This window comes from Actinacidiphila polyblastidii (genome assembly GCF_036353415.1).
In the GTDB taxonomy this organism is placed as follows: domain Bacteria; phylum Actinomycetota; class Actinomycetes; order Streptomycetales; family Streptomycetaceae; genus Actinacidiphila; species Actinacidiphila polyblastidii.
In genome coordinates, this window is record NZ_JAZEWV010000030.1 from 1 (window position 1) to 85,848 (window position 85,848).

Annotated in this window: 66 protein-coding genes, 1 tRNA gene and 2 pseudogenes; 54 read left to right on the plus strand and 15 right to left on the minus strand. The window is 73.2% G+C overall.

Annotated features, from left to right (window positions below):
• The first annotated feature begins 152 nt into the window (after positions 1-152).
• Together V2S66_RS26375 and V2S66_RS26380 are read left to right on the plus strand one after the other, a co-directional pair.
• A complete protein-coding gene (locus V2S66_RS26375) occupies positions 153-848 on the plus strand; it encodes a DegT/DnrJ/EryC1/StrS family aminotransferase (protein ID WP_330799153.1) in 696 nt (231 codons plus the stop codon).
• A gap of 83 nt (positions 849-931) precedes the next feature.
• Positions 932-1,004 (plus strand) — tRNA-Thr (locus tag V2S66_RS26380).
• Positions 1,005-1,112: 108 nt separating this feature from the next.
• On the opposite strand, the gene V2S66_RS26385 is transcribed toward V2S66_RS26380, so the two are convergent.
• On the minus strand, positions 1,113-3,749 hold the full coding sequence (locus V2S66_RS26385; RefSeq protein WP_330799154.1) for a SpoIIE family protein phosphatase: 2,637 nt from the start codon (positions 3,747-3,749) through the stop codon (positions 1,113-1,115).
• Between the two features lie 323 nt (positions 3,750-4,072).
• Here V2S66_RS26385 and V2S66_RS26390 point away from each other — a divergent pair, with 323 nt between their 5' ends.
• The 9 genes from V2S66_RS26390 to V2S66_RS26430 all read left to right on the plus strand — a co-directional run bounded on the left by V2S66_RS26390 (position 4,073) and on the right by V2S66_RS26430 (position 18,963).
• Positions 4,073-9,658 (plus strand): hybrid sensor histidine kinase/response regulator, encoded by a 5,586-nt coding sequence (locus V2S66_RS26390; RefSeq protein WP_330799155.1) that lies wholly within the window; start codon positions 4,073-4,075, stop codon positions 9,656-9,658.
• Positions 9,659-9,960: 302 nt separating this feature from the next.
• Positions 9,961-10,683, plus strand: coding sequence for a response regulator (locus V2S66_RS26395; RefSeq protein ID WP_330799156.1), 723 nt, complete (start codon positions 9,961-9,963; stop codon positions 10,681-10,683).
• A 156-nt stretch (positions 10,684-10,839) separates the two neighbouring features.
• Positions 10,840-13,596, plus strand: coding sequence for a DNA translocase FtsK (locus V2S66_RS26400; RefSeq protein WP_330799157.1), 2,757 nt, complete (start codon positions 10,840-10,842; stop codon positions 13,594-13,596).
• Between the two features lie 233 nt (positions 13,597-13,829).
• Entirely contained in the window at positions 13,830-14,636 is an 807-nt protein-coding gene (locus V2S66_RS26405) for a helix-turn-helix domain-containing protein (RefSeq protein ID WP_330799158.1), read from the plus strand.
• A 141-nt stretch (positions 14,637-14,777) separates the two neighbouring features.
• Positions 14,778-16,364 carry a 30S ribosomal protein S12 methylthiotransferase RimO gene (rimO, locus tag V2S66_RS26410; protein ID WP_330799160.1) on the plus strand — a complete coding sequence of 529 codons (1,587 nt, stop codon included), beginning with the start codon at positions 14,778-14,780 and terminating at the stop codon, positions 16,362-16,364.
• A complete protein-coding gene (gene pgsA, locus V2S66_RS26415) occupies positions 16,361-17,215 on the plus strand; it encodes a CDP-diacylglycerol--glycerol-3-phosphate 3-phosphatidyltransferase (RefSeq protein WP_330799161.1) in 855 nt (284 codons plus the stop codon). Before rimO ends, pgsA begins: the two co-directional genes overlap by 4 nt.
• Entirely contained in the window at positions 17,212-17,718 is a 507-nt protein-coding gene (locus tag V2S66_RS26420; protein WP_330799163.1) for a CinA family protein, read from the plus strand. Before pgsA ends, V2S66_RS26420 begins: the two co-directional genes overlap by 4 nt.
• Positions 17,719-17,918: 200 nt before the next feature.
• Positions 17,919-18,320, plus strand: a complete 402-nt coding sequence (locus V2S66_RS26425; RefSeq protein ID WP_330799164.1) for a helix-turn-helix domain-containing protein — start codon at positions 17,919-17,921, stop codon at positions 18,318-18,320.
• A gap of 172 nt (positions 18,321-18,492) precedes the next feature.
• On the plus strand, positions 18,493-18,963 hold the full coding sequence (locus V2S66_RS26430) for a Dps family protein (RefSeq protein WP_330799165.1): 471 nt from the start codon (positions 18,493-18,495) through the stop codon (positions 18,961-18,963).
• Positions 18,964-19,147: 184 nt separating this feature from the next.
• On the opposite strand, the gene V2S66_RS26435 is transcribed toward V2S66_RS26430, so the two are convergent.
• Positions 19,148-19,975 (minus strand): DNA-formamidopyrimidine glycosylase family protein, encoded by an 828-nt coding sequence (locus V2S66_RS26435; protein ID WP_330799167.1) that lies wholly within the window; start codon positions 19,973-19,975, stop codon positions 19,148-19,150.
• A 163-nt stretch (positions 19,976-20,138) separates the two neighbouring features.
• On the minus strand, positions 20,139-24,800 hold the full coding sequence (locus V2S66_RS26440) for an ATP-dependent helicase (RefSeq protein WP_330799168.1): 4,662 nt from the start codon (positions 24,798-24,800) through the stop codon (positions 20,139-20,141).
• A gap of 100 nt (positions 24,801-24,900) precedes the next feature.
• Here V2S66_RS26440 and V2S66_RS26445 point away from each other — a divergent pair, with 100 nt between their 5' ends.
• From V2S66_RS26445 to V2S66_RS26465, 5 genes are all read left to right on the plus strand, one after another.
• Positions 24,901-25,842 carry an AraC family transcriptional regulator gene (locus V2S66_RS26445; RefSeq protein WP_330799170.1) on the plus strand — a complete coding sequence of 314 codons (942 nt, stop codon included), beginning with the start codon at positions 24,901-24,903 and terminating at the stop codon, positions 25,840-25,842.
• A gap of 34 nt (positions 25,843-25,876) precedes the next feature.
• Positions 25,877-26,704: an AzlC family ABC transporter permease gene (locus V2S66_RS26450; RefSeq protein WP_330799171.1), complete on the plus strand. Its 828-nt coding sequence runs from the start codon at positions 25,877-25,879 to the stop codon at positions 26,702-26,704.
• The gene (locus tag V2S66_RS26455) at positions 26,701-27,024 is read left to right on the plus strand and encodes an AzlD domain-containing protein (protein ID WP_330799172.1); all 324 of its coding nucleotides are present in this window, start codon (positions 26,701-26,703) and stop codon (positions 27,022-27,024) included. The genes V2S66_RS26450 and V2S66_RS26455 overlap by 4 nt, the downstream gene beginning before the upstream one ends.
• 96 nt (positions 27,025-27,120) lie before the next feature.
• Positions 27,121-27,315, plus strand: a complete 195-nt coding sequence (locus V2S66_RS26460) for a DUF3046 domain-containing protein (RefSeq protein ID WP_330799173.1) — start codon at positions 27,121-27,123, stop codon at positions 27,313-27,315.
• A 72-nt stretch (positions 27,316-27,387) separates the two neighbouring features.
• A complete protein-coding gene (locus V2S66_RS26465; RefSeq protein ID WP_413966489.1) occupies positions 27,388-28,518 on the plus strand; it encodes an AI-2E family transporter in 1,131 nt (376 codons plus the stop codon).
• Here the strand turns inward: V2S66_RS26465 and V2S66_RS26470 are convergent.
• A complete protein-coding gene (locus tag V2S66_RS26470) occupies positions 28,499-29,422 on the minus strand; it encodes a S41 family peptidase (protein WP_330799174.1) in 924 nt (307 codons plus the stop codon). The two genes, V2S66_RS26465 and V2S66_RS26470, sit on opposite strands and share 20 nt — an antisense overlap.
• A gap of 57 nt (positions 29,423-29,479) precedes the next feature.
• Between V2S66_RS26470 and V2S66_RS26475 the strand changes: the two genes are divergently transcribed.
• The 3 genes and pseudogenes from V2S66_RS26475 to recX all read left to right on the plus strand — a co-directional run.
• Entirely contained in the window at positions 29,480-30,013 is a 534-nt protein-coding gene (locus V2S66_RS26475; RefSeq protein WP_330799175.1) for an ArsR/SmtB family transcription factor, read from the plus strand.
• Positions 30,014-30,269: 256 nt separating this feature from the next.
• Positions 30,270-31,193 (plus strand): annotated as a pseudogene (gene recA / locus V2S66_RS26480) (recombinase RecA); the annotation flags it as partial.
• A gap of 49 nt (positions 31,194-31,242) precedes the next feature.
• A pseudogene (gene recX / locus V2S66_RS26485) lies at positions 31,243-31,971 on the plus strand (recombination regulator RecX); the annotation flags it as partial.
• 318 nt (positions 31,972-32,289) lie between these two features.
• Here recX and V2S66_RS26490 read toward each other — a convergent pair.
• Complete coding sequence (locus V2S66_RS26490; RefSeq protein WP_330799176.1) at positions 32,290-34,050, minus strand: FAD-dependent monooxygenase; 1,761 nt, start codon at positions 34,048-34,050, stop codon at positions 32,290-32,292.
• A 269-nt stretch (positions 34,051-34,319) separates the two neighbouring features.
• Between V2S66_RS26490 and V2S66_RS26495 the strand changes: the two genes are divergently transcribed.
• Together V2S66_RS26495 and V2S66_RS26500 are read left to right on the plus strand one after the other, a co-directional pair.
• Positions 34,320-35,075 carry a response regulator transcription factor gene (locus tag V2S66_RS26495; RefSeq protein WP_330799177.1) on the plus strand — a complete coding sequence of 252 codons (756 nt, stop codon included), beginning with the start codon at positions 34,320-34,322 and terminating at the stop codon, positions 35,073-35,075.
• 28 nt (positions 35,076-35,103) lie between these two features.
• Positions 35,104-36,555, plus strand: a complete 1,452-nt coding sequence (locus V2S66_RS26500; RefSeq protein WP_330799178.1) for a sensor histidine kinase — start codon at positions 35,104-35,106, stop codon at positions 36,553-36,555.
• A gap of 66 nt (positions 36,556-36,621) precedes the next feature.
• On the opposite strand, the gene V2S66_RS26505 is transcribed toward V2S66_RS26500, so the two are convergent.
• Complete coding sequence (locus V2S66_RS26505; RefSeq protein ID WP_330799180.1) at positions 36,622-37,665, minus strand: TAXI family TRAP transporter solute-binding subunit; 1,044 nt, start codon at positions 37,663-37,665, stop codon at positions 36,622-36,624.
• Positions 37,666-37,766: 101 nt separating this feature from the next.
• Here V2S66_RS26505 and miaB point away from each other — a divergent pair, with 101 nt between their 5' ends.
• Both miaB and V2S66_RS26515 read left to right on the plus strand, forming a co-directional pair.
• Positions 37,767-39,254 carry a tRNA (N6-isopentenyl adenosine(37)-C2)-methylthiotransferase MiaB gene (gene miaB / locus V2S66_RS26510; protein WP_330799181.1) on the plus strand — a complete coding sequence of 496 codons (1,488 nt, stop codon included), beginning with the start codon at positions 37,767-37,769 and terminating at the stop codon, positions 39,252-39,254.
• 90 nt (positions 39,255-39,344) lie between these two features.
• Complete coding sequence (locus V2S66_RS26515; protein WP_330799182.1) at positions 39,345-40,070, plus strand: class III extradiol dioxygenase subunit B-like domain-containing protein; 726 nt, start codon at positions 39,345-39,347, stop codon at positions 40,068-40,070.
• 211 nt (positions 40,071-40,281) lie between these two features.
• On the opposite strand, the gene V2S66_RS26520 is transcribed toward V2S66_RS26515, so the two are convergent.
• Positions 40,282-40,506: an antitoxin gene (locus tag V2S66_RS26520; protein WP_330799184.1), complete on the minus strand. Its 225-nt coding sequence runs from the start codon at positions 40,504-40,506 to the stop codon at positions 40,282-40,284.
• 167 nt (positions 40,507-40,673) lie between these two features.
• Here V2S66_RS26520 and miaA point away from each other — a divergent pair, with 167 nt between their 5' ends.
• From miaA to hflX, 5 genes are all read left to right on the plus strand, one after another.
• Positions 40,674-41,606 carry a tRNA (adenosine(37)-N6)-dimethylallyltransferase MiaA gene (gene miaA, locus V2S66_RS26525; RefSeq protein WP_330799186.1) on the plus strand — a complete coding sequence of 311 codons (933 nt, stop codon included), beginning with the start codon at positions 40,674-40,676 and terminating at the stop codon, positions 41,604-41,606.
• A gap of 97 nt (positions 41,607-41,703) precedes the next feature.
• On the plus strand, positions 41,704-42,309 hold the full coding sequence (locus V2S66_RS26530; RefSeq protein ID WP_330799229.1) for a hypothetical protein: 606 nt from the start codon (positions 41,704-41,706) through the stop codon (positions 42,307-42,309).
• Between the two features lie 194 nt (positions 42,310-42,503).
• Positions 42,504-43,406 (plus strand): diaminopimelate epimerase, encoded by a 903-nt coding sequence (gene dapF, locus V2S66_RS26535; RefSeq protein ID WP_330799187.1) that lies wholly within the window; start codon positions 42,504-42,506, stop codon positions 43,404-43,406.
• A 251-nt stretch (positions 43,407-43,657) separates the two neighbouring features.
• Positions 43,658-45,910 (plus strand): RelA/SpoT family protein, encoded by a 2,253-nt coding sequence (locus V2S66_RS26540; RefSeq protein ID WP_330799188.1) that lies wholly within the window; start codon positions 43,658-43,660, stop codon positions 45,908-45,910.
• A gap of 300 nt (positions 45,911-46,210) precedes the next feature.
• The gene (gene hflX, locus V2S66_RS26545) at positions 46,211-47,707 is read left to right on the plus strand and encodes a GTPase HflX (protein WP_330799189.1); all 1,497 of its coding nucleotides are present in this window, start codon (positions 46,211-46,213) and stop codon (positions 47,705-47,707) included.
• Positions 47,708-47,858: 151 nt separating this feature from the next.
• Here the strand turns inward: hflX and V2S66_RS26550 are convergent, their stop codons facing one another.
• Entirely contained in the window at positions 47,859-49,070 is a 1,212-nt protein-coding gene (locus V2S66_RS26550; RefSeq protein ID WP_330799190.1) for a trypsin-like serine peptidase, read from the minus strand.
• Positions 49,071-49,270: 200 nt separating this feature from the next.
• Between V2S66_RS26550 and V2S66_RS26555 the strand changes: the two genes are divergently transcribed.
• From V2S66_RS26555 to V2S66_RS26575, 5 genes are read left to right on the plus strand one after another with little or no spacing between them, the layout of a single operon-like run.
• A complete protein-coding gene (locus tag V2S66_RS26555) occupies positions 49,271-50,803 on the plus strand; it encodes a diaminobutyrate--2-oxoglutarate transaminase family protein (RefSeq protein ID WP_330799231.1) in 1,533 nt (510 codons plus the stop codon).
• A gap of 59 nt (positions 50,804-50,862) precedes the next feature.
• Positions 50,863-52,869: an IucA/IucC family protein gene (locus tag V2S66_RS26560; protein ID WP_330799191.1), complete on the plus strand. Its 2,007-nt coding sequence runs from the start codon at positions 50,863-50,865 to the stop codon at positions 52,867-52,869.
• A gap of 40 nt (positions 52,870-52,909) precedes the next feature.
• Positions 52,910-53,731, plus strand: coding sequence for a GNAT family N-acetyltransferase (locus V2S66_RS26565; RefSeq protein WP_330799192.1), 822 nt, complete (start codon positions 52,910-52,912; stop codon positions 53,729-53,731).
• Positions 53,732-53,768: 37 nt separating this feature from the next.
• Positions 53,769-55,532, plus strand: coding sequence for an IucA/IucC family protein (locus V2S66_RS26570; protein ID WP_330799194.1), 1,764 nt, complete (start codon positions 53,769-53,771; stop codon positions 55,530-55,532).
• A 52-nt stretch (positions 55,533-55,584) separates the two neighbouring features.
• On the plus strand, positions 55,585-56,187 hold the full coding sequence (locus V2S66_RS26575) for an FHA domain-containing protein (RefSeq protein ID WP_330799195.1): 603 nt from the start codon (positions 55,585-55,587) through the stop codon (positions 56,185-56,187).
• On the opposite strand, the gene V2S66_RS26580 is transcribed toward V2S66_RS26575, so the two are convergent.
• The gene (locus V2S66_RS26580; RefSeq protein ID WP_330799196.1) at positions 56,184-57,455 is read right to left on the minus strand and encodes a serine/threonine-protein kinase; all 1,272 of its coding nucleotides are present in this window, start codon (positions 57,453-57,455) and stop codon (positions 56,184-56,186) included. The two genes, V2S66_RS26575 and V2S66_RS26580, sit on opposite strands and share 4 nt — an antisense overlap.
• Positions 57,456-57,687: 232 nt before the next feature.
• Between V2S66_RS26580 and V2S66_RS26585 the strand changes: the two genes are divergently transcribed.
• The gene (locus V2S66_RS26585; protein ID WP_330799197.1) at positions 57,688-59,691 is read left to right on the plus strand and encodes an ATP-dependent DNA helicase; all 2,004 of its coding nucleotides are present in this window, start codon (positions 57,688-57,690) and stop codon (positions 59,689-59,691) included.
• 260 nt (positions 59,692-59,951) lie between these two features.
• Here the strand turns inward: V2S66_RS26585 and lexA are convergent, their stop codons facing one another.
• Positions 59,952-60,731, minus strand: a complete 780-nt coding sequence (gene lexA / locus V2S66_RS26590) for a transcriptional repressor LexA (RefSeq protein ID WP_330799198.1) — start codon at positions 60,729-60,731, stop codon at positions 59,952-59,954.
• A gap of 607 nt (positions 60,732-61,338) precedes the next feature.
• Here lexA and nrdR point away from each other — a divergent pair.
• The 8 genes from nrdR to V2S66_RS26630 all read left to right on the plus strand — a co-directional run bounded on the left by nrdR (position 61,339) and on the right by V2S66_RS26630 (position 69,808).
• On the plus strand, positions 61,339-61,851 hold the full coding sequence (gene nrdR / locus V2S66_RS26595; protein WP_330799199.1) for a transcriptional regulator NrdR: 513 nt from the start codon (positions 61,339-61,341) through the stop codon (positions 61,849-61,851).
• Between the two features lie 136 nt (positions 61,852-61,987).
• Positions 61,988-64,900, plus strand: a complete 2,913-nt coding sequence (locus V2S66_RS26600; protein ID WP_330799200.1) for a vitamin B12-dependent ribonucleotide reductase — start codon at positions 61,988-61,990, stop codon at positions 64,898-64,900.
• Positions 64,901-65,086: 186 nt separating this feature from the next.
• Entirely contained in the window at positions 65,087-65,692 is a 606-nt protein-coding gene (locus tag V2S66_RS26605) for a YdbC family protein (RefSeq protein ID WP_330799201.1), read from the plus strand.
• On the plus strand, positions 65,680-66,756 hold the full coding sequence (locus tag V2S66_RS26610) for a sigma-70 family RNA polymerase sigma factor family protein (protein WP_330799203.1): 1,077 nt from the start codon (positions 65,680-65,682) through the stop codon (positions 66,754-66,756). Before V2S66_RS26605 ends, V2S66_RS26610 begins: the two co-directional genes overlap by 13 nt.
• Positions 66,757-66,766: 10 nt before the next feature.
• The gene (locus V2S66_RS26615; RefSeq protein ID WP_330799204.1) at positions 66,767-67,432 is read left to right on the plus strand and encodes a phosphoglycerate mutase family protein; all 666 of its coding nucleotides are present in this window, start codon (positions 66,767-66,769) and stop codon (positions 67,430-67,432) included.
• Positions 67,433-67,549: 117 nt separating this feature from the next.
• Entirely contained in the window at positions 67,550-68,455 is a 906-nt protein-coding gene (locus V2S66_RS26620) for an ADP-ribosylglycohydrolase family protein (protein ID WP_330799205.1), read from the plus strand.
• Positions 68,456-68,503: 48 nt separating this feature from the next.
• The gene (locus V2S66_RS26625; protein ID WP_330799206.1) at positions 68,504-69,190 is read left to right on the plus strand and encodes a ribonuclease HII; all 687 of its coding nucleotides are present in this window, start codon (positions 68,504-68,506) and stop codon (positions 69,188-69,190) included.
• 54 nt (positions 69,191-69,244) lie between these two features.
• Positions 69,245-69,808: a hypothetical protein gene (locus V2S66_RS26630; RefSeq protein WP_330799207.1), complete on the plus strand. Its 564-nt coding sequence runs from the start codon at positions 69,245-69,247 to the stop codon at positions 69,806-69,808.
• Positions 69,809-69,835: 27 nt separating this feature from the next.
• On the opposite strand, the gene V2S66_RS26635 is transcribed toward V2S66_RS26630, so the two are convergent.
• On the minus strand, positions 69,836-70,432 hold the full coding sequence (locus V2S66_RS26635) for a hypothetical protein (RefSeq protein WP_330799209.1): 597 nt from the start codon (positions 70,430-70,432) through the stop codon (positions 69,836-69,838).
• Positions 70,433-70,625: 193 nt separating this feature from the next.
• Positions 70,626-72,815 (minus strand): RecQ family ATP-dependent DNA helicase, encoded by a 2,190-nt coding sequence (locus V2S66_RS26640; RefSeq protein ID WP_330799211.1) that lies wholly within the window; start codon positions 72,813-72,815, stop codon positions 70,626-70,628.
• A 134-nt stretch (positions 72,816-72,949) separates the two neighbouring features.
• Between V2S66_RS26640 and V2S66_RS26645 the strand changes: the two genes are divergently transcribed.
• Positions 72,950-74,197, plus strand: a complete 1,248-nt coding sequence (locus tag V2S66_RS26645; RefSeq protein ID WP_330799212.1) for a DUF4192 domain-containing protein — start codon at positions 72,950-72,952, stop codon at positions 74,195-74,197.
• On the opposite strand, the gene V2S66_RS26650 is transcribed toward V2S66_RS26645, so the two are convergent.
• Positions 74,109-75,419, minus strand: coding sequence for an alpha/beta fold hydrolase (locus V2S66_RS26650; RefSeq protein WP_330799213.1), 1,311 nt, complete (start codon positions 75,417-75,419; stop codon positions 74,109-74,111). The genes V2S66_RS26645 and V2S66_RS26650 overlap by 89 nt on opposite strands.
• A gap of 313 nt (positions 75,420-75,732) precedes the next feature.
• Here V2S66_RS26650 and V2S66_RS26655 point away from each other — a divergent pair, with 313 nt between their 5' ends.
• From V2S66_RS26655 to V2S66_RS26675, 5 genes are all read left to right on the plus strand, one after another.
• Positions 75,733-76,467, plus strand: coding sequence for an NUDIX hydrolase (locus tag V2S66_RS26655; protein ID WP_330799215.1), 735 nt, complete (start codon positions 75,733-75,735; stop codon positions 76,465-76,467).
• Between the two features lie 71 nt (positions 76,468-76,538).
• Complete coding sequence (locus V2S66_RS26660) at positions 76,539-78,401, plus strand: ABC transporter ATP-binding protein (RefSeq protein ID WP_330799216.1); 1,863 nt, start codon at positions 76,539-76,541, stop codon at positions 78,399-78,401.
• A gap of 104 nt (positions 78,402-78,505) precedes the next feature.
• A complete protein-coding gene (locus V2S66_RS26665) occupies positions 78,506-79,465 on the plus strand; it encodes a FadR/GntR family transcriptional regulator (protein ID WP_330799217.1) in 960 nt (319 codons plus the stop codon).
• A gap of 255 nt (positions 79,466-79,720) precedes the next feature.
• Positions 79,721-81,292 carry an RNA polymerase sigma factor gene (locus V2S66_RS26670; protein WP_330799218.1) on the plus strand — a complete coding sequence of 524 codons (1,572 nt, stop codon included), beginning with the start codon at positions 79,721-79,723 and terminating at the stop codon, positions 81,290-81,292.
• 130 nt (positions 81,293-81,422) lie between these two features.
• Positions 81,423-82,316: a tyrosine-type recombinase/integrase gene (locus V2S66_RS26675; protein ID WP_330799232.1), complete on the plus strand. Its 894-nt coding sequence runs from the start codon at positions 81,423-81,425 to the stop codon at positions 82,314-82,316.
• 59 nt (positions 82,317-82,375) lie between these two features.
• Here V2S66_RS26675 and V2S66_RS26680 read toward each other — a convergent pair whose 3' ends face one another.
• Positions 82,376-82,561, minus strand: a complete 186-nt coding sequence (locus tag V2S66_RS26680; RefSeq protein WP_330799220.1) for a hypothetical protein — start codon at positions 82,559-82,561, stop codon at positions 82,376-82,378.
• Between the two features lie 156 nt (positions 82,562-82,717).
• Positions 82,718-83,104: a hypothetical protein gene (locus V2S66_RS26685; protein ID WP_330799221.1), complete on the minus strand. Its 387-nt coding sequence runs from the start codon at positions 83,102-83,104 to the stop codon at positions 82,718-82,720.
• 204 nt (positions 83,105-83,308) lie between these two features.
• On the opposite strand from V2S66_RS26685, the gene V2S66_RS26690 reads away from it, so the two are divergent.
• From V2S66_RS26690 to V2S66_RS26715, 6 genes are all read left to right on the plus strand, one after another.
• A complete protein-coding gene (locus tag V2S66_RS26690) occupies positions 83,309-83,632 on the plus strand; it encodes a hypothetical protein (protein WP_330799222.1) in 324 nt (107 codons plus the stop codon).
• Positions 83,629-83,895: a hypothetical protein gene (locus tag V2S66_RS26695; protein ID WP_330799223.1), complete on the plus strand. Its 267-nt coding sequence runs from the start codon at positions 83,629-83,631 to the stop codon at positions 83,893-83,895. Before V2S66_RS26690 ends, V2S66_RS26695 begins: the two co-directional genes overlap by 4 nt.
• Positions 83,896-84,004: 109 nt before the next feature.
• The gene (locus V2S66_RS26700) at positions 84,005-84,394 is read left to right on the plus strand and encodes a hypothetical protein (RefSeq protein ID WP_330799224.1); all 390 of its coding nucleotides are present in this window, start codon (positions 84,005-84,007) and stop codon (positions 84,392-84,394) included.
• Entirely contained in the window at positions 84,391-85,074 is a 684-nt protein-coding gene (locus V2S66_RS26705) for a hypothetical protein (protein ID WP_330799225.1), read from the plus strand. Before V2S66_RS26700 ends, V2S66_RS26705 begins: the two co-directional genes overlap by 4 nt.
• 57 nt (positions 85,075-85,131) lie before the next feature.
• A complete protein-coding gene (locus V2S66_RS26710; protein WP_330799226.1) occupies positions 85,132-85,377 on the plus strand; it encodes a hypothetical protein in 246 nt (81 codons plus the stop codon).
• Positions 85,374-85,745, plus strand: a complete 372-nt coding sequence (locus V2S66_RS26715) for a hypothetical protein (protein ID WP_330799227.1) — start codon at positions 85,374-85,376, stop codon at positions 85,743-85,745. Before V2S66_RS26710 ends, V2S66_RS26715 begins: the two co-directional genes overlap by 4 nt.
• Positions 85,746-85,848 lie beyond the last annotated feature (103 nt).

The following is an 85,848-nucleotide window of genomic DNA, read 5'->3' on the forward strand; positions in this document are numbered from 1 at the left end:
AGAGAGCCCCGGCTCCCGAGCTTTGTCTCGGGGGCCGGGGCTTTTCTGTTTCCCGTTACCCCCCGTTCACGTCGTGCAGGGAACCTGGGCGCCTCGACAGGCGGAGGTGTGGAGACGTGCAGCAGATGACGACTGCCGGGCGACGACGGCACATGATCGCTTCCGACATGACGGCGGCCTCGTACCGGGACGCCCTGCGGGAGCTGGGAATCGGCACGGGTGACGAGGTCATCGTGCCGTCCTTCGGCCCCGGGGCGCCCGCCGACGGCGTGCGACTGGCCGGCGCCGTACCGGTGTTCGCCGACATCGACCCGCGGACGTTCTGCCTCGACCCCCAGTCGGTCGCGGCGAGCATCACGTCGCGGACGGCGGCCATCGCCCCGGTGAACGTCTTCGGCCACCCCGCGCCCCTGGACCGGCTCGGTGAGCTGGCCGGGCGCCACGCGCTCGCCGTCGTGGCGGAGCCCAGCGCGGGTGAGGACGCAGGCGCGGTGGCTCGCCGCCGTGGCCACGCGCGCTTCCTGGACTCGGCGTTGACCGGTGTCGTCGTGCCGTACGCCGAGCCGGGCGCGCACCACCTCTACCACCAGTACGCGGTGCGGATTCCGGGGAACGGCAGGCCGGACCGGGACGCCTTCGCGCGCGCCCTGACGGCCCGGGGGGTGCAGGCGACGGTGAGCGTGCCGGTCCCCGTGCACCGGATGCCCGCGCACCGCTCGGGAGCGCTGCTGCCGGAGACCGAGCGGGTCGCGGCGGACACGCTGTCGCTGCCGGTGCATTCCGGCCTCACCCAGCGGGAGTTGACGCGGGTCGCCGACGCCTGCAACGCGCTCGGCGGACTTCTCTGACCGTGTCTCGGCGCGAGGGGGCCGGCCCGGATACGGGTTTCCCCGCACACCCGTTCATGGGCTAAGATCGTCCCGTCGACAGCGCCCCAATAGCTCAGTCGGTAGAGCGTCTCCATGGTAAGGAGAAGGTCTACGGTTCGATTCCGTATTGGGGCTCCGATGGAAAAGGCCTCCGTCCACTGGACGGGGGCCTTTTCGCTGCCCTGCGCGCGTCGCCGGCCGGGCCCGCTCCCGGCCTGCTTCGGGCTGCTGAGGTCCCGTGGGTCAGGGCCGCTCGACCGGCAGGTTCGGGACCCGCATGGCCAGGATCGCCATGTCGTCCGACGGCGCGTCGGAGGCGAACCGTTCCACCGCGCGCTGGATGCGGGAGGCGACCGCGCCGGCGGTGAGTCCGGTGCAGGTGGCGAGGACTTCGGCCAGTCCGTCGTCGCCGAGCATGCGGGTGCCCTCGCGGCGCTCGGTCACGCCGTCGGTGACGCACAGGAGCACGTCGCCCGGGTCGAGCGTGACGGACTGCTCGACGAGTTCGAGGTCGTCCATGACGCCGAGCAGCGGCTGCGGGTCGGCGGCCGGTTCCACCGAGCCGTCGGGGCGCAGCCGCAGCGGCAGCGGGTGTCCCGCGCAGACCATCCGCAGGACCGCACTGCCGTCGTGCTGCGGCCACAACTCGCCGTAGAGCAGGGTCAGGAAGCGGCTGCGGGCGCCCTCGTCGAGGATGGCCGCGTTCAGCCGCTCCAGCACGGCGGGGCCGCCGAATCCCTCGCGGGCCAGCAGGCGCAGGGCGTGCCGGGCGAGCCCGGTGACCGCCGCGGCCTCCGGGCCGGTGCCGCACACGTCGCCGATGGCGAAGCCCCAGCAGCCGTCGCGGATCGGGAAGAGGTCGTAGAAGTCGCCGCCGACCTCGTTGCCCTCGCCGGCGGCGCGGTAGACGACCTCGACCTCGACGCCGGGGACCCGCGGCAGCTCCGGGGGCAGCAGGCTGCGCTGCAGCGCCTGGCTGATGGCGGTGCGCTCGCTGTAGAGGCGGGCGTTGTCCAGGGCGAGCGCGGCCCGGCGGGAGAGGTCCTCGGCGAGTTCCAGGATCTCCTGGCGGAAGCGCTCGTCGGCGGGCTTGCCGAGGGTGAGCATGCCGATCACGCGGTTGCGGGCCACCAGCGGCAGGACGACGGTCTCGCCGCCGACGGCCGCGGCGGTGGCCAGCGCGATGCCGGGGCCGCTGGCCGGGCGGGTGCCGCCCGGGTGCGCGCCGACGCCGAGGCTGCGCAGCGAGGCGCGCAGCGCGCTGGAGTGGGCCGCGTCCGACGGCGCGGTCCAGGTCCTGGCGCCCGGGGTCGGGTCGGGGTCGGGCGGCCGGACCTGGGAGAGCAGGGCCTTGATGCCGTCGATCCGGTCCTCGTCCTCGTGCAGCACGAAGGCGAGTTCGGGCTCGGCCTGTTCGGCCATCGTGTAGACCGCGCACCAGGAGGCGAGGGTGGGCACCGTCATCTGGGCCATCAGGGCGAGCGTCTGGTCGCGCTCCAGAGTGCCGGCGAGCAGGTCGGAGGCCTCGACGAGGAAGGAGAGCGAGCCGCGGCGGAGCCGCTCCAGCTCGGTCAGCCGGGCGCTCTCCACGGCCAGCGCGATCCGGTCGGCGGCGAACTGCAGTCGCAGCGCCTCCTGGTTGGAGTAGCGGCCGGGAGCCTCGGCGGCGACCCCCAGGGAGCCGGTCAGCCGTCCTTCGACCTTCAGCGGAACCGTGACGACCGAGCGCATGCCGGTGCCGGACAGCAGCGGCACCGCGCCGGGCACCGCGGTGAGGTCCTCGTGCACGGCGGGCATCCGGGCGCTTCCGTAGCGTCCGGTGCCGGCCTCGACGGGGACGCGGGCGAAGCGCTGGCGGGCGGAGGGCAGGCCGGTGGAGGCCCGGACCTCCAGTTCGGTCTCGTCGTCGGTGGCGAGCAGCAGGTAGGCGGCGTCGCCGTCGAGCATGTCGCGGGCGCGCTCCACGGTGCGCTGGAGCAGGCCGTCGAGGTCGTCGGGGGCGGGGGAGCCGATGAAGACCTCGAAGGCGTCGGCGCTCTTGCCGCGCTGGGAGGCGCCGCTGTCGGAGGGCGCGGGCCCGCGGCTGGGCGTCTGGAGCACCGCGCGCTCCTCGGCCCGTACCAGCAGGCAGACCGTCGAGGGCTCGCCCTCGCTGTCGCGGACCCGCAGGTGGGAGCCGTAGACGGGCAGGACGCGGCCGTCGGAGTCGCGCAGCCCGTAGGTGCCCTCCCAGCGGGACAGCCGCAGTGCCTCGGCGAGGCCGATGCCGGTGCCGGGGGTCTGCGGCCAGGCGGTGAGGTCGGCGAGCGACTTGCCGACGATGTCGGCGGCGCGGTGGCCGAAGAGGTCGGCCGCGTCGTCGTTCCACCGGGTGATGGCGCCCTCGCGGTTCACCTGCACGACGGCGACGCGCACCCGCTCGTCGGCGAGCGGCAGCTCGGACGGCGGCAGCACCGGGCCGGCCGAGCGGGTGCCGGCGGGACGTTCCGGCAGGTCGAGCTGGAACCAGACGTGCTTGCCGGAGGCGGTGTACTCCACGCCCCAGCGGCTGGCGAGGGCCGCGCACAGCATCAGGCCGCGGCCGCCCTCGTTGTCGCTCTCGCGGAACTGGCGGCCGCGTGACTGCAGCGGCACCTCGCGCTCCGGGTAGTGGTCGGCGACCTCGACCCGCACCGCGGTCTCGTACCGCAGGCAGGTCACGTCGGCGGCGGTGCCGGCGTGGATGACCGCGTTGGTCACCAGCTCGCTGGTGAGGACCACGGCGTCGTCGACCACGTCGGCGAAGCCCCAGCCGTGCAGGGTGTCGCGGACGAAGGCGCGTGCGACCGCGACCGACCGCCCCACCGGTTCGAAGGTGGCCGCTGCCCGCGCCGTGATCACCGCTCTCCTCGCTGCTCGTGTGGTCTCGAGGGTGCCCGCTCCGCCCGCTCGGGCGCCGTCGTGCTGCTGGACTCTCACGGACGGCTCCCAGAAGTGTGTGCTCGTCGAGGGACGGGCCGGTCCCCCGACAACAGATCAGGTTACTGACCCCCGCGGACACCGCGTGCGCCGGTTGCAGGTGTTTCCACCCCGAACTTGGCGCCGGATCGCAGGGATGCTGCCGAACTGTTATGGCCGGGCGGTGCGGGAGTGAAACACTGGGCGTGTTCTGCAGTCGGCAAGGTTGCACATCTGCGGGTCTGTCGACCCCCCAGGAGGACACGGTGGAGTCTGGCGCATCGGCGCGCGGCACGGTCACGCGTACGAAGAACGGGCGTTCCCGTGGCAGCGGGACCGTCGAGGTCGATTCCGCGGCGCTCACCAAACTGCTCGGCGCGCTGTCCGCGATGCGGGACGGGAACTTCCGCAAGCGGCTGCCGGTCGCGGGCGACGGGCCGATGGCCGACATCGCCGCGGTCTTCAACGAGGTCGCCGACCGCAACCAGCACCTCACCGGTGAGCTGGCCCGGGTGCGCAGGGTGGTCGGCCGTGACGGCAAGCTCACCGAGCGGCTGGAGACCGGGCCCTGCGAGGGCGCCTGGGCGGCGGCCATCGAGGCGTCGAACGCGCTCGCGGACGACCTGGTGCGGCCGGTCTCCGAGGTGGGCCGGGTGCTGTCGGCGGTGGCCGAGGGCGACCTGGACCAGCGGATGGACCTGCGGGCGCAGAACGCCGACGGTTCCGCGCACCCGCTGCGCGGCGAGTTCCTGAAGGTCGGCCGTACGGTCAACGGGCTCGTCGACCAGCTGTCCGCGTTCACCGACGAGGTGACCCGGGTGGCCAGCGAGGTCGGCACCGAGGGCAAGCTCGGCGGCCAGGCGAAGGTGCGCGGCGTCTCGGGTTCCTGGAAGGACCTGACCGACTCCGTCAACACCATGGCGTACCGGCTGACCGCGCAGGTGCGGGACATCGCGCTGGTCACCACCGCGGTCGCCAAGGGCGACCTGTCGCGCAAGGTCACCGTGCACGTGGCCGGCGAGATGCTGGAGCTGAAGAACACCGTCAACACGATGGTGGACCAGCTGTCGTCCTTCTCCTCCGAGGTGACGCGCGTCGCCCGCGAGGTCGGCACCGAGGGCGAGCTGGGCGGCCAGGCGCAGGTGCCGGGCGTGGCCGGGGTGTGGAAGGACCTGACCGACTCCGTCAACCTGATGGCGGGCAACCTGACGGCGCAGGTCCGCGACATCGCCCAGGTGACCACGGCGGTCGCCAACGGCGACCTGACGCAGAAGATCACCATCGGGGCGCGCGGCGAGGTCGCGCAGCTCGCCGAGACGATCAACGCGATGACCGAGACGCTGCGGACCTTCGCCGACGAGGTGACCCGGGTCGCCGGGGAGATCGGCGCGGAGGGCCAGCTGGGCGGGCAGGCGCAGGTGCCCGGGGTGGCCGGGACGTGGAAGGACCTGACCGACTCGGTCAACACGGCTTTCCGGAACCTGACCGCGCAGGTCCGCGACATCGCGCAGGTGACGACGGCCGTGGCGGGCGGCGACCTGTCGCAGAAGGTCACCGTGGACGTCTCCGGCGAGATGCTGGAGCTGAAGAACACCGTCAACACCATGGTGGGCCAGCTGTCCGCCTTCGGCGCCGAGGTGACCCGCGTGGCCCGCGAGGTCGGCGTGGAGGGGCAGCTGGGCGGGCAGGCGCAGGTGCCGGGCGCGGCGGGCACCTGGAAGGACCTCACGGACTCGGTCAACACGGCTTTCCGGAACCTGACCGCGCAGGTCCGCAACATCGCGCAGGTCACCACGGCGGTGGCCAACGGGGACCTGTCGCAGAAGGTCACGGTGGACGTCTCCGGCGAGATGCTGGAGCTCAAGAACACCGTGAACCGGATGGTCGACCAGCTCGGCTCCTTCTCCGCGCAGGTGACGCGGATGGCGACCGACGTGGGCACCGAGGGCCGGCTCGGCGGCCAGGCCAGGGTCGACGGGGTCAGCGGCACCTGGAAGGACCTGACCGACTCCGTCAACTTCATGGCCGGCAACCTGACCTCGCAGGTCCGGCAGATCGCCCAGGTCACCACGGCGGTCGCCCGCGGTGACCTGTCGCAGAAGATCGACGTCGACGCGCGCGGCGAGATCCTGGAGCTGAAGAACACCATCAACACGATGGTCGACCAGCTCTCGTCCTTCGCCGAGGAGGTCACCAGGGTGGCCCGCGAGGTCGGCACGGACGGCAGGCTGGGCGGCCAGGCGCAGGTGCCGGGCGTGGCCGGGGTGTGGCGCGACCTGACCGACTCGGTGAACTTCATGGCCGGCAACCTCACCGGCCAGGTCCGCAACATCGCCCAGGTGGCCACCGCGGTGGCCCGCGGCGACCTGTCGCAGAAGATCGACGTCGACGCCAAGGGCGAGATCCTCGAGCTGAAGAACACCCTGAACACGATGGTCGACCAGCTGTCGTCCTTCGCCGAGGAGGTCACCCGGGTGGCCCGCGAGGTCGGCACCGAGGGCATCCTGGGCGGCCAGGCCGAGGTCAAGGGCGTCAGCGGCACCTGGAAGGACCTCACCCAGTCCGTCAACTTCATGGCGAACAACCTCACCAGCCAGGTCCGCAACATCGCCGACGTGACCGGCGCGGTCGCCAACGGGGACCTCTCGCGGAAGATCACCGTCGACGCGAAGGGCGAGATCCTGGCCCTGGTGACCACGGTCAACACGATGGTCGACACGCTGTCCGCCTTCGGTGACGAGGTGACCCGTGTCGCGCGCGAGGTGGGCACCGAGGGCCAGTTGGGCGGCCAGGCCCGGGTGCGTGACGTCTCGGGCATCTGGAAGGACCTGACCGAGTCCGTCAACGGCATGGCCTCCAACCTGACCAGCCAGGTGCGGTCGATCTCCTCGGTGGCGACCGCGGTGGCCAACGGCGACCTGACGAAGAAGATCGACGTCGACGCCCGGGGCGAGATCCTGGAGCTGAAGAACACCATCAACACGATGGTCGACACGCTGTCCGCCTTCGGTGACGAGGTGACGCGCGTCGCGCGCGAGGTCGGCACCGAGGGCATCCTCGGCGGTCAGGCCCGCGTGCCGGGCGTGGCCGGCACCTGGAAGGACCTCACCGAGTCCGTCAACGGCATGGCGTCCAACCTGACCGGCCAGGTGCGGCAGATCGCGCAGGTCACGACCGCGGTGGCGCGCGGCGACCTGTCCAAGAAGATCGACGTGGACGCGCGCGGCGAGATCCTGGAGCTGAAGACGACCATCAACACCATGGTCGGCCAGCTGTCGGCCTTCGGTGACGAGGTGACCCGGGTGGCCCGCGAGGTGGGCACCGAGGGCCGGCTCGGCGGCCAGGCGCGGGTGCCGGACGTCTCCGGGATCTGGAAGGACCTCACCGAGTCGGTGAACCTGATGGCGAACAACCTGACCAGCCAGGTCCGCAACATCGCCCAGGTCGCCACCGCGGTGACCCGCGGCGACCTCAACCTGCGGATCGACGTGGACGCCGCCGGCGAGATCCTCGAACTGCAGGACTACATCAACACGATGATCGTCCGGCTGCGCGAGACCACCCTGGCCAACAAGGAGCAGGACTGGCTCAAGGGCAACCTCGCCCGGATCTCCGGACTGATGCAGGGCCGCCGCGACCTCGGCGACGTGGCCGCGCTGATCATGAGCGAGCTGACCCCGGTGGTCTCCGCGCAGCACGGCGCCTTCTTCCTCGCCGAGGACACCGCGGAGGCGGGCGAGGAGTACGAGCTGCGGCTGATCGGCAGCTACGGCTTCTCGCGGCGCACCAGATCGACGGTCTTCCTGCCGGGCGAGGGGCTGATCGGGCAGGCCGCGGTGGAGAAGCGCTCGATCCTGATCGAGCACGTGCCGCCGGGCTACCTGAAGATCACCTCGGGTCTCGGGGAGGCCCCGCCCTCGCACGTCATCGTGCTGCCGGTGCTCTTCGAGGGCCGGGTGCTCGGGGTGATCGAGCTGGCCGCGTTCCAGCCGTTCACGCAGATCCAGAAGGACTTCCTCGACCAGATCACCGACATCATCGCGATCAGCGTCAACACCATCTCGGTCAACACCAAGACCGAGGGGCTGCTGAAGCAGTCCCAGGAGCTGACCGAGCAACTCCAGGAGCGCTCGGCCGAGTTGGAGAACCGGCAGCGGGCGCTGGAGATGTCCAACGCCGAACTGGAGGACAAGGCCGAGCTGCTGGCCCGGCAGAACCGCGACATCGAGGTGAAGAACACCGAGATCGAGGAGGCCCGGCAGGTGCTGGAGGAGCGCGCCGAGCAGCTCGCGGTCTCCATGCGGTACAAGTCGGAGTTCCTGGCGAACATGTCGCACGAGCTGCGCACCCCGCTCAACTCGCTGCTGATCCTGGCCAAGCTGCTCGCCGACAACGCGGACGGCAACCTGTCGCCCAAGCAGGTCGAGTTCGCCGAGACCATCCACGGCGCGGGCTCGGACCTGCTGCAGCTGATCAACGACATCCTGGACCTGTCCAAGGTCGAGGCCGGCAAGATGGACGTCTCGCCGACCCGGATCGCCCTGGTCCAGCTGGTCGACTACGTGGAGGCCACCTTCCGGCCGCTGACCGCGGAGAAGGGCCTGGACTTCTCGGTACGGGTCTCGCCCGAGCTGCCGGTCACCCTGCACACCGACGAGCAGCGCCTGCTCCAGGTGCTGCGCAACCTGCTCTCCAACGCGGTCAAGTTCACCGACAGCGGCTCGGTCGAGCTGGTCATCCGCCCGGCCGGGGCCGAGGTGCCGCAGTCGATCAGGGAGCAGCTGCTGGAGGCCGGCACGCTGCGCGAGCCCGACCAGCCGCTGATCGCGTTCTCGGTGACCGACACCGGCATCGGCATCGCGGCCGGCAAGATGCGGGTGATCTTCGAGGCGTTCAAGCAGGCCGACGGCACCACCAGCCGCAAGTACGGCGGCACCGGCCTGGGCCTGTCGATCAGCCGGGAGATCGCCCGGCTGCTCGGCGGCGAGATCCACGCCGACAGCCAGACCGGCCGCGGCTCGACGTTCACGCTCTACCTGCCGATGACGCTCGGCGACGTGCCGCCGGCCGCGCCGCAGTTGCCCGCGGGCCAGGGCGGCGACTCCGAGCCGGCCGGCCGCACCCGCAGCCCCGGCAGCAGCCTGGCCCGGCTGCGCCGCCGCTCGGCGCAGCCGACGCCGCTGCCCTCCGGCTCGCACGGGAACGGCCACTCCCACGGCCACACGAACGGCCACACCAACGGCCACGGCGACGACAGGGGCGCGGCGGGCCGCACCGGCGCGCCCGGAGCCGGCGGCCAGGGCAACGGGCACGGCAGCGGCGGCGGTTCGCACGGACATGGTTCCGGAAGCAGCCACGGAAGCGGCCAGGGGAACGGCCAGGGAAACGGTCAGGGCGGCGGCGTCCGGCACGGCTCGCACGAGCCGTGGCTCGACGAACCGCAGGCCGACGCCTACACCGGCTTCTCGGGCGGTTTCAGCGGCGAGAAGGTGCTGATCGTCGACGACGACATCCGCAACGTCTTCGCGCTCACCAGCGTCCTCGAACAGCACGGGCTGACCGTCCTCTACGCGGAGAACGGCCGCGAGGGCATCGAGGTGCTGGAGCAGTACGACGACATCGTGGTCGTGCTGATGGACATCATGATGCCCGAGATGGACGGATACGCCACGACCACGGCGATCCGCAAGATGCCGCAGTTCGCCGGGCTGCCGATCATCGCGCTCACCGCGAAGGCGATGAAGGGCGATCGTGAGAAGGCCATCGAGTCGGGAGCGTCGGATTATGTGACGAAGCCCGTCGACACCGACCATCTGCTCACACTCATGGAACAGTGGATGCACGCAGGCTGAGCGGAACGCCCGCGCGGCCCGTATCCAGGGGTGCGTGGCGGGCGGACCGCCGGGCGCGGGCAGCCGGGCGTCGCGTCGGTGATCTTCTGCCGACGGGGTGCCCGTCGAGGTGTGGCGGCGCGGAAATCAGGGAACCTTCTGGTCTCCGCCTGCGTTTCCGGTACGTGTTGAGTGACCTGGCGGTGACAGGGTGTGGCGAACGGCGGGGTGCGACTACCATGACCGGCACAAGGACGGGCGGCATGACGGAGTCGGCCCAGGGGGCGGCGACCGGCACACTGCCGGGGCGAGGAGGGCGGGCCATGGTACAGAAGGCCAAGATCCTCCTGGTCGATGACCGGCCGGAGAATCTGCTGGCGCTGGAGGCGATCCTCTCGGCGCTCGATCAGACGCTGGTGCGGGCATCGTCCGGGGAGGAAGCACTCAAGGCGCTGCTCACCGACGATTTCGCGGTGATCCTGCTCGACGTGCAGATGCCGGGCATGGACGGGTTCGAGACCGCGGCGCACATCAAGCGGCGGGAGCGGACCCGGGACATCCCGATCATCTTCCTGACCGCGATCAACCACGGACCGCACCACACCTTCCGCGGTTACGCGGCGGGCGCGGTCGACTACATCTCCAAGCCCTTCGACCCGTGGGTGCTGCGTGCGAAGGTCTCGGTCTTCGTCGACCTCTACATGAAGAACTGCCAGCTGCGCGAACAGGCGGCACTGCTGCGGCTCCAGCTGGAGCAGGGCATGCCCGCCGGCGCGTCGGTCGGCGGCGGCTCCGGCGGAGGGTCCAACGGCACCAGGGGCCGGGAGTCGGCGGGACTGGTCGCCGAGCTGTCCGCGCGGCTCGCGGCCGTCGAGGAGCAGGCCGAGGCGCTCAGCAAGCAGCTCAGCGAGTCCGCGGACGCCGCTGCCGTGGCCACCGCCGCCCATCTGGAGCGCAAACTCACCGGGCTGCGGCGGGCGCTGGACGCGCTGGAGCCGCCCGGCTCCGGCAGCGACTCCGTCATCAGGCAGCAGGGATCGGAGTAGGGCGGCGTCAACCGCGCACCCGCCGACCGCCCGAAAGTGTGGCGGCGGGATCGCGGTTGACGTGCCGTCAATCCGTTCATCGTCCCGGTCCGACACGAACGGGCGTATCGACGGGCACGCGTGTTCCGCGATCACAAGGGCGGTAACCTCGGCACCATGGCCTCCCGTACGTCCGGCACCGCCAAGAAAGCCCCGGCGAAGCCGGCCGCCAAGAAGACCGCGGCCAAGAAACCCGCGGTGAAGGGCGCTGCCCCGAGGCCGGCGGCCAAGAAAGCGGCCAAGGCGCCCGCGGCCAGGCCCGCGCCGCGGCCCGCGCCCTCGCCGACCAACGGCCTCTACCGGATGGTCCGCGCCCTGTGGCTGGGCGTGGCCCACACCGTCGGCGCGGTGCTGCGCGGCATAGGGCGCGGCGCCCGCGGCCTGGACCCCGCACACCGCAAGGACGGCCTGGCGCTCGGCCTGCTCGGCCTGACCCTGGTGGTCGCCGCGGGCACCTGGTCGAACCTGCACGGCCCGGTCGGCGACCTCGTGCACATGCTCGTCACCGGCGCGTTCGGCCGCCTCGACCTGCTGGTGCCGTTCCTGCTCGGCTTCGTCGCCGTCCGCCTGATGCGCCATCCGGAGCAGCCGGAGGCCAACGGCCGCATCGTCATCGGCCTGTCCGCGCTGGCCATCGGCGCTCTCGGGCTGGTCCACATGGCCTGCGGCTCGCCCAGCCGCGACCAGGGCGCCGAGGCGCTGCGCAACGCCGGCGGCCTGATCGGCTGGGCGGCCGCCTCCCCGCTGCTCTACACGGTCGGCTCGGCGCTGGCCGTGCCGCTGCTGCTGCTCGTCACCGCCTTCGGGCTGATGGTCGTCACCGCCACGCCGGTCAACGCCATCCCTGAGCGGCTGCGCCACGCCGGCACCCGCCTCGGCCTCTACGCCCAGCCCGCGGACCCCGACGCCGTACCGCTCGAGGACTTCTTCGAGGAGGAGCCGGAGTACGCGGAGGAGCCCGAGGACGGCTCGCCGGTGCGCCGGCTGCCGCTGCGCTTCACCAAGCCCGCGGCGGGGTCCGGCGCGGAGCCCTACGACGTGGACGGCGACGGCGCCATGGGGGAGGGCGACGACCCCAGGCCGCGGCGCAGGCCGCGCCGCCGTCCGGAGGACGCCGACGGCGCCGAAGGACCCGACGCGGTGGACATCGCCGCGGCCGCGGCGGCCTCCTTCGACGGCGCCGTGCTGCACGGCGTGCAGCCCTCCCCGCTGGTCCCCGACCTCACCGGCGCGCTCAGGAAGCAGGTCCCCGCCGCGCGCGCCGAGGACGTCGCCGACCCCGCGCAGCAGCCGGCCGCGGCCGCCTCCGGCGCCGTCCCCGACCTCACCAAGGCCGCGCCGGCCGTCCCGTCCGAGCCGCTGCCGCCGCGCGCCGAGCAGCTGCAGCTGTCCGGCGACATCACCTACGCGCTGCCCTCCCTGGACCTGCTGGAGCGCGGCGGCCCCGGGCGCACCCGCAGCGCCGCCAACGACGCGGTCGTCGCCTCGCTCAGCCAGGTCTTCAAGGAGTTCAAGGTCGACGCGGTCGTCACCGGCTTCACCCGCGGTCCGACCGTCACCCGCTACGAGGTCGAGCTGGGCGCGGCGGTCAAGGTCGAGCGGATCACCGCGCTGGCCAAGAACATCGCCTACTCGGTGGCCAGCCCCGACGTGCGGATCATCAGCCCGATCCCGGGAAAGTCCGCGGTTGGCATCGAGATCCCCAACAGCGACCGCGAGATGGTCAACCTCGGCGACGTGCTGCGCTCGGCGGAGGCCGCGGGCGAGGACCACCCGATGACCGTCGCGCTCGGCAAGGACGTCGAGGGCGGCTACGTGATGGCCAACCTCGCGAAGATGCCGCACGTGCTGGTCGCGGGCGCCACCGGCTCCGGCAAGTCCTCCTGCATCAACTGCCTGATCACCTCGGTGATGGCCCGCGCCACCCCCGACGAGGTGCGGATGGTGCTGGTCGACCCCAAGCGCGTCGAGCTGACCGCGTACGAGGGCATCCCGCACCTGATCACCCCGATCATCACCAACCCCAAGCGGGCCGCCGAGGCGCTGCAGTGGGTGGTCCGCGAGATGGACCTGCGCTACGACGACCTGGCCGCGTACGGATTCCGGCACATCGACGACTTCAACGCCGCGGTGCGGTCGGGGAAGGCCAGGACGCCCGAGGGCAGCGAGCGGGAGCTGTCGCCGTACCCCTACCTGCTGGTGATCGTGGACGAGCTGGCCGATCTGATGATGGTCGCGCCGCGCGACGTGGAGGACTCGATCGTCCGCATCACGCAGCTGGCCCGAGCGGCCGGCATCCACCTGGTGCTGGCCACGCAGCGGCCCAGCGTCGACGTCGTCACCGGTCTGATCAAGGCCAACGTGCCGTCCCGGCTCGCCTTCGCCACCTCCTCGCTCGCCGACAGCCGGGTCATCCTGGACCAGCCGGGCGCCGAGAAGCTGATCGGCAAGGGTGACGGACTGTTCCTGCCGATGGGCGCGAACAAGCCGATTCGGATGCAGGGCGCCTTCGTCACCGAGGACGAGGTCGCCAAGGTCGTCGACCACTGCAAGGCCCAGCTCACCCCGAGCTACCGCAGCGACGTGACGGTGGGCAGCGGCCCCAAGAAGGAGATCGACGAGGAGATCGGCGACGACCTCGACCTGCTGTGCCAGGCCGCCGAGCTGGTGGTCTCCACCCAGTTCGGTTCCACGTCGATGCTCCAGCGCAAGCTGCGGGTCGGCTTCGCCAAGGCCGGCCGGCTGATGGACCTGATGGAGTCGCGCGGTATCGTCGGCCCCAGCGAGGGGTCCAAGGCGCGTGACGTCATGGTCAAGGCGGACGAGCTGGACGGTGTCCTCGCGGTCATCCGCGGTGGTGGCCCGGGCGCCTGAGATGTGTGCGGAGCGGGGTTCGGGGCACGTTCCGGGGCAACCGTTTCTGCTGTTCGTACGTCCAGTTGGTACAGACGGACGATCCGCGTATCCGCCTTCGAGCCGGGGCCGCCGCAGCGCGGCCCGCGTGAGCCCGAGTGGCGGACAAAAACGGCCGTCCGATTGCCCCCGCGTTTTGTACCGCCCCTAGACTGAACTTCCAGCAGGCGGCTGCACGCTCGAAAGGCGCCCTCGTGTCCCTCGGCAACTCGCCCTCCGACGACCGTCCTTCGGTCGGTCGCGCCCTCGCGCAGGCCCGCATCGCCGCGGGTCTGTCCATCGACGAGGTCAGCACCAGCACCCGGGTGCGGGTGCCGATCCTGCAGTCGATCGAACAGGACGACTTCTCCCGCTGCGGCGGCGACGTGTACGCACGCGGCCACATCCGCAGCATCGCGCGCGTCGTGGGGCTCGATCCGGAGCCGCTGGTCGAGCAGTACGCCGCCGAGCACGGCAACGAGATCACGCCCGCGCCCGTACCGCCGCTGTACGAGGCCGAGCGCCGGATCCGCTCCGAGCCGCGCCGGCCCAACTGGACGGCCGCCATGGTCGCCGCGATCGTGGCCGTCATCGGCTTCGTCGGCTACACCGCGATCAGCGGCTCCGGCGGCGGCAAGTCCGACGCCGCCCCCAGCCCCACCGCGACGACCACCACGCCCACCTCCACCCAGAGCCCGCAGGGCAACGGCGAGCCCAAGCCGCCGCAGCCCACCGGCAGCGCCATCGCCGCGGCCCCGCCCGGCAAGGTCACCGTCAAGGTCACCGCGGCCGGCGGCACCAGCTGGATCCAGGCCATGGACAGCAACGGCAAGCAGCTCTTCCAGGACTCCCTGAAGAAGGGCCAGTCCAAGACCTGGACCGACGACAAGAAGATCAAGCTCGTGGTGGGCAACGCGGGCGCCGTCCAGCTCTTCGTCAACGGCAAGGACCTCGGCCCGGCCGGCGACAAGGGCCAGGTGGTGCGCCTCACCTACACCCCCGGCGACCCGACGCAGGGCTGAGACCCGCCGGGAAACCGCCCGCACCAGCCCGCACCACCGCTCAGGACACGGCCCGGCCCCCTTCCGAGGAGGCCGGGCCGCCCCTTGTGCGAGCAGGCGTGCGACGAGGGCGGTGACCAGCCACCCGGTACCCTGGGCTACATGCCCGAACCCCGTACCGTCGCTCTTGTCACGCTCGGCTGCGCCCGCAATGAGGTGGACTCGGAGGAACTGGCCGGTCGGCTCGCGGCGGACGGCTGGCGGCTGGTCGACGACGCCGCCGACGCCGACGTGGCGGTCGTGAACACCTGCGGCTTCGTCGACGCGGCCAAGAAGGACTCCGTCGACGCCCTGCTGGAGGCCAACGACCTCAAGTCGCAGGGCCGCACCCAGGCGGTCGTCGCCGTCGGATGCATGGCCGAGCGGTACGGCAGAGAACTCGCCGACGCGCTCCCCGAGGCGGACGGCGTGCTCGGCTTCGACGACTACGCGGACATCTCCGACCGCCTCCAGACCATCCTGTCCGGCGGCGTCCACGCCTCCCACACCCCGCGCGACCGGCGCAAGCTGCTGCCGATCAGCCCCGCGGAGCGGCAGCAGGGCACGCAGGGCGTGGCGCTGCCCGGCCACGGCGACGCCCCGAACGAAGCGGCAGGCCTGCCGGACGGACCGGGCTTCGAGGAGGGCGCGCAGGACCTGCCCGACGGCCTGGCGCCGTCCTCGGGGCCGCGCGCGCCGCTGCGGCGCCGGCTGGGGTCCGGCCCGGTCGCCTCGGTGAAGCTGGCCTCCGGCTGCGACCGGCGCTGCACCTTCTGCGCCATCCCGTCCTTCCGCGGCTCGTTCATCTCCCGCCGTCCCTCCGACGTCCTCGGCGAGACCAGGTGGCTGGCCGGGCAGGGCGTCAGCGAGGTCATGCTCGTCAGCGAGAACAACACCTCCTACGGCAAGGACCTCGGCGACATCCGGCTGCTGGAGACGCTGCTGCCGGAGCTGGCGGCGGTCGAGGGGATCGAGCGGGTCCGGGTCAGCTACCTCCAGCCCGCCGAGATGCGCCCCGGGCTGATCGACGTGCTCACCTCGACCCCGGGCGTCGTGCCCTACTTCGACCTGTCCTTCCAGCACTCCGCGCCCGGCGTGCTGCGGGCCATGCGGCGCTTCGGGGACACCGACCGGTTCCTTGAGCTGCTCGACACCATCCGGGCCAAGGCGCCCGAGGCGGGCGTGCGGTCCAACTTCATCGTCGGCTTCCCCGGCGAGAGCGAGGACGACCTGGCGGAGCTGGAGCGCTTCCTCGGCTCGGCGCGGCTGGACGCCATCGGGGTCTTCGGCTACTCCGACGAGGACGGCACCGAGGCCGCGACCTTCGACAACAAGCTCGACGACGACGTGGTGGCCGCCCGCCTCGCCCGGGTGTCGCGGCTGGCCGAGGAGCTGACCGCGCAGCGCGCGCAGGAACGGCTCGGCTCGACCGTGCGGGTCCTGGTGGAGGCCGTCGACGAGGAGACCGGCGAGGTCACCGGGCGGGCCGACCACCAGGCGCCGGAGACCGACGGGCAGGTCGTGCTCACCGCGTCGGGCGGCTGGTGGCGGCCCGCGCCCGGCATGTTCGTCACCGCGAAGGTGACCGGCACCGAGGGCGTCGACCTCGTCGCCGAGCCGCTCGGCGTGCAGGACGCGCAGGACCCCCTGCCGGACGCGGTGCAGGACGCCGGTGCGGCCGGCGACTGTACGGAGGAGGTGGCCAGATGACGGAAGCCTCCGCGTCGCCGCCGGCGCTGCCCGACCACCTCGGGGACCCGGCGGTTCCGCAGGCACGCCTGCTGAACGTCGCCAACCTGCTGACGATGGTCCGCCTCGTCCTGGTCCCCGGTTTCGTCCTGCTGCTCGTGCACGGGGACGGCCACGACCCGGCCTGGCGCTCCTTCGCCTGGGCGGCCTTCGCGATCGCGATGATCACCGACCTCTTCGACGGCGAGATCGCCCGCCGCTACGGCCTCGTCACCGACTTCGGCAAGATCGCCGACCCCATCGCCGACAAGGCGATCATGGGAGCGGCCCTGGTCGGGCTCTCCTCGCTCGGCGACCTGCCGTGGTGGGTGACCGTGGTGATCCTGGCGCGCGAGCTGGGCATCACGCTGCTGCGGTTCTGGGTGATCCGCCACGGGGTGATCCCCGCCAGCCGGGGCGGCAAGCTCAAGACGCTCACCCAGGGAGTCGCCGTCGGCATGTACATCCTGGTGCTGACCGGGCCGCTGGCCTCGCTGCGGGCCTGGCTGATGGCGCTGGCGGTGATCCTCACGGTGGGCACCGGCGTGGACTACGTACGGCAGGCGATCGTGCTGCGCCGCGCCGGACTGGACGGGCGGCGCCGGCGGGCCGCCGCGGCGGCGACGGCCGCCGCCGCCGTCACCACCGGGGCGACCGTCGCGGTCACCGCCGCGGCCACCGGCGCGAGCGTGGCCACGGCCACCGCAACCGCTGCCGCCACGGCGGCGGCCGCCGCCGAGCCCGCGGGGGTGGCGGAGCCGGCCGCCGGGGGCACGCAGGGGGAGACGGCGGCGCACGAGGCGCACGCACCGGGGCAGGGGCACGGCGCGTGAGCGGCGGACCGGCCCGCGAGGTGCTGGGACTGCTGGAGGCGCGGGGCTGGACGCTGGCCGTCGCCGAGTCGCTCACCGGCGGACTCGTCGCCGCGGAGCTGGTCGCGGTCCCGGGCGCCTCGAACGCCTTCCGAGGCTCCGTCACGGCCTACGCCACCGAACTCAAGCACCGGCTGCTCGGCGTCGACGCGGACCTGCTCGCCGCGCGGGGCGCGGTGGACCCGCAGGTCGCACGCCAGATGGCAGAGGGCGTACGGAACCGGCTCGGCGCCGACTGGGGTGTGTCCACCACCGGCGTGGCCGGCCCCGACCCCCAGGACGGCATACCGGCCGGCACGGTCTTCGTCGCGGTCGCGGGGCCGGACGGGACCCGCGAGTCCGCGCTGCGGCTGACCGGCGACCGTACCGCGATCCGTACCGCTTCTGTCACCGCCGTCCTGGAACTGCTCGCCGGGGAGTTGGGAAGGAGTACGGTTGCGGGTCCGGCCTCCGGCAAGGCGTAGAGGAGCCGGAACAAGGGTCCCGCGGGGTCCGCACAGGGGTCCCAGGAGGAGTCCGGGGCCCGATAAGAGGGAAGAAGACGGGGGGTAGTGATGTTTGCAGCCCTGAGTGAACACGTCTTCGCTCCCCGCACGGCCGGTGCCCGAGGCGGTACGGTGGGGCGAGAAGGATGCGGCTATGCGGTCCGAGGAGGGAGCCACCGATGATCCTGCTCCGTCGCCTGCTTGGTGACGTGCTGCGTCGGCAGCGCCAACGCCAGGGCCGCACTCTGCGCGAGGTCTCCTCGTCGGCTCGTGTCTCCCTCGGATACCTCTCCGAGGTCGAGCGGGGACAGAAGGAAGCCTCCTCCGAGCTGCTGTCGGCGATCTGCGACGCGCTCGACGTGCCGATGTCCGAAGTGATGCGCGAGGTCAGCGACGATCTGTCGCTCGCCGAGCTGGCGCAGTCGGCGGCCGCCGAGACCGCCGCCGCACCGAGGCGCCCGATGCTGGGCGCGGTCACGTCCGTCACGTCCGTCACCTCCGTGTCGTCGACGCCCGACGAGCGGATCACCATCAAGGCGCCCAAGAAGTCCGCCGAGACCGTCGACGTCGTCGCCGCCTAGGGCCTGTCGCCCCGGATCTCGCCGCTTGAAGGACGGCGGCCCGCACCCCTGATCGTCCGGGGGCGGGCCGCCGTCCTTTTGCCATGTGTAGCGAGGCGGGGCAGGGTAGGCGAAGAGGATGACAGGGGGATAAAACGGACGTGATGGCGTCGATCCGGTAGGAGACATGCACATGAGTGTCGTGAAGAGCCCGCTGCCCGAGCAGGCCCGGAAAACCGTTGGCGAGGCGCTGCAGGGAGCGCTGGTGGACCTGCTCGATCTGTCGCTGGTCGCCAAGCAGGTGCACTGGAACGTCATCGGCCCACGGTTCCGGTCCATCCACCTCCAACTCGACGAGGTCGTCGACACCGCACGGATCGCCTCGGACACCGTGGCCGAGCGGGCGGCGGCGATCAGCGTCAGCCCCGACGGGCGGGCCGTCACCGTCGCCAAGACCACCGGTATCGAGACGGTGACCGACGGCTGGATCAAGGACGGCGACGTCGTGGACGTCATGGTGGCGGCGCTGGACGCGGCCATCACCCGGATGCGGGAACGCATCCAGATCACCGACGAGCCCGACCCGGTCACCCAGGACATCCTGATCGGCATCACCGCCGACCTCGAGAAGTTCCACTGGATGTTCCAGGCGGAGAACGTCTGAGGCCGGGCGATGCGCCCCTGGGCGGACGCCCTGCTGGTCGCCGGCTGGAGCCTCGGCCTGATACCGATGCACGCGGTGTCGGCCCGGCCGCAGGCCCCACGCGACCCCGGAGCGGACCCCGACGCCGGCCCCGGCGACCCGGTCGGCGGGGCCGGCGGGCTCGGACGCCGGGCCGCTTCGCGGCTCAGGCCGCGCCGTGCCCCGGTCCCGCCGACGGGTCCGGGGTCGGCCCGCGCTGACAGCGCGGACACCAGTACGCCACCCGGGCCCGCTCCCCCTGGCCGTGCTCGGCGCGTCTGACGGGCGTGCCGCAGCGCAGGCAGGCATCGTGCTCACGGCCGTAGACCCAGTGGGTGCGGCCCCGCCGGGTGTCCCCGGTGGTGATGTGGCCGGGGCGGGACTTGTTGGCCTCCAGCAGGCGCTTGGCCAGCGCCACCAGCTTCTCCGGCGCCGCGAGCTGCCCGAAGGGCGTCCAGGGCGTCACACCGCGCAGGAAGCACAGCTCCGACACGTACACGTTGCCGATCCCGGCCAGGTTGCGCTGGTCGAGCAGGGCCTCGCCGAGCGGGCGCTCTGGGTCCGAGACAAGGGCGGCCAGCGCACGCGCCGGGTCCCAGTCCGGGCCGAGCAGATCCGGCCCGAGGTGGCCCACCACGCCGTCCTCCTCGCCGGTCGCCATCAGCTCCAGCACCGGCAGCCGGTAGCCCACCGCGGTCCTCGCCTCGGTCTCCAGCACCGCCCGCACCTGGTGGGGCGGGCCGCCCCGCCAGCGCTCACCCGGCGCGTACAGATGCCAGGAGCCGTCCATCCGCAGGTGGGAGTGCAGCGTCAGATCGCCCTCCAGCCGGGCCATCAGATGCTTTCCCCGCGGCACCACCTCCAGCAGGCGGCGTCCGGCCAGGTCCACGGTCGCCAGCTGCGGCACCCGCAGGTCGGCCCGCACCAGCGGCCGTCCGGCCAGCGCGGCGTGCAGTCGGTGGGCGGTCAGCCAGACCGTGTCTCCTTCGGGCACCCGTCCATGATGCACGGCACCGTCGCCTTCGGGCCTGCGGCCCGTGCATCGTGGACCGTCCGTCGCCTCGGGCCCACGGCCCTCAGGCCCGCACCCGAGACCTCGGACCTCGGACCTCGGAGCTGGGACCCAGGACCCGGAACCTCGGACCTCGGGCCCGCGCCTACAGTCCGTCCCGCAGCCGCAGTCCTCGGGGCGTGGCGTGGAAACCAGCCGCCTCCAGCGCCTGGCCGAGCGCTGAGGTCAGCGCCGGCTCGCCGTTGGTGCGCTCCACCGTCAGCCGGCCCAGCGCCCCCTCGCGGACGGCGAGGGCGAGCGCGTCGGCCGCCGCCTGGAGGCGTATCTCGTCCCCTGGCCAGGACAGCAGCGTCTTGCCGCCGCGCTCCACGTAGAGGGCCAGCTCGCCGTCGGTCAGCACCACCAGGGCGCCGGCCTTGCGGCCCGGTTTGTGGCTGACGCCCACGGGTTGCTCAGGCCAGGGCAGGGCCGCGCCGTAGGGGTTGGCGGGGTCGGCGGCGGCGAGCACCACGGTGCGGGACGTGCCCTGCTGCTCCTCCTCCCGCTCGCGGGCGGCGCCCAGCGCCCGCAGCCGGTCCACGGCGCCGTCCATCGCGAACTGCGCCGCGCCCAGCCCTTCCACCACGTAGCCGCGCCGGGCCTGCCCGGTCTCCTCGAACGCCGCCAGCACCCGGTAGGCCGCCGAGAAGCCGCCCGCCACGCCCTCCGCGGCGACCGCGCCCCGGGTGACCACACCGTGCCGGTCGAGCAGGGTGTGGGTCAGCGCGTGCGCGCGCAGCGTCGGGTCGGCCTCGGGCTCCGGCACCAGCGACCACCGGCCCGCGGTGGTCGGCGGCCCGGTGCGTGAGGCGCCCGCGCGCGGGGCGCGCGCGGCGAGCGAGCTGTACCGGCCGCGCGGGACGGACCGCGGCGCCCGGTGCGCGGTGGTGCCCGCGGTCCGTCCCGAGCCCAGCAGCGCCCGCAGCGGAGCGAGCGTGTCGTTGGTCAGCCGCCCCGACCAGGCCAGGTCCCACACCGCCTCGGCGAGCTCCGGATCGGTCGCCTCGACGCCACCGGCGCGCACCTGGTCGGCGATCTGCCGGAAGAACAGCCCGTAACCGCCGTGCAGCGCCGCCATGACCGCGGCGTGCAGCGGTGACTGCTCCAGAGGCTGCGGCGCGGGCATGATCAGCGGAGCGCTGTCGGCGAGATACAGCGACACCCAGCCGTCCTTGCCGGGCAGCGCGCCCCCACCGGCCCACAGGACCTCCCCGGACGCGGTCAGCTCGTCCAGCATGGCCGGGGTGTAGCCGGTGACGCGGGACGGCAGCACCAGCTTCTCCAGCGCCGAGGCGGGCACCGAGGCGCCCTGGAGCTGCTCCACGGCCCGCGCCAGCCCGTCCATGCCGCGCAGGCTGTGGGTGCCCACGTGCTGCCACTGCGGCAGGAACACCCCGAGTGTCGCGGGCGGCACTGGCTCCAGCTCTTGCCGCAGCGCGGCCAGCGAACGTCGTCGCAGCCGTCTCAGCACCGTCGCGTCGCACCACTCCTGTCCCGCGCCGCCGGGCCGGAACTCGCCCTGCGCCACCCGGCCGGAGCCGGCCAGCCGGTGCAGGATGCCGTCCGCCACCGCCGCGCCCAGGCCGAACCGGTCCGCCACGTCCGTCGTCGTGAAGGGCCCGTGGGTGCGGGCGAACCTGGCGACCAGATCTCCCAGCGGGTCCTTGACCGGCTCGGTGAACGCCACCGGGACCCCGACCGGCAGCGCGGTGCCCAGCGCGTCCCGAAGCCGGCCCGCGTCCTCCACGGCGGCCCAGTGCTCTTCGCCGGCGACACGCACCCGGATGGCCCGGCGCGCGCCCTCCAGCGCGGCCGCCCACTGCGGCTCACCGCCGCGCGCGCCCAGCTCCGCACCGGTGAGCGGCCCGAGCATGCGCAGCAGGTCGGCGACGCCCTCGGCGTCCTTGACCCTGCGGTCCTCGGTCAGCCACTGCAGTTCCCGGTCCAGCTCGTCCAGCACCTCCGGGTCCAGCAGCTCCCGCAGCTCCGCCTGGCCCAGCAGCTCCGCGAGCAGCCGGGAGTCGAGCGACAGGGCGGCGGCCCGTCGCTCGGCCAGGGGCGAGTCGCCCTCGTAGAGGAACTGCGCCACATAGCCGAACAGCAGCGAGCGGGCGAAAGGCGAGGGCTCCTGGGTGGTGACCTCGACCAGGCGGACCCGGCGGGCCTCGATGTCGCCCATCAGCTCCACCAGGCCGGGCACGTCGAACACGTCCTGGAGGCATTCGCGGATCGCTTCGAGGACGATCGGGAACGACCCGAACTCCGAGGCGACCTGGAGCAGTTGAGAGGCGCGCTGACGCTGCTGCCACAGCGGGGTGCGCTTGCCGGGGCTGCGGCGGGGCAGCAGCAGCGCGCGGGCGGCGCACTCGCGGAAGCGCGAGGCGAACAGCGCGGACCCGCCGACCTGGTCGGTGACGAGCTGCTCGATCTCGCCCTTGTCGAACGCCACGTCGGCGGCCCCGACCGGCGACTGCTCGGGGTCGTACTCCGCGCCCGGTGGGGTCGGCGAGGAGTCCAGCAGGTCCAGGCCCATCAGGTCGGCGTCGGGCAGCCGCAGCACGATCCCGTCGTCCGCGTGCATCGCCTGTGCGTCCAGGCCGTACTTTTCCTGGAGCCGGACGCCGAGTGCCAGCGCCCACGGGGCGTGCACCTGCGCCCCGAACGGTGAGTGGATGATCACCCGCCAGTCGCCCAGCTCGTCCCTGAACCGCTCCACGACGACGGTCCGGTCGTCCGGCACGTGTCCGCACGCCTGGCGCTGCTCCGCCAGGTAGCCCAGCACGTTGTCGGCGGCCCAGGTGTCCAGGCCCGCGGCCGCCAGGCGCTTCCTGGCCGCCTCGGGCGTCAGCGCGCCGACCTCGCGCAGCCACGCTCCCAGCGCGCGGCCCAGCTCCAGCGGGCGGCCCAGCTGGTCGCCCTTCCAGAACGGCAGCCGGCCCGGCACCCCGGGAGCCGGGGAGACCAGCACCCGGTCGCGGGTGATGTCCTCGATCCGCCACGAGGTGGTGCCGAGCGTGAAGACGTCGCCGACCCGCGACTCGTAGACCATCTCCTCGTCCAGCTCGCCGACGCGGCCACCGCCCTTCTTGGGGTCGGAGCCGGCGAGGAAGACGCCGAACAGCCCGCGGTCGGGGATGGTGCCCCCGGAGGTCACCGCGAGGCGCTGTGCGCCCGGCCTGCCGGTGACGGTGTGCGCCACGCGGTCCCACACCAGGCGGGGCCGCAGCTCCGCGAAGGCGTCCGAGGGATAGCGGCCCGCCAGCATGTCCAGCACCGCCACGTACGCGGAGTGCGGCAGCGAGGCGAAGGGCGCGGCCCGGCGCACCAGGGCCAGCAGCTCGTCGACGTCCCAGGTGTCGAGCGCGGTCATCGCGACGATCTGCTGGGCCAGCACGTCCAGCGGGTTGGACGGCACCCGCAGCGCCTCGATAGCGCCCACCCGCATCCGCTCGGTGACCACCGCCGACTGCACCAGATCGCCCCGGTACTTCGGGAACAGCACCCCGGTGGACACCGCGCCCACCTGGTGCCCCGCGCGGCCCACCCGCTGCAGGCCGGAGGCGACCGACGGAGGTGACTCGACCTGCACGACCAGGTCGACGGCCCCCATATCGATGCCCAGCTCCAGGCTGGACGTGGCGACGACCGCGGGCAGCCGGCCCGCCTTCAGGTCCTCCTCGATCAGCGCCCGCTGCTCCTTCGACACCGACCCGTGGTGGGCGCGCGCCAGCACCGGGGGCGCTCCGCGGGCGGCGCCGGACTGGGCCATGACCTGTGCGGGGGAGTGCTCCTCGGTGAGCGCCTGGCCCTCGGCGCGCTCGTGGGCCAGCTCGTTCAGCCGGTTGCACAGCCGCTCGGCGAGGCGGCGGGAGTTGGCGAAGATGATCGTGGACTGGTGGGCCTGCACCAGATCGGCGATCCGCTCCTCCACGTGCGGCCAGATGGACGGCCGCTCCGCCGCGCCGGCGGCGGGCCCGGTGTGCTCGGCCGCCTCGGTGACCGGAGAGCCGCCCAGCTCGCCCAGATCCTCCACCGGCACGACGACCGACAGGTCGAACTCCTTCTCCGAGGGCGGCTGGACGATCGTCGCCCGGCGCTGCGGCGACAGGTAGCGGGCGATCTCGTCCACCGGGCGGACGGTCGCCGACAGCCCGATCCTGCGGGCCGGCCGGTCGAGCAGCTCGTCCAGCCGCTCCAGCGACAGGGCCAGATGCGCTCCGCGCTTGGTGCCCGCCACCGCGTGCACCTCGTCCAGGATCACCGTCTCCACACCGCTCAGCGCCTCGCGTGCGGCGGAGGTCAGCATCAGGAAGAGCGACTCGGGGGTGGTGATCAGGATGTCCGGCGGCCGGGTGACCAGGGCGCGCCGCTCGGCGGGCGGGGTGTCGCCCGAGCGGATGCCCACCCGTACCTCCGGCTCGGGCAGCCCGAGCCGCACCGATTCCTGCCGCAGCCCCGTGAGCGGGCTGCGCAGATTGCGCTCCACGTCCACCGCCAGGGCCTTCAGCGGCGACACGTAGAGCACGCGGCAGCGCCTGCGGGGCTCGGCCGGCGGCGGGGTGCTCGCCAGCCGGTCCAGCGCGGCCAGGAACGCCGCCAGCGTCTTGCCCGAGCCGGTCGGGGCCACCACCAGCACGTCCGAGCCCTCGGCGATGGCCGACCACGCCCCCGCCTGGGCTGCGGTGGGCTCGCGGAAGGCCCCCCTGAACCACGCGCGGGTGGCCGGGGAGAAGCCGTCGAGGCTGCGGTGACTGGACTGATCGGACATGGCACCATCCTCCCTCGCCGCACCGACACCGCGCCGGTCATCGATCTCAGCCTGTGGATAACTCTGGCGAGGTCATACCGTCATGTCGTCACAATGGCCCATGAGCGACCGGGAGCAGGCGCGCGAGCAGGCACGGCACTGGGAGCACCCCGGGCTGCCCGGCGTGGACCTGCTCAACGCCCGCTACATCCGGCACACCTTCTCCCGGCACGCGCACGACGGCTACGTCGTCGCCGCGGTGACGTCCGGCGTGGAGGGGATCGGGCTCCCCGGCGGACCGGAGCGCGCCGGGCCGGGCAGCGTCGTGCTGATCAATCCCGAGATCCCGCACTCCGCCTACGCGGGCGCCGCGGAGGGCTGGAGCTACCGGGTCCTCTACCCCGCGCCCGCCGTGCTGGCCTCCGTCGCCGCCGAGACCACCGCGCTGCGCGGCACCCCCGCCTTCGCCGCGACCGTCCTCGACGACCCCGCGACCGCCCGGATGATCGCCGACGTGCACCGCGCGGCGGAGGGCGACAACGCCCTCGCCGCCGACACGTTCCTGCGGCTCGTGCTCGCCCGGATGCTGGCCCGCCACGGGACAGCGTCCGCCGACCCCGGGTCCGCTCCGGGCGCCGGACCTGGCGCGGCCGCCCGCGCCCGCGACCTCCTCGCCGCCTCGCTCACCCGGCCGCCCAGCCTGGAACGGATGGCGGCCGACACCGGCAGCAGCCCGTTCGCGCTGCTCCGGGCCTTCAAGCGGGCGTACGGACTGCCTCCGCACGCCTGGCTGACCGGTGAGCGCGTGCGGGCCGCCCGGCGGCTCCTCGACTCCGGCGTCGGGCCGGCGGACACTGCGGCCGCCGTCGGTTTCACCGACCAGGCGCATCTGAGCCGGCACTTCAGCCGTATCGTCGGCGTGCCGCCGGGGGCCTACCAGCGCGAGCGCAGAGCCGTCGTCGCGGTCGCGGGCCGGGACGACGGCCAAAACGGCAGCGGGCGAGGGGCGGGGCCGGGGCCGGGTGCAAGAACGTACAAGACCGGGCGGCGCGGGTCTGCGTAGGTTCGTCCGTGTGACCGCACAACCGCATGTCCCTATGAGCTCCGCACCGCAGAACCCCGCGCGTCAGGACCCTCACGGCCGGCAGCCGCCCGCGCCCCGCCCGGCCGTCGTCCGTGACGCACTCGGCGTGGGGATCGCCGTCGGGCTGTCCGGCTTCGCCTTCGGCGTGACCTCCGCGGGCGCCGGGCTCTCGCTCGCCCAGACCTGCGCCCTTTCCCTGCTGGTCTTCACCGGCGCCTCCCAGTTCGCCCTGGTCGGCGCGCTCGGCGCGGGCGGCAGCCCGTTCGCGGCCGCCGCCGGGGCGTTCTTCCTCGGCACCCGCAACGCCTTCTACGGGCTGAAACTCTCCCACCTGCTCAAACTGCCCGCCGCGGTAAGGCCGCTGGCCGCCCAGTGGGTCATCGACGAGTCCTCCGCGGTCGCACTGGCCCAGCGCGACCGCGCCTCGGCCCGGCTCGGTTTCACGGTCACGGGCGCGAGCCTCTACGTGCTGTGGAACCTCACGACCCTGCTCGGCGCGGTGGGCGCGTCGGCCCTCGGCGACCCGAACGCCTGGGGTCTGGACGCCGCAGGACCCGCGGTGTTCCTGGCGCTGCTCGCGCCCATGGTCAGGAGCCGCACGGAGCGCGCCGCCGCGGCCCTGGCCGTGCTGCTCGCGCTTGGGTCGCTGCCGCTGCTGCCCGCCGGGGTCCCCGTCCTGGTGGCGGCTCTGGCCGCGCCCATCGTGCTGGCCGCCGGCCGCCTCGCGGAAGGCGGACCGCGCCCCGGCCGGGGACGCACGCAGGCCCCCCAACGGACCCGCACCCCCGAAGAGGCCCGTACCCCCGAAGAGACCCGTACCCCCGAGGAGACGCCCCGATGAGCACTTCGGCGGACACCTGGATCGCCATCGCCGTGACCGCCGTGGGCTGCTACGGCGTGAAACTGCTGGGCCTGTCCGTGCCCGCGAGGCTGCTCGAACGCCCTCTGGTCAAGCGCCTCGCCGGCCTGGTCCCGCTGGCGCTGCTCGCGGCGCTGACCGCGTTGCAGACCTTCGGCGCCGCCGATCTGCGGCCGGTGGTCGACGCCCGGGCCGCGGGGCTGGCCGCCGCGGCCGTCGCCCTGCTGCTGCGAGCGCCCTTCCTGGTCGTGGTGGCGGCGGCCGTCCTCGTCACCGCGGCGGTGCGAGCCGTCGCCGCCTAGGAGCGCGGCACGCGAGGTGGGGTACGAGGTGATGTAAGGGCCGGTCCCAGGGGGAGGCGGTCCTTACCCGGAACGTCGCGCGCGATACTGGCACTCATGCGGTTGACGAATTTCTGGGAGCGGATGCGCGCGCACTTCGGCGAGACGTACGCCGACTCCTTCGCGCGGGACCATGTGATGTCCGAGCTGGGCGGCAGGACGGTCGTCCAGGCCCTGGAGGACGGCTGGGAGACCAAGGACGTGTGGCGCGCCGTGTGCGCGGCCATGGACGTGCCGGCCATCCACCGCTGACCACAGCACCGCCATTGGTGCAAATGGGTTGATATCAGGACTTGGCATCATCTGGGCCGCAGACTGATCCCTGTGGCAGGAAGCGAGGAGACTCCCGAGCCGGACGGAGACGGGGCGGACGCCGACGCGCCGACGGGCCGGATGCACCTGACGCGTGCCGGGATGCCGCGCTGGCTGCCCCGCGCGCTGATCCTCACCTTCGTCCTGATCGCCTGCTACCAGTTCGCGCACTGGATCTTCAGCCGGCTGGTCGGTCTGCTGGTGAACGTCCTGATCGCGTTCTTCTGTGCCGTCGCCATCGAGCCGGCGGTGGACTGGATGGCGCGGCGCGGGATGCGCCGCGGTCTGGCCACCGGAGTGGTCCTGATCCTGGTGTTCGCCGCAGCTGCCGGCTTCGTGCTGGCCCTCGGGTCGCTGCTGGTCGACCAGATCAGCACCATCGTCGACAATCTGCCGCAGTACCTGAACGACATCGTCGACTGGATCAACCGGACCTTCCACAGCCACCTGGACACCGGAAACCTCCAGGACAAGGTGCTGCACTCCAACTGGGTGCGCACCTATCTGGCGCACGGCCCGAGCAGCGTGTGGGGCATCTCGGCCACCGTCATCGGCACCGTCTTCCAGCTGTTCACGGTGCTGCTCTTCACGTACTACCTGGCGGCGGACGGCCCGCGGCTGCGGCGCACGCTGTGCTCCTTCCTGCCGCCCGCGCACCAGGCGGAGGTGCTGCGAGCCTGGGACATCGCGGTCGCCAAGACCGGGGGCTACCTGTACTCCCGCGCTCTGATGGCGCTGATCTCCGGGCTCGCGCACTACATCCTGCTGCAGGTGCTCGGAGTGCCCTACGCGCCCGCGCTCGCCGTCTGGGTCGGCGTGGTCTCGCAGTTCGTGCCCACCGTCGGCACCTACCTGGCGGGTGCCCTGCCGGTGCTGATCGCCTTCACCGAGGACCCGTGGGACGCGCTGTGGGTGCTGTGCTTCGTCGTGGTGTACCAGCAGTTCGAGAACTACCTGCTGCAGCCGCGCATCACCGCGCGCACGGTGGACATCCACCCCGCGGTCGCCTTCGGATCGGTGATCGCCGGGACCGCGCTGCTCGGCGCGGTGGGCGCGCTCATCGCGATCCCGGCCACCGCGACGATGCAGGGCTTCTTCACCGCGTACGTGCGGCGCTACGAGGTCAGCGATCCGCGTCTGTAGCGGCGGCGAGCCGCTCCAGGGCCAGCTCGCGGGCGCGCGCGAGCGCGTCCTGTGCCGGGACGAGGACGTCCGGCTGCACCCCGACGGTCTCCCAGTTGCCGCCTGAGCGGGGGTTGACGGACCGGCCCACCGGAATGGTCGCCTCCAGGTGCGGGTGGACGGTCCACCCCTCGCGCGGGTGCGCCCCGCCGCCCGTCACCTCGCCGACGACGACGGCCCGGCCCAGCTGCTGCAGGTCGTAGGCCAGCTCCTCGGCCCCGGAGAACGTGTCGCCACTGGTCAGCACGTACAGCGGCTTCCGGCCGCCGAATCGCGCGCCGGGCACGTACGGCAGGCTCCAGGACTGCTCGCTGCGGCCGCCGTCGCGCCATTCCATGGTGATGAGGTGGGTGCGCTCGTCCAGCAGGTAGCTGCAGATGAAGGCCACCAGGTCCGGGTCGCCGCCCCGGTTGCGGCGCAGGTCGATGATGAGCGCCTCGGCCGGTGCGACCAGCGAGAGCGCGGCGGTCATCCGCTCCGCGGCCCAGTCCACCGGGAAGAGCATGGGCGCCAGTTCGAGCACCGCGACGCCGTCGCCGAGCATCTCCAGGCGCGGCACGCCGCCGAGTGAGGCGTCGAAGTCCCGGCGTATCCCGGCGAGCACGGCCTCGCCCTGTCCGGTGGGCACCTCCTGTGCGTGGTACTTCAGCCGCAGGTGGCGGTCGCCGTTGACGGACTGGAGGTCGGCGGTGACCAGGTGGCCGAGCTGCTCCGCGTCCTCGACGTCGTACGCGCCCTCGGCCAGGCGCCGCCGCAGGATGCCGGCGATCCGGTCGGCGACGTCGGGGAAGACGTAGTGCCTGGTCAGCAGATCGGTCGTCTCTTCGACCGCCCGGTGGAGGGCGGACGTCGTGGTCGTCGTCATGGCGAGGAGTACAGCACCGGCCTTGCGAAAGCGTCAAGAGAATTGGACACTTGATGCATGACCGACGAGGCCCCGCCGTCGCGCCCGCCGCAGGACGCCCAGCAGATCGGCTCGCCCGAGCAGTTCGCGGCGCTCGCGCACCCGCTCAGGCAGCGCCTGCTCTTCGCCCTCGGCCGCCGCCCCGCGACCATCAGCGGACTCGCCTCCCAGCTCGGTGTGGCGAAGGGCAGCGTCTCCCACCACCTGAAGGTCCTGCGTGCGGCGGGCCTGGTGTACGTCGCCGAGACCCGGCAGGTGCGCGGCGGCACCGAGCAGCGCTACCAGCGCACCGCGCGCCGGATGGTGGTCGCGGACCCCGAGGCGGCCGGCACCGCCGCGATGTTCGGGGCGTTCGCCCAGGAACTCGACCGCTCGCCGGAGGGCTCCGCCGTGCGGCTGCGCCACCTGCATCTCGGCCCGGACAAGGCCCGGCGGCTGCGTGAGCTGCTGGTGGAGCTGGTCGACGAGGCCGAGGAGGACGAGGACGACCAGCCGGTGCTCGGCGTCCTGGTGGCGCTGTACCGGCCGGCCGGGCCGGCGGGCGGCGGCTGAGCCCGGCCCTTCGGGGTGCAGGGGCCGGGAATCGGCACGGCCGGCCGGCGGCGGGCATACCGTTGTCCCGCGGAGAGCCCGGCCGCGCCGGGCCCGCGCGATCGGCGGGTCGCTTGACACAAAATTCGAACAACCATTCATATGGTGGCACCGGGTGGTTTTCCACAGCCCGGGGAGACGTCCGGGCGCGTTGTCAGTGGCAGGCGCTAGCGTCGTGGACGTGAAGCGATCGAACCAGACATCCCGGGTGGAACCCATGGCAGGAAACGACCGCGAGAAGGCCCTCGACGCCGCCCTCGCACAGATTGAACGGCAGTTCGGCAAAGGCGCCGTCATGCGCCTCGGCGACCGGCCGAATGAGCCCATCGAGGTCATCCCCACCGGCTCGACCGCTCTGGACGTGGCCCTCGGCGTGGGCGGCCTGCCGCGCGGCCGCGTGGTGGAGGTGTACGGCCCTGAGTCCTCCGGCAAGACGACCCTGACCCTGCACGCGGTGGCCAACGCCCAGCGGGCCGGCGGCACCGTGGCGTTCGTGGACGCCGAGCACGCGCTGGACCCCGACTACGCCAAGGCGCTCGGCGTCGACACGGACAACCTGATCCTGTCCCAGCCGGACACCGGCGAGCAGGCTCTGGAGATCGTGGACATGCTGGTCCGCTCCGGCGCGATCGACCTGATCGTGATCGACTCCGTGGCAGCCCTCGTGCCGCGGGCCGAGATCGAGGGTGAGATGGGCGACTCGCACGTGGGCCTGCAGGCCCGCCTGATGAGCCAGGCGCTCCGCAAGATCACCAGCGCGCTCAACCAGACGAAGACCACCGCGATCTTCATCAACCAGCTGCGCGAGAAGATCGGTGTGATGTTCGGCTCGCCGGAGACCACCACCGGTGGCCGCGCGCTGAAGTTCTACGCATCGGTCCGGCTCGACATCCGCCGCATCGAGACCCTCAAGGACGGCACCGACGCGGTCGGCAACCGGACCCGTGTGAAGGTCGTCAAGAACAAGGTCGCGCCGCCCTTCAAGCAGGCCGAGTTCGACATCCTCTACGGCCATGGCATCAGCCGCGAGGGCGGCCTGATCGACATGGGCGTCGAGCACGGCTTCGTCCGCAAGTCCGGCGCCTGGTACACCTACGAAGGCGACCAGCTCGGCCAGGGCAAGGAGAACGTCCGCAACTTCCTCCGGGACAACCCGGACCTGGCGGACGAGATCGAGAAGCGGATCAAGGAGAAGCTCGGCGTCGGCGTGCCCAAGAAGACCGAGATCCCGGCCGGCCAGCCGGGCACGGACGCGGCAGCGCCGGTGGCGGAGATCGCCGCAGCCAAGGCCGAGGTCCCGGCCCCGAAGAAGGCGACCAAGGCCACCGCCGCCAAGGTCTGACGCCATGGCGCGCAGGCCCCAGGAACGCGGCGGCTCTTCCGAGTCGAGGGCCTCGCGAGAGCCGCCGCTCGATCCGGAGGAGCAGGCGCGGGCACTCTGCCTGCGCCTGCTCACCGGAACCCCTCGCACCCGCAGGCAGCTCGCCGACGCCATGCGGAAACGGGAGATCCCCGACGACGTCGCCGAGCACGTCCTGGAGCGCTTCCAGGACGTGGGCCTGATCGACGACCAGGCGTTCGCCAACGCCTGGGTGGAGTCCCGGCATCGTGGCCGCGGGCTGGCCCGCCGCGCCCTCGCCAGGGAGCTGCACCACCGCGGGGTGGACGCCGAACTGGTCACCGAGGCGGTCGAACTCCTCGACTCCGAGCAGGAGGAGGAGACCGCCCGGGAGCTGGTGGCCCGCAGGCTGCGCAGCACCCGCGGACTGGACCGGGACAAGCGCATCCGGCGGCTCGCGGGCATGCTCGCCCGCAAGGGCTACCCGGAAGGACTGGCCCTCAGAGTGGTACGCGACGCCCTCGCGCAGGAGGGCGTCGACGAGGAAGAGGAAGGGGAGGAGCCGTGGCTGTGGGAATGAGCCGCACGGCGCGAGAACGGCAGCCGCGCATACCCGGGCGCTGCTACGTCCCGTCCTGTCCGGTCGGCGCCGAGCCGGACCTCGGGCTGACCGAGGCACGCCGCTGACCACACTGCCGTCCCCGAGCCCGGACGCCGAGCCGCGCCGGCAGTCGTGACCGACGAACCGGTGCACCGCCGCGAGCCGCACCGCCGCACCCAGCCTTCGCTGCTCGGCGGTCGGTAACCCGGTTCCGGTTCGTGGCCACACCTCGTGCCCGATGGTCGCTGTCCAGCCCGGCGCCTCCGCAGGCCCGTGCCCCCGCCGTCCCCGGCTCCGCTACGGCGTCCGGCCGCCGACCCGTCGACCGTGCGGCCTGCCTCCGCCGCCCGCCGGGTGGCGGCCATCGGTCCCGGGGCCGTCCTCCGGACCGTCGGCCCCGGGCGCGGCCGCGGGCCGCTCAGGCTGCGGCTCCTCGTCCTCCGCCCCTGGCACGGGAGGCCCGCCGCGGGCCAGGTCGGCGTAGGAGTACAGCTCCGCGGGGCGGCAGCCGACCATGGCCGTCACGAGGCGGCCGTCGGGACGGACGAGCAGCACGGTGTGCGCGGTGGAGCCGGGATAGGTCTCGGCGACGACCAGTTCGGCGCGGGTCGGCAAAGCGTTCACGGCGGAGGCCAGCCGGGGCATCAGTCCGGCGCTCAGCCAGTGGCGGGACTCCCATACCCCGCTGCCGGGGGCGATCAGCACGACGACCAGCCCCCGCCCGAGCCGGTCCCGCAGCTGCCCGAGTGTGCCGTCCAGCGCGATGACCGGCACGTCGGCGACCATTCCGCCGGGTGGGGTGGCGCAGTCGGCGACCAGCGGGGAGGCCCCCGTCTTGCCGCCGCCGGTGCGCGGCGCCGGCAGCGACAGCGGCGAGCGCCCGTAGACCCCGGCCGCCGCCGCGCTGCCGATCCCCAGGTGGCTGTCGGTGAGCAGCTCGGCGTGTCCGCGCGCCGAGCCCGAGAGCAGGCTCTGCCGCACGGTCTGCCAGGCGCTGTTCGCCCGCAGCAGCGGAAGCGCCTGGTCGGCGGCGCGCAGCCGGGCGCCGACCGCGCCACGGCGCTCCGCCTCGTAGCTGTCCAGCAGCAGCCGGGAGGCTCCGTCGTGCCAGGCGAGGGCGAGCTTCCAGGAGAGGTTCTCGGCGTCCCGCAGCCCCTCCTCGACGCTCTGCGCGCCCAGAGCGCCCATCAGGTGGGCGGCGTCGCCGGCCAGGAAGACCCGACCGGCGCGCCAGCGGCGGGCCAGCCGCTGGTGCACCGGGTAGTCGGACGAGCCGATCAGCTCATAGGGGGGGACATGGCCGCACCAGGCGGCGAGGGAGGAGCGGACCCGCTCCACCAGGGCGTCCGAGGTCAGCGGGCCGCCCTGCACGGGCAGCAGCCAGTCCAGCCGCCACAGCCCGTCCGGCAGCGGCCTGGCGGTGGTCTCCTGCCCGGCCGGGGCGCCCGGCGGGTCGCGGTGGAGCAACGCCACCCCGGGGTCCGGCAGGTCGGTGCGGAGCACAGCCACCGCGTGCCGGTCGACCGTGGTGCGGCCGGGGAACCGTACGCCGAGCAGCTTGCGGACCGTGGAGCGGGAACCGTCGGTGCCGACCAGGAAACTGCCGCGCCACCACGTGTCGTGGGCGCCGCGGGTGTGCACGTTCACGCCGTGCCCGTCCTGCTCGAAGGCGTCCACCTTGGCGCCGGCCACGATGCGGACCGAGCCGCAGGTCATCAGCGCCGCGCGCAGTCCTCGCTCCAGAAGGTGCTGGGCGAGGTGCACCGGGGCGTCGGCGCCGTCGGGGCGGAAGTCGATCCGCAGCACCTCCGTGCGGCGGCGCAGCGTGCGCCAGGCCGTCCAGGTCGTACCGTCCTGCCGCAGTCCGCCGTAGCCGAGGCGTTCCAGCGGGGCAGCCGTCGCCGGGCCGAGGACCACGGTGCGCGGTCGCCGCAGGCCCTCGGAGTCGTCCGGCGTCTCCACCTCGTCCAGCAGGATGACGGGGACGTCACGGCGGCCCAGCCCGAGGGCGAGGGCGAGTCCGACAGGACCCGCCCCCGCGACGATCACCGGGTCCACGCAGCGGCCCCCGGAAGAATTGCGGTCACAAAGCGTATGCAACTCACTGCGACTGCCCACGTCAAGCGACGGTCCCCCCTCGGCGCGCTGCACCGACGGCACGTCGGGCGCACGACGGGCACCGCGACGGCGCCTGCGGTGCGTACCGGGTCGGTAACGGTCCGGGGCGTGAGCCGGTACCCCCTTGACGCACCCCACCCTGATCGGCGTGGATTCCACAGACAGGACCGGACGGATCGCGACGACGACGGCACGGAAAGAGGTGAGGCATGCGGCTTCTGCTCGTGGAGGACGACGACCGGGTCGCCGCCGCGCTCTCCGCCGTCCTCGGCCGGCACGGTTTCGACGTGCGGCACGCCCGCAGCGGCGAGGAGGCCATCCAGGCCATGCTGCCGGACCAGGGGCCCGCGTTCGACTGCGTGCTGCTGGACCTGGGACTGCCCGACCAGGACGGCTTCGAGGTGTGCAGCCGGATCAGGCGACGCACCTCCACGCCGGTGATCATGGTCACCGCGCGGGCCGATGTCCGCTCCCGCATCCACGGCCTGAACCTCGGCGCGGACGACTACGTGGTCAAGCCCTACGACACCGGCGAACTCCTCGCCCGCATCCACGCGGTCAGCCGCCGCCCGCCGCTGCGCACCCCCGGCCCCGCCGCGGCGGGCACGACCGCGGGGCCGGCCGCCGAGCCTGCCGACGGCGGTGACGCCGCCGCGGCCACGGCGGGCGAGGGCTTGACGCTCGGCGCCGTCGCCATCGACCTGCCGACCCGCCGCGTCACCGTGGACGGCGCACCGGTGGCGCTGACCCGTAAGGAGTTCGACCTGCTGGCGCTGCTCGCGCAGCGCCCTGGGGTCGTCTTCCGGCGCGAGCAGATCATCAGCGAGGTGTGGCGGACCGCGTGGGAGGGCACAGGCCGCACGCTGGAGGTGCATGTGGCCTCACTGCGTTCCAAGCTGCGCACGCCGGCCATGATCGAGACGGTGCGCGGCGTCGGCTACCGCTTCGTCGTGCCGGCCGGCTGACGGCGCACCGAGGACCAGGACCGCTGCCTTGCGTTCACGACTGCTGCCGCTGCTCATCGTGCTGATGGCCGGCGTGCTGCTGGCGCTGGGCTTCCCACTGGCCGCCAGCCAGGCCGCCGCGCAGCAGCAGCGCGTGGTCGTCGACCGGATCGACGACACCACCAGGTTCGCCGCGCTGGCGCAGTTCGTCACCGCGCGCGACGAGCAGACCGAGCTGTCCCCGGTGGACGACGAGCGGCTGCACACCCTGCGCACCGAACTCGCCCGCTACCAGCAGCTCTACGGCATCAGCGCCGGAGTCTTCTACCGCGACCGCGCCGTCATGGCCGCCGCGCCTGCCCGGTGGAGCGTTCCCGTGGGCGGCGAGCTGTACGACGCCTACCACTCCGCGCTGCTCGGCCGCCGCGTCCACAACCCCCAGCAGGTGTGGCCCTGGCAGCACCGCAAACTCGCCATCGCCTCGCCCATCGTGCGCGACGGCGACGTGGTCGCGGTCGTCGTCACCGACTCGCCGACGGGCGCCCTGCGGGCCCGCATCCTGCACGGCTGGCTGCTGCTGGCCGCGGGCGAGGCGGCGGCGATGGCGCTCGCGATGCTCTTCGCCGTCCGGCTGACCGCCTGGGTGCTGCTGCCGGTCGCGACGCTGGACCGGGCCACCCACGACATCGCGACCGGCCGGATGAAGTCCCGTGTCGAGGCGTCCGGCGGCCCGCCGGAACTGCGCCGGCTGGTCCGCTCGTTCAACGAGATGGCCGACAACGTCGAGGAAGTGCTCGAACAGCAGCGGGCGTTCGTCGCCGACGCCTCCCACCAGCTGCGCAACCCGCTGTCCGCGCTGCTGCTGCGCATCGAACTGCTCGGTCTCGCGCTGCCCGACGGCCACACCGAGGCCGAGTCGGTCAAGGAGGAGGGCCACCGGCTCGCGCAGGTGCTCGACGACCTGCTGGGCCTCGCCGTCGCGGAGAGCTCGGGCAGCCACCTGGCCAGTACCGACATCGGCCACCTGGCCGGGGTGCGGGCGTCGGCCTGGGCGGCGGCGGCCCGGCGGTCGCATGTCGCGGTCCGGTTCACCGCGCCCGCGCGGGCCGAGGAGGCGACCGGCTGGGCGGATCCGATCGCACTGTCCAGCGCGCTGGACGCGGTGATCGACAACGCGATCAAGTTCACTCCGGCGGGCGAGTCGGTCACGGTACGGGTGGCCGGCGGCGCGCAGGACGTCACGATCACCGTCGCGGACAGCGGTCCGGGGCTCACCGAGGAGGAACTCGCCCGGATCGGCGACCGCTTCTGGCGCAGCGCCCGCCACCAGAACGTGCACGGCTCGGGCCTCGGCCTGTCCATCGCCCGCGCGCTGCTCGGCCAGGGCGGCGGCGCCATCACCTTCGGCACCCGCGAGCCGCACGGCCTCGAAGTCACCCTCACGGTGCCGCGCGGCGCCGCGGTCCCCTCGCCCTCCACGGGCCCGGTGCCGCGCGCCTGACGCCGGCCGCGCGGAATGCGGGGCGGACCGGGCGGCCCCGCAGACGTCGCGTCTAGGGCGCCGCGTCTAGGGCTTCACGGACCGGTAGTACCGCTCCGCCCCCACATGCAGCGGCAGCGGGTCGGTGAAGACGGCCGTGCGGAGGTCGACGAGCTGCGCCGCGTGGACCTCCTTGCCGATGGCGTCCCGGCTGTCGATCACGGTCCTGGTGAGCCGCTCGACCAGCCCGGTGTTCGCATGGTCGGTCGTGACCAGCAGGTTCGCCACCGCGATCGTGGAGATCGCCTGCCCGCGCTGCGCTTTGGGGTAGGCGTCGGCGGGCATCACCGCCTGGCGGTAGTACTGCATCTTCGGCCCCATCGCGTGCAGTCGGGACACCAGATCGCCCAACTGGACCAGTTTGATGCGGTCCACCGGCGTCGCCATGGCGGCGACGGCCGCGGTCGGCAGGCCGCCGGACCAGAAGAACGCGTCGAGCCTGCCGCTGAGGAGCATGCCGGGAGCCTTGTCGATGCCGACCGGCACGGCCTTGATGTCCTTGTTCACGTCGAGCCCGGCGGCGGTCAGCAGGCGCCGGGTGATCAGATTGACCCCGGAGTCGGCCTGGCCCACGCCGACGGTCAGCCCGCGCAGGTCGCGGGCCGAGCGCACCGGGGAGTCCCGCGGCACGACCAGCTGCATGTAGTCGTCGTAGAGGCGGGCGCAGGCCCGCAGATCCGCCCGGCCCGGACCCTGGTAGTTGGCCACGGCGTCGGCGGCGGCGATGGTGAAGTCGGCCTGGCCGGAGACGAGCCGCTTGATGTTGTCGACCGACCCCTCGGTGCGCACGAGGTCCACCGGTACGCCCGGCAGCGCGGTCCGCAGATCGGCCTTCAGCAGCTTGCCGTAGAGGTCGTACACGCCGTTGCGCACGCCGGTGGCCAGCGAGATCGGCCGGTGCGGGTAGGAGGGACCGCCGGACGGCAGCAGCCACCACAGCAGCAGCGCGAGCGCCGAGACGGCGGCCAGCACGGCCTGGAGCGCCCGCCGGCGGCTGATGCCGCCACGAGCCGGTCCGCTCCGCGCCCGCAGCGCCGCGCGGACGCGTCCGCCGAGGTGGGAGAGGTCCATGCCCCGCGATCCTGCCAGCCCGCGGCCACCCGCGGAAGGCGGGAGTTCCGCGGAAGGCGGCGGCGCGGCGCCCCTGCGACCCCGTACTCTGGTTGATTGTTATGAGTGCGCGTACTTACGAGGTCCGCACCTACGGGTGCCAGATGAACGTCCACGACTCCGAACGGCTGTCCGGTCTGCTGGAGGGCGCGGGCTACGTCCGTGCGCCCGAGGGGGCCGACGGCGCGGACGTCGTCGTCTTCAACACCTGTGCGGTGCGGGAGAACGCGGACAACCGGCTCTACGGCAATCTCGGCCAGCTCGTGCCGAAGAAGGCCGCACGCCCCGGCATGCAGATCGCCGTCGGCGGCTGTCTCGCCCAGAAGGACCGGGACACCATCGTCAAGCGCGCCCCCTGGGTCGACGTGGTCTTCGGCACCCACAACATCGGCCAGCTGCCGGTGCTGCTGGAGCGGGCCAGGATCGCGGAGGAGGCCCAGGTCGAGATCGTCGAGTCGCTGGAGACCTTCCCCTCGACGCTGCCCTCGCGCCGCGAGTCCGCCTACGCCGCCTGGGTCGCCATCTCGGTCGGCTGCAACAACACCTGCACCTTCTGCATCGTGCCCGCGCTGCGCGGCAAGGAGAAGGACCGCAGGCCCGGCGACGTCCTCGCCGAGGTCGAGGCGCTGGTCGCCGAGGGCGTCATCGAGGTCACGCTGCTCGGCCAGAACGTCAACGCCTACGGCTCGGACATCGGCGACCGTGAGGCGTTCGGCAAGCTGCTGCGCGCCACCGGCGGCGTCGAGGGCCTGGAGCGGATCCGCTTCACCTCGCCGCACCCGCGCGACTTCACCGACGACGTCATCGCCGCCATGGCCGCCACGCCGAACGTGATGCACCAGCTGCACATGCCGCTGCAGTCCGGCTCCGACCGGGTGCTGAAGGCGATGCGCCGCTCGTACCGGCAGGACCGCTACCTCGGCATCATCGAGAAGGTGCGCGCGGCGATGCCCGACGCGGCGATCACCACGGACATCATCGTGGGCTTCCCGGGCGAGACCGAGGAGGACTTCGAGCAGACCCTGCACGTGGTGCGCGAGGCGCGCTTCGCCCAGGCCTTCACCTTCCAGTACAGCAAGCGGCCCGGCACGCCCGCCGCCGAGATGGACGGGCAGATCCCCAAGGCCGTCGTCCAGCAGCGCTACGAGCGGCTGGTCGCGCTCCAGGAGGAGATCTCCTGGGAGGAGAACAAGAAGCAGGTCGGCCGCACCCTGGAGGTGCTGGTCGCCGAGGGCGAGGGCCGCAAGGACGACGCCACCCGGCGCCTGTCGGGGCGCGCTCCCGACAACCGCCTGGTGCACTTCGAGCGCCCCGAGGAGCCGGTCAGGCCCGGCGACATGGTGACCGTCGAGGTCACCTATGCGGCGCCGCACCATCTGCTCGCGGAGAGGCCCGCCCTCGGCGTCCGGCGCACCCGCGCGGGCGACGCGTGGGAGCGGCGGAACGCCGCGCCGCCGAACCAGGCCGGCGTGATGCTGGGGCTGCCGACGATCGGCGCTCCCGCGCCGTCCGCCCAGCCCGCACTGGCCGGCGGCTGCTCGGTCGACTGAGCCGGCCCCCGGGCGGCGCCGCGTGCGCCCGCGGGGGAGTACGGGCCGCCGCCCGTCGGGATGTCGGTGCTCGCCGGTAAGGTTCCGCCCATGCTCGTCGCCGCCGCAGTGTGCCCCTGCCCGCCGTTGCTGGTCCCGGAGGTCGCCGCGGACGCCGCGGGCGAGCTGGACGCCCTGAGAGCGGCCTGCGCGGACGCGATCGGCGTGCTGGCCGCGTCCCGGCCCGAGCGGCTGGTGGTGGTCGGCCCGGCGGAGCGGCCCAGCCGCGGCGTCTTCCCGCCGGGGGCGGTCGGCACCTTCCGCCCCTTCGGCGTCGATCTCGACGTCACCCTGGGCGGCCCGGGCGCCGGGCGGCAGGACGACGCGGCCGAGGACGTGCCCCCGCTGCCGCCGTCGCTGACGGTCGCCGCCTGGCTGCTGCGAGGCTGGAGCGCGGCGCCCGTGGAGGGCATGGGGGTCGGCGAGCAGCTGGAGCCGGAGCGCTGCGCCGCGGCCGGCCGCGCCATCGCGGGATCGGCCGAACGGGTGGCGCTGCTCGTCATGGGCGACGGAACCGCCTGCCGCACGGTCAAGGCGCCCGGCTACCTCGACGAGCGCGCGGACCCCTTCGACGCCTCCGTGGCCGCCGCCCTGGCCGCCGCCGACGTGCCGGCGCTGGCCGGGCTCGACCCGGACCTCGCGCAGGAACTCAAGGCCGCAGGCCGCGCTCCCTGGCAGGTGCTCGCCGGCGCCGCGGAGGAGGCCCACCTCGCCGGTCAGCTGCTCCACGAGACGGCGCCGTACGGGGTGGGCTACTTCGTCGCCGCCTGGACCTGACGGAACCGCCGCCCGGCGCGGGCCGCGTCCACGCGCGGCCGTCTTCGCGGGCGGCGGCCGCCCGCCGTGGTGTCCGGGTGGCGCCAGGACCGGAAAAAGGACGGGCCGCGGATGGTGGAAATCCGCGGCCCGTCCGGTGCGGGCCGCCCGTGACGGCGGCCGGTCCCGGGTTCAAGCAGGTCGGGCAGCCCTGGTCGGGCTCAAGGATCGCTCAGGCGTGGCCGCCGCCCTGGTCGCCGTAGTTGCGTGCGGCGTCCTTGGCCTTGTCCTCGCCGGTGTCGATCTGGCTGCTGTACTTGCCGCCGGTCCGGGAGTCGGCCGCCTGGCCGGCCTTGTCGACGCCCTGGTCGACCTTGTCGCCGTGTTCGCGCATCATGTCGTCGGCCTTGCCCTTCGACATGCCGAGCTTGTCCTTGAGCGTGTCCATGAAGCTCATCTGGCACCTTCCCTCGAAGATGACGGCCGCGGAGGGGCCGCTGTGCGCGGTCGCACCCTGCCGGCCCAGGCCATGAGGGCTCAAACCAGCACAAAACGTCCTTCACTTCTTCCGACCATACTCGTGACCCGGGCTTTTCGCCCCGGCGCTTTTGGGACACTGGACGGGTGAAGAACCGTGTCATCGCCGTCGTCGGTCCCACCGCGGCCGGGAAGTCCGACCTGGGCGTCGCCCTCGCCCAGCGGCTCGGCGGCGAGGTGATCAACGCCGACTCCATGCAGCTCTACCGCGGCATGGACATCGGCACCGCCAAGCTCACCCCGCAGGAGCGCGGCGGCGTCCCGCACCATTTGCTCGACATCTGGGAGGTCACCCAGGCCGCCAACGTCGCCGACTACCAGCGCCTCGCCCGCGCCGAGATCGACCGGCTGCACGCCGAGGGCCGCGTCCCCGTCCTCGTCGGCGGCTCCGGGCTCTATGTGCGAGCGGCCATCGACGCCCTGGAGTTCCCCGGCACCGACGCCGAGGTCCGCGCCCGCCTGGAGGCCGAGCTGGAGATGCGCGGTCCCGGCGCGCTGCACGCCCGTCTGGCCGCCGTCGACCCGGGAGCGGCGCAGGCCATCCTGCCCAGCAACGGGCGGCGCATCGTCCGCGCCCTGGAGGTGGTGGAGATCACCGGCCGGCCCTTCACCGCGAACCTGCCCGGCCACGAGTCGGTCTACGACACCGTGCAGATCGGCGTGCAGCTGCCGCGGCCCGAGCTGGACGCGCGCATCACCCTGCGGGTCGACCGGATGTGGGAGGCGGGGCTCGTCGCCGAGGTCCGCGCCCTTGAGGAGGCGGGTCTGCGGGAGGGCCGCACTGCATCCCGGGCGCTCGGCTACCAGCAGGTCCTCGCCTTCCTCGCGGGGGACCGCACCGAGGACGAGGCCCGCGCCGAGACCGTACGGGCCACCAAGCGCTTCGCGCGCCGGCAGGAGTCGTGGTTCCGGCGCGACCCGCGGGTGGAGTGGCTGACCACCCGCGGGGAGGAACTCACCGAGCAGTCCCTGTCGTTGGTCGAGCACGCCCCAAGAAGCGGTCACAGCCTGATCACGTGATGGCATCGGGACGCCCCGGGGCCGCGGACCACCACCGCGCCCGTGCCATCATCAAGCATCCAGCTACGGTGTCGGAGACTTGGGAGGGCGCGTGGCAATGGCAGCCGGCCCGCGCGACACACCCCAGGGGCGCGACACCGCGGACGCGGGCAGAGCCCGCGAGCCGCACGAGGCCCGGCCGGTGGCCGAGCCGGGCGCGACCCGGGACTCGATGGAGTCCCTGGAGTCCGACGAACCCGGCGATCGGCTCGAACCGCTGGAGCAGGGCGACCCCCTGGGCTCGCTGGAGTCCCTGGACTCACTCGGCTCCCTCGGACGCCTGGAACCCCTGGACCCCGCCGAGGGCCTGCCGCCGATCGAGGACGGCGAGTCCTTCCGCGAGCTGCGGCCGCCGCGCCGGCTGCGGATCTGGCAGCTCGCGCCCATCACCGCGCTCGCCGTGGGCGGTTCGCTGATGTTCGCCTTCCCGCTGGCCTTCGAGTCGGGGGACGCGGGCCCGGTGGTGGCCATGCTCGGCCTGCTGCTCTGCTGCTGCGCCGCGGGGTGGGGCCTGATGGCCGCCCGCCGGCTCGGCCAGACCTGGCCGGGGCTGCCCCCCCGCGGCTCCGGCGCCCGCCCCGACTGGCGGTTCGTCGCCGGTTACACCGTCCTGATCATGCTGCTCGCGGTGCTCGCCGTGTGGCGCGTCGCCCGGCTGCGCTGAGCCTTGCCGGGCCGAGCCTTGCCGGGCTGAGCGCGGCTGCGCCGAGCCCACCCGCGCGTCCGGGACCGCCCGCCCCTGGGCCTGCGGCGCGCCCTGGACCTCCAGCCCCGGCCCCGCCCCGCCGCGGGCCGGGTGTCCGGCCGCCCGGCCCTCCCGCCAGCCGGTTGTCCGACGCGCCGCGTACGATCGGAACCATGACTGGAACGCGCCACGGAACCGCCGCCCTGACCTTCCTCAAGGGCCACGGCACCGAGAACGACTTCGTGATCGTCCCCGACCCGGACGGTCGGCTCGACCTGTCGGCGGCCGACGTGGCGCGGCTGTGCGACCGCAGGGCCGGCATCGGCGGGGACGGCCTGCTGCGCGTCGTCAGGTCGGCCGCGCACCCCGAGGCGGCCGCTCTGGCCGCCGAGGCCGAATGGTTCATGGACTACCGCAACAGCGACGGCAGCGTCGCCGAGATGTGCGGCAACGGCGTCCGGGTCTTCGCCCGCTACCTCCAGCGCGCCGGTCACGCCGAGGCAGGCGACCTCGCCATCGCCACCCGCGCCGGGGTGCGCCGGGCGCACCTCGCCAAGGACGCCGAGGACGGCACCCCGGGTGACGTGACGGTGCGCATGGGCCGCGCGGTGCTGCCCGCGGGCCCGGTCGCCGTCGCGGTCGGCGACCGCAGCTGGCCCGCCGTCCACGTCAGCATGGGCAACCCGCACGCGGTGGCCTTCGTGGCCGACCTCGACCAGGCGGGCGACCTGCTGCACGCCCCCGCCGTCAGCCCGGCGTCCGCGTACCCCCAGGGTGTGAACGTGGAGTTCGTGGTCGACCGCGGCCCGCGCCACGTCGCGCTGCGCGTGCACGAGCGCGGCTCCGGCGAGACGCGCTCCTGCGGCACCGGCGCCTGCGCCGTCATGGTCGCCGCCGCCCGGCGCGACGGCATGGACCCCGCGGCGGACGGACAGCCCGTCAGCTACGTCGTCGACGTGCCCGGCGGCCGGCTGGTGATCACCGAACACGCCGACGGCGAGGTCGAGATGACCGGTCCCGCGGTGATCGTCGCCGAGGGCGCCATCGACCCGGACTGGCTGGCCGTCAGGAACTGACGCGCGCCAGCCGGCGGGCCGTGCGAGAGGGCGGCGGACGTCACCCGGCCGGCGTACCCCCGATCGCGGGTGGCCGTAATCGGGCGTATGCGGGCAGGCCGCTCGCTCTGTCATCCCTCGAACGGGTGATGGGGATCACTCTCGGCGAGAGCGTGACTGCCGCACGTGGTGGGCTCGATAGCATCAAGCACCGGCGCGGCCCCACGGGTCGTGGAGGGCTCCCGCAGCCGGTCCACGCTGCCGGAGGCCCCATGAGCGCAGACAACGCGGTGGACGCGGCAGGCACCGCCGACGACCGCAGGCGGGGTCTGCGCCGGATCGACCTGCGCCGCCTGAGCAGGGTGGCGCTGCTGGGCGGCGGCAGCGGAAGCCGCCTGCCGGGCGCCATCGAGCACCTCATCAAGGTCCATCACGCGCGCCATCCGCTGGCCGGCCCCACCGCCATCGAGCTGCTGCGCAGGGCGTACGTCCTCGCCGAGACGTCGCACCGCGGCCAGATGCGCAAGAGCGGCGAGCCCTACATCACCCACCCGCTCGCCGTCACCCTCATTCTCGCCGAACTCGGCGCGGAGACCACGACGCTGACCGCCTCCTTGCTCCACGACACCGTCGAGGACACCGAGGTGACGCTCGATCAGGTGGAGCGGGAGTTCGGCACCGAGGTCGGGCACCTCGTCGACGGCGTCACCAAGCTGGAGAAGGTCGACTACGGCGCCGCCGCGGAGCCGGAGACCTTCCGCAAGATGCTGGTCGCCGCGGGCAGCGACGTGCGGGTGATGTCGATCAAGCTCGCCGACCGGCTGCACAACATGCGCACGCTCGGCGTCATGCGGCCCGAGAAGCAGGCCAGGATCGCCAAGGTCACGCGCGACGTGCTGATCCCGCTGGCCGAGCGGCTCGGCGTGCAGGCGCTCAAGAGCGAGCTGGAGGACCTGGTCTTCGCGATCCTCCACCCCGAGGAGTACACGAACACCCGCGCCATGATCGAGGCGCACGCGGCCGGCCCTGACCCGCTGGCCGCCGTCGCCGACGACCTGCGCGCGGTGCTGCGCGAGGCCGGCATCACCGCCGAGGTGGCCATCAGGCCCCGCCACGCGGTCTCCGTGCACCGGCTGATGCTCAAGCGGGGCGGCGTCGAGCCGGGCGGATCCGACTTCGGCCGGCTGCTGGTGCTGGTCGCAGAGGACGCCGACTGCTACGCCGTGCTCGGCGAGCTGCACACCTGCTTCATCCCGGTGATCGCCGAGTTCAAGGACTTCATCGCGGCGCCGAAGTTCAACCTCTACCAGTCGCTGCACACCGCGGTCGCCGACGCGCAGGGCCGGGTCGCCGAAGTCCTGGTGCGCACCCGCCGGATGCACAAGGTCGCGGAGGCCGGGGTGATCGCCCTGGGCGATCCGCACGCCGCGGGGGAGGTCTCGCAGGCCGCCGAGCGCTCGGCGGCCGCGGAGGGGGAGCGGCTGGACCCGACCCAGCCCGGCTGGCTCGCCCGCCTGCTGGAGTGGCAGCGCGCCGCACCCGACGCGGACACCTTCTGGACGGCGCTGCGCGACGACCTCGCCCAGGACCGCGAGATCACCGTCTTCACCACCCAGGGCGCCGACGCCCACGGCACCTTCCGGCTGCCCGCGGGCGCGAGCTGCATCGACGCCGCCTACGGCGTGCACGGCGAGGCCGCACACGCCTGCGTCGGGGTGCGGGTCAACGGCCGGCTCGCCCCGCTCGGCACCCGGCTGCGCGACGGCGACACGCTGCACCTGCTGATGGACGACACCGCCACCTCCGGTCCCGACTCCGACTGGCTGGAGCACGCCGCCACCCCGGCCGCCCGCATCGCGATCACCCGCTGGCTCGCCCAGCACCCCACCAGCCCGGCGGACGACCCCGACGTGGCGCTCCGCCTGGAGGACCCGCAGCTCGCGGCCCTGGCGGAGGGCGCCGCGGCGCACACCGCGCACCAGGACTCCGGCTCGGAACAGGGCTCCGGGGCGGACCGGGACAGCGGAGGGGCCGGTGGGGGGGAGCCCGGCGCCGACCCGGTGGCGCTCACCGATCTGCCGGGCGCCGCGGTCCGCCTCGCCCGCTGCTGTACGCCGGTGCCGCCCGACGGCGTCACCGGCTTCGTCATCCGCGGCGGGACCGTCGCCGTCCACCGCACCGAGTGCCCGACGGCCGCGCACATGACCGCGACGGGCCGCGCCCCGGTTCCGGTCAGGTGGCGGGACGGCACCGCGGCCGGCGGCTACCGCGCCACCGTGCTGGCCGAGGCGCTCAGCCGGCCCCGGCTGCTCGCCGACCTGACCGAGGCGATCGCCGCCCAGGGCATCGGCATCGTCTCCGCCGCGGTCGAGCCGCCGCAGGAGCACCGGGTGCGGCACACCTACACCGTGGAGCTGCCCGACCGGAAGGCGCTGTCCGCGTTGATGCGGGCGATGCGCGCGGTACCGGGCGTCTACGACGTGTACCGGGCGCAGCCGGTGGGCTCCGGCGCGACCCGCGACTGAGGCCCCCTGACGTGCGCGCCCCGGGCAGCCCGCGCGGGGGGCATCCGGCGGTGACGCGCGGGCGGCCGGGAATTCCGGGAGCGCGCCGACCGTTCACACTGGTGAACCGCCCTGTCGACGCAACTGCGTGCCGAAGTAACCGTATGGGGAAGCAACCGCGTGTCGCAGGCGACCGGGCAGGGCATACCGGCTGTGTGTGCCCGGCGGGAAACCCATGTGACCCGGCCTCGCGGGCATGCGACCATCGACAGTGACGGCGCGAACGCGATCGTCGACCTGACCGTACGACCAAAGGATCCAATGACCTCCATTCCTTCTTCCTCTTCGGACAACCGCCAGCGCCTCCCCGAGAGCCTTCGGGCCGACGCCCTGATGGAAGAGGACGTCGCCTGGAGTGTCGGGACGGACGGGGAGCGCGACGGCGAACAGCTGGACCGCGACGACCGTGCCTCCCTTCGACGGGTCGCCGGACTCTCCACCGAGCTGGAGGACGTCACCGAGGTCGAGTACCGCCAGCTGCGGCTGGAACGCGTGGTGCTCGTCGGCGTCTGGACCACCGGAACCGTGGACGACGCGGAGAACTCCCTGGCCGAGCTGGCCGCACTCGCCGAGACGGCGGGCGCGCTCGTGCTCGACGGCGTGATCCAGCGCCGCGACAAGCCGGACCCGGCCACCTACATCGGCTCGGGCAAGGCGCGCGAGCTGCGTGACGTCGTCGTGGAGACCGGCGCGGACACCGTGGTGTGCGACGGTGAGCTGAGCCCCGGTCAGCTCATCCACCTTGAGGACGTCGTCAAGGTGAAGGTGGTCGACAGGACCGCGCTGATCCTCGACATCTTCGCCCAGCACGCCAAGTCCCGCGAGGGCAAGGCGCAGGTGTCGCTGGCGCAGATGCAGTACATGCTGCCGAGGCTGCGCGGCTGGGGCCAGTCGCTGTCCCGGCAGATGGGTGGCGGTGGCTCCGGCTCCTCGGGCGGCGGTATGGCCACTCGCGGTCCCGGTGAGACCAAGATCGAGACCGACCGCCGGCGCATCCGCGAGAAGATGGCCAAGATGCGCCGTGAGATCGCGGACATGAAGACCAGCCGCGACCTCAAGCGGCAGGAGCGCAGGCGCCACAAGGTGCCGTCGGTGGCGATCGCCGGCTACACCAACGCGGGCAAGTCCTCGCTGCTCAACCGCCTCACCGGCGCCGGAGTCCTGGTGGAGAACGCGCTGTTCGCCACCCTGGACCCGACCGTGCGCCGGGCCGAGACGCCCACCGGGCGGCTGTACACGCTGACCGACACCGTCGGCTTCGTCCGGCACCTGCCGCACCACCTGGTCGAGGCGTTCCGCTCCACCATGGAGGAGGTCGGCGAGGCCGACCTGATCCTGCACGTGGTGGACGGCTCGCACCCGGTGCCGGAGGAGCAGCTGGCGGCGGTCCGCGAGGTGTTCCGCGACGTGGGCGCGCTCGACGTGCCCGAGATCGTGGTCGTCAACAAGGCGGACGCGGCCGACCCGCTCGTGCTGCAGCGGCTGCTGCGCAACGAGAAGCACGCCATCGTGGTCTCGGCGCGCAGCGGGCTGGGCATCGACGAACTGCTGGAACTGATCGACGAGGAGCTGCCGCGCCCGGACGTCGAGGTGGAGGCCCTGGTGCCGTACACCCACGGCGGCCTGGTCTCCCGGGTGCATGCCGGGGGAGAGGTGCTCTCCGAGGAGCACACCGGCGAGGGCACCCTCCTCAAGGTGCGGGTGCACGAGGAACTGGCGGCGGAACTCGCCCCGTTCACCCTCGCAGCCCGGCACTGACCCGCCGAACGGCGCCCTGAGGCGCCTCGGCGCGGCAAGTGCGCGCGTCGCGTGGGTAAGGACCGGCCTCCATGGGAGGCCGGTCCTTACCCGTCCGCGGTCCGCTCCGGTCCGGCGGCGGGATCCGGGCGGAGCGATCCGCGCGGCACGGTCAGCGGAACCGCGCGCTGACCGCGTCGAACACCTTCTTCGCGTCAGGTCCCAGCCGCGGCCCGGCGATCCAGACGTGGGTCTGCGTGCCGATCGAGGTGTCGCTGACGAGCGCGGTGCTGCCGTCGGGCCGGGAGGCGAACCAGCCGCCGCCCGACGCGCCGCCGGTCATCGTGCAGCCGATGCGGTACGCCGCCGGGTCCCGCCCGTCCAGCGACAGCCGTCCAGGCCGGCCCGCACAGACGTACATCCGCTGCCCGTCGTACGGCAGTGCCGCCGGATACCCCCACGCCTCCATCACGCCGATCTGCCGCATCGGCGGTGCGTCGAACCAGACCGGCATGGCCGTCCCGACCGCCTCCTCCAGCGACCTGCCGCCCTTCTCCGGGGTCACGTGCAGCACCGCGAAGTCGTACACGGACCCGCTGCCGCCCTGCTCCGAGCCCGAGGCGATCCACTGCTCGGGGGTGCTCGCCCAGTCGACCCAGTACACGCCGTAGGGTGCCAGCGCTTCCCGGGACGCGCCCTTGAGCTGCGCCGCGCTGCGACCGGCGTCGTCGTAGTCGGGCACGAAGGCGATGTTGCGGTACCAGCCGCCGTCCCTGCCGGCGTGGACGCAGTGCCCGGCCGTCCAGACCAGGTTCGATCTGCCGAGGTGCGCGGGGTCCTGCACGACCGTCGCCGAACAGACGAGAGCCCCTTGCGGGCCGTCGAAGAACAGCTTCCCGACCGCTGCCGCGCCGGTGTGGTAGGGCGGTGTGACCTGGCGGGCCGGGACCGGAGCGGGTTCCGGGTCGGTGCTGCCGCGGTCGGCCCCCAGGTCCGCCGGCACCTGCTTGTCGCCCTGGTCGGCGGCCTTCATGCGGTCGTCGCTCCACAGGCCGTCGACCACCGGGTTGACGAAGTCCTTCGCCCTGCGCAGCCAGGTCGCCCGGTCCCAGTCCTGCCAGCCGCCGTCACGGTAGGCCCGCTCCCACTTCTTCAGGTCCTGCGCGCTGGTGGGCAGGGAGGCCGGCAGGCGGGGAACCCCGAGGCGGTGGGCATCGGCCGCCGCGGACGGTCCCGAGGTCGCCCGGGAGGCCGGTTTCGGCGTCGTGGGCTCAGGATGCGCGCCGCCGGAGCTGCCGCAGGCGGCGACCGTGCCGGTGAGCAGTACCGCGACGGCGACCGCGACCGCCGGTGCCCGGCGTCCGCGGCGGTGTGTGAACGGCATGGCCGGGCCCCCTGGGATACGGCGCGGCGCTCCGCGCCCGCTTCCTTCTGCGTCGGACCCAGGGACGGCCGGGGAGCTGAGTGCGGTTCCGTACGGAAAGTTCTCGCGACCGACCGTGATCGGTTCGTCACCGCGTCGTTAGTACGGACGGGGGACGAGGCGACGGGAAAGCGATCCGGAGGAGAGAACACGTGGCGGCCATTTCCAGCGCGCCGGGACAACCGGCGGCAGCGGCCGACGACTTCGGCACGGGCGAGGAGATCCTCCGCCGGCAGGCGCAGCGCGAGTCCGCGGCCCGCACCTACGCGCGGTCGCTGCCCGTGGTGCCGGTGCGCGCCCGCGGCATGACGGTGGAGGGCGCCGACGGCCGCCGCTACCTCGACTGCCTGTCAGGGGCGGGCACCCTCGCCCTGGGCCACAACCACCCGGTCGTGCTCGAAGCCATCAGAGGCGTGCTGGACTCCGGGGCGCCGCTGCATGTGCTGGACCTCGCCACACCGGTGAAGGACGAGTTCACCACCGCCCTGTTCGAGACGCTGCCGCGGGAACTGGCCGAGCACGGGCGCATCCAGTTCTGCGGGCCGGCCGGCACCGACGCCGTCGAGGCGGCCGTCAAGCTCACCAGGGCGGCCACCGGACGCGCCGGACTGCTGGCCTTCTCCGGCGCCTACCACGGCATGACCGCGGGGGCGCTCGCCGCCACGGGCGACAACTTCCTGCGCGCCATGGTCGGCGAGGCGGACGCGCGCGTCACCCGCCTGCCCTATCCGTACGACTACCGGTGCCCGTTCGGCACCGGCGGCGACCGGGGAGCGGAGCTGTCCGCACGGTGGACCGCGCACCTGCTGGACGACCCCAAGGGCGGGGTGCAGCCGCCGGCGGCGATGCTGCTGGAGCCGGTGCAGGGCGAGGGCGGGGTCATCCCGGCGCCCGACGCCTGGATGCGCAGGATGCGCGAGATCACCGCGGCGCGCGGCATCCCCCTGATCGCCGACGAGGTGCAGACCGGGGTCGGCCGCACCGGCACCTTCTGGGCGGTGGAACGCAGCGGCGTGGTGCCGGACGTCATGGTGCTCTCCAAGGCGATCGGCGGCAGCCTCCCGCTGGCCGTGATCGTCTACCGCGAGGAGCTCGACGTCTGGCAGCCCGGCGCGCACGCCGGCACCTTCCGCGGCAACCAGCTGGCCATGGCCGCCGGCACCGCGACGCTGCGGTACGTGCGGCGCAACGCCCTGCACGAACGCGCGGAGGCACTCGGCGCGCGGATGCTCGGCCGCCTGCGCGGGCTCGCCGCCCACCACGCGTGCGTCGGCGACGTCAGAGGACGCGGCCTGATGATCGGTGTGGAACTCGTCGACACCGAGGCCGAACCCGACGACTACGGCGCCCTCCCGGCCGCGCCGGCACTGGCCGCCCGGGTCCGGCACGAAGCGCTGCGCCGCGGCCTGATCGTCGAACTCGGCGGCCGCCACGCCGCGGTGGTACGGCTGCTGCCGCCGCTGACGATCACCGACGAGCAGGCCGAGGCGGTGCTCGAACGGCTGGGCGACGCCATCGAGGCCGCCGCCGGCACCCGCACAGGCAGCCACCCCGGCGGCCGTACGGGCACCCACGCCGGGCCGCCGCCCACCGGCGGGTACACCGGGCCCCCGGCGTCCAGCGGCTTGCCGCTGGACGCCACCTGCGCCCCGGCCGGCGCGTCCGGCGCCGCGCCTCGCCGAGGCGCCGTATGACCCCGGCCGGCGAGCAGCCCGGCAGCCGGCCGACCGAACCGACCAGTGGAGCTTCCGGCATGACCGCACCGAGTGCCGCCCCTGCCGCGCCCCCCGAGGGCGCGGTGCCCGCGCAGCGCACCCGCACCGCCGACCCCGCCCCCGACCCGCTGACGCACCACGAGCCCTACGGCGTCGCCGACGCGGCCGGCGCCGAGGCGCTGCTGCGCTGCTGGGTGCGCGAGACCGGAGTCGGCCGTCCGGCCGACGGGACGCTGCGGATGGCGCTACCGGCCTCGGGAACCGCCGTGTGGACGGCCGTCCGGCACTGGTCGGCCACCGGCCACCACCGCTTCGGACCGGTCCGCGTCGGCGCCGGCCCGAGCCCGGTCGGCCCGAGCGCCTCGGGCCCGAGCACTGCCGCTCCCGGCGACGCGGCCGGCCCGGCCGACGCTCTCGGCGCCCCCGCACCGTCCGATGGCGCGACGCGCCGTCCGCTGACCGCCGTCGAACTGGCCGCGCTGCTGGTCAGGGAGGGCGGCGGCGACGGTGCGGAAGGCGCCGACCTGGTCGGGCGGGTGGCCGACTCGGTACGGCGCACCGCGGTCTTCGTCGCCGAGCGCCGCCGGCGCCCGGGACCGGCCGAACCGGAGCTGCCCTTCCTGGACACCGAGCAGGCGCTGCTCCTCGGCCACCCGCTGCATCCCGCGCCCAAGGGACGCGAGGGCCTCTCAGACGCCGAGAGCCGCGCCTACTCGCCCGAACTGCACGGCCGTTTCCCGCTGCACTGGCTCGCCGTGGACCGCGCGGTGCTGGCCGACGACTCCGCGTGGACCGAGCGGGGGCGTACGGTGCCGGCCGCCACCCTGCTGACCGCGCTGGCAGGCCCCGGACTCGCGCTGCCCGACGGTACCGCGCCGCTGCCGCTGCACCCCTGGCAGGCCGGCGACATCCGTCACCGGCCGGCCGTGCGGGCGCTCTTCGACGCGGGGCTGCTGCACGACCTCGGCACGCTCGGCGACCCCTGGCACCCCACGTCCTCGGTCCGCACCGTCTACCGGGCCGGCGCCCCGGCGATGCTCAAACTGTCGCTCGGCCTGAGGATCACCAACTCCCGCCGCGAGAACCTCCGCAAGGAGCTGCTGCGCGGCACCGAGGTGCACCGGCTGCTGCGCAGCGGCCTGGCCGCACAGTGGCATGCCGTCCATCCCGGCTTCGACATCGTGCGCGACCCGGCCTGGCTCGGGGTGGACGGCCCGGACGGCCGGCCCGTGCAGGGGCTCGACGTGGTGCTCCGGCACAGCCCGTTCGGCCTCGGCGACCAGGTGCACTGCCTGGCCGGGCTCACCTCGCCGCGGGCCTGGCCGGAGCTGCCCGCCCCGGCCCTGCGCTCGCACCTCGCGGTGCTCGTCGACCGCCTCGCCGAGCGCACCGGCAGGTCCGCCGCGGCCGTCGCCACCGAGTGGTTCCTGCGGTATCTGGACGCGGTGGTCCGGCCGGTGCTCTGGCTCGACGGGCAGGCCGGCGTCGCCCTGGAAGCCCACCAGCAGAACACGCTCGTCCTGCTCGACGCCGAGGGCTGGCCGCGCGGCGGACGCTACCGCGACAACCAGGGCTACTACTTCCGGGAGTCCCGCCGCGCCGACCTCGAACGGCGCCTGCCCGGCATCGGAGCCGCCAGCGACACCTTCGTCGCGGACGAGGTCGCCGACGAGCGGTTCGCCTACTACCTCGGCATCAACAACGTGCTCGGGCTGATCGGCGCCTTCGGCTCCCAGGAGCTGGTCGCGGAAGAAGTGCTGCTGGCCGCCTTCAGGCGGTTCCTCGGCACCGCCACGGGCCACGGCAGCGGGCTCCCGGAGCGGCTGCTCACGAGCCCCGAACTGCGCTGCAAGGCCAACCTGCTCACCCGCCTGCACGGCATGGACGAACTCGTCGGCCCGGTCGACACCCAGTCCGTGTACGTCACCATCGCCAATCCGGTGCTCGCGGCGGAACCGGCCGCGCCCGCCGCCGCGCCAGCGCCCCCGCCCGCCACCACCGACCCCGCGGGGCCGGCGGCCCTGACCGCCCCGACCGCGTGCTGAGCGGCCGCCCGCCCGCCGCCGAGAAGAGGAAGGAGGTCCGATGCCGTCCGCAGACCCCAGCACCGAGGACACCCTCGACCTGAAACTGCCCCCCGAGGTCATCGCCCTCTTCGCCGCCATGCCGCTCTCGGCCGCCGGAGAAGGCGCCGAGCGGACCACCGGGCCGACTGCCGGGCAGAGCGCGGAAGGGGCCGCCGAGCAGACCGCGGCACGGACCGCCGGCGCGGGCCCGGCCGTGGCCGCCGCCGGGCCGCCCGACATGCCGCGCCGGCCGGACCCGGCCGACCACTCGGACCTGCTCGACCGGCTCGCCGACTGGCCCGCGGCTGCCACACCCGCCGGCAGTTTCCGGCTCCTCCCGGTCGAACCGGACCGCGACCTCGACCTGATCGCGCGGTGGATGAACGATCCGGCCGTCGCCGAGTTCTGGGAGCTGGCGGGGGACCCGGAGGTCACCGACCGGCACCTGCGGTCGCAGCTCGACGGCGACGGGCGCAGCGTGCCGTGCCTCGGCGTCCTGGACGGCGTGCCGATGAGCTACTGGGAGCTCTACCGCGCCGACCTCGACCCGCTCGCCCGGCACTACCCGGCCAGGCCCCACGACACCGGCGTCCACCTGCTCGTCGGCGGCGTCGCCGACCGCGCCCGCGGCCTCGGCGGCACCCTGCTGCGAGCCGTCTCCGACCTGGTGCTGGACAACCGGCCCGGCTGCACCCGGGTCGTCGCCGAACCCGACCTGCGCAACACTCCTTCCGTCGCCGCCTTCCTCACCGCCGGTTTCCGCCTCTGCCTGGAGCTCGAACTGCCGGGCAAGCGCGCCGCGCTGATGATCCGCGACCGAGCGCTGCGCCATCGCCTCTGAAACCACTGCCTCGGAACGACCGCCTCAGGAGCCCACCGTGATCGCCCCCGTCCCGCCGACCGACTCCGCCGGCTGGCAGCACGCATCCCGCCGCCTGCTGGCCAAGATGCTCGCCGAGTTCGCGTACGAGGAGGTGATCGAGCCCGAGCCGGACCCGGACGCGGGACCCGGCGCGTACCGGATCGCGCTCGACGACGCGACCACCTACCGCTTCCGCGCGCGACGGGGCGCGTACGGGAGCTGGCAGGTGGAGGCGGACAGCATCACCCCCACCGGCGATCCGCTGCACTTCCTCGCCCACGGCCACGAGACCGTGCTGGGGCTCACCGGCGACACCACGGGCCACCTGATCAGGGAGCTGCTCGCGACGCTGAGCGCGGACCTGCGACTGGACGCCGGGGCGCTGACCGCAGCCGAACTCGCCGACCTGGACTACGCCGAACTCGAAGGGCACCAGACCGGCCACCCCTGGCTCGTGGCGAACAAGGGGCGTATCGGGTTCTCGGACGCGGACGCCGCCCGCTGGGCGCCGGAGGCCCGCAGACCCGTCCGGCTGCCCTGGATCGCCGTCCACCGCGACCTCGCGGCCTTCCGCGGCACCGGCACCGTCACCACCCCCGAACTCCTCTACGCGGAGGAACTCGCCCCCGCCGTGCTGGAGACCTTCCGGCACGCCATCGCCGACCGGCACCGTGACCCGCGCGACTACCTGCTGCTGCCGGTGCACCCGTGGCAGTGGGACCAGGTCGTCGCGCCGCTGTTCGCCCCCGCGATCGCCGACGGCACCATCATGCACCTCACCACCGACAACGACCTGCGGCTGCCGCAGCAGTCCGTGCGGACCTTCCTCAACGCCAGCCGCCCGAACCGCCGCACCGTGAAACTGCCGCTGTCGGTGCTGAACACCCTGGTCTGGCGCGGCCTGCCCACCGAGCGCACCCTCGCCGCACCGGCCGTCACGGCATGGGTGCACGGGCTGCGCGACCACGACAGGTTCCTGCGGGACGAGGCCCGGGTGATCCTGCTCGGCGAGGTCGCCTCGGTGACCGTCGCCCACCCGCAGTACGACCAGCTGCCCACCGTTCCCTACCAGTACCGCGAACTGCTCGGCTGTATCTGGCGCGAGCCGCTCGCCGCCTATCTGGACCCCGGCGAGCGTCCGCGCACGCTGGCCGCGCTCCTGCACACCGATCCCGCGGGCCGCGCGTTCACCGCGGAACTCGTCGAACGCTCCGGACTCGACGCACGGGTATGGCTGCGGCACCTGTTCGCGGCGGTGCTCCCGCCGCTGCTGCACTTCCTCTACCGCTATGGCACGGTGTTCTCCCCGCACGGTGAGAACGCCATCGTGGTCTTCGACGAACACGACGTCCCGGTGCGGCTCGCGGTGAAGGACTTCGTCGACGACGTCAACGTCTCGGCGGAACCCCTGCCGGAACACCGCAGCATGCCGCCGGACGTTCGTGCCGTGCTGCTGACCGAGCCGGCCGCATTCCTGCCGCAGTTCATCCATTCGGGGTTGTTCGTCGGAGTGCTGCGCTATCTGGCGCCGCTGTGCGAGCGTCAACTCGGCGTGCCGGAAAGCGATTTCTGGGCGCTGGTACGGGAGGCGATCATCCGCCACCAGGACCGCTTTCCCGAGCTGAAGGAACGGTTCGCGCTCTTCGACCTGCTCACCGCGCGGATCGCGCGGCTGTGCCTGAACCGCAACCGCCTGCACCTCGACGGATACCGCGACCGGGCGCAGCGCCCGCACGCCGCCGTCCACGGCAGCGTGCCCAACCCGCTGCACACCCCCTGACCGGCCGATACGATGGCCGGGCGGCCGGACGGAAGGACGCAAGGGGGGCGGAATGCGCGCGCAGGCAGACGCCGGGACCTGCCCGGAGTGCGGCACGACCGGCGCCCAGGCCGGCCAGCTGGTGTGCCGGGGGTGCTTCGTCCCGTTCGCGCTGATGCCCGCCGCACGGGGGCCGGCCGCGGGCCCGGTGGGCCCGAACGCGCGGGCAGGCGGCGACCCCGACGCGACGGACGCGCTGCCGCAGGCCGGGCAGGGTGCGGCCGCCGCCGACTCGGAGCACACCAGGATCATCAACGTCATCCCCGGCGCCCTGCCCCGCTCCGCCAAGACGCGCAGGGACGCCCCCGCACGCGCCCTGCGGCTCAGCTTCCCCAGTGGTGAGATCGTCGCCGTCCAGCTCGGCGAGCAGATCAGGCTGGGCCGCGAGCCGCAGTTCTGCCCCGCGGTGGCCTTCCTCGCCGCCCACGACAACCTCTCGCGGCTGCACGCCACGGTGGGCGTGGAGCTCGACGGCTCGGCCTGGATCGTCGACGAGGGCTCCACGAACGGGACGTTCGTGCACGGCTACCGGCTGACGGCGAGGGAGCGCGCGTCGCTGCGGCCCGGCGACAAGGTGCGGCTGGCCGCTGACGTCACCATCCGCATCATGCCCTAGGAGGGCCCGGCGTGACCGTCCGGGAAGGCCGAGCCGGGGCGGGGCCCGTCCGTGCCGGGAGCGGACGCACCGGGCGCCCCGGCCCGCGCCGCCGCATAGGCGGCGACGCAGCGCGCCAGCGGATGCCCCGCGCCCAGCGAGGAGGCGGTCTCCACGGCCAGCTCCCGCAGCCGCCGCGCCACCGCCGGAGTGCCGTTCAGGCCCTCCAGCGCCCTCACCCGGCCGAACAGCGCCGCAAAGGACGCCGGCTCGCCCTCCGCGCCCTGCCGCAGCACCTGCTGGAGCGCCTCCCAGTAGCGGCTCTCCGCGTCCGTGTGGCGGCCGGCCCGCAGCAGACCCTCGCCCTCCTCCAGCAGCGTCCACAGCAGCTGCCGTGAGCGCTGTTCCAGGGCCGTGGGGCTGGGCGGCGCGCCCCCTGCGGGAGGCAGCAGGGCCCGCAGCCTGGCGGCCGCCTCACCGGCGCCCGAGGGCCGCTCCCGGGGCTCCTTGGCGAGCAGCTGGTGCAGCAGCCGGGCGAGTTCCGGCGGGACGTCGGGTCGGCGGCGCTCGATGCGCTCAGGCACCCCGTGCACGTGGAGGTAGGCGAAACCCACGAAGGAGTCGGAGGAGAACGGCGGCTCCTCGGCGAGCAGCGCGTACAGCACGCAGCCCACCGCGTACAGGTCGGACTGCCCGGTGACGGTCCTGCCCTGCGCCTGCTCGGGCGAGAAGTAGGCGGGGGAGCCGAGCACCTTGGCGGGGTCGGTGTAGCGGGTCAGCGTGGAGTCCCGCTGCGAGACCAGCCCGAAGTCGCAGATCTTCACCACACCGTCCGGGAGCAGCATCAGATTCTCCGGCTTGATGTCGCGGTGCACCAGGCCGTGCTCGTGGGCGTGCTGGAGCCCCGCGCAGATCTGCGCGCCGTAGGCGACGACCTCGGCGACCGGCAGGCCGCCGCGCGCCAGCAGCACGCGGCCCAGATCGCTGCCGCGCAGCAGTTCCATCACCATGAACGGCCGGCCGGCGTGCTCGCCCGCGTCGTGGACGACGGCCACGTTGGGATGGCTGAGCGCGGCCGCGGCGAACGCCTCGCGGCGGAAGCGGCCCTGCCGCTCGACGCGCTCGCCGTCCGCCCACTCGGCGCGCAGCGTCAGCACCTTGACCGCGACCCGGCGCCCGAGCTGCGTGTCCTGCGCGGCGAACACCCGGCCGAAACCGCCGCCGCCGAGGACCTCCTCCAGCCGGTAGCGGCCCCGCAGGACCGTACCGACGCCGATCTCCTCCGACACCCCGTCCTCAATCACTCGCCCCCGCCGCCGCGCCCCCCGTGCGGGACCCGCGGCGTCGCACGGCTCTCACGCCGCATACGGCCAGAAGCTAGCACCGGCCGGGCGGACCGGCCCCGGGAACGGTCGGGCCCGGCCGGACCGTGCTCTTTCCCGCCCGAAACCGGTGCCGTATCGGTTCGCCCGCCGGGAAGGGGACGGGGTTGTCAGTGGGCCGCCGTAGGCTGGCCCCCCTATGGACGCCACGACCAGCCCCCTGCCGCCGGCGACCGCGGTGCAGGGCCCACCAGAACTCACCGACCTGCTGCACGCCGCCGTCTCCGCCGTCGGCGGGGTGGAGCGGGACGGGCAGGTCACCATGGCCCGAGCCGTCGAAGCCGCCGTCGACGACCAGTCCCATCTGCTCGTCCAGGCGGGCACCGGCACCGGAAAGTCCCTCGGATACCTGGTCCCCGCGCTCGCGCACGGCGAGCGGGTCGTGGTGGCGACCGCGACCCTCGCGCTGCAGCGGCAGCTGGTGGAGCGGGACCTGCCGCGCACCGTGGAGGCGCTGAAACCGCTGCTGCGCCGCGAGCCGCAGTACGCCATGCTCAAGGGCCGCTCCAACTACCTGTGCCTGCACCGGCTCCACGAGGGGGTGCCGCAGGACGAGGAGGACGGCCTCTTCGACCCCTTCGAGGCCGCGGCGCCGACCAGCAAGCTCGGCAAGGACCTGCTGCGGCTGCGCGACTGGGCGGACGAGACCGAGACCGGCGACCGCGACGGCCTGACCCCCGGCGTCTCCGACCGCGCCTGGAGCCAGGTCGCGGTCACCTCCCGGGAGTGCCTGGGCGCCACCAAGTGCGCCTACGGAGCGGAGTGCTTCGCCGAGGCGGCCCGTGAGCGCGCGAAGCTCGCCGACGTGGTGGTCACCAACCACGCCCTGCTCGCCATCGACGCCATCGAGGGCGCGCCGGTGCTGCCGAGCCACGAGGTGCTGATCGTCGACGAGGCCCACGAACTGGTCTCCCGCGTCACCGGCGTCGCGACCGGCGAGCTCTCCCCGATCGGCGTCAACCGCGCGGTCAAGCGCGCCTCCAGACTGGTGAACGAGAAGGCAGCCGACGCCCTGCTGAGCGCGGGCGAGGGCTTCGAGCGGGTCATGGAGCTCGCGCTGCCGGGCCGGCTGGAGGAGATCCCGGAGGACCTCGGCTACACGCTGGCCGCGTTGCGCGACGCCTGCCGCCAGGTGATCACCGCGCTCGGCGACACCCGCGACAAGTCGGTGCAGGACGAGGACGCGGTCCGCAAGCAGGCCCTCGCCTCCGTCGAGCACGTCCACGAGGTAGCGGAACGCCTGGTGCAGGGTTCGGAGTACGACGTGGTGTGGTGCGAGCGGCACGACCGCTTCGGGGCGTCCCTGAGGGTGGCGCCGCTGAGCGTGTCCGGGCTGCTGCGCGAGAAGCTGTTCACCGAGCGGTCCGTCGTGCTGACCTCCGCCACCCTCAGGCTCGGCGGCGACTTCAACGGCGTAGCCGCCTCACTGGGGCTGTCGGCCGAGGGAACCGAGGGCGAGGACGTGCCGGTCTGGAAGGGCCTCGACGTGGGATCGCCCTTCGACTACCCCCGGCAGGGCATCCTCTACGTGGCCAGGCACCTCGCCCAGCCCGGCCGGGACGCCAGCCGCGAGGACATGCTGGACGAACTCGCCGAGCTGATCGAGGCGGCGGGGGGCCGCACGCTCGGGCTGTTCTCCTCCATGCGAGGCGCGCAGGCCGCCGCCGAGGCGATGCGCGGGCGGCTGGAGCATCCCGTGCTCCTGCAGGGCGAGGAGACCCTGGGCGAGCTGATCAAGACCTTCGCGCAGGACGCCAGGACGTGTCTGTTCGGGACGCTGTCGCTGTGGCAGGGCGTCGACGTGCCCGGCGTGAACTGCCAGCTGGTCGTCATGGACCGCATCCCCTTCCCGCGCCCGGACGACCCGCTGATGAGCGCGCGGCAGAAGTCCGTCGAGGAGCACGGGGGCAACGGTTTCATGGCCGTGGCGGCCACCCACGCCGCCCTGCTGATGGCCCAGGGCGCGGGGCGGCTGATCCGCGCCGCCGCCGACCGCGGAGTGGTCGCCGTCCTCGACCCGCGGCTGGCGAACGCGCGCTACGGCAGCTTCCTGCGGGCCTCGATGCCCGGGTTCTGGTACACGACGGACCGCAACCAGGTGCGGAAGTCGCTGGCGGCGATCGACGCCGCGGCCACCGTCTGAGCCCACCGGCCCCCCGAGCCCACCGGCCACCCACCGGCCCCCAGCCGCCAGCCCCGTGTCCTGTGCCAATCGGCCTGCGCCAGGGACCTGGGGCACGGGGCCTGCGGGGCCTGGAGCGGGCCTGGGGAGGGCGCAGGCCGGCCCGCGGTGTGTGCGGCGGCGACACGGCGGAGCCCCGGTCACCATGCGGTGGTCCGGGGCTCGTGGGTCCTCGGCTGCCGAGGGGTGGCGGCAGCCGAGGTGAAGCGGCGGCGAGGGCGTCAGACCCGGCGCAGCACCGCCACGACCTTGCCGAGGATGGTGGCCTCGTCACCCGCGATGGGCTGGTAGGCGGCGTTGTGCGGAAGCAGCCACACATGCCCGTTGTCCCGCTTGAAGCGCTTGACGGTCGCCTCGCCGTCGAGCATCGCGGCGACGATGTCGCCGTTCTCCGCGACGGGCTGGCGGCGTACCGTCACCCAGTCGCCGTCGCAGATCGCGGCCTCGATCATCGAGTCGCCGACCACCTTGAGGACGAACAGCTCACCGTCGCCCACCAGCTGACGCGGCAGCGGGAAGACGTCCTCGACGGACTCCTCGGCCAGGATCGGACCGCCGGCCGCGATGCGACCGACCAGCGGCACATAGGAGGCCGAGGGCTTGCCCGTGGTGTCGGTCGGCTGCGGGTGGCCGGCGTCCGAGGCGCGCACCTCGTAGGCGCGCGGGCGGTGCGGGTCGCGGCGCAGGAAGCCCTTGCGCTCCAACGCCATCAGCTGGTGCGCGACCGAAGAGGTGCTGGACAGGCCGACGGCCTGGCCGATCTCGCGCATGGACGGCGGATATCCGCGCCGCTGCACCGAGTCCCTGATGACCTCGATAACGCGGCGCTGGCGCTCGGTGAGTCCCGAGCTGTCCGCGCGAATACCCGGGGGGCGTCCGGGAAGCGCGCGTGCGGGCTTGGGTGCGCTGTCTTCGTTCATCACGTCCAACGTGCCGATTCGATCCGGGGAGCGGTCTTGGGCGGTCAGTGTGGCTGTGGCGCTCTCTGCGGCGGTGGTCACGGCGGCCCCTTTTCGAGATGTTCTCCACCGCATGGACTGCGGTCGGCCCGCTCGCGGCACGGGCAGTTAGTACAACGGTAGTGGGTTTCGAAAGGTTGCGCCAAACACACGTTCGAGTGAATTTGCATAAATCCGCTGACGTGATCAAGGTACCGGGTGTATTGATCGAATGGAAGTTCGATTGCCGGATTTCCTCCGAGAGGGCTGCGAGAGGCCTGCGAGAGGCCGCCGAGAGGTCCTCAAGAGGGCCTGCGACGGGTCTGCGAGAGGCCCCCGCGGGCGACGGCGCCCAGTCTGTCACCGGCGCTCGCGGCGTGTTCGCGGAAGCGCTCCATCCGGCGCTCGCCTACGCTGCGAGACGTCGCGAGCCCGGTGCGTGCACGCGCCTCGCCCGGCGGCCCGCGACGCGCGAAAGTCGCGACACGCAGTCGGGGGGCCCTTGTACGCGGACCCCACATCTAGTGGTTAGATGGGACCCGGGCACCACAAGTTGTGGTCGTAGAAGTGGCAGTTGGTCGGGTTCCTCCGGTCGGCCATGACCTGCGCAGGCCCTGCTGAAGCGTTTCGTCATGCGCTCACCCCCGGGTGAGGAAGGGAGCGGAAGACCGTGCACTGCCCCTTCTGCCGGCACCCCGACAGCCGTGTCGTGGACAGCCGCACCACCGACGACGGAGCCTCGATCCGCCGCCGCCGCCAGTGCCCGGACTGCAACCGGCGCTTCACCACGGTCGAGACCGCGACCCTGATGGTGATCAAGCGCAGCGGCGTGACCGAGCCCTTCAGCCGCAACAAGGTCATCGCCGGCGTCCGCAAGGCATGCCAGGGGCGTCCCGTCACCGAGGACGCGCTCGCCCAGCTCGGGCAGCGCGTCGAGGAGGCGGTCAGGGCGACCGGCAGCGCCGAACTGTCGACCCACGACGTGGGGCTGGCCATACTCGGCCCGCTTCAGGACCTCGACCTGGTCGCGTATCTGCGGTTCGCCTCGGTGTACCGCGCGTTCGACTCGCTCGAGGACTTCGAGACGGCCATCACGGAGCTGCGCGAGCAGCTCCCACCCAAGACCCCCGGCGGGCTCGACGAGGACCTCGGGGTCCCCGCGCCCGCGGCCGCCGCGGACTGATCCCAGCGGCGCGAGGCGTCCCCGAGGGGACATGGACTTGCCGGAGCGCCCAGGCGGCGCCGAGGCGGCAGACATCACCGTGCCACGGGGAAGAACCGGGCACATCTGGGCGTTTTCGCCCGTACAGGGAGGCGGCATGACAGAGACGACGAGCGGCCCGGCGCGCACTGCGCGGACCAAGGGGTCGAAGGCGGCCAAGGGGCTGCGCATCGAGCGCATCCACACCACTCCGGGCGTGCACCCGTACGACGAGGTGACCTGGGAGCGCCGCGACGTCGTCATGACGAACTGGCGCGACGGCTCGATCAACTTCGAGCAGCGCGGCGTGGAGTTCCCCGACTTCTGGTCGGTGAACGCCGTCAACATCGTCACGAGCAAGTACTTCCGCGGCGCGGTCGGCAGTCCGCAGCGCGAGCAGAGCCTGCGGCAGCTCATCGACCGCGTCGTGCTGACCTACCGCAGGGCGGGCGAGGAGCACGGCTACTTCGCCTCCCCCGCCGAGGCCGAGACCTTCGAGCACGAGCTGGCGTACGCGCTGCTGCACCAGGTGTTCAGCTTCAACTCCCCGGTGTGGTTCAACGTGGGCACCGCGCAGCCGCAGCAGGTCTCCGCGTGCTTCATCCTGTCCGTCGACGACTCCATGGAGTCGATCCTCGACTGGTACAAGGAAGAGGGCATGATCTTCAAGGGCGGCTCAGGGGCCGGCCTGAACCTCTCCCGGATCCGCTCCTCCAAGGAGCTGCTGTCCTCCGGCGGCAACGCCTCGGGCCCGGTCTCCTTCATGCGCGGCGCCGACGCCTCCGCGGGCACCATCAAGTCGGGCGGCGCCACCCGCCGCGCCGCCAAGATGGTCGTCCTCGACGTCGACCACCCGGACGTCGAGGCGTTCATCGAGACCAAGGTCAAGGAAGAGGCGAAGGTCCGCGCGCTGCGCGACGCCGGCTTCGACATGGACCTGGGCGGCGACGACATCACGTCCGTGCAGTACCAGAACGCCAACAACTCCGTGCGCGTGAACGACGAGTTCATGAAGGCGTACGAGTCGGGCTCGAAGTTCGGCCTGCGGGCGCGGATGACCGGCGAGGTCATGGAGGAGGTCGAGGCGCGGGCGCTGTTCCGCAAGCTGGCCGAGGCCGCCTGGGCGTGCGCCGACCCGGGCATCCAGTACGACGACACGATCAACCTGTGGCACACCTCGCCGGAGACCGGCAGGATCACCGCCTCGAACCCCTGCAGCGAGTACATGCACCTGGACAACTCCAGCTGCAACCTCGCCTCCCTGAACCTGCTGAAGTTCCTGCGGGACGACGGCAAGGGCCACCAGTCCTTCGAGGCCGAGCGGTTCGCGAAGGTCGTCGAGCTGGTCATCACGGCGATGGACATCTCCATCTGCTTCGCCGACTTCCCGACCGAGAAGATCGGCGAGACCACCCGGGCCTTCCGCCAGCTCGGCATCGGCTACGCCAACCTGGGCGCGCTGCTGATGGCGACCGGCCACGCGTACGACTCCGACGGCGGCCGCGCCCTGGCCGGCGCCATCACCTCGCTGATGACCGGCACGTCGTACAAGCGCTCCGCGGAACTGGCCGCCGTCGTCGGCCCCTACGACGGGTACGCGCGCAACGCCGAGGCCCACAAGCGCGTCATGAAGCAGCACGCCGACGCCAACAGCACGGCCGACCGCGCGGACGACCTGGACACCCCGGTGTGGGCGGCGGCGACCGAGGCGTGGCAGGACGTGATCCGGCTCGGCGAGAAGAACGGCTTCCGCAACGCCCAGGCGTCCGTGCTGGCCCCCACCGGCACCATCGGCCTGATGATGGACTGCGACACCACCGGTGTGGAGCCCGACCTGGCGCTGGTGAAGTTCAAGAAGCTGGTCGGCGGCGGCTCGATGCAGATCGTCAACCAGACGGTGCCCACCGCCCTGCGGCGGCTGGGTTACCAGGAAGAGCAGATCGAGGCGATCGTCGCCCACATCGCCGAGCACGGGAACGTGCTGGACGCGCCGGGCCTGCGCCAGGAGCACTACGAGGTCTTCGACTGCGCCATGGGCGAGCGGGCGATCTCCGCGATGGGCCACGTCCGGATGATGGCGGCGGCCCAGCCGTTCCTGTCCGGCGCCATCTCCAAGACCGTCAACCTGCCGGAGTCGGCGACCGTCGAGGAGGTGGAGGAGGTCTACTACGAGGGCTGGAAGCTCGGTCTGAAGGCGCTCGCCATCTACCGCGACAACTGCAAGGTCGGCCAGCCGCTGTCGGCGAAGAAGAAGGACGACGGCAAGGCCCCGGCGACCGGCGAGGCTCCCGCCGCGTCGGCCGCGCCCGCGGTCGAGAAGGTCGTCGAGTACCGCCCGGTCCGCAAGCGGCTGCCCAAGGGCCGTCCGGGGATCACCACGTCCTTCACGGTCGGCGGCGCCGAGGGCTACATGACGGCCAACTCCTACCCGGACGACGGCCTGGGCGAGGTCTTCCTGAAGATGTCCAAGCAGGGCTCGACCCTGGCGGGCATGATGGACGCCTTCTCGATCGCCGTCTCGGTGGGCATGCAGTACGGCGTCCCGCTGGAGACGTACGTCTCGAAGTTCACCAACATGCGCTTCGAGCCCGCCGGTATGACCGACGACCCGGACCTGCGGATGGCCCAGTCGATCGTCGACTACATCTTCCGCAGGCTCGCGCTGGACTTCCTGCCCTTCGAGACGCGCTCCGCCCTGGGCATCCACTCCGCCGAGGAGCGCCAGCGCCACCTGGACACCGGCTCCTACGAGGTCGCCGAGGACGAGGTCGACGTCGAGGGCCTGGCCCAGTCGGCGCCGCGCGAGACCGAGGCCCCCAAGCCGCTGTCGGTGGCGAAGCCCGCCCCGGCCGAGACGCCGGCCGCGGCGGTGCCCGCACCCAAGGAGGCGCACAACTCCACGGAGCTGCTGGAGATCCAGCTCGGCCTGAACGCCGACGCCCCGCTGTGCTTCTCCTGCGGCACCAAGATGCGCCGCGCCGGCAGCTGCTACCTGTGCGAGGGCTGCGGCTCCACCAGCGGCTGCAGCTGATCCACCCCGTGAGGGGGGCCGTTCGGGTGAACGGCCCCCCTCGCTGTCTCCCGGCCCCGCCGTCGGCGTCCCCGGGACCACCACGGCGGACGCGATCCGGCCGACCGCCGCGCGGCAGGGGCCGAGACCGGCCGCCCGAAGGTGACTCCGGTCACCGAGCGCTGGCAACGCCACTACGATGGCGCGGTGTTGGTGAAGTGGATACGCTGCGGCGTCGTCGATCGGCCGGGTTTCGACCACGGTCAGCGCGGGTGGGCGGCGCTGCGGGAGCAGCCCGGGTTCCGCGGCCAGGGGGGCGGCTGGAGCAGGTCCCAGCCCGGGGTGGCGCACCTCTTCGCCTTCTGGGACGGGCAGCGCTCGTACGACGCCTTCATGGCCGGCCCGCACGACGGGATCGCGGCCGCGCAGGCCGAGACCTTCGAGATGCTCGCGGTGCGGCTCTTCGAGCACCGGCTGGACGTGAAGGTCGGCTTCGAGCCCCTCTTCTCCGACGCCGACCTGCTGCGGGTGGCCCTGTGCAAAGTACGGCCGGACCGTGCCGAGCACTTCACGCTGATGCAGCAGAGGGTGTGGAATCCCGCCATGGCCGGATCGCCCGGGATGCTGCGCGGCGTCTTCGGCCAGGGGACCGGGAGCGATTTCCTGGTGCTCTCCTTGTGGGACTCCGCCACGGAGCGCGGCAAGTACCGGGAGACCGCGGTGACGCGGCTGTCGGAGCGCGCCGAGCTGGACGCCGACGTGCTGTCCGTGGCGGGCGACGTGGTGGATGTGGTGGAGGCGTGGACGGTCTGAGAGGCGAGGGCGGCGGGGCGATCCCCGCGCAGCCCGCGGGCGCAGCGGCGCGGGCGCGCGCCGCGGCGGAAGGCCCGCAGGGGCAGGGGCAGGCGGAGACGGTGCGGCTGTTCGCCGCCGCCTACCGGATGCTGGGCTCGGCCGCCGCGGCGGAGCAGGTCGTCCGGGAGGTTCTCGCGGCGGGCCCCGACGGCGCCGCGGCCGACGGCGGCGCGCCGGACCTCGACGCGCTCGTGCGCGCCGTCTTCGCCGCCGTCCTGCACCGGGCGGACGTCGCCCGTCCCCGGCGCGAGGCGCACCCGGGGCCCTGGCTGCCCGAACCCGTGCTGACCGCCGGCGGCGCGCTGGGCCCCCTGAGCACGCCCGCGCTGCGCGCCGCGGTGTCCATGCCGCGCCTGGTCCTGCTCGAACGCATGCCTCCCGCCGAGCGGGCCTGCAGTGTCCTGCAGGAGCTCTTCGGGTACGGGCCGGCCGGCTCGGCCGCGGTGCTCGGCCTGGCGGAGACGCGGTGCGCCGCCCTGGAGCACCGGGCCAGGCAGCGGCTCAGGGAGGACGAGGGGGCCGCGCGCACGGCGGCCGACGAGGAGGCCCGCCGGCCCGCCGTGCAGGAGCTGCTGCGCGCCGCCACCGAGGCCGACCAGGAGGCGCTGGAGGTGCTCCTCGCCGACGACGTCGTGGCCTGGTCGGACGGCGGCGGCTCCGGCGTCCCGCGGCGCCCCGTGCTGGGCGTGGCGAAGGTCGCCCGCTTCCTGGCGGGCCTGCTCGCGAAGGCGCCGATGGGCACCTGGGGCAATCTCGCGGAGGTCAACGGGGACGCGGCCGTGGTGGCGACGGTCACCTCCGGCGTCGTCGGGGCCCTGGTGCCCGAGTTCGGTCCGCAGCGGCTGGTGGTCGGGGTCCGTACGATCTCCGATCCGGCCAGGCTGGCGTACCTGGGCCGGCAGTGGGCCGCGGCGGGGGCGACGGCCGCGGTGCCGGCCCAGGTGGCAGGGGCGGCGGGGGCCGCGGTGGCGCGGGCGCGCCGATCGGGCGCCGGATCGCCGGTACCCCCTCCGGCCCTTTAGTCTGATCGTCATGGGACGTCCTCGCCGTATCGTGCTGATCCGCCACGGCGAGTCCCAGGGCAACGAGGACGACACCATCTACGAGCGCGTCCCCGACCACGCCCTCGACCTCACCTCCGAGGGCGTCAGGCAGGCCGAGCTGGCCGGGGTGAAGCTGCGCGCGGTCTTCGGCGAGGAGCGCGTCCAGGCGTTCGTGTCCCCGTACCGCAGGACCTGGCGCACCTACCGGTCGCTCGGGCTCGACCCGCGGCTGGTGCAGGCCCGTGAGGAGCCCCGGCTGCGCGAGCAGGACTGGGGCAACTGGCAGGACGTGGAGGACATCCACCGCCAGCGCAAGGCCCGCGACTCCTACGGGCACTTCTTCTACCGGTTCGCCATGGGGGAGAGCGGGGCCGACGTCTACGACCGGATCGGGTCCTTCCTGGAGACGCTGTACAGGGCGTTCGAGCGGCCCGACTTCCCGCCGAACGTGCTCCTGGTCACGCACGGGCTCACCATGCGGCTGTTCTGCATGCGGTGGTTCCACTGGACGGTCGAGGAGTTCGAGACGCTCTCCAACCCCGCGAACGGCGAGACCCGGATGCTCCTGCTCGACCGGGCCGATCGCTACCACCTCGACCGGCCCTTCGAGCGCTGGGGCACCCCCGGGCCGCCCGGCGGCGGACTGCCCTGCTGAGTCCCGCCGAACCCGCCGCCGCCCCTGGCGACACCTTCCGGCAGGTCGCAGCCGACGGTCGTCCTCGCGTGCGCCGGTCAGTACGATGCCTCGAATGAAGCCAGATTTGTCGGCGTCATGATCGCGGACAGCGCCCGAGCCGGGCGTCTCGACCGCGCCATGGCCAGCCTGCGCGGACTCGCCGTCGGCGACGCGCTGGGGTCGCAGTTCTTCGTCCCCGCCAACTACGACGCGCTGCTGAGCGGGGCCCTGCCCCCCGGCCCCTGGCAGTGGACCGACGACACCGAGATGGCCTGCTCGGTGCTGGCGGTGCTGGCCGCCCACGACCGCGTCGACCAGGACGCGCTCGCCATGTCCTTCGCGGTCCACCACGACTTCGACCGCGGCTACGGTCCCGCCGTCAACCGGATGCTGCGGCAGATCCGCCAGGAAGGCGCCGACTGGCGCGAGCTGGCCGCCGCGCTCTTCAACGGCCAGGGGTCGTGGGGCAACGGCGCCGCCATGCGCGTCGCGCCGCTCGGCGCCTGGTACGCGGGCGACCCGGTACAGGCGACCCACCAGGCGGAGATCTCCGCGTACACCACGCACCAGCACCGCGAGGCCGTCGTCGGCGCGATGGCGGTGGCGGCGACCGCCGCGCTCGTCGCGGACCCGGACGGCCCGCGCACCCCCGACGCGCTTCTCGGCGCGGTGCTCGACCTGGTGCCGCGCAGCGCCGTGCACGCCGGGATCCGCCGCGCCCGCGACATGCTCGACTACGCGGACGTGGCCACCGTGGCGGCCGTGCTGGGGTGCGGCCGGCGCACCAGCGCCCACGACACCGTGCCCTTCGCGCTCTGGTCCGCGGCGCGTCATCTCGACGACTACGAGCGGGCGTTCTGGGTCACCGCGCGCGCCGGCGGCGATGTCGACACGACCTGCGCGATCGTCGGCGGGATCGTCGCGGGGCGGCCGGGCGGCCGGCCGCCGGCGGACTGGACGGAACGGACCGAAAGCCTCCCGGAATGGGCCGTACCGGCCTGATCGACCCTCTGTGGACGGCGGATTCGCGCGGGGTAGGCTGAGGCTGTCATGCCGTACGAACCTCCCACCCACAGCGTCGAACGCTCGATGCGCGCCAAGCTCGGCGTCCGCACCGTCGCCGGTGTCGACGAAGTGGGCCGCGGCGCCTGGGCCGGACCGGTCACCGTGTGCGCCGCGGTCACCGGACTGCGCCGGCCGCCCGAGGGACTGACCGACTCCAAGCTGATCACCCCCAAGCGCCGCGCCAAGATGGCCGCCGTCCTCACCGACTGGGTGAGTTCGTACGCCCTCGGCCACGCCTCCAACGAGGAGATCGACGCGCTGGGCATGACCGCGGCGCTGCGGCTGGCCGCCGTACGCGCCCTGGAGGCCCTGCCGGAGCGGCCCGACGCGGTGATCCTCGACGGCAAGCACAACTACCTGGGCGGCTCGTGGACGGTGCGCACCGTGATCAAGGGCGACCAGTCCTGCGTCGCTGTCGCGGCCGCCTCGGTGATCGCCAAGGTGCAGCGGGACGGTGCGATGGCCGAACTGGGCGCGCAGTGCACCCCCTTCGCCTTCTCCGAGAACGCCGGATATCCGTCTCCCGTCCACCGGGCGGCCCTGGAGGAGTTCGGTCCGACCGGTCACCACCGCCTGTCGTGGTCCTACCTGGACGCACTGCCCCGCTGGCAGCATCTGAAGAAGGTCAGGGACGGCGCCGACGGCGGGGAACAACTCGGTTTCGATTTCTGATGCGGGACCCACCCCCCGCTGCGCTTTCCCGGCGCGTTTGATAGACATCAACTCATGCCTCTCATCCCCGAGGAGCCTCAGATTCACGAGAGCGTCCCGGGTCCCCGCACTGCTCCGCTCAGCGGCCGCAGCGCGTCGACCCCCCGTCCTGTCCCCGGTCCGCCGCGACCCGCGGCCCCGCGGCCCGCAGCACCACGACCGGTGCCGCAGCAGCGCACCCCCGAACCCGCGGGCGCGCAGCTCCAACTCATCCCCGCCCCCCTCGACGGCGCCGTCGACGCAGTCGACGAGACGGTCGACCTGCTGCTGGACACCGGCCGCGCGCCCGGCGAGATCCTGGTCCTGACCACGGGAGAGCAGCATCCGTGGGCAGCCCATGAACTCACCTTCGGCGAGGCGTCCTACTGGGCGCAGCACGACGCCGCGGACGACGTCTTCTACGCCGGTATCGACGCCTCCCGCGCGACCGGACGCCCCGTCGTGGTCGTCGCGGTCAACGGCGGCGACGACGAGGAGCTGGCCCGTGGCCTGGGCGGCGCCCTCGCCCGCGCCGGCGTGCTGCTCATCGTGTGCGGCGATCCGGCGCGGATCAACCCGATGCTGGGCGCCAGCGCCTGAGCCCGCCGGGCTCCGGTCCGCGACGGCTCAGTACACGGCGGCCTGGCGCACGGGCTCCGGCGCCCCACCGGACGGTGCGGGCGCCGGCGCCGTGGTCCCGGTGCTCCGCGGTCTGGAGGCTGAGTTCGGCGTGCGCCCGCTGCGGTTCTCGCCCAGCACGTTCCAGCCGTCCGCGGTGAGCGTCACGTACGAGCCGCAGCGCAGGCCGTGCAGGACGCAGGCGTCCCGCAGCCCCCACATCCAGGCGCCGTCCTCGGCCGTCCAGCCGGGCGAGCCGTCCCGGCAGACCAGCAGCACCGCGGTCCTCGCTGGGCGGCGCAGCCGCAGGTCGTGCGGTATGACGCGGCGCAGGTGGGACAGCAGCGCGTTGCGCCGCTCCCAGCCGTCGACCACGCCGACCCGGCCGGCGAAGGACGCGCTCGCCCTGATCCGCCCGTCCGGGTCGTAGACGGCGACGATCGCAGTGGGCGGCGACGGCCGGTGCAGCCCGTGCAGGTCCTTGATCACCTCGCGGGGGTTCGCCAGCAGCGGCACCTCCGCGTCCGCCCACTCGGCGGTTTCCAGGTTTCTCGAGACCAGGGAGGAGGTGGAGGCGGACGACGCCGTAACGAAGCCGATGGTCACGGTCCTCCCTTCGGGATGCACCCGTGGACCGGGCGCGGGCGCACACCGGTCAGGGGGCTCGAAGAGCCGGTCGGGGATCCGGGCCCAATTCTTCCTCTCGTACTGCCATGCGGCAACGGGCAATTGGTGGCCGTCGACCGGTATGGGCCTGTCTGCCGGTTAGATCCCCCGTGTCCGCGTGGCATGGCGTGGCCTATCCCTGCACGGCCAGGACCAGCGGGAACACCTCCGGCACCCCGGCGCGCCGCAGCATCCGCGCCACCACCGCGAGGGTCCAGCCGGTGTCCGCGAAGTCGTCGACGAGCAGCACGGGGCCGGATGCGGCCGCCAGGGCCGCCGTCAGCTCCGGGGAGAGCGTGAAGGCGCTGTGCAGTGCCCTGACCCGCTGGGCGCTGTTGCTGCGCGGCACGCCGCCGGGGTCGCCGTCCGGGGCGTAGTCGACCCTTCCCAGCAGCGGCATCCGCCCGACCTCGGCGATCCGCGCGCCCAGCGACTCGACCAGCAGGCCGTGGCGGTGGGAGGCCACCGTCACCACACCGACCGGGCGGCCGGGCGCGTCGGGTGCGCCGCCGGCCCAACCGCCTTCGCTCCTCGCCCAGTCGGCGAGCACCTGCACCACGGCGTCGACGGCGTCGGACGGCACCGGCCCGTCGGCCGCGCCCTGGGCGAACAGCGGTCGCAGCCGGTTGCCCCAGCCGATGTCGGAGAGCCGGCCCAGCGCCCGGCCGGGGCGCGCCTGCTCGCCGGCCGGGATACGGCCCTTGAGCGCGACTCCCACGGCCTCCATCCCGGTCGGCCACATCTTGCGCTGCTCGATCTCCACCCCAGGCCGGCCCAGTGCGGCCCGCGCCGCGTCCAGCGCGCCGGCCGAGACCTCCAGCGCGAAGCGCGCCCCCGCGCAGTTGTCGCAGCGGCCGCACGGCGCGGCCTGCTCGTCGTCCAGCTGGCGGCGCAGGAACTCCATCCGGCAATCGGTGGTGCGGGCGTACTCGCGCATCGCGTCCTGCTCGGCCTCGCGCTGCCTGGCCACCCAGGCATACCGCTCCGCGTCGTAGGCCCACGGCCGGCCGGTGGCCGTCCAGCCGCCCCGCACCCGGTGCACCGCGCCGTCGACGTCCAGCACCTTGAGCATGATCTCCAGCCGGGAGCGGCGCAGATCGACGCGGGCCTCCAGCGCGGGCACGGACAGCGGGCGGTCGGCGGCCGCCAGGATGTCGAGGGTGCGGGTGACCTGCTCCTCCGGCGGGAAGGCGAGCGAGGCGAAATACCGCCAGATGGACGCGTCCTCACGTCCGGGCAGCAACAGGACCTCGGCGTGCTCCACGCCGCGCCCGGCCCGGCCCACCTGCTGGTAGTAGGCGATCGGCGACGACGGCGAGCCGACGTGCACGACGAAGCCGAGGTCGGGTTTGTCGAAGCCCATGCCGAGCGCCGAGGTGGCGACCAGCGCCTTGACCCGGTTGGCCAGGAGGTCCGCCTCTGCGGCCTCGCGGTCGGCGTTCTCGGTGCGGCCCGAGTAGGAGGCGACGGCGTGACCGCGCTGCCGCAGGAACGCGGTGATCTCCTCGGCGGCCGCCACCGTGAGCGTGTAGACGATGCCGGAGCCCGGCAGCGATTCGAGGTGGTCGGCGAGCCAGGCCAGCCGGTGCGCGGCGTCGGGCAGTTGCAGCACGCCGAGGGACAGGGACTCGCGCTCCAGCGTGCCGCGCAGCACGAGCGCGCCCTCGCTGTCGGGGCTGTCCGCGTCCCGCACCCCGGTGCCGAGCTGCTCCGCCACGTCGGCGGTGACCCGTGCGTTGGCGGTGGCGGTGGTGGCGAGGACGGGCACGCCGGGCGGCAGGTCGGCGAGCATCGTGCGCAGTCGCCGGTAGTCGGGCCGGAAGTCGTGGCCCCAGTCGGAGATGCAGTGCGCCTCGTCGACGACCAGCAGGCCGGTGGTCGAGGCGAGCTTGGGCAGCACCTGGTCGCGGAAGTCCGGGTTGTTCAGCCGCTCCGGGCTGACCAGCAGCACATCCACCTCGCCGGCCGCGACCTCCGCCTGGATCGCCTCCCAGTCCTCGGTGTTGGACGAGTTGATCGTGCGGGCGCGGATGCCCGCGCGGGCGGCCGCCTCGACCTGGTTGCGCATCAGCGCGAGCAGCGGCGAGACGATGACGGTCGGCCCGGCGCCGCGCTCGCGCAGCAACGCCGTGGCGACGAAGTAGACCGCCGACTTGCCCCAGCCGGTGCGCTGCACCACCAGCGTCCTGCGGCCCTGGGCGACGAGGGCCTCGACCGCCCGCCACTGGTCCTCGCGCAGCCGCGCGGCGCCCGGCTCGGCGCCGACGAGTCGGCTCAGTACGGTGTCGGCCGCTTGACGCAGCGCGCCTGTCGAATCGGTCATGGCCCCATGCAACCCGATCGCACCGACATCCCGCCAACTCCGGTCCGCGACCTGTGGACAACGCGGCCGCGAGTTTGTCCACAGGCATTTGGGGGGTCTGGCGCGGATCGTGCCGGATGCGCCATCGTCGAGTCATGACACAGAGCAACCGAATTCAGCACGGAAAGTCACCACGCGGGCTCGCCGAGGTCGAGGTCACCTTGCGCGGCCCGGCAGAGCTGGCCGACGCCCTGCCGTACCTCATGGGCTTCCACCCGACCGACAGCGCCGTCCTGGTGGCCCTGCACGGCGAGCACGGCCGCTTCGGCGGGCGGGTGCGCCTCGGGCTGCCGGAGCATCCGGAAACGTGGCCCGACGTGGCCGACCAGCTCACGGACTGCCTGCTCAGGAACAGCGCCCGGCACGGCCCGCCGCCGGACGCCGTCGTCGCCTTCCTCTGCCAGGACCCCCGCGAGGGCGAGCGGTCCTCCGAGGTGATGGAGCGCCTGCGGCCGCTGGCGCAGCAGCTCCGCCTCGCCTGCGGGCGACGGGAGGTCCCGGTCGTGGAGGCGCTGTGCGTCAGCGCCGGCCGATGGTGGTCCTACACGGCGGCCGAACCCGCCGCGGCGACGGCCGAGGGCGGCGCGCTGCCACCACCGGGCAGCACCGCCATGGCAGCCACCGCCGCCTACGTCGGGCTGCCCGCCCCGGCGTCCCTGCGGGACCTCGAAAGCCGCCTCAGGCCAGCCGCCGCACGCCACCGCGGCCACGAGATCGCGCTCGACGCGGCGTCGGCCGAACTCGTGCCGCGGATGCTGGCCGACCGCGACAGCGAGGACGCGATCAGGAAACGCACCCTGGCCCTGGCCCACGCGGCGCTGGAGCGGTTCCGCTCCGCTCCCGCGCTCGCCGACCAGGTCCGCGCGGACCGCCGGGACGACCGGCTGCTCGCTGACGGTGAGGCCGCCTCGATCATCCTCGGCCTCCAGGACAAGGAGGCCCGCGACCGGGTGGCGGAGTGGATGGAGCCCTTCCAGGCGGACGCGGCGCTGCGGCTGTGGCGCGCGCTGGCCCGCCGCTGCGCGGGACCCTACGCCGAGCACGCCGCGGCGCTGCTCGCACTGGCCGGCTGGGTGGCGTGGTCGTCCGGCGACGAGGCCGAGGCGCGCGCCGCCCTCGGGCTGGCCCTCGACCTCGACGGCCACCACACCTTCGCGCGACTGCTGCACCACGCCGTCAACGCCGGCCTCGACCCGGAACTGCTGCGCAGGTCCCTGCGGCGCGAGCGCCGCAAACGGGTGGTCGCCGCCGCCGCTACAGCTCGCCGCGGGCCAGCCGGAGGAGCCGGTCGAGGACCCGGCCGCCACTCACCCGGAGACCGTCGTGTTCGTACTCGTCGGTGACCCAGGTCCGCAAGCCGCGGATGGCCGCGGCCGTGGCCAGCGAGTCGGCGGTGTCGACGTACATGTCGTCGTGGTAGATCGCCGCGGCCACCGGCACCTCGTTGCGGGCCAACCGGTCCGGGGCGTAAAGGTCGGGCCACTGCTCGTGCTGCGCGAGCAGTTCCGCCGTCTCGCGCAGTGGTGCCAGCGCCGGATCGGTGCCGAACATCCACGGGTGGATGGTCTCGCCGGTGAAGAGCACCGGAGCGCCGTCGGCGAGCGCGGCCGCCGCGTCGAACTGCGGGAACTCCCCGCGGACCTGCTCGGCGGCCCACCCCGTGCCGCCGGCCGACACCGAACGCTGGCCGTAGATCGCCTCGTGGAGGACGGCGTAGAGGGGGTTCCCCGCGAAGGACAGGTGGTCCCGCACCTGGCAGAGGAAGGAGTCGGAGAGGACGGGCCCGGCGGGCGTGGAAAGGAAGGCGTCCTCGATCAGGTAGTGGAGGGTGTGGGAGCCGTTGCCGGAGCCCAGCATCAGCCCGAGGGACTGGAACGCCTCCGGCGTCAGCCGGCCCGCGCCCGGGAGCGTCACCTCGCGCTCGGCCAGCTGCCGGACCACCGCCCGCACGGCCTCCACGTCCCCGGGGTAGCGGTCGTAGTGGGCGCGGTTCTTGCGCTCGATCCGGGGATAGGCCGCCCGGTAGACGTCGTGCGCGGTGGACCGCAGTCCGGGCAGCCCGCCGGTGATCAGCACCTCGCGCAGGCCCTGCGGCGCGAAGGACAGGTAGGTGACGGCGCAGAAACCGCCGAAGCTCTGGCCGAGCACGCTCCACCGGCCGTCCTCGCCCAGCAGGCCGCGGCGGACGATCTCGCAGTCCCGCACGATGGAGTCGGCCCGGAAGTGCGTCAGATAGCGGGCCTGGGCGGCCGCGTCACCGCGGGTGGGAAGCGTCTGGCGGGTGGCCGGCGTGGACCGGCCGGTGCCGCGCTGGTCGAGCAGCAGCACGCGGTGGTCGTCCAGCGCGCGGGTGAGCCAGCCGTCACGGCCCAGCGGTCGCGGCGAGCGGCCGCCGGGACCGCCCTGGAGATACAGCAGCCATGGCAGGTCCTCCTTCGCCCGGCCCGCCGCCACGACCTCCCGCGCGTAGACCTCGATCCGCTCCCCGTCGGGCGCGTCGTGATCCAGCGGGACCGCGAAGGTGTGGTCGGTGAGCACGGTGCCTGGCTGGCGGTGGACGGCCATGGAAGATCTCCGTTGGATGCGGAAGCGAGCGGGTGGCGGGGGGAGCGGCGGCTCCCTTCCATGAACGGTAGACCTGCCGTGACCTGCGGGTGGAGGGGGCCGGTGCGGTGTGCCCGCGCGCCGGCGACGCTCGGGCGCCCGGGTGCGACCGGCCGCCGGGCGAGGGCCGGACCAGTCGGCCGGGCGAGGCGGTCGGGGGCCTGCGCGGCGGCTGCGGGCCGCGGTGGTCGGCCGGTGGCGTTTTCTCCGCGACCTGATCACGAACAGCCCGGATCCTGCTGTTTATCGTCAGGCAGACGCCTAAGATCGCGGCATGTCGCCCTACGACCCGTCGGCCTTCCCGCCCTTCGCCGTCACCGTCGACCTGGTCGTGCTCACCGTGCGCCAGCACGCGCTGTGCGCGCTCTCGGTGCGGCGCGGCGAGCCGCCGTTCCAGGGCCGGTGGGCGCTGCCCGGCGGGTTCGTGCGGGCCGACGAGGACCTGTCCCAGGCGGCCGCGCGCGAACTCGCGGAGGAGACGGGACTGCACGCGCAGAACGGCGCCCACCTGGAACAGCTCGCCACGTACGGCGATCCGCAGCGCGATCCGCGGATGCGGGTGGTCAGCGTCGCCCATCTGGTGCTGGCGCCCGACCTGCCGGCCCCGCGGGCCGGCGGGGACGCGCGCAGCGCACGGTGGGCGCCGGTGGAGACGCTGCTCGCCGAAGGGGGGCAGGAGGCGCCCGGTGAGCTGCCGCCGCTGGCGTTCGACCACAGCAGGATCCTGTCGGACGGGGTGGAGCGCGCCCGTTCGAAGATCGAGTACTCCTCGCTCGCCACGGCTTTCTGCCCGCCGGAGTTCACGGTGGGGGAGCTGCGCAGGGTCTACGAGGCGGTGTGGGGCGTGGCGCTCGACCCGCGGAACTTCCACCGCAAGGTGACCGGCACGGTCGGGTTCCTGGTGCCCACCGGGGGGACGACGACGCGTCAGGGCGGCCGGCCGGCGCAGCTGTTCAGGGCCGGCGGCGCCACCCTGCTGAACCCGCCGATGCTGCGACCGGAGGTCTGATCACCGCAGCACAGGTCCGATCCTGGAGCACGGTGTCCGAATTATGGTAATTGGGGCGTTATGGTGCTGGGGTGATCCAGGCCATCGGATTGACCAGCACCACGCCCCGGCGCCGCGCCAGGCCCGCTATCGCCGACCTCACCTTCGACGTCCGCCAGGGCGAGGTGACCGGCCTGCTCGGTCCGGCCGGGGCGGGCAAGACCACCGCGGTGCGCCTGCTGCTCGGCATCGAGCCCGGCCGCGGCGCGACCCTCGTCCACGGCCGTCCGCTGCACGAACTCCCCCACCCGGAGCGGGAGATCGGCGCCCTGGTCGGCGACGTGCCCTGCCACCCGCGCAGATCGGCCCGCGGCCACCTGCGGATGCTCTGCGCGGCCTTCGGGCTCCCGAACTCCCGCGCCGAGGACCTGCTCCACCTGGTGGGGCTCGACGCGATCGCCGACGAGCCGCTGGTCACGTACTCGCTCGGCATGGACCGCAGGCTCGGGTTCGCGGTGGCGCTGCTCACCCGTCCCCGGGCGCTGGTGCTCGACGACCCGGTGCGCGGGCTGCCGCCCCGCGAGGCCGCCTGGGTGCACGACCTGGTCCGCCGCCACGCCGAGGCCGGCGGCGCGGTCCTGCTGACGGGCCGGGATCCGCGCGCCCTGGCCCGTACCGCCGACCGCGTGCTCGCACTGGAGGAAGGCCGGCTGGTCGCCGACGAGTCCGCCGGGCAGTTCGCCAGGACCCGGCTGCGGCCCTACGTCGCGGTGCGGTCCCCGTACGCCCTGCGGCTCGCCGAACTGCTCTCGCGGAGCGGCGCCGAGGTGGTCCCGGCGGGGGGCAGCCGCATCGCCGTCTACGGGAGCAGCTCCGCGGCCGTCGGCGAGGCCGCCTATCGGCACGGCATCCTGCTGCACCAGCTCGCCGACCGGGTCGCGGGCGAGGAGGAGGCCGGCACGGGAGCGCCATGGGAGACGCCCCACCCCGCCGCCCCCGACCGGATGCCGGACCGGTCGCCGGAGGAGTCGCCCGAGGAGTCGCCGGTCGAGACCGCCGCCCGGATCGCGGTCCCGGCCGCGGACGGGGCGCCCGCCGGGCCCTCGCTCCGCGGGCGGCTGCGGACCGGTCCCGCCCGCCCGTTCGGCTATGAGGTGCGGCGCGGGTTCGGGGTGCCCACCCCCTGGTGGGGCATGGGCGCCGCGCTGCTCGGCTCGGCGGCCGGGACCGTGATGATGACGCGGTACGGCACCCCGCCGGCCGACCGGCTCGGCCTGATCTCCGGCTGGTCGCCCGAACTCCCGCTGCCCGCCGCCGCGATCGGGGCCGGCGGGCTCGGCGCGCTCAGCTACGGCCAGGAGTTCCGCCACCCCGCGCTGACCCCCGGCTACGGCCCCGAGCCGCGCCACCCGCGCCTGCTGCTCGCCAAGCTCGCCGTCGGCGCGGCGCTCGCCCTCCTGCTGGCCGCTCTGGCGGCGGTCGTCGACGTCGCGCTGCTGCGCACCGGCGTGGCCCCCGGCCCGGTTCCGGACCTGGCGGCGGCCTCGGGAACCTTGGCCGCGTGGGGCGCGCTCGCCGTCGGATGCGCCTGGGCGGGGGCGCTGGCGGCGGCCGCGTTCCGTACCACCGCACTCGGGATCGCCGCCGTGCTCGCGGTGCCGCTGGCGGCCGTACCCGCCGTGCGGATGCTGCTCGGTGCGCACGCGGGCCGGGAACTGGCGGACGCGGGCGGCGCGTTGTGGTCGCTGGTCAGCGGAGTGCCGCAGGGCGGCACCAACGCGCTGTCGGGGGTGCTGCGGTTCGCCGCCCAACCGCTGGTGCTGGCCCTGGCGCTGTGCCTGGCGGCACTGGTGGGGGCGTACGCGGCAAGCGCGTTGCGCGGGCGGCGGCGCGGACGCCGGCCAACTCCCGTTCCGGGCGGCCGAACTGTCCCGGCCACCGGAAAGAAGGGGTGATTCGTCCACATAAACGTCAATTATCAGGTGATGAGTGCTCACCCTTTCGTGTGCTTTTCAGCAAAGCCCTCAAGGCGCGCATCGGCATCGCCGACAAAGGATGCGTGAGTACCCTTGCGCATTCCATGATGACCGCGGCTCGCTCCGCCGACTCCGGTATCGCCGGTCCGGGCGAGCTGGACCGCTATCCGTACGCCGATGCCCCCGGCACCGACCGTCCCGGGCTGACGTCCTGGGAGGGCGTGGAGCCGGACATGAGCCGGGTCGGCCGCCGCGCCGGCGGCAGCCGCGGCCGGGGACTGCACGGCCAACTCGTCCAGCAGCTCGGACAGATGATCGTCTCCGGCGATCTCGGGGCGGACCGCCCGCTGGTGCCGGAGGAGATCGGCCAGCGTTTCGAGGTCTCCCGCACCGTCGTGCGCGAGTCGCTGCGCGTGCTGGAGGCCAAGGGCCTGGTCAGCGCCAGGCCCAACGTCGGCACCCGGGTCCGCCCGGTCAGCGACTGGAACCTGCTGGACCCCGACATCATCGAGTGGCGCGCCTTCGGGCCGCAGCGCGACGACCAGCGCCGCGAGCTCCTCGAGCTGCGCTGGACCATCGAGCCGCTCGCCGCCCGGCTCGCCGCCGGCCACGGGCGTGAGGACGTCCAGCAGCGGCTCGCCGACATGGCGGAGATCATGGCGCACGCCGCCGCCCAGGGCGACGCCCTCACCTTCACCCGGGCCGACGCCGAGTTCCACACCCTGCTGCTGCAGGTCGCGGGCAACCGGATGCTGGACCACCTGTCCGGCATCGTCTCCTCCGCGCTGCACGTCTCCGGCGGTTCCGCCACCGGCTGCGAGCGGCCGGGCGACGCGGCCGTCGGCCTCCACCACCGCATCGTCGACGCCCTCGCGGCGGCCGACGGCGGCACCGCCGAGGCGGCGATGCGCGAGCTGCTCGCGGTGCCGACCGGCCGGGTCACCGCCCCGCAGCCCGTTCCCGTCCAGTCCGCCCCGGCGCAGCCGGCCGTCGGCCAGCAGTCCGCGGCCGACCGGGTCGTCCCCCCGCCGCGCGAGCACTGACCGCGCCTTCGGCCGCCGCGGGTCCCGGAAGAGCCGGGGCCGGCGGCGGCCCCGTGTGTGGCAGATGCCCGGGTTCGCGGTAGTACGGTGAGATTCGGGGTGTGACTCGGGCCACGTAAGCTGGGCGTAACGCCTGGCGCGGCAGTGCGATGACTTAAGAGGTGGCCCCCGCGGGCGCAATGCCCGGCATCTCGTCTGGCGCTGAGTCGCCGCGCGGTACCACCGAGTCGTTCCCATCGTTCCGAGAGGTTGTTCGTGTCGGCCAGCACATCCCGTACGCTCCCGTCCGAGATCGCCGAATCCGAGTCTCTGATGGCGCTCATCGAGCAGGGTAAGGCCCAGGGCCAGATCGCCGGCGACGACGTGCGTCGAGCGTTCGAAGCGGACCAGATTCCGGCAACCCAGTGGAAGAACGTTCTGCGCAGCCTCAACCAGGTCCTCGACGAGGAGGGTGTGACGCTGATGGTGACAGCCGCTGAGGCGCCGAAGCGCACCCGCAAGAGCGTCGCAGCCAAGAGCCCGGCGAAGCGTACTGCCACCAAGACGGTCGCCACCAAGACGGCGGCCCCAGTCAACAAGACCGTTGCGCCCAAGGCCCCCGCTCCCGAGGCGGCGGTCGAGGCCGAGACCACGGTGGAGCCATCGGTGGAGGCGGAAACCCCAGCCAAGAAGGCGCCCGCGAAGAAGGTCGTCGCCAAGAAGGCGGCGGCCAAGAAGGCCCCCGCGAAGAAGGTGGCGGCCACGAAGAAGACCGCCGCCGCGCCGGGCGAGGACGAGGCCGTCGAGGCGGAGGACGTCCTGGAGGACGCCGCGCCCAAGGCCGCGGACGAGGAGACGGAGAAGACGGAGTCCGAGAGCTTCGTGCTCTCCGACGACGACGAGGACGACGCGCCCGCCCAGCAGGTCGCGGTCGCCGGCGCCACCGCCGACCCCGTCAAGGACTACCTCAAGCAGATCGGCAAGGTCCCGCTGCTCAACGCGGAGCAGGAGGTCGAGCTCGCCAAGCGGATCGAGGCCGGCCTGTTCGCGGAGGACAAGCTGGCCGCCGCCGACAAGCTCGCGCCCAAGCTCAAGCGCGAGCTGGAGATCATCGCCGAGGACGGCCGCTGGGCCAAGAACCACCTGCTGGAGGCCAACCTCCGCCTCGTGGTCTCGCTGGCCAAGCGCTACACCGGCCGCGGCATGCTCTTCCTGGACCTGATCCAGGAGGGCAACCTGGGCCTGATCCGTGCGGTCGAGAAGTTCGACTACACCAAGGGCTTCAAGTTCTCCACGTACGCCACCTGGTGGATCCGGCAGGCGATCACCCGCGCGATGGCCGACCAGGCCCGCACCATCCGCATCCCGGTGCACATGGTCGAGGTCATCAACAAGCTGGCCCGCGTGCAGCGCCAGATGCTCCAGGACCTGGGCCGCGAGCCCACCCCGGAGGAGCTGGCCAAGGAACTCGACATGACCCCCGAGAAGGTCATCGAGGTCCAGAAGTACGGCCGCGAGCCCATCTCGCTCCACACCCCGCTGGGTGAGGACGGCGACAGCGAGTTCGGCGACCTCATCGAGGACTCCGAGGCGGTCGTGCCCGCCGACGCGGTCAGCTTCACGCTTCTGCAGGAGCAGCTGCACTCGGTCCTCGACACCCTCTCCGAGCGTGAGGCCGGCGTGGTCTCCATGCGCTTCGGCCTCACCGACGGCCAGCCCAAGACGCTGGACGAGATCGGCAAGGTCTACGGGGTGACGCGCGAGCGGATCCGGCAGATCGAGTCCAAGACGATGTCCAAGCTGCGCCACCCGTCGCGTTCCCAGGTCCTCCGGGACTACCTGGACTGAGATTCGACCCCTAAAGCGCCCCTGACCATTGCGAACTTCGGTCAGGGGCGCTTCACTGTCTGAGCACAGGACTACTAGCCCAGATATCAGGCCACGCGATTCAGCGTGACCCCGTGCCCAGGGGGACGCCATCACCACCGACGAACTCACCACGCTCCTCGACTCCTGGATCCTCCACCTGCGAGCCGAACGAAAAAGCGCCCAGACGATCAAGACCTACAGCAACGGCATCCGCCGCTTCATCGCATGGTCGGAGCAGACCGGCCTTCCGCCGAACCTCGACCGGCCGACCGTCAACGCCTTCGTCGCGGCCCTCCTCGACGAGGGCGCCGAAGCAGCAACAGCCCGATCCCGGCAGCTGGCCCTCCGCCGCATGTCCGCGTGGCTCGCGGAGGAAGGCGAGATCGAAACGGACCAGATCGTGGGCCTCAAGCCCCCGAAGCTGGATAGCAAGATTGTTCCTGAACTATCCACGGATGAACTCGGGCAGCTCGTCAAAGCGTGCCAGGGCCCCGCTTTCCGGGAGCGCCGCGACGAGGCCATCGTGCGCCTGATGATCGAGACGGGCGCCCGCGCCGGCGAGGTCGTGAACATCGGCACCGCAGACGTCAGCCTCGCCGCGGGCACCGTCGTGATCCGCAAGGGCAAGGGCGGGAAGGGCCGCACGGTGCCCATCGGGCCGCAGACCACTCGTGCCATCGATCGGTACCTGCGACTGCGCCGCTCCCACCGCCTGGCGAACGCCCCTGAGCTGCTGCTGGGGGACCGAGGCAAGGGTTTCTCCTACGACGGGCTGTACAGCGCCCTGGTCTACCGCGCTGAGAAGGCCGGTCTGGAGGGGTTCCACCCGCACATCCTGCGACACACTGCGGCCGGGAGGTGGCTGGCCGCCGGCGGCTCGGAGGGCGGCCTAATGGCGGTTGCCGGCTGGTCGCGCCGAGAGATGATCGATCGCTATACGCGGGCGACGTCGGAGCGGCGCGCAGTGGAGGAGGCGCGACGGTTGCAGTTGGGGGACCTGTAGGCGTGAGCGAGCCCCCGACCCGGCTCCGGATGGGAAGCCGTGGTCGGGGGCTTGGTGCGTCACACTCCTGCGCGGTGCTTGACGCGGATGCGACCGTTGCCGAGACGGGGGAGGCGGGCGCGCAGGAGAATCAGCGCTCCTTCCTCGGTGGTTCGGGCCGGGTCGTATGCCATTCGAACGTGCTTCTCGTAGTCCTTGTAGACCAGGACGCTGCCTTCGCTGAGGGCTGCTTGCTCTACGAGCACCTGTGTCAACGTGACCCCCTGTTCACCCAGCTTGCCCCCCGGGGGCATGCCGGTTTCGCACGAGCGTTCGATCCCTGGCGAGGTCACATCACTCTACGTCTTTACGTGAAATTCACATAGTGATCGGAGTGAATCCGCACACATCATGACGACGACTCAACCCGCCTGATGGTTGCGCTGGTCGGCCTCTTTTTCGTCCCAGTCCTGAATGAGAGCGCGTTCAGGCTCCAGGGGCACCAGGGGAGCGTCAGGTTCGCGCAGCACCTCGCCCCCGCCCACCGCGGTCGCAGGGAGCCCTGCGTACTGGAACGACGCGGCGCGCTGTGCGCGGAGCGGGGCGACGCGCAGGCCGGCGGCGATGGCGGAGACCAGTTCCGGCGTCACGCGGATGCTGCGACCTTCTGAGACCTTGTGGAGCGTCGCCATGCTCGGGCGATAGCCGCTGGCGGGGTCGACCGCTCGGTCGTGGAACGCGCGGTAGGTGAGGCCGTTCGCGAGGGCGCTGGCGACGAGTTCCGTCAGCGTCTCGTGCTGCGAGGTCATCACGTGGCTCCATGTCCGCGTCGGGTGGGACAGGTGTGTCGGCTCACCCGTGGGGTGTACCCGTCCGGCGCAAGGTCATTGTCCACGATCGCGAACGCGCGCGGCCATGTGGCCAGCCCAAAGAGTCCGAAAAGCGCTGCGATGCGCGGACAAGTCACTGTAGCTCTGCGCAGTGCTGGACGCGGCGGCTAGTGCTGTGCTTAGATGTTCGTGTTCGCGAACGCGGACAACGGAGGTAGACACGACGTGCGCAAAGATCGCTATCGCCTGAATGACGGACAGCTCCTCAGTCGCCTGATGCGCTGCCCCGACCAGGGCGGACAGCGCCACACGCTACGTAGCCTCGCCGCCACCACGGGTGTCAGCAAAAGCAAGCTCGACTCCATGACCCACGGCAAACAGATGGACGTCACCGGGGAGCAGGCCGGCGCCATCGCGGAGGCCGTAGGGGTCGCAAGGGGGGCTCTTTTCACGCCAACCGCGTTCGTGATCGCGAACGCAAACGCCCTGAAAGGGGAGAACCGGTGACTCCGGAAGAGCGCAGGCTCCGCGCCAAGCTCGGCGCACACGTCAGCTGGGCGAACACCGCCGACCCGGCCGAGCGGACCGCGAAGGCCCGCCGCGCATTCGAGGCGCGGTTCGAGAGGGAGGCCGACCCGGAGGGCGTTCTGCCGCCGGAGGAGCGGGCGCGCCGTGCCAAGCACCTGCGGGACGCCTTCTACACCCGCATCCAGCTCAAGTCGGCAGAGACACGGCGCAAGAAGAAGGCGGCGCAGCAGACCGCCGCCTGATCCACCTACCCCCGCGTGGTGCGGGGGGCCGCCCGGTCCGGCCAAGAAGCGGGCGACCCCATCGGCATCACGCCTCACCAGATCGATCACACAGAGAGAGGCGAGAGCCTTGAACGAGAACTCTACCGACCGACGCGTCCAGCTGATGGCGGCGCTGTCCGCCGCGGAGCACGTCGTCGCGACGACGCCGGTCATCCCGAACAGCGTCGACGTGAGCGACGACTTGTCGATCTCCGTCTACATGCACGAGCGGCCTGAGGACGTCGCCGCCGCGGCGGACGCCTTCGAGTTGGCACTGTCGCTGCGCACGGACCACGGGGGTGCGGGGAGGCCGTACGTCCAGGGCAAGGGCAGCGTGCAGGGCGTCACGGTGCGGGTGTGGGCGCTCGGTGACGCCGACGAGCAGGAGCGGTACGCGGCGTGTGTGCCGGTGTCGAGTGAGGCGGCGCCGGGCGTGGACGGGATGCCGTCGGAGTGGTCTGCGGCAGGTGCGGCGTGAGCGCCCCGTTGAGCCCGGAGCGGCTCGCCGAGATCGCCGCCCGCGCGGAGGCCGCCACCGAGGGCCCGTGGGAACCATGCCCGGGTATTTCGCGGACGTTCTACGGCTACCTGCAGGGCGAGTACCTGCGGGGTGTGGGCGACATCAACTTCGGTGTGGGTGAGCAGGCGAATGCGGATCTCGCGTTCGTTCTGGCCGCGCGGGAGGACGTGCCGGCGCTGGTGGCGGAGCTGGACGAGATGCGGGCGGTCCTCGCGCAGTCGGAGCAGGAGTTGACGGGTGCTCGCCTCGCGTTGTGGGAGGAGGAGCAGGACACGCGGCGGTTGCGGGTGGCGCTCCGGTCAGCGCGGCGTGGCCGAGCGGCGGCGCGGACCCGGCTCGCGGAGCTGGAGGCGGAGCGGCACTCGACGAACGAGGCGCTCGACGATGCGGTCACCGCACTCCGCGACGCGGCCGCCGAGCGGCAGTTCGCCGTCGAGGCGGGGCACGCCGTCGCTAGCGGCGGCCCGGTCCTGCCCTGGCTGACCGCGCTGGACCCGGGCGACATCCAGGACCTCGCCTCCGATCTGGACGAGGCGACTATCGGTTGGAGGCGCGAGCCGGAGCAGGTCCTCGCACGTGTCGAGCAGGTCCTCGTTCAGTTCCGGGCCCGCGCTGCTGGGGCGGGTGAGCCCGCATGAGCGCCGTGTGGTTCCCCGAGGACGACCCGCCGATCGAGACCCCGGGCGGTGACGGCGATGCGTGAGCTGCTGATCCTCCTCCGCTTCGACTCGTACGTCGTCGCTCTGGGCGCGACGATCGCCGCCGCCACGATCATCACCTCGCACCGCGAGGAGGCCGCCGCCGGGCTCGCGGAGGGTGCGGAGCGGGTGGCCGCGTGGCGGGCGGCGGCTCGGGTGGCCGCGGTGTCCGCGCTGCTGTGGCTGCTCTCCCGCGTGGTGCTGCGGGCGCATGGCCGGCACCGGGCGAGGGCGAACGCATGATGGCCGACGCCGAGTACTACGAGATCAAGACCGAGGTCAGCGTCATCTTCCCCGCGTCCGGTGCCTCGGACCTGACCGACCCGTGGAACGGCCGCACGGTGATACCGGAGACCGTTCGGATCATCCTGATCAGCACCGAGACACCGGACGAGACCCGCGAATGGGCCTACGTCGACGTGACCGGCCCGCGCCGCCTGAGGTCCGGGGATCGGGGCCAGCCAATCACGTCGAACGGGTGGGAGACAGCCTTCCCGTCCGCCAAGGGACACACCTTCGTATCCCGCCCGGACTGGCTGACCGAGCTGCTGGCCGAGCACCTGCCCGAGGACTGGAACCGGGCGCTTCTGGGCCTGAAGGGCGGTGCGTGATGGCGCACCTCCTGACCGTCGCCGGGCTCGTCCTCGCCGCTTGGACTGTGCTCGCGCTGCTGCTGGGCATCGCCATTGGCCGCCGACTCCGGCGCGCCCGGCG

Bases quoted from the DNA above. Each gene is read 5' to 3' on its own strand.
- V2S66_RS26690 (WP_330799222.1), top strand. From the start codon at position 83,309: ATGTTCGTGTTCGCGAACGCGGACAACGGAGGTAGACACGACGTGCGC.
- V2S66_RS26655 (WP_330799215.1), top strand. From the start codon at position 75,733: ATGTCGCCCTACGACCCGTCGGCCTTCCCGCCCTTCGCCGTCACCGTC.
- dapF (WP_330799187.1), top strand. From the start codon at position 42,504: ATGACTGGAACGCGCCACGGAACCGCCGCCCTGACCTTCCTCAAGGGC.
- V2S66_RS26550 (WP_330799190.1), bottom strand. From the start codon at position 49,070: ATGCCGTTCACACACCGCCGCGGACGCCGGGCACCGGCGGTCGCGGTC.
- V2S66_RS26505 (WP_330799180.1), bottom strand. From the start codon at position 37,665: ATGGACCTCTCCCACCTCGGCGGACGCGTCCGCGCGGCGCTGCGGGCG.
- V2S66_RS26645 (WP_330799212.1), top strand. From the start codon at position 72,950: ATGACACAGAGCAACCGAATTCAGCACGGAAAGTCACCACGCGGGCTC.
- V2S66_RS26615 (WP_330799204.1), top strand. From the start codon at position 66,767: ATGGGACGTCCTCGCCGTATCGTGCTGATCCGCCACGGCGAGTCCCAG.
- V2S66_RS26450 (WP_330799171.1), top strand. From the start codon at position 25,877: ATGAGCTCCGCACCGCAGAACCCCGCGCGTCAGGACCCTCACGGCCGG.
- V2S66_RS26650 (WP_330799213.1), bottom strand. From the start codon at position 75,419: ATGGCCGTCCACCGCCAGCCAGGCACCGTGCTCACCGACCACACCTTC.
- V2S66_RS26375 (WP_330799153.1), top strand. From the start codon at position 153: ATGATCGCTTCCGACATGACGGCGGCCTCGTACCGGGACGCCCTGCGG.
- V2S66_RS26715 (WP_330799227.1), top strand. From the start codon at position 85,374: ATGATGGCCGACGCCGAGTACTACGAGATCAAGACCGAGGTCAGCGTC.
- V2S66_RS26540 (WP_330799188.1), top strand. From the start codon at position 43,658: ATGAGCGCAGACAACGCGGTGGACGCGGCAGGCACCGCCGACGACCGC.
- V2S66_RS26440 (WP_330799168.1), bottom strand. From the start codon at position 24,800: ATGTCCGATCAGTCCAGTCACCGCAGCCTCGACGGCTTCTCCCCGGCC.
- V2S66_RS26630 (WP_330799207.1), top strand. From the start codon at position 69,245: ATGCCTCTCATCCCCGAGGAGCCTCAGATTCACGAGAGCGTCCCGGGT.
- V2S66_RS26625 (WP_330799206.1), top strand. From the start codon at position 68,504: ATGCCGTACGAACCTCCCACCCACAGCGTCGAACGCTCGATGCGCGCC.
- V2S66_RS26515 (WP_330799182.1), top strand. From the start codon at position 39,345: ATGCTCGTCGCCGCCGCAGTGTGCCCCTGCCCGCCGTTGCTGGTCCCG.
- V2S66_RS26565 (WP_330799192.1), top strand. From the start codon at position 52,910: ATGCCGTCCGCAGACCCCAGCACCGAGGACACCCTCGACCTGAAACTG.
- V2S66_RS26460 (WP_330799173.1), top strand. From the start codon at position 27,121: ATGCGGTTGACGAATTTCTGGGAGCGGATGCGCGCGCACTTCGGCGAG.
- V2S66_RS26640 (WP_330799211.1), bottom strand. From the start codon at position 72,815: ATGACCGATTCGACAGGCGCGCTGCGTCAAGCGGCCGACACCGTACTG.
- miaB (WP_330799181.1), top strand. From the start codon at position 37,767: ATGAGTGCGCGTACTTACGAGGTCCGCACCTACGGGTGCCAGATGAAC.
- V2S66_RS26575 (WP_330799195.1), top strand. From the start codon at position 55,585: ATGCGCGCGCAGGCAGACGCCGGGACCTGCCCGGAGTGCGGCACGACC.
- V2S66_RS26430 (WP_330799165.1), top strand. From the start codon at position 18,493: ATGAGTGTCGTGAAGAGCCCGCTGCCCGAGCAGGCCCGGAAAACCGTT.
- V2S66_RS26400 (WP_330799157.1), top strand. From the start codon at position 10,840: ATGGCCTCCCGTACGTCCGGCACCGCCAAGAAAGCCCCGGCGAAGCCG.
- hflX (WP_330799189.1), top strand. From the start codon at position 46,211: ATGACCTCCATTCCTTCTTCCTCTTCGGACAACCGCCAGCGCCTCCCC.
- rimO (WP_330799160.1), top strand. From the start codon at position 14,778: ATGCCCGAACCCCGTACCGTCGCTCTTGTCACGCTCGGCTGCGCCCGC.
- V2S66_RS26585 (WP_330799197.1), top strand. From the start codon at position 57,688: ATGGACGCCACGACCAGCCCCCTGCCGCCGGCGACCGCGGTGCAGGGC.
- V2S66_RS26600 (WP_330799200.1), top strand. From the start codon at position 61,988: ATGACAGAGACGACGAGCGGCCCGGCGCGCACTGCGCGGACCAAGGGG.
- V2S66_RS26620 (WP_330799205.1), top strand. From the start codon at position 67,550: ATGATCGCGGACAGCGCCCGAGCCGGGCGTCTCGACCGCGCCATGGCC.
- V2S66_RS26455 (WP_330799172.1), top strand. From the start codon at position 26,701: ATGAGCACTTCGGCGGACACCTGGATCGCCATCGCCGTGACCGCCGTG.
- V2S66_RS26475 (WP_330799175.1), top strand. From the start codon at position 29,480: ATGACCGACGAGGCCCCGCCGTCGCGCCCGCCGCAGGACGCCCAGCAG.
- V2S66_RS26445 (WP_330799170.1), top strand. From the start codon at position 24,901: ATGAGCGACCGGGAGCAGGCGCGCGAGCAGGCACGGCACTGGGAGCAC.
- V2S66_RS26470 (WP_330799174.1), bottom strand. From the start codon at position 29,422: ATGACGACGACCACGACGTCCGCCCTCCACCGGGCGGTCGAAGAGACG.
- V2S66_RS26395 (WP_330799156.1), top strand. From the start codon at position 9,961: ATGGTACAGAAGGCCAAGATCCTCCTGGTCGATGACCGGCCGGAGAAT.
- V2S66_RS26495 (WP_330799177.1), top strand. From the start codon at position 34,320: ATGCGGCTTCTGCTCGTGGAGGACGACGACCGGGTCGCCGCCGCGCTC.
- V2S66_RS26425 (WP_330799164.1), top strand. From the start codon at position 17,919: ATGATCCTGCTCCGTCGCCTGCTTGGTGACGTGCTGCGTCGGCAGCGC.
- V2S66_RS26685 (WP_330799221.1), bottom strand. From the start codon at position 83,104: ATGACCTCGCAGCACGAGACGCTGACGGAACTCGTCGCCAGCGCCCTC.
- V2S66_RS26710 (WP_330799226.1), top strand. From the start codon at position 85,132: ATGCGTGAGCTGCTGATCCTCCTCCGCTTCGACTCGTACGTCGTCGCT.
- V2S66_RS26560 (WP_330799191.1), top strand. From the start codon at position 50,863: ATGACCGCACCGAGTGCCGCCCCTGCCGCGCCCCCCGAGGGCGCGGTG.
- pgsA (WP_330799161.1), top strand. From the start codon at position 16,361: ATGACGGAAGCCTCCGCGTCGCCGCCGGCGCTGCCCGACCACCTCGGG.
- V2S66_RS26530 (WP_330799229.1), top strand. From the start codon at position 41,704: ATGGCAGCCGGCCCGCGCGACACACCCCAGGGGCGCGACACCGCGGAC.
- V2S66_RS26520 (WP_330799184.1), bottom strand. From the start codon at position 40,506: ATGAGCTTCATGGACACGCTCAAGGACAAGCTCGGCATGTCGAAGGGC.